The organism is Neptuniibacter caesariensis (assembly GCF_000153345.1).
Lineage (GTDB): Bacteria > Pseudomonadota > Gammaproteobacteria > Pseudomonadales > Balneatricaceae > Neptuniibacter > Neptuniibacter caesariensis.
In genome coordinates this window covers 134,479-226,485 of record NZ_CH724125.1, presented here as the reverse complement: position 1 = coordinate 226,485, position 92,007 = coordinate 134,479, and the positions used below count along the sequence as shown (strand labels likewise).

The 92,007-nt window shown below is 45.3% G+C and carries 80 protein-coding genes, 1 tRNA gene and 1 pseudogene; 35 read left to right on the top strand and 47 right to left on the bottom strand.

The genetic code is table 11. From position 1 onward, the window contains the following. Nucleotides 1–10: 10 nt before the first annotated feature. The 6 genes from acpP to MED92_RS01035 form a co-directional block, all read right to left on the bottom strand. Complete coding sequence (gene acpP / locus MED92_RS01060; protein ID WP_007019607.1) at nucleotides 11–244, bottom strand: acyl carrier protein; 234 nt, start codon at nucleotides 242–244, stop codon at nucleotides 11–13. Nucleotides 245–406: 162 nt separating this feature from the next. Further along, on the bottom strand, nucleotides 407–1,150 hold the full coding sequence (gene fabG, locus MED92_RS01055; RefSeq protein WP_007019606.1) for a 3-oxoacyl-ACP reductase FabG: 744 nt from the start codon (nucleotides 1,148–1,150) through the stop codon (nucleotides 407–409). A gap of 25 nt (nucleotides 1,151–1,175) precedes the next feature. Then, entirely contained in the window at nucleotides 1,176–2,105 is a 930-nt protein-coding gene (gene fabD / locus MED92_RS01050; protein ID WP_007019605.1) for an ACP S-malonyltransferase, read from the bottom strand. Between the two features lie 100 nt (nucleotides 2,106–2,205). Then, nucleotides 2,206–3,222: a phosphate acyltransferase PlsX gene (gene plsX, locus MED92_RS01045; protein WP_007019604.1), complete on the bottom strand. Its 1,017-nt coding sequence runs from the start codon at nucleotides 3,220–3,222 to the stop codon at nucleotides 2,206–2,208. 2 nt (nucleotides 3,223–3,224) lie between these two features. Next, the gene (gene rpmF, locus MED92_RS01040) at nucleotides 3,225–3,407 is read right to left on the bottom strand and encodes a 50S ribosomal protein L32 (protein WP_007019603.1); all 183 of its coding nucleotides are present in this window, start codon (nucleotides 3,405–3,407) and stop codon (nucleotides 3,225–3,227) included. A gap of 23 nt (nucleotides 3,408–3,430) precedes the next feature. Further along, entirely contained in the window at nucleotides 3,431–3,952 is a 522-nt protein-coding gene (locus MED92_RS01035) for a YceD family protein (protein WP_007019602.1), read from the bottom strand. Between the two features lie 111 nt (nucleotides 3,953–4,063). Here MED92_RS01035 and MED92_RS01030 point away from each other — a divergent pair, with 111 nt between their 5' ends. Beyond that, a complete protein-coding gene (locus MED92_RS01030; protein ID WP_007019601.1) occupies nucleotides 4,064–4,642 on the top strand; it encodes a Maf family protein in 579 nt (192 codons plus the stop codon). Between the two features lie 74 nt (nucleotides 4,643–4,716). On the opposite strand, the gene sppA is transcribed toward MED92_RS01030, so the two are convergent. Together sppA and MED92_RS01020 are read right to left on the bottom strand one after the other, a co-directional pair. Further along, a complete protein-coding gene (sppA, locus tag MED92_RS01025; protein ID WP_007019600.1) occupies nucleotides 4,717–5,766 on the bottom strand; it encodes a signal peptide peptidase SppA in 1,050 nt (349 codons plus the stop codon). 14 nt (nucleotides 5,767–5,780) lie between these two features. Further along, nucleotides 5,781–6,440, bottom strand: coding sequence for an HAD family hydrolase (locus MED92_RS01020; protein WP_007019599.1), 660 nt, complete (start codon nucleotides 6,438–6,440; stop codon nucleotides 5,781–5,783). Between the two features lie 160 nt (nucleotides 6,441–6,600). Here MED92_RS01020 and MED92_RS01015 point away from each other — a divergent pair, with 160 nt between their 5' ends. Next, entirely contained in the window at nucleotides 6,601–7,032 is a 432-nt protein-coding gene (locus MED92_RS01015; protein WP_007019598.1) for an RrF2 family transcriptional regulator, read from the top strand. Here the strand turns inward: MED92_RS01015 and MED92_RS01010 are convergent. After that, complete coding sequence (locus tag MED92_RS01010; RefSeq protein ID WP_007019597.1) at nucleotides 7,020–7,430, bottom strand: hypothetical protein; 411 nt, start codon at nucleotides 7,428–7,430, stop codon at nucleotides 7,020–7,022. The two genes, MED92_RS01015 and MED92_RS01010, sit on opposite strands and share 13 nt — an antisense overlap. Nucleotides 7,431–7,638: 208 nt before the next feature. On the opposite strand from MED92_RS01010, the gene MED92_RS01005 reads away from it, so the two are divergent. Beyond that, entirely contained in the window at nucleotides 7,639–7,845 is a 207-nt protein-coding gene (locus MED92_RS01005; RefSeq protein WP_007019596.1) for a hypothetical protein, read from the top strand. 71 nt (nucleotides 7,846–7,916) lie between these two features. Here the strand turns inward: MED92_RS01005 and rraA are convergent, their stop codons facing one another. Further along, nucleotides 7,917–8,405: a ribonuclease E activity regulator RraA gene (gene rraA / locus MED92_RS01000; RefSeq protein ID WP_007019595.1), complete on the bottom strand. Its 489-nt coding sequence runs from the start codon at nucleotides 8,403–8,405 to the stop codon at nucleotides 7,917–7,919. 343 nt (nucleotides 8,406–8,748) lie between these two features. Here rraA and MED92_RS18920 point away from each other — a divergent pair, with 343 nt between their 5' ends. Next, nucleotides 8,749–9,144, top strand: coding sequence for a hypothetical protein (locus tag MED92_RS18920; RefSeq protein WP_154715112.1), 396 nt, complete (start codon nucleotides 8,749–8,751; stop codon nucleotides 9,142–9,144). 42 nt (nucleotides 9,145–9,186) lie between these two features. Here MED92_RS18920 and ydiJ read toward each other — a convergent pair whose 3' ends face one another. Then, nucleotides 9,187–12,255, bottom strand: a complete 3,069-nt coding sequence (ydiJ, locus tag MED92_RS00990) for a D-2-hydroxyglutarate dehydrogenase YdiJ (protein WP_007019593.1) — start codon at nucleotides 12,253–12,255, stop codon at nucleotides 9,187–9,189. A 145-nt stretch (nucleotides 12,256–12,400) separates the two neighbouring features. On the opposite strand from ydiJ, the gene MED92_RS00985 reads away from it, so the two are divergent. Next, a complete protein-coding gene (locus MED92_RS00985; RefSeq protein WP_007019592.1) occupies nucleotides 12,401–13,339 on the top strand; it encodes a LysR family transcriptional regulator in 939 nt (312 codons plus the stop codon). 96 nt (nucleotides 13,340–13,435) lie between these two features. After that, nucleotides 13,436–14,167, top strand: a complete 732-nt coding sequence (locus tag MED92_RS00980; RefSeq protein WP_007019591.1) for a helix-turn-helix domain-containing protein — start codon at nucleotides 13,436–13,438, stop codon at nucleotides 14,165–14,167. A gap of 2 nt (nucleotides 14,168–14,169) precedes the next feature. Here the strand turns inward: MED92_RS00980 and MED92_RS00975 are convergent, their stop codons facing one another. Next, a complete protein-coding gene (locus MED92_RS00975) occupies nucleotides 14,170–14,868 on the bottom strand; it encodes a hypothetical protein (protein ID WP_007019590.1) in 699 nt (232 codons plus the stop codon). A gap of 198 nt (nucleotides 14,869–15,066) precedes the next feature. Between MED92_RS00975 and MED92_RS00970 the strand changes: the two genes are divergently transcribed. Together MED92_RS00970 and rrtA are read left to right on the top strand one after the other, a co-directional pair. Beyond that, nucleotides 15,067–17,190 carry a VIT and vWA domain-containing protein gene (locus MED92_RS00970; RefSeq protein WP_007019589.1) on the top strand — a complete coding sequence of 708 codons (2,124 nt, stop codon included), beginning with the start codon at nucleotides 15,067–15,069 and terminating at the stop codon, nucleotides 17,188–17,190. A 13-nt stretch (nucleotides 17,191–17,203) separates the two neighbouring features. After that, nucleotides 17,204–17,824: a rhombosortase gene (gene rrtA / locus MED92_RS00965; protein WP_007019588.1), complete on the top strand. Its 621-nt coding sequence runs from the start codon at nucleotides 17,204–17,206 to the stop codon at nucleotides 17,822–17,824. 49 nt (nucleotides 17,825–17,873) lie between these two features. Here the strand turns inward: rrtA and ppsA are convergent, their stop codons facing one another. Then, nucleotides 17,874–20,243 carry a phosphoenolpyruvate synthase gene (ppsA, locus tag MED92_RS00960; protein WP_007019587.1) on the bottom strand — a complete coding sequence of 790 codons (2,370 nt, stop codon included), beginning with the start codon at nucleotides 20,241–20,243 and terminating at the stop codon, nucleotides 17,874–17,876. Between the two features lie 261 nt (nucleotides 20,244–20,504). Between ppsA and ppsR the strand changes: the two genes are divergently transcribed. Together ppsR and MED92_RS18310 are read left to right on the top strand one after the other, a co-directional pair. Continuing rightward, on the top strand, nucleotides 20,505–21,323 hold the full coding sequence (gene ppsR, locus MED92_RS00955; protein WP_007019586.1) for a posphoenolpyruvate synthetase regulatory kinase/phosphorylase PpsR: 819 nt from the start codon (nucleotides 20,505–20,507) through the stop codon (nucleotides 21,321–21,323). 33 nt (nucleotides 21,324–21,356) lie between these two features. Next, complete coding sequence (locus MED92_RS18310; RefSeq protein WP_007019585.1) at nucleotides 21,357–22,004, top strand: FecR family protein; 648 nt, start codon at nucleotides 21,357–21,359, stop codon at nucleotides 22,002–22,004. A 304-nt stretch (nucleotides 22,005–22,308) separates the two neighbouring features. Here MED92_RS18310 and MED92_RS00945 read toward each other — a convergent pair whose 3' ends face one another. The 5 genes from MED92_RS00945 to MED92_RS00925 all read right to left on the bottom strand — a co-directional run bounded on the left by MED92_RS00945 (nucleotide 22,309) and on the right by MED92_RS00925 (nucleotide 30,339). After that, nucleotides 22,309–23,655, bottom strand: coding sequence for a B-box zinc finger protein (locus tag MED92_RS00945; protein WP_154715111.1), 1,347 nt, complete (start codon nucleotides 23,653–23,655; stop codon nucleotides 22,309–22,311). Between the two features lie 31 nt (nucleotides 23,656–23,686). Further along, on the bottom strand, nucleotides 23,687–25,132 hold the full coding sequence (locus MED92_RS00940; protein WP_007019583.1) for a rhomboid family intramembrane serine protease: 1,446 nt from the start codon (nucleotides 25,130–25,132) through the stop codon (nucleotides 23,687–23,689). A gap of 154 nt (nucleotides 25,133–25,286) precedes the next feature. Continuing rightward, entirely contained in the window at nucleotides 25,287–27,905 is a 2,619-nt protein-coding gene (locus tag MED92_RS00935; RefSeq protein WP_007019582.1) for an EAL domain-containing protein, read from the bottom strand. Further along, complete coding sequence (locus MED92_RS00930) at nucleotides 27,902–29,320, bottom strand: extracellular solute-binding protein (RefSeq protein ID WP_272941710.1); 1,419 nt, start codon at nucleotides 29,318–29,320, stop codon at nucleotides 27,902–27,904. Before MED92_RS00930 ends, MED92_RS00935 begins: the two co-directional genes overlap by 4 nt. 942 nt (nucleotides 29,321–30,262) lie before the next feature. Beyond that, a tRNA-Met gene (locus MED92_RS00925) sits at nucleotides 30,263–30,339 on the bottom strand. 328 nt (nucleotides 30,340–30,667) lie between these two features. Between MED92_RS00925 and ilvC the strand changes: the two genes are divergently transcribed. The 7 genes from ilvC (at nucleotide 30,668) to MED92_RS00890 (ending at nucleotide 38,291) form a co-directional block, all read left to right on the top strand. Continuing rightward, nucleotides 30,668–32,143: a ketol-acid reductoisomerase gene (gene ilvC, locus MED92_RS00920; RefSeq protein ID WP_007019579.1), complete on the top strand. Its 1,476-nt coding sequence runs from the start codon at nucleotides 30,668–30,670 to the stop codon at nucleotides 32,141–32,143. A gap of 169 nt (nucleotides 32,144–32,312) precedes the next feature. Further along, a complete protein-coding gene (modF, locus tag MED92_RS00915; RefSeq protein ID WP_007019578.1) occupies nucleotides 32,313–33,752 on the top strand; it encodes a molybdate ABC transporter ATP-binding protein ModF in 1,440 nt (479 codons plus the stop codon). Nucleotides 33,753–33,931: 179 nt separating this feature from the next. After that, nucleotides 33,932–34,429 carry a putative pterin-binding protein gene (locus tag MED92_RS00910; RefSeq protein WP_007019577.1) on the top strand — a complete coding sequence of 166 codons (498 nt, stop codon included), beginning with the start codon at nucleotides 33,932–33,934 and terminating at the stop codon, nucleotides 34,427–34,429. Then, nucleotides 34,429–36,330, top strand: a complete 1,902-nt coding sequence (locus MED92_RS00905; protein WP_007019576.1) for a putative bifunctional diguanylate cyclase/phosphodiesterase — start codon at nucleotides 34,429–34,431, stop codon at nucleotides 36,328–36,330. Before MED92_RS00910 ends, MED92_RS00905 begins: the two co-directional genes overlap by 1 nt. 74 nt (nucleotides 36,331–36,404) lie before the next feature. Then, nucleotides 36,405–37,235, top strand: a complete 831-nt coding sequence (locus MED92_RS00900) for an AraC family transcriptional regulator (RefSeq protein WP_007019575.1) — start codon at nucleotides 36,405–36,407, stop codon at nucleotides 37,233–37,235. Between the two features lie 70 nt (nucleotides 37,236–37,305). Beyond that, nucleotides 37,306–37,989, top strand: a complete 684-nt coding sequence (locus MED92_RS00895; protein ID WP_007019574.1) for an AzlC family ABC transporter permease — start codon at nucleotides 37,306–37,308, stop codon at nucleotides 37,987–37,989. Then, entirely contained in the window at nucleotides 37,986–38,291 is a 306-nt protein-coding gene (locus MED92_RS00890) for an AzlD domain-containing protein (protein ID WP_007019573.1), read from the top strand. Before MED92_RS00895 ends, MED92_RS00890 begins: the two co-directional genes overlap by 4 nt. A gap of 7 nt (nucleotides 38,292–38,298) precedes the next feature. Here the strand turns inward: MED92_RS00890 and MED92_RS00885 are convergent, their stop codons facing one another. Further along, nucleotides 38,299–39,228: a D-hexose-6-phosphate mutarotase gene (locus MED92_RS00885; protein WP_007019572.1), complete on the bottom strand. Its 930-nt coding sequence runs from the start codon at nucleotides 39,226–39,228 to the stop codon at nucleotides 38,299–38,301. Between the two features lie 131 nt (nucleotides 39,229–39,359). On the opposite strand from MED92_RS00885, the gene MED92_RS00880 reads away from it, so the two are divergent. Continuing rightward, the gene (locus MED92_RS00880) at nucleotides 39,360–40,367 is read left to right on the top strand and encodes an MsnO8 family LLM class oxidoreductase (RefSeq protein ID WP_007019571.1); all 1,008 of its coding nucleotides are present in this window, start codon (nucleotides 39,360–39,362) and stop codon (nucleotides 40,365–40,367) included. Between the two features lie 83 nt (nucleotides 40,368–40,450). Further along, nucleotides 40,451–41,038, top strand: a complete 588-nt coding sequence (locus MED92_RS00875; RefSeq protein WP_007019570.1) for a DNA-J related domain-containing protein — start codon at nucleotides 40,451–40,453, stop codon at nucleotides 41,036–41,038. A 140-nt stretch (nucleotides 41,039–41,178) separates the two neighbouring features. On the opposite strand, the gene MED92_RS00870 is transcribed toward MED92_RS00875, so the two are convergent. After that, nucleotides 41,179–42,417 (bottom strand): DEAD/DEAH box helicase, encoded by a 1,239-nt coding sequence (locus tag MED92_RS00870; protein WP_007019569.1) that lies wholly within the window; start codon nucleotides 42,415–42,417, stop codon nucleotides 41,179–41,181. Nucleotide 42,418: 1 nt separating this feature from the next. Then, nucleotides 42,419–43,519, bottom strand: a complete 1,101-nt coding sequence (locus MED92_RS00865) for a site-2 protease family protein (protein ID WP_007019568.1) — start codon at nucleotides 43,517–43,519, stop codon at nucleotides 42,419–42,421. Between the two features lie 89 nt (nucleotides 43,520–43,608). Here MED92_RS00865 and arfA point away from each other — a divergent pair, with 89 nt between their 5' ends. Next, nucleotides 43,609–43,797, top strand: coding sequence for an alternative ribosome rescue factor ArfA (gene arfA, locus MED92_RS00860; RefSeq protein ID WP_007019567.1), 189 nt, complete (start codon nucleotides 43,609–43,611; stop codon nucleotides 43,795–43,797). 189 nt (nucleotides 43,798–43,986) lie between these two features. Here the strand turns inward: arfA and MED92_RS00855 are convergent, their stop codons facing one another. The 5 genes from MED92_RS00855 to MED92_RS00835 all read right to left on the bottom strand — a co-directional run bounded on the left by MED92_RS00855 (nucleotide 43,987) and on the right by MED92_RS00835 (nucleotide 50,699). Next, nucleotides 43,987–44,325: a zinc ribbon domain-containing protein YjdM gene (locus MED92_RS00855; RefSeq protein WP_007019566.1), complete on the bottom strand. Its 339-nt coding sequence runs from the start codon at nucleotides 44,323–44,325 to the stop codon at nucleotides 43,987–43,989. Nucleotides 44,326–44,394: 69 nt separating this feature from the next. Beyond that, nucleotides 44,395–44,907 (bottom strand): GNAT family N-acetyltransferase, encoded by a 513-nt coding sequence (locus MED92_RS00850; protein WP_007019565.1) that lies wholly within the window; start codon nucleotides 44,905–44,907, stop codon nucleotides 44,395–44,397. Between the two features lie 21 nt (nucleotides 44,908–44,928). After that, nucleotides 44,929–48,624, bottom strand: coding sequence for an AAA family ATPase (locus tag MED92_RS00845; protein WP_007019564.1), 3,696 nt, complete (start codon nucleotides 48,622–48,624; stop codon nucleotides 44,929–44,931). Next, complete coding sequence (sbcD, locus tag MED92_RS00840) at nucleotides 48,621–50,177, bottom strand: exonuclease subunit SbcD (protein ID WP_007019563.1); 1,557 nt, start codon at nucleotides 50,175–50,177, stop codon at nucleotides 48,621–48,623. The genes MED92_RS00845 and sbcD overlap by 4 nt, the downstream gene beginning before the upstream one ends. Before the next feature lie 90 nt (nucleotides 50,178–50,267). Next, nucleotides 50,268–50,699: an acyl-CoA thioesterase gene (locus MED92_RS00835; protein ID WP_040661795.1), complete on the bottom strand. Its 432-nt coding sequence runs from the start codon at nucleotides 50,697–50,699 to the stop codon at nucleotides 50,268–50,270. Nucleotides 50,700–50,889: 190 nt separating this feature from the next. Here MED92_RS00835 and trxC point away from each other — a divergent pair, with 190 nt between their 5' ends. The 7 genes from trxC (at nucleotide 50,890) to hmuQ (ending at nucleotide 59,852) form a co-directional block, all read left to right on the top strand. After that, on the top strand, nucleotides 50,890–51,318 hold the full coding sequence (gene trxC / locus MED92_RS00830) for a thioredoxin TrxC (protein ID WP_007019561.1): 429 nt from the start codon (nucleotides 50,890–50,892) through the stop codon (nucleotides 51,316–51,318). A 6-nt stretch (nucleotides 51,319–51,324) separates the two neighbouring features. Then, nucleotides 51,325–53,469 (top strand): Tex family protein, encoded by a 2,145-nt coding sequence (locus MED92_RS00825; protein WP_007019560.1) that lies wholly within the window; start codon nucleotides 51,325–51,327, stop codon nucleotides 53,467–53,469. Nucleotides 53,470–53,656: 187 nt separating this feature from the next. Then, nucleotides 53,657–54,610 carry an NADH-quinone oxidoreductase subunit B family protein gene (locus MED92_RS00820; RefSeq protein ID WP_007019559.1) on the top strand — a complete coding sequence of 318 codons (954 nt, stop codon included), beginning with the start codon at nucleotides 53,657–53,659 and terminating at the stop codon, nucleotides 54,608–54,610. A 10-nt stretch (nucleotides 54,611–54,620) separates the two neighbouring features. Beyond that, nucleotides 54,621–56,123, top strand: coding sequence for a nickel-dependent hydrogenase large subunit (locus MED92_RS00815; RefSeq protein ID WP_007019558.1), 1,503 nt, complete (start codon nucleotides 54,621–54,623; stop codon nucleotides 56,121–56,123). Next, nucleotides 56,123–56,593, top strand: coding sequence for a hydrogenase maturation protease (locus MED92_RS18305; protein ID WP_007019557.1), 471 nt, complete (start codon nucleotides 56,123–56,125; stop codon nucleotides 56,591–56,593). The genes MED92_RS00815 and MED92_RS18305 overlap by 1 nt, the downstream gene beginning before the upstream one ends. Beyond that, the gene (locus tag MED92_RS18300) at nucleotides 56,587–59,541 is read left to right on the top strand and encodes an EAL domain-containing protein (RefSeq protein ID WP_007019556.1); all 2,955 of its coding nucleotides are present in this window, start codon (nucleotides 56,587–56,589) and stop codon (nucleotides 59,539–59,541) included. The genes MED92_RS18305 and MED92_RS18300 overlap by 7 nt, the downstream gene beginning before the upstream one ends. Nucleotides 59,542–59,549: 8 nt before the next feature. After that, nucleotides 59,550–59,852, top strand: coding sequence for a heme-degrading protein HmuQ (gene hmuQ, locus MED92_RS00800; protein WP_007019555.1), 303 nt, complete (start codon nucleotides 59,550–59,552; stop codon nucleotides 59,850–59,852). 32 nt (nucleotides 59,853–59,884) lie between these two features. Here hmuQ and MED92_RS00795 read toward each other — a convergent pair whose 3' ends face one another. The 6 genes from MED92_RS00795 to MED92_RS00770 form a co-directional block, all read right to left on the bottom strand. Beyond that, nucleotides 59,885–60,631: a phosphate/phosphite/phosphonate ABC transporter substrate-binding protein gene (locus MED92_RS00795; RefSeq protein WP_007019554.1), complete on the bottom strand. Its 747-nt coding sequence runs from the start codon at nucleotides 60,629–60,631 to the stop codon at nucleotides 59,885–59,887. Between the two features lie 10 nt (nucleotides 60,632–60,641). Further along, nucleotides 60,642–61,103 (bottom strand): PAS domain-containing protein, encoded by a 462-nt coding sequence (locus MED92_RS00790; protein WP_007019553.1) that lies wholly within the window; start codon nucleotides 61,101–61,103, stop codon nucleotides 60,642–60,644. A gap of 26 nt (nucleotides 61,104–61,129) precedes the next feature. Continuing rightward, nucleotides 61,130–61,492 (bottom strand): roadblock/LC7 domain-containing protein, encoded by a 363-nt coding sequence (locus tag MED92_RS00785; protein WP_007019552.1) that lies wholly within the window; start codon nucleotides 61,490–61,492, stop codon nucleotides 61,130–61,132. Nucleotides 61,493–61,557: 65 nt separating this feature from the next. Next, on the bottom strand, nucleotides 61,558–62,190 hold the full coding sequence (locus MED92_RS00780; protein ID WP_007019551.1) for a hypothetical protein: 633 nt from the start codon (nucleotides 62,188–62,190) through the stop codon (nucleotides 61,558–61,560). A gap of 34 nt (nucleotides 62,191–62,224) precedes the next feature. Continuing rightward, nucleotides 62,225–63,682 carry a hypothetical protein gene (locus MED92_RS00775; RefSeq protein WP_007019550.1) on the bottom strand — a complete coding sequence of 486 codons (1,458 nt, stop codon included), beginning with the start codon at nucleotides 63,680–63,682 and terminating at the stop codon, nucleotides 62,225–62,227. A 19-nt stretch (nucleotides 63,683–63,701) separates the two neighbouring features. Continuing rightward, nucleotides 63,702–64,166 (bottom strand): hypothetical protein, encoded by a 465-nt coding sequence (locus tag MED92_RS00770; protein ID WP_007019549.1) that lies wholly within the window; start codon nucleotides 64,164–64,166, stop codon nucleotides 63,702–63,704. A 536-nt stretch (nucleotides 64,167–64,702) separates the two neighbouring features. Between MED92_RS00770 and MED92_RS00765 the strand changes: the two genes are divergently transcribed. Continuing rightward, on the top strand, nucleotides 64,703–66,397 hold the full coding sequence (locus MED92_RS00765) for a methyl-accepting chemotaxis protein (RefSeq protein WP_007019548.1): 1,695 nt from the start codon (nucleotides 64,703–64,705) through the stop codon (nucleotides 66,395–66,397). Between the two features lie 61 nt (nucleotides 66,398–66,458). On the opposite strand, the gene cysB is transcribed toward MED92_RS00765, so the two are convergent. The 3 genes from cysB to rluC all read right to left on the bottom strand — a co-directional run bounded on the left by cysB (nucleotide 66,459) and on the right by rluC (nucleotide 69,617). After that, the gene (cysB, locus tag MED92_RS00760; RefSeq protein ID WP_007019547.1) at nucleotides 66,459–67,433 is read right to left on the bottom strand and encodes an HTH-type transcriptional regulator CysB; all 975 of its coding nucleotides are present in this window, start codon (nucleotides 67,431–67,433) and stop codon (nucleotides 66,459–66,461) included. Nucleotides 67,434–67,537: 104 nt separating this feature from the next. Then, a complete protein-coding gene (locus MED92_RS00755; protein WP_007019546.1) occupies nucleotides 67,538–68,638 on the bottom strand; it encodes a DNA-binding protein in 1,101 nt (366 codons plus the stop codon). Between the two features lie 13 nt (nucleotides 68,639–68,651). Continuing rightward, a complete protein-coding gene (rluC, locus tag MED92_RS00750) occupies nucleotides 68,652–69,617 on the bottom strand; it encodes a 23S rRNA pseudouridine(955/2504/2580) synthase RluC (protein WP_007019545.1) in 966 nt (321 codons plus the stop codon). 516 nt (nucleotides 69,618–70,133) lie between these two features. On the opposite strand from rluC, the gene rne reads away from it, so the two are divergent. Then, the gene (gene rne, locus MED92_RS00745; protein ID WP_007019544.1) at nucleotides 70,134–72,977 is read left to right on the top strand and encodes a ribonuclease E; all 2,844 of its coding nucleotides are present in this window, start codon (nucleotides 70,134–70,136) and stop codon (nucleotides 72,975–72,977) included. A gap of 41 nt (nucleotides 72,978–73,018) precedes the next feature. Here the strand turns inward: rne and MED92_RS19105 are convergent, their stop codons facing one another. After that, the gene (locus MED92_RS19105; RefSeq protein WP_007019543.1) at nucleotides 73,019–73,180 is read right to left on the bottom strand and encodes a hypothetical protein; all 162 of its coding nucleotides are present in this window, start codon (nucleotides 73,178–73,180) and stop codon (nucleotides 73,019–73,021) included. A gap of 6 nt (nucleotides 73,181–73,186) precedes the next feature. Then, nucleotides 73,187–73,396 carry an oxidoreductase-like domain-containing protein gene (locus MED92_RS00740; RefSeq protein WP_007019542.1) on the bottom strand — a complete coding sequence of 70 codons (210 nt, stop codon included), beginning with the start codon at nucleotides 73,394–73,396 and terminating at the stop codon, nucleotides 73,187–73,189. A gap of 326 nt (nucleotides 73,397–73,722) precedes the next feature. Between MED92_RS00740 and MED92_RS00735 the strand changes: the two genes are divergently transcribed. The 3 genes from MED92_RS00735 (at nucleotide 73,723) to MED92_RS00725 (ending at nucleotide 76,736) form a co-directional block, all read left to right on the top strand. Then, a complete protein-coding gene (locus MED92_RS00735; protein WP_007019541.1) occupies nucleotides 73,723–75,939 on the top strand; it encodes an NADP-dependent isocitrate dehydrogenase in 2,217 nt (738 codons plus the stop codon). Nucleotides 75,940–76,042: 103 nt separating this feature from the next. After that, on the top strand, nucleotides 76,043–76,426 hold the full coding sequence (locus MED92_RS00730; RefSeq protein WP_007019540.1) for a type 2 periplasmic-binding domain-containing protein: 384 nt from the start codon (nucleotides 76,043–76,045) through the stop codon (nucleotides 76,424–76,426). 28 nt (nucleotides 76,427–76,454) lie between these two features. Further along, nucleotides 76,455–76,736, top strand: a complete 282-nt coding sequence (locus MED92_RS00725) for a hypothetical protein (RefSeq protein WP_040661400.1) — start codon at nucleotides 76,455–76,457, stop codon at nucleotides 76,734–76,736. Between the two features lie 40 nt (nucleotides 76,737–76,776). On the opposite strand, the gene sthA is transcribed toward MED92_RS00725, so the two are convergent. From sthA to MED92_RS00675, 10 genes are all read right to left on the bottom strand, one after another. Beyond that, nucleotides 76,777–78,177, bottom strand: a complete 1,401-nt coding sequence (gene sthA / locus MED92_RS00720) for a Si-specific NAD(P)(+) transhydrogenase (RefSeq protein WP_007019539.1) — start codon at nucleotides 78,175–78,177, stop codon at nucleotides 76,777–76,779. A gap of 86 nt (nucleotides 78,178–78,263) precedes the next feature. Continuing rightward, the gene (gene nqrM, locus MED92_RS00715; RefSeq protein WP_007019538.1) at nucleotides 78,264–78,497 is read right to left on the bottom strand and encodes a (Na+)-NQR maturation NqrM; all 234 of its coding nucleotides are present in this window, start codon (nucleotides 78,495–78,497) and stop codon (nucleotides 78,264–78,266) included. A gap of 10 nt (nucleotides 78,498–78,507) precedes the next feature. Continuing rightward, a complete protein-coding gene (locus MED92_RS00710; RefSeq protein ID WP_238321477.1) occupies nucleotides 78,508–79,584 on the bottom strand; it encodes an FAD:protein FMN transferase in 1,077 nt (358 codons plus the stop codon). Next, a complete protein-coding gene (gene nqrF, locus MED92_RS00705) occupies nucleotides 79,550–80,776 on the bottom strand; it encodes an NADH:ubiquinone reductase (Na(+)-transporting) subunit F (RefSeq protein ID WP_007019536.1) in 1,227 nt (408 codons plus the stop codon). The genes MED92_RS00710 and nqrF overlap by 35 nt, the downstream gene beginning before the upstream one ends. 33 nt (nucleotides 80,777–80,809) lie before the next feature. Beyond that, nucleotides 80,810–81,418, bottom strand: coding sequence for an NADH:ubiquinone reductase (Na(+)-transporting) subunit E (gene nqrE / locus MED92_RS00700; RefSeq protein WP_007019535.1), 609 nt, complete (start codon nucleotides 81,416–81,418; stop codon nucleotides 80,810–80,812). Then, a complete protein-coding gene (locus MED92_RS00695) occupies nucleotides 81,418–82,077 on the bottom strand; it encodes an NADH:ubiquinone reductase (Na(+)-transporting) subunit D (protein WP_007019534.1) in 660 nt (219 codons plus the stop codon). Before MED92_RS00695 ends, nqrE begins: the two co-directional genes overlap by 1 nt. A gap of 3 nt (nucleotides 82,078–82,080) precedes the next feature. Continuing rightward, a complete protein-coding gene (locus MED92_RS00690) occupies nucleotides 82,081–82,857 on the bottom strand; it encodes a Na(+)-translocating NADH-quinone reductase subunit C (protein WP_007019533.1) in 777 nt (258 codons plus the stop codon). Beyond that, nucleotides 82,847–84,055 carry an NADH:ubiquinone reductase (Na(+)-transporting) subunit B gene (locus MED92_RS00685; RefSeq protein ID WP_007019532.1) on the bottom strand — a complete coding sequence of 403 codons (1,209 nt, stop codon included), beginning with the start codon at nucleotides 84,053–84,055 and terminating at the stop codon, nucleotides 82,847–82,849. The genes MED92_RS00690 and MED92_RS00685 overlap by 11 nt, the downstream gene beginning before the upstream one ends. A 2-nt stretch (nucleotides 84,056–84,057) precedes the next feature. Next, complete coding sequence (locus tag MED92_RS00680) at nucleotides 84,058–85,395, bottom strand: Na(+)-translocating NADH-quinone reductase subunit A (protein WP_007019531.1); 1,338 nt, start codon at nucleotides 85,393–85,395, stop codon at nucleotides 84,058–84,060. Between the two features lie 329 nt (nucleotides 85,396–85,724). Next, complete coding sequence (locus MED92_RS00675) at nucleotides 85,725–87,155, bottom strand: glyceraldehyde-3-phosphate dehydrogenase (RefSeq protein WP_007019530.1); 1,431 nt, start codon at nucleotides 87,153–87,155, stop codon at nucleotides 85,725–85,727. A 263-nt stretch (nucleotides 87,156–87,418) separates the two neighbouring features. Here MED92_RS00675 and mfd point away from each other — a divergent pair, with 263 nt between their 5' ends. The 3 genes and pseudogenes from mfd to MED92_RS00660 all read left to right on the top strand — a co-directional run. After that, a complete protein-coding gene (gene mfd / locus MED92_RS00670; RefSeq protein WP_007019529.1) occupies nucleotides 87,419–90,871 on the top strand; it encodes a transcription-repair coupling factor in 3,453 nt (1,150 codons plus the stop codon). Next, nucleotides 90,868–91,563: a CsiV family protein gene (locus tag MED92_RS00665; protein WP_007019528.1), complete on the top strand. Its 696-nt coding sequence runs from the start codon at nucleotides 90,868–90,870 to the stop codon at nucleotides 91,561–91,563. Before mfd ends, MED92_RS00665 begins: the two co-directional genes overlap by 4 nt. A 99-nt stretch (nucleotides 91,564–91,662) precedes the next feature. Next, nucleotides 91,663–92,007 (top strand): annotated as a pseudogene (locus MED92_RS00660) (exodeoxyribonuclease V subunit gamma); the annotation flags it as partial.

The following is a 92,007-nucleotide window of genomic DNA, read 5'->3' as shown; positions in this document are numbered from 1 at the left end:
CTGTCAGCGCTTACTGGTGAGCGTTGATGTAATCGATAGCCAGCTGAACTGTAGTGATCTTTTCAGCTTCTTCGTCTGGAATTTCAGTTTCGAATTCTTCTTCCAGCGCCATTACCAGCTCAACTGTGTCCAGAGAGTCTGCGCCCAGATCTTCAACAAAAGAAGCTTCCTGAGTAACTTCTTCTTCTTTAACACCCAGCTGCTCAGCGATGATCTTCTTTACGCGCTCTTCAATGTTGCTCATATCTCTTCCTATCTTCTTATTAACACCGCAAATCGTTTGAAATGCGGAAAGAAATTTTATTAAAGCACTTCAGCTTAATCAAGCAAAAGTGGAAAGTTCATTCTCTACCTGACGGCACATTATCAACAATTCGACGAAAAAAACAATTACTTCGTCAGGGTTTTAACCCATATACATGCCGCCATTGACCTGAATCGACTCACCGGTCACATAACCACCGCTCTGTCCGGCCAAAAATCCAACAACAGCTGCAATTTCTTCTGGTTGACCCAGACGGTTCATTGGGATCTGTGATTTCAACGCATCTTTATGCTCATCTGCCAGACCACTAGTCATGTCTGTATCGATAAAACCAGGAGCTACACAGTTAACAGTAATGTTACGAGAACCTACTTCACGTGCTAAAGCTCGTGTAAAGCCCTCCATGCCTGATTTGGCAGCAGCATAGTTTGCCTGACCCGCATTACCCATAGATGCAACAACAGAGCTTACACTGATGATACGGCCCCAGCGCGCTTTAGTCATGCCACGCAAACAGCCTTTAACTAAGCGGTAGATGGAGTTCAGATTGGTATTCAAAACCGAATCCCACTCATCATCCTTCATGCGCATCAAGATATTATCGCGTGTAATACCTGCGTTATTTACTAAAATTTCAATGGTACCAAAATCTTCCTGGATAGCTTTCAAAACAGCTGTAACGGAATCAGCATCAGCAACATCAAGAACCAGGCCCGTGCCTTTAACACCAGCCTCTTCAAGGTAAGCGCTGATAGCCGCAGCGCCATTTTCACTCGTAGCAGTACCTACGACAACAGCCCCTTGCTTACCCAGCTCTTCAGCAATTGCTTTACCGATACCGCGGGTAGCACCGGTAACAAGCGCTACTTTACCTTCAATACTCATTTAATATTCCTTTGCGTTATTCTTATTAACCCAGCGCCTTTTCAAGGCCAGCTACGTCATTAATTGCCGCAACAGTCAAAGGTCTGTGTATTTTCTTATTAAGACCAGACAATACCTTACCTGGACCACATTCGATAGTCGTTTCAATTTGCTGATCAACCATACCCTGAACGCTCTTAGTCCATAGAACCGGACTATACAGCTGAGCCAACAAATTTTCTTTCAATTCTTCTACAGAGCCAGGAACAGCTGCAGTAACATTCTGAACTACACTAATTTCAGGCAGCTTAACTTCAATCTTGCTCAATTCTTCCGCCATTTGGTCCGCAGCTGGCTGCATCAATGCACAGTGAGAAGGAACACTGACCGGCAGAGGTATAGCGCGTTTAGCACCTGCCTCTTTACAGTTCTCAATTGCGCGCTCAACTGCTTCTTTGTGACCTGCGATAACAATCTGCCCAGGACAGTTATAGTTAACAGGCGATACTACCTGACCCTGTTCAGCATCTTTACACGCCTTTTCAATTGCGTCATCAGCCAATCCAAGAATGGCAGCCATGGCACCAGTACCTGCTGGCACTGCCTGCTGCATGAACTCACCACGCAGCTTAACCAGGCTGACCCCATCAGAGAATTTAATTGCGCCAGCACACACTAGCGCCGTGTACTCACCCAAGCTATGTCCTGCAACAACAGACGGCATCTCGCCACCCTGCTCCTGCCATAAACGCCAAAGCGCCACACCAGCAGTAAGCAGCGCAGGCTGAGTTTTATCAGTCTGATTCAAATCTTCTTCAGGACCGTTCTGAACCAACGCCCAAAGATCATAACCAAGCACTTCAGAAGCTTCAGCAAACGTAGCTTCAATAACTGGATGCGAAGACGCCAGCTCTGACAGCATACCAACCTGCTGAGAACCCTGGCCTGGAAAAACAAATGCGAGAGATTGCGACATGACTTCCTCAAATCGTCATTTTGAACTGTGCCCGAAATTGTCAGGCGAATGGGCCGTAGTTTACAACATTGGAAATTTTTTAAAACTGTAGAAACCTGATTCAGGCAAGCTTATCTTCAATTTCCCGGCATATCTGGCGTGGAACGTTTTGTTCTATTTCTGCTACGGCCTGCTCAAGCGCAAAACCAAAGCACTTTTTATTAGCCGAACCATGGCTTTTAATGACAATTCCCTGCAAACCAAGCAAGCTAGCTCCATTTCTTCGCGATGGATCCATCTGCTTTTTTAGCTCATTTAAAACAGGACTTGCCAGTAGCGCCAATATTCTACGATAAATTCCTTTTTTGAAACTTGACTGAAACTTCTTACTAATCAACCTTGCCAGACCTTCGCTGCTTTTAAGCGCGATATTCCCGACAAAGCCATCACAAACCACCACATCAGCCTTACCCGAATAAAGGTCATCCCCTTCGATATAGCCGATATAGTTAAGCCCACCCTGCTCTTCAATTAATCGTGAAGCAAGCTTTACCTGCTCATTACCTTTTACCTGCTCCTGACCAATATTGAGCAAACCAACACGCGGGGAAGCAATTTCATCAACCGCCTGAGTCATCACTGACCCCATAATTGCAAACTGCAATAAATGCTCAGCGCTACAATCTACATTGGCACCTAAATCAAGCATATAGCAATGACCTGACACTGTAGGCACTGAAGAGATGATAGCTGGACGATCGATTCCTGGCAGCGTTCTGAGTATATATCGCCCCAGAACCATTAAAGCCCCTGTATTTCCTGCACTCACACAAGCCTCAGCCTTGTGCTCAGAGACAAGTTCTAACGCTTTATACATTGAGGACTGCTGGCCATTTCGCAAAGTCTGCGAAGGCTTAGCTCCCATCGCAATGGTATCGGGCGCATGAATGACTTCGACACGGCACGCTATATCTGCCGTTAATTTATTTAGAAAAGGAGTGATTGCTTCTTGATGGCCAACCAGTTTGGCTGAGAGGTGCGGGTAACGCTTTAAAGCGTTGAGTGTTGCGGGAACTGTTACGCGGGGACCGAAGTCCCCGCCCATCACATCAACTGCAATGGTGTAGTAATCTGACAAGCTTATTCATCATCCTGCTTGTTGATTACCTGCTTACCGCGGTAGAAACCGTCAGCAGATACGTGGTGACGACGGTGAGTTTCACCGGTAGTTTCTTCTACAGACAGAGTCGGGTTACCCAGCGCATCGTGGGAACGACGCATATCGCGACGGGAACGAGACTTCTTACTTTTCTGAACTGCCATGACTAAATAGCTCCTGGTTCTTTCTATTTGTTGTCGGACTTCAACTGAGCCAACACACTAAATGGATTCGGTTTTTTGTTGTCTTCTGCCACTGCCTCGGCTTCGCCGAATGAAGTTTTGATCGAGCAATCATCATGATATGCATCATGAGGAAGGCTTAAGATCAATTCCTCTTCAACCACAGAAAGCAACTCAATCTCTTCATCCTCAACAATGAGAGGATCATAACTACGAGGTAACTGCTTAGCAGCTTCCTCGCTGGCGGCAACGCCAAGATTAAAATCAGCCTCTACGGCAACTTCTACTGGTTCAAGACATCGCTGACAAACCATATAAACGTGGCCTGACGCACTGCCTGTAATAATACGAATTTTTTGCTCATCAACAGCAAACTGAAGATCGACGTTAATCTTACCCTCTTTCTCAGGAACTAATCCCTGACAAAGATGAGGCATACGACTAAGCTCTGCTTCGCCTTCAATTCGTATCTCCCGCTCAGCAAGTTTTCGCGGGTCTACTCTAATAGGTAATGGACCGTTTGACATAAGCGCGCAATTCTAGGCCCAGATGCCTGTTCTGTCAAAGGCTTTGGGGTTTAAAAACGTAATAAAATCGCTAATATTTGGGCCTTATTCAATTTAAGGTCCAAAATTGCCATGAGAAACCTGATTTTAGCATCCAGTTCACCTTTTCGCAGACAGATTCTGGGTAAATTACAGCTCGAGTACAGCTGTATTTCACCTGATATCGATGAATCAGCAAAAGAGACCGAAACACCTCAGGAGCTGGTTGCAAGATTAGCCGAAGCAAAAGCACGTAAAGTCGCTTCAACTGAGTCTAACTCATTGATTATAGGTTCTGATCAGGTTGCGGTTTTAGGTAATGAAATTCTTGGCAAACCACATACTCATGAAAACGCGGTTAAACAGTTACGAAAACTATCAGGCCATACCGTTACCTTTCTGACAGGCCTTTCACTCATTAACAGCGAAACAGGGCAAGCTCAAACAGAAGTAGTACCTTTTAAGGTTGTGTTTCGTCAATTGACAGATGAGATGATCGAAAACTACCTTAGAGCTGAAGAACCATACAACTGCGCAGGGAGCTTTAAATCTGAAGCACTGGGCATCGTGCTATTTGAAAAGCTGGAGGGAGAGGACCCTAATACGCTTATCGGCCTACCACTGATCCGTTTGGTAAGAATGCTTGAACAAGAAGGCTTAAAAGTCCTGTAAGTTAACCCTCTGTCTTGAAAGGACACAAAAAAGGAGGGCTCAGCCCTCCTTTTTAATATGATCAACAATCAGGCTTAACGAAGCACCTGATTATGATTAAGTCCCAACTGAGTAGACATCGCTTTAGCAAAGCTCACGCCCAATTCATCAACCAACTGTTTCCATGGCGCTTGCTGTGGAGAGTAATCCACCAGTTTCTCAACCTTAACGATTTCACGCGCTACATAACTAGAACTTCCAAGCCCATCCACAAGTCCCAGATCAACCGCCTGCTCCCCAGTCCAGACTAAACCGCTAAACAGCTCCGGTGAATCTTTCAAGCGCTCACCGCGCCCCAGCTTAACCTGATCGATAAACTGCTGATGTGTTGTATTTAATACCCCTTGCCAGAACTCTTTCTCACCCTCTTTACTCGGGGAAAACGGATCAAGAAAAGCTTTATGCTCGCCAGCAGTATACAGTCTGCGCTCAACACCCACTTTATTCATAAGGTCAACAAACCCAAAGCCACCAGCTACGACCCCGATAGAACCCACAAGGCTCGCTTTATCGGCGTAAATAGAATCAGCAGCGGCAGCGATATAATAAGCGCCAGATGCGCCTATATCGGTAATAACCGCATACACAGGCTTATCTGTGTAAATCTGGCGTAAGCGCTTAATTTCGTCATAAATATAGCCCGACTGAACAGGGCTACCGCCAGGGCTATTAATACGCAGAATTATCGCTTTGGCTTGCTCTTCTTTGAATGCCTCACGCAGTGACCAGATAATAGAATCAGCATTGGCCTCATCATCCGCACTGATCGGGCCTTTAACTTCAATGATTGCAGTATGTGCTTCACCAGCCTGGTCTACAGGTATTTGAGGGCCTGCCAATAGCAAATAAAGCAGCGCAAACAGGTAACCAAACGTCAGGAGCTTAAAGAAAATCCCCCAACGTCTCGCCCGACGCTGCTCAATGAACAAACCGCCCAGCGTCTTCTCAATTAACTTCCACTCTTTTTTTGAAGCAGAGTCATCTTTAGCGTTTTCTACCGCTGCATCCAATTTAGTTGGTTTAGGCGCTTCTTGCTGCACAGGCGCTTCATTACCCTCTGTTTCATTCCAATTGTTATCTGACACTTACGACTCCTTTCTCAACCAAACGCGCCTTGAGCTTCAAGCCAGGACTCAAGCTCAGGAAAATTATGTACTTCTAACACAGGATCAAAACCTTTTAGCCTATCGATATGATGAGCACCGTAGCTAACCGCAATCACATCCATGCCTGCACGACGCCCCATCTCAAGATCGTATTCGGTATCCCCGATCATAACGGCTTCAGAGGCTTTCACCCGAGTTTCCTGCAATAGCTCTTCAAGCATATGCGGATCAGGTTTTGATGTAGTTTCATCGGCGCAACGGGATGTTTCAAAAAGATGCGCGAGCCCTGTTTCAGCAAACGCACGATTCAGACCATTACGACCTTTACCGGTTGCCACAGCCATTCGCATACCCTTTTGATGCATACTTTCAAGCGAACGCTGAGCACCGGTAAATAGCGGACTTGGCGTTGAATCTTCTCCAAGATAATAATGCCCATATGACTGGCGCATGCGGGTAATTCCATCGTCAGTTATTCCCGGCACGAGAATGCGCAACGCTTCAGGCAAACCGAGTCCGATTATGTTTCTGACCGCATCGTCAGACGGAACTTCGTAACCGCAATCCGATGCGGCTGACTGCATGCTTGAAACGATACGTGCTGCCGAATCGATGATGGTACCGTCCCAATCAAAAATTAATAACTTGTACACCGAGGTTCCTTAGAAAATCAGTTAAAAGGAATACATCTATATATAGGAGCCTGCACAAAGTTCAAGTTAAATCTTATTGAAGTGCTTTTATTACGTAGCGCTTGCTTAATCGGATCTTGATAACGTATATTTCAGAGACATCTTAACAAAGCCCATCCCTATGCAATTAAGCCGATTTACAGATTACACTTTACGCGTTTTATTTTACGTAGCGACTAATGATAAACGACTGGTAACACTTTCTGAGATTGCCAAATGCTACGACATCTCCGTGGAACATTTACGTAAAGTTGTACACGCTTTATCTAAAGCAGGCCACCTGGCAACGTTCAGAGGAAAAAATGGCGGCATCAAGCTTGCGAAGCATCCATCTGAGATCAATATCGGCGAAGTGATTGCCGAAGCTGAAGGGCGCCAGCCTTTAATTAATTGCGGTCAACAGATGTGTCGCCTGACCGGTTTTTGCACCCTTCAATCGGTTCTTGGAGAAGCGCAAACCGCATTCATGCGCGTACTGGATCAATACACACTGGCTGACATGCTGGAAAGTACTGATATGCGAGAAAGCCTAATCAACGATCAGGCCTTGTAGTCTTCGGGCATTGCCCTCTCAAGTATTTCTGCAGAATAGTTTGCTTCCAACCAAGGAAACAGTTCCCGCTCTTCAAAACGAACATGTTGCTTTAAGAGCTCAGAGAACTTAAAGGCATTGTTACTTCCCTTTTCGGCCAATAGGCCCAGTAGCATTTGATGCTCATCTAATAATCGTTGATGGTACTGATCACCGTCCTGTGTGAGCAGAGGACCTAACGCATGTTCTTCAGAGCTGAAATGTGGCAGAAGTTCGTCCCTTATTACTTCCCGCTTAGCATCCCAGTACTCGCCAATTTCCTGTTCTGCCTGTGCCTGTAAATCCGCTATTCTTTTGGCCGTGACTAACGCTTTATGATGATCCTTACTTAGTGGAATAAGTGCTTCTACTCTTTTCATCTCTAATCTCACGCTTCTTATGTTCATTTGTACCAGCGGTCTTAACTCCTGATATTCTATGGACTCGGTTGACTGCTGAGCCTGTTACTTCCATCCAGATACGATGCTGCTCATTAAGGTTTTTCAACTACAGCTCCTTATGATGTATTTACAATACATTATATTGATGCAATCATATATTTCAAATACATTTTAATTGAGGTGCATCATGGTAATTTGGACAGCAACAGAAATAGGCGTTTTTATCGCTGTACTTCTTATGGTTGCATTCAAGCTTTGGACTGTCTGGCATGTGTCAAATAAAGCTAAAGCCACACTTGAAGGAAGATTGATATTTCTATGGGGGATTGCAGGCATGACAGCTTTCACCCTTCTCGCTAAAACATATATTAGCTATCAGATGGGTTTGGCATAGCTGGAAGCATTTGCCACAAACAATAAAGCCCGCAGATGCGGGCTTTAAAAAGTCTAACTAACTGATTTTGCTTACTCAGATACCTCTAGCTTCTCTGGTGAGATCAGAACGCCATTATTATCAGCATAGACGTACTGACCTGGTTTGAAGGTAACACCACCAAAGGTAATATCGACATTCAGCTCACCCAAGCCTTTCTTTTCTGTCTTCATTGGGTGGCAGCCTAGCGCCTGCACACCGATGTCCAGATCACTGATTGCATTAACATCGCGAATGCATCCGTAAATGATGATCCCTTCCCAACCGTTCTTTGTTGCCTTCTCTGCCAGCATGTCACCCAGCATCGCCTTGCGCATGGAGCCACCACCATCAACCACCAGCACTTTGCCCTCACCCGGAAGCGCAACTTGCTCTCGAACCAGAGAGTTATCTTCAAAAGCCTTCAAAGTAACAATTTCACCGCCAAAGCGCTCTTTACCGCCAAAGTTACCAAACATCGGCTCGACGACCTGCACAAGTTCAGGAAATTGGTCACACAGTTCAGGTAGAAGATCTTCCACAATAAGCTCCTTAATTGATATAAAACATCTGAGAGAGATGCTCTAACAAACTAAAGCATGTATATTCGCTGATTCGTTGTGCGATTGCACTACAACTTAGGCAGGAAAAACGGGTTAACTTGAAATGCCTTTCAAAAGTAGCAAAACCGTAAGCACCTTATGCGTTCTGATTTCAGGCGCTCTAGCAGGTTGCGCACCCTCTCAGCATACCTTTTGCAGCCCCAAACAGAACCAGCCCTGCCAGTTACCAGAGCCTCCATACCGGTCTTCTGAGCAACACCCTGTCGTCGCAGTCATTCAAAACCCTGAGTTAAAACCTGGCACGCCCAAAACAAGCGTTCCTATGGTTAAAGCAAAGAAAGACTTAAACACCTCACAAGCAAACATAAAACCTAGAAGAAATATTGAGATCATTGAGGTTATAAGACTGAGTAAGCGAAAACCGGGCCTGCAAACCGAGAAGCCCCGAACACAAAATACCTTTGCAGCTAGCCCGGGGTTCACCTACACAATCCAAATTGGCGCGTATAAAAAAGAGATCAGCCGTCAAACTGTCATTAGCCAGTTCAAGGTAGATGCACCTTTATACACCTTTCCTATGAAAAATAGCTTTCTAGGCCTTTCTTATGGGGGATTTGAAACGATTCAGCAAGCCAAAGCCCAGGCTGAACTATTGATAAAAAAAGGCTATACAGATCTGCATATCCGTATAGCCCCGCAAAGTGTGAAAATGCCATAAAAAAACGCAGCATTAAGCTGCGCTTTTTTGTAAAACTGACTATTACTTATCCTTCAATAAGCTCAACAGTTTCTGAATTGGGTGAAGTAATTGCTGATCATCAATGCGCTTAACCTGACTACGGCACGAGTAACCTGTCACAAGTAAGCGATCTTTGTTTTCTGGATTATTTACCACTTCAGCCCAACTCAATTGATAGATCGCACGGGAAGTCTCAACGTTCTGAGTTTCATGACCGTATGTGCCTGACATACCGCAGCAACCTACGGCCTGTATATCAAGCGTCAACCCCATCATTTCGTAGATCTGTTGCCACATACGAATGCTAGGCGCCGCATTGGTCTTCTCTGTGCAATGAGCCATCAACTTAAATTCAGTCGTTGGACGATTCGCCAAATCAAAAGCGCGGAGCTTATCTTTTTGGTTACTCAGCCACTCTTGAATCAGCTGAACTTTTGGCAGATCTTTCTCCGGAATAACATAACCGTATTCCTGACGGTAAGTCAGCGTCATTGATGGATCGATACCGATCATTGGTACGCCTGTATTATCCAGTTCTTTTAGCATAGCGCTGTTAGATTCAGCTGCTTTTTCAAAGGCTTTCATAAAGCCATGAACATGCAATGGCTTACCATTTGGCTTAAATGGCGCTAATAAAACATGGAAACCAAGCCCAGACAGAAGATCAACAAGATCCAGCACCAGCTGAGTTTCAAAGTAACTTGTAAATGCATCTTGTACGATGATTACCGCATTGCTGCGCTGTTCTTCATTCAAGCTCTTAATTAACTGCGGCGAAGCAAACTCTACCCCACGTGCTTTCATCCCAGCAATCAAGCCATTGGTACAGATCGTAGGACTATCCACCATACCTGCATGCTTGCGAAAGATCGCTTTAAGCGCCTTGTTCTGCATCGCCCAGTTGTATGGCGCAGGGAACTTGGACAACCAAGGAATCATGTATTCCAAAGAGCCCACCATGTAATCCTTTGCAGGACGCAGGTAACGACCGTAATAGACTTCTAAAAAGCGCGCGCGAAAATCTGGAACGTTAACCTTGATTGGGCACTGACCAACACAAGATTTACACGCCAGGCACGCCATCATGGATTCATGAACTTCATGGGAGAAGTCGTACTCTTCCTCTTTTTTCTTGGCGAGGGTATTTTTGATACGTTTTGGTAGCGAAGCTATAAAGGAACTCGCTTTAACACGCTTAGCCTCTTCAACCAGATCGGTACCATTTTGCTCCATCAAACGTAGCCATTCACGAATCAGTGAAGAGCGACCTTTTGGCGAGTTAATACGCTGACGGGTACCTTTCCATGAAGGGCACATCGCGTCATTGGGATCGTAGTTAAAGCATGCACCGTTGCCATTACAAAACATGGCTTCTTTATATTCTTCACGCGTATCTGAGTTGATCTGGCGATCAAATTGGCCACGTGTTGGTACTTCATCAATCTTCAGCAGTTCAGCACCATCGATCGCAGGCGTTGCAATTTTACCCGGGTTCATCTGGTTACGCGGGTCAAACCCACCTTTGATCCGCTGTAGCTCTGGATACAATTCACCAAAGAATTCCGGCGCATACTCAGAACGCACTCCTTTACCGTGCTCGCCCCACAACAGACCTTTGTATTTAACAGTAAGCGCTACGACCTCATCCGTGATATCACGAATTAAAGATTCCTGTAGCTGGTCTTTCATATCAATAGCAGGTCGTACATGCAGCACGCCCGCATCGACATGACCAAACATGCCGTAAGCCAGATCTCGATCATCAAGAACCTTACGGAACTCCATGATGAAATCAGCAAGGTTCTCAGGCGGTACTGCTGTATCTTCAACGAATGGGATTGGACGCTCCTGCCCCTTAGCGTTACCTAGCAGACCCACGGCCTTTTTACGCATAGCCCAAACTTTGTTAATCTCGCCAGCACCATAAACCACCGAGAAGCCAAAGCTCTTACCAGCCTGACCCGCAACCGATTTAAGATGCTCTTCTAATCGCGCAACATCGGCTCTTAGAGATTCTTCATCATCCGACGTGTACTCAACCAGGTTGATGCCACTGATCTCTGGCTCACCTTCTTCTTGTGGGAAATAGGCACTTACCGTGTCCCATATAATATCCCCCATCGCAAGATTAAGTACTTTAGAATCAATAGTTTCGATCGAAGTTGGGTTCCACTCCATTAAGTCTGTCGCGTCACGTAAAGATGACTCAAAACTATCGTACTTAATGTTTACTAAAGCAGCGAACTTTGGAATTGGCAGAACATTCAACTTAGCTTCAGCAATAAAAGCCAAAGAGCCCTCACCACCACAAAGTACCGAATTCAGATTGAAACGCCCTGCCTCATCACGGATATGCGCAAGATCATAACCTGTGAGACAGCGGTTTAATTTAGGAAACTTGGCATCAATCAGATCTTTCTTCTCTGTGAATACCTCATCAACCAATCGATGAATTTCCCCGACACGATCGTCACGTTGCTTAATCTCAGACAGCTCTTCATCAGAAATCGGCTTGGAGCTCCAAAGCTCGCCACCTAAGAGCACTGAATTTAATTCCAGTACATGATCACGGGTTTTACCGTACATTACCGAGCCCTGACCACTGGCATCGGTATTGATCATACCGCCTACCGTTGCACGGTTACTGGTAGAAAGCTCAGGAGCAAAAAAGAAACCATAAGGCTTTAGTGCACGGTTAAGTTGGTCTTTAACAACACCGCCTTGAACACGAACCCAACGCTCCTCTTCATTAATCTCTAGCACTTGGTTCATGTGCTTAGAGATATCAACAATCAAACCATCCGTTAGAGACTGACCATTGGTACCTGTACCACCGCCACGCGCGCTCAGCTTTACTTCAGCAAAACGAGACTCATCCGCTAATTTGGCAATCAATACCAAATCATCTGTAGATTTTGGATACAAAACCCCCTGGGGCAGCATCTGATAGATACTATTGTCTGTCGAAAGAACGATACGGTTTGCGTAATCCTGATTCAGATCACCGGCAAAACCCGCTTTCTGTAACGCTTCAATAAACTGAAGGTAAATAGCTTCGGTAGTTTCGACTTGGGAAAGACGAGGGATCATAATACTGCCTCTATAAATGACCGTATTTCAAGAACAGTGCTCAATTGTTCTTATGCGGCCAGATGCTCAATTTGTGATATTGGGCGCAATAATGCAGAATTATCATTTATCAATCAAACGATAAAATTCAATAGATTAATTGATAATGACGAATAATATATCGATTCGACATCTACGCGCCTTTGTTGAGATCGCATCCTGCGGAAGCTTTACTCGTGCAGCAGAAAATCTCCACCTGACACAATCGACTCTAACAGCCACGATTAAACAGCTGGAAGATCAGGCATGCTTAAAGCTACTTGATAGAACGACTCGCCGAGTACTACTGACTGGCGAAGGAGAAACCTTTCTTCCTGTAGCTGAAAAGCTGATTTCAGATTTCGATACCGCGTTTAATGACCTCCATGCTACAGCAACACAGCAACAGGGACAGATAGGTGTCGCGGCTTCACCTTCAATGATCAGTAGAGTTCTCCCGCCTATTATTAAGGCTTATCACTTAGATTCGCCAAAAATCGGTATCTATCTGAGAGATGATAACGCCAGTGGAATCGAACAAAGAGTATTAGAAAATGAAGTAGATTTCGGATTAGGTGGCAATCACTCTAATCAACCAGAGCTGAGCTACACGCCTGTTCTAAAAGACAGATACGGTGTTGTTGTTCCTTCCGGCCATCACTTAGCCGAAAAAGCGATCATTAGATGGGATGAAATAAGCAGTTTACCCCAACTTCATCTGACTGAAGATACCGGGACCCGCTCTCAGCTTAGAAAACTTGAAAAGGAAAACGATCTGGACCTCCAGCTTCAGGGGGCAGGTATCGAAGTTTCGACGCCTGCGGGACTAGCTGAGCTCATCAAAACAGGCCTGGGGATTTCACTGTTGCCGTCGCTAGCAGCCAGCACACGCTCGTTTGATGAACTGCATTTCATACCGCTTGATGAACCCGCATTATTCAGAGAGATCTGCATCATCAGCCGTAAAGGACGTTCATTAAGCCCCGCAGCAGAATCATTACTGCAAATGATCAATGAACACTTCTCTGCTACTAACTTACCACAATTTGTTAGAACCGAAGACTAATCAAATAATTAGGCTCCTCGGGATAATTGCGAGGATTGATAGCTGCGTTGTAACATGCCTTAACAAGAACAATTGGACTAAAACAAAGGACAGGTCATGGCTCAGGTAGGCCCACTCATTGATACACTAAAACGCGAGCTGAAAGCGCAAGGAAAGACCTACATCGATGTAGCGGAAGTTCTCGAATTAAGTGAAGCCTCGGTCAAACGACTTTTCGCAGAAAAAAACTTTACCCTGCAGCGCCTGGAAACCATCTGTGACATGTTGAATTTAGAACTCTCTGAACTTGTGCAGAAGATGAATAAAGATCAACGGCATCTAACTCAATTAACCCGTGACCAAGAGAAAGAGATTGCAGGAGATCTGATTCTACTCCTGATCACGGTCAGTGTGATCAGCGGCATGACATTTGATGACATACAAAATGCCTATGACATCCAAGAACCAGAATGCATTCAAAAACTAGCTAAACTCGATCGCCTCAAAATTATCGACCTCCTTCCGGGCAATCGGGTAAAACTATTGGTCGCACCAAATTTTCATTGGCTACCGAACGGCCCAATCCAGCAGTTTTTCCAGGAAAAGGTCGAGCAGGATTTCTTCAGCTCCCGCTTTGATAAAGCCAACGAAAAGCTCATTGTTAGTAACGCAATTCTGACCGATGCTTCGAATGCCCGGATACAGAAAAAAATGCAGCGCTTAGCAGCGGAATTTAATGAGCTCATGCAGGAAGATCATTCTGCACCTAATGACAAAAAAAGTGGTACTACCATGGTTCTTGCTATACGCCAGTGGCAGTACTCACTGTTCAAAAAAATCCTTAAATAGCGTTAAACTAGCGCACTACCATCAGCCTTCACTGATAACTGACCTTTGTCATTAAAAGAGAGCTGTATCTCAGGATAACTTCTGTTATCAGAAAGCAGGTGGCTGTATTTCTCAATAATCGCCTTTATCTGTGCTTGTGATTCAGCTGCCTCCATCTCCTGATTGAATGGTTCCAACTCTTTCAAAGCCGCTAAATGTGATGCCAGTGCATTAACCGTGCTCAAAGCTTTGCCCAAACCAGGATCACTCTCAATGGCTTCCCTGAATTGATCAGCATAGGCGTAGTCTTCAGGAAGGACCATCTTCCCATGGCCATCATATCTTATGAATTCCGGGGCCTCTGGAATATTGTTCTGAGCAAGAAACGATGGCATTTTTTTGTTGATGTGTTCCTGAATAGCTGCCACATTCTGACTGCTAGGCAATAACAGGCTATCTATATCAAACAGATCATTAGACCTTGGAGCATCTGGTGAGAAATAGGTATCCAGATCGATATCCTTTTCACCGCCGCCAGTGGCCATTCGATAGACTGATTCAGATTCATTCAGCTGCCTGGCTTTTTCCGAAATATGCCCGGAACCTGTGTTTGCCACCCAGCGGCCAATACTTTCCTCTTTTTCCCTAAGGGTTTCACCCAGCCCAGCCACATTACTTACAGCTGATGTTGTGCTGACACCCCGAATATCGGTGCTGTACATATCCCTACCCCATCATGGTCTGAAATCGTTTTCTATTCCTGAATCTTGTATTAAGCAATTAACAGACCAGTTAGCCAAAACCCTTTTGGTATCGAATTTCAATACCGAAAGCCTAAATAAGTGCGCCTTAAATCGACTTAGTATCACATGCAGACTCATCAGGTCATGCTGGCCTCACGACTAAACGAGGACACACCGATGAAGAACCAGGCAAGCAAATTTAAACTCACTCCCCTTTTTAGTGCGATAGCCTTAAGCAGTTCGCTATTAATCTCACCGCTGGCTGAGTCAGCTGGTTTACTTAAACCAAGTAATGCCACTTATGCTGACCTCAAAATAAAAGAACACCACGTAGATGTCGTTATCGAAGATATGTACGCGACCACGACAATCGAACAGATTTTTCACAATCCTAATGGAAACGATCTCGAAGCAATTTACTCATTTCCGGTTCCTGAAAAAGCTGCGGTAGGCGAATTTAGTTATTGGATAGACGGGCAACCCGTCACAGGTGAAGTTATTGAGAAACAACGCGCCCGAGAAATATATGAACAAGAAAAACAACAAGGCCGCGAAGCAGCAATCGTTGAAAAAGACAGCTATAAAACCTTCGATATTTCCGTATTTCCGGTTAAAGCAAACCAGGACGTGAAAATTAAGCTGGTCTATCTACAGAATACTCAGACTGATACCGGCATTGGTCGTTATGTATACCCCTTAGAGGATGGCGGCGTCGATGAACAAAAACTAAGTTTCTGGAATCGTAATGAAATCGTTGAGGAAAAATTCACTTTCGACGTCAAACTTAGAACAAGCTACCCAGTTGATGGCTTAAGATTACCGAAACATCCGAACGCTAGCCTGCAACAACTCAGCAATCACGAATGGACCGCTAACCTTGCAAATACTGCAGCTGCCTCTTCCACTGATGAAGAAGGGCAACCTATCAATACAGATAGCCTCTCAGGGCCCGCCACAACACTTGACCAGGATATCTTGATGTATTGGCGTCATCAGCCAAATCTTCCCGCCAGTGTTGATATGCTAGCTTATAAAGAATCTGGCAATAATAAAGGCACTTATAAGCTCACACTGACACCTGGAACGGATCTCCCAGCATTTAATCAAGGACGTGATTGGGTTTTTGTCCTTGATATTTCAGGGTCAATGAAAGGTAAATTTGCAGCCCTTGTTGAAGGGGTTCGCGAAGGACTCAGTAACTTATCGCCAAACGACCGTTTCAGAATCGTTCTGTTTAACAACCAGGCCCGAAGCTTCACACAAGGATATCTACCTGCTGATAAAACAACGGTTGAAAACACCTTAAATCAACTAGATCAGATCCAGCCAGGACAGGGCACAAACCTGTATGCAGGATTACAAACGGGAATTAACCAACTGGATTCTGATAGAAGTACAGCCATAGTGCTTGTAACCGATGGCGTCGCCAATGTGGGTACAACACACAAATCAAAATTTCTTAACCTGCTAGAACAAAAAGATGTTCGATTGTTTACGTTTATCATGGGCAACAGTGCTAATCGACCGTTACTTGAAGAGATGACGCGCGTCTCCAACGGATTCGCAATGTCGATATCAAACTCAGATGATATCGTCGGGCAGTTAATGTTAGCTCAAGGAAAGATGACTCATGCAGCTATGCGTGACATAGAGGTAGAAGTCGTTGGCGTAAGAAGTAAAGACATGGTTAAGCCTCGGTTGGCCAATACACTCTACCATGGCCAACAACTGACTCTTTTTGGGCATTACTATAAGCCCGGTGAAGCTGAGATACGTTTGACTGGATCAATCAACGGTGAAAAGAAAACCTATACCACACGCTTTCAATTGCCTGATACATCGACTGATCACCCAGAATTGGAAAGACTATGGGCCTTTGCCGCAATCGAAGAGCTTCAGGCTGAAATGGATTATTTAGGCTCTGATAAGGACACCGAACAGGCCATCGTAGATACCGCTGTAGAATACGGATTAGTCACTGACTACACATCGATGGTAGTTGTCAGAGATGAAGTTTTCAAATCTTTAAACATTGAACGAAATAACCAGAAGCGTGTAGCGAAAGAACAGAAAGCGAGAGAAACCCGCGCGAGTAAACCTGTTACAGCTGAACAGCATAGGGTAGATAAACAGCAGCCCATGTTTAAACAGCAGAATGCTAGCCAACCCAATCAAAGCCAGCAACGAGCAACGGTTACTCCATCTCGATCAGGCTCTGGTGGAGGTGCAGTTTCTCCATGGCTTGTCATTTTAATTGCTGCATCCATCGCCTTAATGCAGATAAGAAGATTTAAAAGCTAAGGTGTAAATGATTATGCAGCTCTACACAGCAAAAAGCACAGTCGCCCCTGGAGGCGACTGTGTCGATAACTCAGCGTTACGAGTAGCACCAATAACATTAAGCATTCTGCTGCTATGCAGCTTTGTTCAGCTACTCCCATCTGTATTTATTGTCGACCTGCTTTGTTTTGACTACTACGCAATTACAGAAGAATACGAAATTTGGCGCTTAGCCACAGGGCATTTCGTTCATAGCTCCTTCGATCATGCCTTCTGGGATCTGGTCGGGTTTAGCGCTTGCGCCTGGTATGTAGAATCAAAAAGAAGCAATCTTGTAGTTCCCACATTATTGCTATCTGTTACGACCCTAAGCATTTTCTTAATATCTCCACTCACCTCCATAGAAAAGTACAGCGGGATATCAGGTATTTTATATGCCTATCTAGTGATCGCCTGTTGGATATGGCTAACGGATAACCGAGGGCTTAAGGGTTGGATCCCCTTGCTCATCGTGATAGGTAAAACCTTGCTTGAGATAGCCACAGCGTCAAACGTATTTGCTAACCAGGGGTGGGAGCTATTCTATCCAGCCCATCTGCTAGGTCTTATGACAGGGACAATTATCATGATGACCTCGAAGCCCAGGGCGGATTAAATAAACATTTAAGCCGATAAAAAAAGCAGCCTTTCGGCTGCTTTCTTATTTATTCTTCGTCATTGTTTGCGAGGAAGAACCAAGTATCCAGTACAGAGTCCGGATTTAACGAGACAGTACTGATTCCCTGCTCCATCAACCAACGAGCAAGGTCAGGATGATCAGAAGGCCCCTGACCACAAATACCGATGTATTTGCCCTGCTTCTTACACGCATTGATAGCCATGGAAAGCAGCTTCTTAACCGCTTCGTTTCGCTCATCAAAAAGGTGTGCAATAACACCGGAATCACGATCCAGGCCCAACGTGAGCTGAGTAAGGTCATTTGAACCAATTGAGAATCCATCGAAATGCTCAAGAAACTCATCAGCCAACAACGCGTTTGAAGGGATTTCGCACATCATAATGACTCGAAGGCCATTCTCGCCACGCTTTAAACCATTCTGAGCCAGCAGATCAACGACCTGTTTAGCTTCACCTGGTGTACGTACAAATGGAATCATCACTTCAACGTTTGTCAGCATCATCTCATCGCGAACACGCTTCAATGCCCGACACTCGAGCTCAAAGCAATCGCGGAAGCTCTCGGAGATGTAACGAGCTGCTCCACGGAAACCCAACATAGGATTTTCTTCGCTAGGCTCAAAGCTCTCACCCCCGATAAGGTGACCATACTCATTCGATTTAAAATCCGACATACGCACGATCACTTTCTTCGGATAGAAAGCTGCTGCTAACGTAGAGATACCCTCAACCAGGCGATCAACATAGAAATCTACAGGGCTGTCATAACCTGCAATTCTACGAGAAATGGTTTGCTGAAGCGCAGGAGGCTGAGTATCAAAGTTCAGCAATGCTTTAGGATGGACGCCGATCATGCGGTTAATAATGAACTCAAGTCGAGCCAGACCAACACCCGCATTAGGGAGTGCCTGGAAATCAAAAGCACGATCCGGATTACCCACGTTCATCATGATCTCAAACGGTAGATCAGGCATCTGCTCAACACTATTAGACTGATGCTCATAATCCAGCTTACCTGCGTAAACTCTGCCCGTATCGCCTTCCGCACAGGATACAGTGACCAACTGCCCATTAACGAACTGCTCTGTTGCGTCACCACAACCGACAATGGCAGGAATACCCAGCTCGCGGGCAATAATAGCCGCATGGCAAGTACGTCCGCCACGATTGGTCACGATCGCTGACGCGCGTTTCATAACTGGCTCCCAGTCCGGATCCGTCATGTCTGTGACTAGCACTTCGCCCGGCTGAACCGTTTCCATCTCACTAAGATCGTGGACAATTCGCACATGGCCAGAACCAATTTTATGACCAATAGAGCGCCCTTCGACCAGCACCTCACTGGTTTCTTTCAGCAGATAGCGCTCAATAACCGCCTGGTTGCTACGACTCTTAACGGTTTCAGGACGTGCCTGCACAACAAACAACTCGCCGGTATCACCGTCTTTAGCCCACTCAATATCCATAGGGCGCCCATAATGGGCTTCAATCTCAAGGGCTATTCTGGCTAGCTGCTGGACGTCATCATCATTAATCGAAAATTCGTTTCGCTGGGCCATATCCACATCAACCGTAGCGACGGGGTTTTCAGAGCCAGGCTCTGAATAGACCATCTTGATTGCCTTTGAACCCAGGGTCTTACGAATAATCGCAGGCGCGTTCATCTTTAATGTAGGTTTGTACACGTAAAACTCATCAGGGTTAACCGCACCCTGTACTACCGTTTCACCTAAACCATACGCAGAAGTAATAAATACGACATGGTTAAAACCAGACTCGGTATCTAGCGTAAACATGACACCAGAAGAACCTGTCTCACTACGAACCATTCGCTGAATACCAGCAGACAACGCGACTTCACTATGTTCAAAGCCATGGTGAACGCGATACGAAATGGCCCGGTCATTATATAAAGAAGCGAACACTTCTTTGATCGCATGCTTAACATTAGCCAGACCACGAACATTCAGAAATGTTTCCTGCTGGCCTGCGAATGATGCATCTGGCAGATCTTCTGCTGTTGCAGAAGAGCGAACCGCGACAGCAAGGTTCGCATTATCCGCAGAAATCTCAGCCCAGTAGGTCTCTATGGCTGCATCTAGCTCAGGTTGAAAATCAGCTTCCATTACCCAGTTACGAATGGTTTTACCCGCATCTGTTAATGCCTGTATATCGTTAGTATCCAGCTCATGAAGCTTAGCGTTGATTTTCTCTTCAAGACCGCCATGCGCCAAAAAATCACGATATGCATCAGCTGTAGTGGCGAAACCATTTGGCACCTTAACATTCGCGCCCGTTAGTTCCTGAAGCATCTCACCAAGAGAGGCGTTTTTACCACCGACTCTCTCTACATCATTCATACCTACCTGATCTAGGCGCAGTACATAGTTCTGCAACGGACTATCTCCTACTCTGGTTCTAGCTAATAATAGTTATGCGCTGATATTACTTCAGTCAGCAGTAAAAATCCCTACTAAAAAGCCGTATTTTCAAACAATTAGTGAACATGTAAATTAATCTCAGTGCTTTATTACTATTGTCATTTCATAGATAACACATTGGTACTAACTTCACAGTTACACAAGTGATTGAGGGCATTTTTGATAACACATCTGGTATAGTTCAGAACAATTCTAGGCTGAATATGTAAAAACAAAATGAAACGAACTGCTTTTTTTATCTCGGATGGTACTGGTATCACTTCAGAAGCATTGGGACATAGCCTTCTTGCTCAATTCGATGCTATTGAGTTTGAACAGATTACGCTCCCCTATATTGATAGTGTTGATAAAGCTAATGAAGCCGTTCATAAAATCAATTCAGCGGCCGAATCAGACCAGGCAAGACCACTTATCTTTGACACCGTCGTTGATGAAAATATTCGCGCGATTATCGCTAATTCTAATGCGTTTAAGATCGATGTTTTTTCCAGTTTCTTGAAGCCATTAGAGAGTGAACTCGGTGCAGACTCAAATTATTCGGTAGGTAAATCCCACGGAATAGTTGAACGTACTCGCTACAAAGATCGAATAGATTCGGTGAATTTTGCGATAGACAACGATGATGGTGCACGTACCAAACAATATGCGAACGCTGACATTATTCTCGTCGGTGTATCTCGATGCGGAAAAACGCCAACCTGTCTCTACATGGCGATGCAGTTTGGTATACGTGCAGCCAATTACCCCCTTACCGAAGAAGATCTCGAATTCAATAAATTACCCTCCGTTCTGGAGGAACACAGGCACAAACTGTATGGCCTGACTATTGACCCTTTCCAATTAGCTGCCATTCGTCATGAACGCCGACCTAATAGTCGATACGCTTCACTTGATCAGTGCGACTTTGAAGTTAGAGAAGTAGAAAAACTATTCAAGAAGCTTAATATTTCATCCATTAATACGACCAATTTCTCGATCGAGGAAATTTCGACCCGAGTCATGGCCCATGCCGGACTAGAGCGCAGAATGAACTAAACTCTAAAGAAAATGGACACCAGGAATCACAACATGTTGAAACCTAAAGGATTTATCTACTTAACTATCATTTTCTCATTGTTTACTGGTGCTGCAACGGCCAGTGAGATAGGTAAAGTCGTCCTTACGCTCGGCTCCCCATTAGTCGAGCGTTCAGGCCAACATCTATTTATCAAAAGAAACTCCCCTCTTTATACTTCAGATACATTGATAACCCCAGTTGGAAGCAAAGTACTCTTTCGGCTTAAAGATAAGACAACCATATCACTGGCGGAAAACTCAGAGTTCGAGCTGTCCCGGTATGAATTCGATGAGGAAACATCCGATGTCAGCTTCAAAATGCTTAAGGGCGCATTCCGGACACTGACAGGCTCCATTGGCAAACAACAGAATCCGAAGTTTGAAATCCACACACCTGTTGCCACCATAGGTGTAAGAGGTACGGAGTTTTGGGGAGGGTTAATCTTTTCGGATGCGCTTGATGTAACCATGCTGGAAGGCAAAGGCGTATATATCAAGAATGAGCATGGTCAGGTAGAGATTCTAAAGCCTGGCGATGGGACCAAAGTTTTTCCAGGGAAACAGCCAAATCCTGTGTCCAAATGGACAAAAGAGATGCTAAACAAAGCTGCAGAAGCAACCCGAGTTAAGGAGCCCACGAAAAACCACTGGGAATACTAAGGAACCTACGAACAAGTCCTATGCGCCTCAGGCTTACAGAGCAAGTGAAGCGCGAGGCAATAATTACAGTCATGTTGGTTACCTCAGGACGCCTGCCGGTCGCAAATTATTAACAAAGCGATTCGTTTGCTCTGAAAGCCCCATAAGGTGGGCTTTATAACGACTATCTGCTTTGTCAGTCAGCTTGGAAAGGTCTAGACATATCACTGCACTGACTTTCGCGCATATGGCCGTTCTACGGCCCACTGAGAAAGCATGAGACTTATTCGCAGGTTCCCTAACCAGGGTAAAAAACGCTAACACTTTAAGAGGCAAACTTTCCTCTTAGTTTTTCCAGTAGTTGCTCACATTTTTCAGCTTGCATCCCCCTGCCCGGTATCTCTTTTAACGCGGCCAACATGGTCTCATAGGCAGCGACCATATCCGTGAAATCGGGATGATCGCGATGAATACCATTGATCAATTTAACTGCTAAAGCCGGCTTGCTTGCCGCCAAACACAAATTAGCTAGTCTGAAACGTGTTTCAGCAGTAGCAAGCTGATAATCCGGGTTCTTGTGTGTGAGTTTCTGATAAAGAATCACCGCCTGCCCGGCGCGATTATTTTTTTCAATCAGATCAAGATAACCAGGGAAATATGAATCAACCCGATCATACTTCTTTGCAGCTTCAAAGAAATCCATCATTTTCTGACTTAAGAACAAATCATCAGGATTACTCTTTACCAAATCCCGAAAGGTAGCTTCCAATTCATCGAACTTGCCGGCCTTTGCCAGCACATTAAGCTTAGCGGATTCACGCTGCGATTCTGGCCTGCTAAACAAAGCATCATCATCGTCAAAGCGGCTGACAAACCCCAGCTTCTTCTGCTTCTGAAAAATCAGGTATCCCATTAAATGAAAAATAACGACCAAGTAATAGTATGAAACAATGCTTTGAAGCACCGTCGAGAAAAAGTAAAAATCACTGAGAATGTGATTCAACGTGCCGACAGAAGCAGCCATGATGCTCAAAAACAACAAAAGCAGAAAATAAGATCCGCCTAGTGCAGAGACTAGCTTGATAATTTCTATCGGATTTATCGCATCTATAATAGATTCATTTCTAGCATAGCTGACGAATATAGCGGGTAAACTGATTGTCCAAAACAAAATGGCGATAACTGAAGCAGTCTCACCAAGAGATTGTGAGACTCCGTATATCATCAAGCTAATAAAAATAAATATAGCGATAAAATGAAGAACGATCTTTAATCCACCAGATAAAGATTCTTTGGCTTCCGGACACTCTAGTTTTCCGTCGGCGGTATGCTGTAAGCACATAAAGCTGAACTTAGTTGTCGCCGCTGTAACAATCAATCCAAGAACAAATCCACTGATCCCTCCAATCAGAGCGCCAAAAGAAGAAACAACCGAAGCAATTACGATTAAAAGCATCGTTTCCCGGTTCATCGGGTATTTAAAAGCCTTATCCAGCCTGCGCCAAAATGGGGTAATATCATGCCCTGCACCAAGGCTTTCAAGCTCTTCCCCACAGATGAAACAGCGTATTCCATCTTCAGAATGATCAACACACTGATCACAAAGTGTCATGTCGCAATGCTTGCACTTAAAGGTGGCCGCTACTGTTGGGTGATATTTACAATAATCCATTAAAAGATCTACTCACTCTTAACCAACATGATCAGAAGCTTGAAAACCCGCGAGATCTATCATAAATCTCATCGGCAGCTTTAGCGTATTTTTTACACTTAGCATCATGCTCTTTTTGCCCAAAACAAACAGAGAGTTTACGAGCAAAATGACTCAATTCTTCAGTTTTAACCCCTCGCGAATACAACATTACAAACAGATCTTCAGCCAGCTTAAGGTTATCTATCGCACAGGTTCGCCAACCCAGAGCCAACAATTCTTGGTTATTAAATTGTGATTCAGCACATTCGGTAGAACGCCATATTTTTTCGATCTGAAGCATTTGTTCCGGATCTAGTTTTTCTTTCTTCATCAGCTCTACGGCACAATCTAGAAGCTGATCATCGTTCCAGGTTTTCAAAATACGATATCGAAGAAGCGCCAACTCAAAACTAAACTCATATTGAGCCTGGTAAGTATCGATCTGTTTTACCGCACTATCGAATGCAAAATTAGACATTAACTGGTAGATTTTTGTGCGCGCCTGCTGTTCTGGCGAATGCTGCTCATCGGCTTCCATATACTCTTCATCAAAAGCTTTAGGATTAACCAGATAAGTCGTTAATACTAAAATTGCACCCGCAATAAACCCGCCTATATGTGCCATAAAGGCGACATTCGAATCGGTTTGCGTCATGAAATTAAACAATTCATTGGCTATATATAGAGCGAGCACCCAAAGTGCAGGAGCTCTGATAAAACCAACAAAAATAAACAACCAATAAAAGAACTCAATCTTTCTTAATCTAAACACACCCAGATACATAGCCATCACCCCTGATATCGCACCAGAAGCACCAACCAAGGCACTAGGACTATCAGCATTTACAGTCATAAACAGGATGCCTCCAGCTAAGCCTGAAAGCAGATAAAAGATAAGAAAGCGTATTTGGCCGATAGCAGCTTCTACGGCAAAACCAAAGACAATCAGAAAGAACATATTGCCCATCAGATGCAGAAGGTCGCCATGAAGAAATTGGTGTGTAAGCAGGCTAATCGGATTCAGTTCTTTGGGTTTGAGCCCATAGCCGTAAATACTGGTTTCATTGATCAGCGAAACTATTGCCTCACGATCCTTCCAATAATCACCCTTTTCAGGCTCCTGAAATCTGACTTGGTTATAGCGAAGATAATCATAGAACGGCTTGTCTGTTACAAGCTGTTGAGCTAATAACCCATGCTCTCCCAGATCGTACAACTTCTCATTTCTTAAAACCGTGCGATCGCTCACCTTTGTTTCTTTGAGATACTGAAGGTAAAGCGGCCATTCTGTTTCAAAATACTCAAGCTGCTCATAGCGACTCATAGCCTGATAGAACTTTTCCTGATCTTCATCCTGAAGAAAGAAAAAAATAAGTACATTACTCAGAACGAGTAAAAATAGAACAAACGGCGGGCGCTGCCAATCGAAGCGCTTTTCAGTAGGAATGATTACCATGACAATCCGATTCCATTCGCTTTGTAGCTAAGACAGAAATAGCCCCGTGCTTATTCTGCAAAGTCTATGCAAAGCAAACCAATTCCTTAACCAAGTTATAACAGCCTAGCATGATTTTTAACCAAAGAGCATTAAAATCATAAGGTTAAATATATTATTGAGGGTTAGGTTTATAATGATATTTCTCAGACCAATCCTTAATCGCCTCTGCAGATAAAGGTCGGCTAAAATAGAAACCCTGTACACTGTCGCATTGCATGTCTGACAGGATCTCAAGCTGGTTCTTAGTCTCAATACCTTCCGCTACAATCCTCAGCCCAAGCCCACGCCCCATACTTACAGCAGCCGATACAAGTGCGTAGTCATCGTCATCTTTCTCTATATCTCGAACAAATGTCCTATCAATTTTTAAAATATCAAATGGAAAATTCTTCAGATTACTCAAGGAAGAGTATCCCGTTCCAAAGTCATCCATCGCTAATTGAACCCCAAGGTCCTTCAACCTTTGAAGATTGCTCTTAGCTTCAAGAGGGTTTCTGATTAACAACCCCTCGGTCACCTCCAAAATCAGTTTACTCGCGGTAAAACTATATTTTTCGAGCGCATCATTAATTAAAGGCTGAAGGCTTTGATCCTGTATCTGACGTGGCGATACATTAATTGAGATAGCAATATCTTCTAGCACAGAACCATGCCAGCATTTCATCTGTGCTAGCACCTCATTTACCAGCCAATTTCCAATAGGGATAATCAGGCCGCTCTGTTCTGCAACACTGATAAACTCATCAGGCATCACTCTGCCCAACAATTCATTATCCCAACGAATCAATGCTTCAAGACCTTTAAGCTCATAAGTCTTTGCTTCAACAATAGGTTGATAGAGAAGAAATAGCTCCCCTTTCTCAAGGGCATGCTTTAGCTGATTTTCAATCTCTAATCGTCGGCGCAGGTTCTTATGCATCTCCTGGTTAAAGAAATGATGAGTATTTCTACCCGCCTCTTTCGCTTGATACATGGCTAAATCAGCATTTCTTAACAAAACATCACCATCCTGACCGTCATCAGGAAAGAGAGACAACCCAATACTTGGCGTTACCTTGAGTTCGTTACTGCCGATATTAAATGGAGCCCCAAAACTCTCTTTGATTTTGTTTAATACGGGTAAGCAATCTCTTCTAGAGACTAACCCTTCCATAATAATTAAGAATTCGTCCCCACCTAGCCTTGCTACCGTGTCTGTATTACGTACTGAATCCGATAACCTCTTCGAGGCATGAATCAGTAATTGATCACCAATATCATGACCCAGTGAATCGTTTACATTTTTGAAACCATCGAGGTCGATAAACATTAAAGCCAACACGTCATTATTTCGTGAGGCTTTAATGACGCCTTGCGCAAGCCTGTCCATTGCCAAACTTCGATTTGGCAGCTCAGTCAGCGAATCGAAGTGCGCCTGGTGAATAATTTTCTGCTCTTGCTCTTTCCGCTCGGTAATATCGTTTTTAATAATCAGATAATGGGTGATTTGCCCTGTTTCATCGGTTACCGGTGAGATATGGGTGTATTCCCAATAGCGCTGACCATTTTTTCGTAAGTTCGCTAACTCCCCACGCCACTCTTGCCCATTATTAATCGCATCCCACAACTCCTTACTTAATTCAGGCTGGCTATCAAGATTATTAAGAAACGTAAAATCATTGCCTTTGATCTCTTCAACACTGAAACCAGAACAATCAGTGAAAGCCTGATTCACATACTCCACGCCCCCATCAACACCTGCGATAATGATACTGATAGGGCTCTGGGATACAGCCTGAGAAAGCACTCTGAGATTTTCTTCTGCCCGTAGCCTGACATCGATCTCTTGTTGTAGCTGAAAATTAATTTCCTGAAGTTGGTTGGTTCGCTGCTCAACTCTCAGCTCTAGTTCTTCCCGGGCCTTTAGAAGCGCCTTCTCACGGCTGGCAATCTTATCTTGCATAGCATTGAAAGCGACAGCTAACTCAGCCAGTTCATCACTTCCTCTGACATCAATAGGATCATGGATATAGCCAGATGAAACACGGGTGAATGCAGCGTGAAGAAAGCTAACCCTACCTGATAAGTAACGCGTAAAATTTAACATGAGCCCAACGAGTATCAGCATCGCAGCCAGAGAAAAAATCAGGAATTGTGTTCTTTGCTTTTCTAAGCTAAGAATCGCTTCCTGGAACTGTTCCTCTGAACCTTTGTTGATCTGTACTGCTAGTTGTTCCATCAAGGTGATAAGGGTATTAAAACGGGGTTGAACATCGTAAGCAGACAGGCGATCCACTTCGCTGCTGTTCATCTCATTTGCGGCCTGGATGACTTGCTCAAGACTGTTGGTCATTAGCAGCCAATTGCTTTCTAATAACTCAGCCCTGTCATCATAAAGCTCCCGGTTCTTTTCTAGAAAAATATCCAGTGAAAGGTGAAATTCTGTTATTTGCCTATTAAGAAAATCGACTTCAGCTGCCATAGCAAAGTAGTCGTTGATTTGCGATAAATTAGCCTCTGTGACCCTAATTCTATAGATTTGCGCTTGCAAATTACTCATTTCAGCCAAAGGAAGTACCGTCTGATTTCTTACCTCTTCCTGTTGCTTGACTGCTCTCTGGATCGCCCCATTCCCGATTAATAACAAGACAGCTATCAACGTCATAACCGTTATTGAACCGAGCAGGAGCTTACTCTTAAAAGATGATTTAGGGGTTTGGTGCATTTCAAGCGCAGGATGCTGATTCTTCATTCATTGACCTTACTTGAAAACCCTGGATATAAAGCACGAACATTTTGCCAAATAGTTTTCTGAGATTCGCGGCCATATTTTTCTGTTATTTGCTGCCAGCTACGCTCAACTTCTCGCATTGCTTGCTCTGGAGTAACTTTCCCCTGCGAGGCTAGAAAGAGTTGTTTATTTAATGCAGAAATATATTCAGTATCCCCTGGCAAACCAGTACCTGCAGGAACTGCGAGAGCGAGATCAGATTTAACGGTTACAAGAACACTTTTACTGTATACCTTTTCCATTTGCTCTGAAGTGTAGTGAGAATAACGATAGGGATCAGAAAAGCCGCCTCTCGCTAACAACGCCTGCTTTGAAATATCAGGATCGGTGAGCCACATCGCGAACAAATAAGCGAGCTCTTTATTGGCAGCCCCCTTAGGTATGACAATATTATTTCCGTAAATAAGCGTTGTTCTCCGGTTAAGACTTCCATCTGATTTATTACCAGGAACAGGTACCGCAATATACTTTTCCCTGACCTTTGAATGCGGCAAATTGAGTATCTTTGCTCCTGCCAGAGTAATGATCATCGAATACCCCTGACCATTTAAAAACTTCGGAAGCGTGAAGGTATAATTACTTTTTGGATCTAGAATCCCTTCAGGCGAAAATGGCAAAGTAGCAATATAACTGCGGGTTGCCTCAATACCAGCTTGGCTGTTTACTAACGGCTGCATCTCCTTGTCAAACAAGTATTGATTCGGAAATTTTTGTGAAGCATATCGCAACATCCAGAACATCCAGGCAGATGCCTGATCTCGTTGCTCCAGAGATCCATAAAAACCATTCGCTGATTGATCAAAGAACTCAACCTGCTTCTGATATTCATCCCAGGTTTGCGGTATGTTTAGATCAATACCATATTTAGCACGGAAGGCTTTTTGTTTTTCAGCGTCTTCAATCAGGTCGCGTCGAAGATACAAAACCGCAATATCTCCATCTGCGGGTATCGCTACCTGTTTACCATTAAATGAGCTCTGCATTTCAGGAAGGATGAGATCTGTGTCAGCAACCAGATCAAAGCCAAATCTAGCCGCCAGCGGGGTCAGATCCTCGATTAGGTTTTGATGATAAAGATCCGGGTATTCACGGTTTCTAGCGATTGTTAGATCTACATTGCTAGCTTGTTGAATAAAATCTAATGAAGCCTTTTGCGGCATGGTATTAGCGTCAATGAAGGTACCCGTTTCCTGTTGCCACAGCTCTTTTAAGGCAAGATCCTGCCCCAGAAAATTCGCAATATTCCCCTGCTTAGCAACGATTCGGAGCAATGCACCCTTTTTAATCTCCCCGGATGCAATCAATTGATTTACTTGACGTACTGCTTTATCTGCCTGCTCTCCGGCACTTAGATTGAACGATACGGTAGTTGCCATTAAGCCAAAACAAAAAAGGATTTTAGAACCCAGGCAAATCCTCATAGATACTCCATGATTTTTGTTATTAATCTTCAGGAGATTAGTTACCTTATAAGTATTAGCAGATTTATATGAGGTTATGGGATTTGACCTTAGTTTTAAGGCTAGAGGCTAGAAGCTAGAAGCTAGAAGCTAGAAGCTAGAAGCTAGAAGCTAGAAGCTAGAAGCTAGAAGCTAGAAGCTAGAAGCTAGAAGCTAGAAGCTAGAAGCTAGAAGCTAGGCAATTATGTTGAATCATATAAATAGCTAGTCAACCTAACTACTTTCACGCGAAGCGAGCAAGTGACTAAAAACGAAGCGATATGAAGTGAAGTTATAGCCAACGACCTTCGCTCGGGGTTACAAGAGCGAGCCCGACGAGCTTTTCTCTGTTAATCCCCCCCCCTAAACGAAAAAACCGACTTAGTTTTCGCAAAATCGGCTTTCTCTGAATTTGGTAGCTGAGTCTGGACTGGAACCAACGACCTTCGCCCAGGGTTACAAGAGTGAGCCCAACGAGCTTTTCTCTATTAACTCCCTAAACGAAAAAAACCGACTTAGCTTTCACTAAATCGGTTTTATCTGAATTTGGTAGCGGAGGCTGGACTGGAACCAACGACCTTCGCCCAGGGTTACAAGAGCGAGTCCGACGAGCTTTCCTCTATTAACTCCCTAAAACGAAAAAACCGACTTAGCTTTCACTAAATTGGTTTCATCTGAATTTGGTAGCGGGGGCTGGATTGATTGGCTATCGCCACCTTTCAGGCTGCGCACTTCGTGCTAGATGGTAATGACTTCGCCATTGCTGAGCCAACGACCTTCGCCTGGGGTTACAAGAGCGAGCCCGACGAGCTTTCCTCTATTAACTCCCTAAAACGAAAAAACCGACCTAGCTTTCACTAAATCGGTTTTATCTGAATTTGGTAGCGGGGGCTGGATTTGAACCAACGACCTTCGGGTTATGAGCCCGACGAGCTACCAAGCTGCTCCACCCCGCATCAATGTGGCGCGAATCATATATGCCCCACCTATACTTAGCAAGCGTTTTCTAACAATGACGTAAAATAGTTGCAAAACTGATTATTAATCAGCCAGTTAACACTTATTATTTGAGAAAAATCAGTAAATATTCATCTGGTACAACTAATTACTGGCACGCATTCTTTAAGCAGCTATCATTGTGCTAATTTATATGGCTTTCACATTGCGCAAAACGCAACAGAGCAAACCATATATATCATTTTACGCGACACAATGGATCTATTAGAGTGTTCGCTATAACAAACTGATGTCGGTTTTACTGACTAACAAACACGGAATAAAGAAATGTCTAACAACTATTTCAACACGCTGCCACTGCGTGAACAGCTGGAACAGCTGGCTAAATGTCGTTTTATGTCTATGGATGAGTTCAGCGAAGGCGTTGAAGCTCTGAAAGGCAAAAAAATGGTCGTTATCGGTTGTGGTGCTCAGGGCCTTAACCAGGGTCTGAACCTGCGTGACAGTGGTCTGGACGTTTCTTACGCTCTGCGTGAAGCTGCAATTGCTGAAAAGCGTCAGTCTTGGAAGAACGCAACTGAAAACGGTTTCGTTGTTGGTACATACGAAGAGCTGATCCCAACAGCTGACGTTGTACTGAACCTGACTCCAGACAAGCAGCACACTTCTGTTGTAAACGCTGTTATGCCACTAATGAAAGAAGGCTCTTGCCTGTCTTACTCTCACGGTTTCAACATCGTTGAAGAAGGCATGCAGATCCGTGACGACATCACTGTAATCATGGTTGCACCTAAGTGCCCAGGTTCTGAAGTACGTGCTGAATACGTTCGTGGCTTCGGTGTACCAACACTGATCGCAGTTCACGAAGACAACGATCCTAAAGGCGAAGGTCTGGCACTGGCTAAGGCATACGCTGTAGGTACTGGCGGCCACAAAGCAGGCGTTCTTATGTCTTCTTTCATCGCTGAAGTTAAGTCTGACCTGATGGGCGAGCAGACTATCCTGTGCGGCATGCTGCAGACTGGCTCTATCCTGTGCTTCGACAAGATGGTTGAGAAAGGCATCGACGCAGGTTACGCATCTAAACTGATCCAGTACGGCTGGGAAACTATCACTGAAGCACTGAAATACGGCGGCGTAACTAACATGCTGGACCGTCTTTCTAACCCAGCTAAGATCAAAGCATTCGATCTGTCTGAAGAGCTGAAAGTGATCATGCGTCCGCTGTACAACAAGCACCAGGACGACATCATCAACGGTACTTTCTCTCGCGTGATGATGGAAGACTGGGCTAATGATGACAAAAACCTACTGGGCTGGCGTGCAGAAACTGCTGAGACTAACTTCGAGAAGACTCCAGCAGGTGATGTAGAGATCTCTGAGCAGGAATTCTTCGACAACGGCATCCTGATGGTTGCTATGGTTAAAGCGGGTGTTGAGCTGGCATTCGAAACAATGACGGCTGCTGGCATCATCGCTGAATCTGCTTACTATGAGTCTCTGCACGAAACTCCGCTGATTGCCAACACAATCGCACGTAAGAAGCTGTACGAAATGAACGCAACTATCTCTGATACTGCTGAGTACGGCTGCTACCTGTACAACCACGCTTGTCTGCCATTGCTAGGCGACTTCATGAAAAACATCGACACTGATGTTATCGGTAAAGGTCTGGACCTGGCCGACAATGGCGTAGACAACGCTCGCTTGATCGAAGTTAATGCTGCACTACGCGCGCACCCTGTAGAAGCAGTAGGTGCAGAGCTACGTGCTCACATGGCTGACATGAAGAAGATCGTATAAGTTATTATTAGTTATAGATTTTCTTAGGCTAAAAAAAGCCAGGGCCTGTATGCTCTGGCTTTTTTTTGCCCTGAATTAGATTGTCTGAGCTCACCCTGTGAGCGATGAACATAGTTCAATATAGGGAAGGCACTGCCCTCCTACTAGCATCAAAGATGACTTTGCATTCATGAACAATATCGTTATCGAAAATTACACTGCTGAATTTGGTGAATCCTTCACCCTGCGCGACATCAACTGGATTATCGAACCTAACCAGCACTGGGTGATTACTGGCACCAATGGTTCAGGTAAATCGGCCCTCTCCGCTATCCTTGCCGGTGCAGGTGAGAAACTCAGTGGAAGCATCTCAGGTTTACCTGAACGGGTTGAGTTGGTTTCTTTTGAGGCTCAGGCGGAGTTGATCGATCGGGAGCTGAAGAAAGACGATACCGATATCATGGACGTTATCTCTGAAGGCACCCCGGTTCGCGAGATCCTCGAGGAAGGCAAAGCTGATAACCCAGACTTTGATGCTGATCTACTTGAAGAGTTGATTAAAAAATTCAAACTCGAATCTATGCTTGAGCGTAGCTTCCGTAAGCTATCTACCGGCGAGACACGCAAGATCATGCTGATTCGCGCACTGGTAAACAAGCCAGGGTTGGTGATACTGGATGAACCATTTGATGGTCTGGATGTTGATTCTATGACCATGCTGAATGAGCTATTGCAAAGCCAGATCGATACCGTACCTATGGTACTGGTGCTTAACCGCTTCGATGAAATGCCAGACTTTATCACCCATGTCGCTTATACCGATAAAGGCCAGTTGCACCACACCGTCGATATAAAGGATGAGCAAGCTTATAACGACCTTTATCAGCTTCTACACCTTAAAACGACTAATCTTGAAGTACCCGAAACAGACGATTCAGATCGGCCACCCGCCCTTAATCCTGAAGACCCCCTGGTTAAACTAACGGACATCAAAGTTGCCTATGGCGATAGCAAAGTACTGGATGGTGAAAGCTGGGTTATTGAACCTCGCCAACATTGGCAGCTAAGCGGGCCTAATGGTAGTGGTAAAACCTGCCTGCTTAATCTAATCACCGGTGACCATCCTCAATGCTACACCAACGATATCTTTGTCTTTGGCATGCAACGCGGTAACGGCGAGACTATCTGGCAGATCAAACAATATATTGGTTATGTTTCGACAGCCCTACAGTGGGAATATCGCGTATCGATTAGCGTTCGTAACGTTATTATCTCGGGCTTCCATGACAGTATCGGCATGTATACCAAAAGCAGCGATCGTCAGAAGAAAGTTGCTGATCAGTGGCTAAAACTGCTGGGAATGGAAGATCGTGCAGACCAGCCATATAACCAGCTGTCGTTTGGTGACCAGCGATTACTCTTAATCGCTCGCGCTATGGTTAAACACCCTACTCTGCTCATTTTGGATGAACCTTGTCTGGGCCTGGATGATATCAATCGCCAACTGGTATTGGCGCTGATCGAAAAGATTTGTAATAGCAGTGACACTACCGTGATCTACGTGAACCATCACGCCGAGGATCAGATAAGCGGAATTAAGCAGTTTAAGCAACTTGAAAAGCTTGCCTGATAAATCCTACAGATTGAAAAGCCACCCTCTGGGTGGCTTTTTTATTTACCGAACAAATTCAAACAAACTAAGTTATAAGCACAAAGTATTATAATATTACCAAATACAGCTAGAACAAGCACTTCAAGTCTGCTATTAATAAACGCTCAAGAATAATTAAAACAAGATGAGTGTTAATTATGAAGCTTATCACTGTGCTGCTAACCGCCCTTTCTCTAGCAACAATCTGCCATGCCGCTGACCTCCCGCTGCCTAGCGGCAAAGTCATCCTGACAGTCACAGGAAAGATCACTAATACACAAGATGGTGAATCGGCAAATTTTGACCTTAAGTCACTGAAACAGCTAAAAAGCGCAACCTTCAATTTACATACCCGATGGTCTGAACGAGTGCATGAGTATCACGGCCCATTACTCACCTCTATTCTTCAAAAAGTGGGCGCCAAAGGTGACAAACTTAGACTAACGGCACTAAACGACTACACTATTGAGATAGATCGAGCTTATGTAGAGAAATACCAACCGATTCTGGCCTGGCGAGATGATGGGAAACAGATGTCAGTTCGGGATAAAGGTCCACTTTGGTTATTGCTTCCTCACGACAAATTCCCTGAACTTAAATCTGAATCAAACACAGGCAACATGATCTGGCAGTTACGCCATATTGAGATCAAATAATGATTCAGCGCTCTTTGCTTAAAGTTGCAACCCGTTACAAGAGCTTCTGGCTAATCCCGATTGTCCTGATTTTTTTTATCAGTGCACTGATTAGTCTCGTGCAACTTAAGCAATCAATTACCATTTTAGATGACCGCTATGGGACAAGCGTATGGTCCCTGTTTCAACTTAAGACAGAAATGCGAAGGTTCTATGATTCGCTTTCTATCTACAAGAATGAACCCGAGGCCTATGAACAAGTCACAGAGCGCTATGATATTTTATGGAGCCGCTATCCTGTCCTTCTAAAGGGGGAAGATGCTATTCAGCTAGACAAAATAGACGGCGCAAAGAAACTAATAGCCAGTTCATTTAAAGACTTGCAGGCTTTGGAAAGCACCGTTTTTGGTGATTTAAAAACAACCCCCATTGTGACCGACTCAATTCAGGAGATCCTGAAGCCCCATATTACCGCTATTGATAAGCTTGCCCTGGAAAACTATCACTTTAACAACGATTTCTATAACCGGGGGGACAAACGTGTAGCGGAACTTCAGAAGCAACTGATATGGCTTATGCTTGGCCTGATCACAAGCGGCTGCATTCTGCTTTTAATCATTGTCCGAGAAAGCAAAATTAATCGATTTCAAGCTGAGCATGACAGCCTGACTTCGATGCCCAATAGAGCCTACCTTCGTAATAAGTTAACCAAGCTTTGTAGGCAAAGCGAACCTTTTGCCCTACACCTTATCGATCTTAACGGCTTTAAAGATGTTAATGACACATTGGGGCATCAGGCCGGGGATGTATTATTACAAGCGGTGTCTCAACGCTTAATCAACGAGGTAGATTCCCAACATGGCTGCATCACGTGCCGTTTAGGCGGCGATGAATTTGCAATTCTCCATCAGAGTTACAGAAGTCAGTACGATTTAGATCAGGTATCTAAAAAGATTATTAATTCTTTAGAATCTGAGTTCTATGTCGATAATCACTCCTGCTTTATTGGTGGCAGTGTTGGTAGTGTTGTTTATCCTGATCACGGCGAGGACGCTAGCCGATTGCTCACACACGCTGATATTGCGATGTATAAAGCTAAAGAAGCAGCACCAACCTCCAAACAAGTACTCTTTGATTTCCAGATGGACGCTGAAATAAATCGGCGCCAGCAGCTTCAAAGGGATTTACGAACAGCTTTAGAAGACAATGAGCTTACCCTGGCTTACCAACCCATTCTTAACCTCCAAAGTCAGAGTGTCGATTACTTTGAAGCCTTATTACGGTGGAAGCACCCTATTTATGGGAATCTCTCACCACTGGAAGTTATTGAAGTTGCAGAACAATACGGGCTTGCTCATCAGCTAGGCTGCTGGGTTATTGATGAAAGCTGTAGACAGCTATCAGAATGGCGAGCAAAAGGCTTTGATAGTCTTTCAATTTCGGTCAACATTTCTCCTTCAATGTACCGCATGGATCTCTCCGGGACTATAAATGATGCACTTAGCAAAAATGGCTTAGCCAAAGGATCGCTTGGCATTGAGGTTACCGAAGACACCACCATGCAAAGCATCAAAGAAGCCGACAAAATGCTTGGCAAACTTATCGAGGAAGATGTCAGCATAGCTTTAGACGATTTCGGTACCGGACTGTCATCTCTTAGCCATCTTCAGCAGATGCATGTTCAAACACTCAAGATTGACAGAAGCTTTATTCACGATATTGTTTCAAACCCTACCAGTAGCGCCCTGGTCAACAACATTATCGCGATTGGCCATGATCTTGGAATGAAAGTTGTGGCTGAAGGAATTGAATGTGAAGAAGCGGCTAAGATTCTGACCAACTATTTCTGCGACTACGGCCAAGGCTACCTGATCAGTAAACCACTTGCGCCCAAAGATGTCCTTCCCTACCTTTCCGCATAAAGCGATCAGTAAGCAAAACAGCTGATGACAATTTTGTACAAAAATTACTGCCGTTATTAGGTTAAACTCTAATTATGGCCAAACCACAGGAAATAGCACACTACCAAACTGTTGATGAGCTAGGCGGACTTGAAACACTACAAGCAACCTATCATCAACAGAACTTCTCTCGTCATACGCACGAGGGATATACCGTGGGTGTTATCGATACCGGTGCTCAAAGATTTTTGAGAAATGGATCTAACCATGTCGCCCCAAGGGATAGCATCATTCTCGTTAATCACGACGAGGTCCACGATGGCCATTCTGCAGCAGAAGGCGGCTGGTCATACAGAGCGATCTACCCGCTACCTCAGCAACTTCAGCAAGTACGTGCCGATGCTGGACTAAGTGATACAGGCTCAATTTACTTTAATGAACCTGTTGTCCATGATCCTGAAATGGCTCAACTGTTAAGATTAGCGCTTGATCAATTGCATCAATCCGACAACCGCCTACTCCGCGAAACGTTGTTATACAGCGCGCTATTAAAGCTAATGCAACGTCACGGTAAAGAGCACCGCGATATCGCTGAATCAGCTAATACGAAACATAACATTGAATTGGTAAGATCTTTCCTCGCCGAACATCCTGAAGCTGATATATCGCTTGATGACTTAGCTAATTTATCGGGTGTAAGCCCGTACCATTTGGTTAAACAGTTTAAAAAACTCTATGGGCTGCCTCCCCATGCGTTTCAGATACAAACGCGCATCAGGCTTGGGAAAAGGCTGATTTCACAAGGCTATAGCTTGCTTGATGCAGCATTGAAAGCCGGATTTCATGATCAAAGCCACTTCAACAGACACTTTAAGCGTACCTTGGGCATCACCCCTGGCCAGTTTGCTAAACAACTTCGTAGCTAGTACAAGTTCGTACAATACTCATCAGCGCGTTATCCGATAAGCTGCCTTTTTCTTCTGAGTAATTGAATCAATGATTACACCAAGAACTGAAATCATCCGCGGTACGGTGGATATGATCCCATTAATCGTTGCCGTTATCCCCTGGGGCATATTGGTAGGCGCCTATGGTATTGAATCTGGCCTTACTGGTATTGAGACACAAGCCTTATCTCTCACGGTATTTGCAGGCACGTCACAACTCGTAGCGATAGGCATGCTCGAATCAGGTGCCGGCTTTGCCAGCATCTTAATTACCACGCTTCTAATTACGAGTCGCCACCTTCTATACAGCATGGCAATGAGAAACGATATCAAAGATCTCCCTTTCCGCTGGCGCAGCTCACTTGGCTTTCTGCTAACCGACGAGCTGTTTGTTAATGCTCAGCGCGAAGACCTGAGTTTTAATCGCTGGTATGCGTTAGGCGGAGGGTTTAGTTTTTATCTTGCCTGGAACCTTGCAACCTTGTGCGGAATTGTTGCTGGTGCTTTTATTCCAGACCTTTCTCAGATGGGATTAGATTTTGCGGTAGTAGCAACCTTCATTGCCATCGTGGTTCCGATGGTTAAAAGCAGCTCTGTTTTAGCTTGTGTCTTGGTATCAACTGTCGTTTCTATTTATTGCACAGTGCAGGGATACCAAATGGGGCTACTTATCTCTATCGCGGCAGGTATGACGACCGGGTATTACACCTATCAGTTAAGGAGAAGAAAATGAACTACTGGCTTTTGATTATCGCCATGACAGGTGTAGTGTTTACCAGCAGATATCTATTTCTCGAACCAAAGCTGCCCTTAAAACTCAGTGATGAAGCCCTGCGCGTATTAAGTTATTCAGCGCCTGCGGTACTTTCTGCCGTGATTGGACCACTGGTATTTACCCATGAAGGAGCTCTCATTACTGAGCTAGCCAACCCTTATCTTATTGGCGCAGTGACAGCAGTAGTGTTAATGCTGTTAACCAAAAACACATTGCTAACAGCGGTTCTGAGTATGACTCTGTTTCTTATAATTAACTAACCGAGCATTAGTTAAAACTGTAACGAACAGTGCATTTGTAGGTTTCATTTGCGGTCAGGCAGACAATATTATCCAGCAACCGCGCAGATTCGAGACAAAGCATCTGAGTGTAGTCGGTTTCCCCGAAATGGCTGAGGCGTTTAGACTTGTCAATCCAGGGGTTCCACACCACCAGGTCAGATAAATTCATTGCTTCGATCTTGATGGTGCGATTGAGCTTACGATCCGTGATCCTGAGCTCTTTTGCTACATCAGGATAAACACGATCAACCTCAGCGTTTATCTGTAGTGGGAAGTTGGACTTTTTAAGTGTCCAGTTATCGAGAGTATCAAGATAATCGTATCCCTCGAGCCCCTCAACACGCACACCCTCAATATCTCCGATATTAAAGTAGGCATGTAGCGCATGACTGAAACTAAATGGCTCAGCCCCTAGATTGGTAACCTGAAATTGCAGACTTAATTCAGTCCCAACAGTGATGATCACTCTCAGTGCAGCCGGAAATTTCCAAATCTCATCCGCCGCCACTTCAAGCTTTAAAGTGATACGAGTGGTTTCCGTATCGGGAAGCTCAACAGCAATCAACTCCCACTCTCTATCACGAACAAAACCATGCGCTGGCTGATCGCTGCCACAAATCTGATTTTTAACCGCCTTAGGGTTTCTACTCAGATCGCCAAACCATGGCCAGCAAATAGGAATACCCCCACGCAAAGGCGTACCTGACTGATAGTCGCATTGATCACTTAACCAGATCAGAGGGTGCTCACCTGCTCGCTTATACTCGGCGAGTTGCGCACCTTGCAGAAAGATAGTCGCGGAAGCCGCTTCATTTCGTACAGAGACGGCTATTAGCTGTTTATGTAACTCAATAGTGATGCCTTTAAGTGAACCATACTTTGCATATAAAGATTGAATTCTTTCACCTAAATCCATTACCTGATCACACCTCACTGAAGAACAACCCTTCTATTCTACGCTTTGTGTACTGTGCAGATAAAGCCTATTAGAGTTGATCCACATGAGTATTTTATTTAATATATTAACTATCTTTGGAGGCCCTATTAATGAAACTGAAGCTGTCTGTAGTCGATCAATCCCCCGTACACGGTTCACATCCCGCCATCGAAGCTCCGCGCCTCAGCGTAGAACTAGCAAAAGCCTGCGATCAACTGGGCTTTTATCGATACTGGGTGGCCGAACACCATGACAGCATGCACTTTGCTAACCCATGCCCGGAAATACTCGTAGCCTCCATAGCAAGCGTGACAGAGAACATTCGTGTCGGTAGTGGTGGCGTTATGCTGTCTCACTACAGTCCACTTAAAGTCGCTGAAGCCTTTAAAATGATGGCAACCTTATATCCTAACAGGATTGACCTGGGCGTTGGCAGAGCACCAGGGGGTACCGGGCTTACTTCACACGCGCTGGCATTTCCAAATCAACCTAACCATGGTGACCTTTATTCTCACCAGGCAGTTGACCTCAAAGGATTTATTGAAGGAAACATTCCTACCGATAACCCATTCCATAAGATCAAAGTTCTGCCTGACAATACACCGCAGCCTGAGCTATGGATGCTAGGTTCAAGCGGTGGTAGCGCAGGTTTAGCCGGCCATCTTGGCTATAACATTGCCCTTGCGCGTTTTATTGACCCTGATAATTGTCACCCATCCATTTTCAAAGAGTTTGATGAAGAATGGCAGCGAGCAGGACATGAGAAACCGGCCAATAAAATGCTTGCCATCGCCTGTATCTGCGCCGAGACTGAAGAGGAAGCCAAACTTCGTGCCGGCACAGCCGTGTATCGCAAACTTGCCGCTCAACTCGGTTTAAGGGAAGCATTCCTCACACCTTCTGAAGTTGTCGATCGCTATCGGGAATTCCCTAGCTCTTATCAGGCTGAGTTTGATCACATCATGGCAGGATACACCGTCGGTACCTCAGAGCAGTGCTGGGAAGAGATTGAAGGACTATCTAAAGCGTTTTCTTGCGATGAAGTAGGTACTGTTACTGTGACACATAGCTATGAAGACCGCCTAGATAGTTACCAACTGCTCGCCAAAGGCCTGTAACCTCACCGATCATCAGTTACTTACTGGATAGAGCCACGCCTATCCAGTAAGCTGCCAGGACCGCTAAACTATAATTTGGTCTTATGCAGTCAAACCCTCTATTACAACCGATTGCCCGGATACTTCAGAATTTATCTGGCCCAATTAGCGAATATGAACTGATCCGGAAACTGGATTTGCAACTGTGTGAGATCGGTGACGAAACCTCAATAAGCGCTGACCTAAAACTGTTCAGACACCACTTCCTGGTGATGAATGCGCTCTACAGTCTGCAACCCATATTTCATCAGCAAGAGCTATACCTTTCAATATCAGCGCTGGCCATATCCCTTGAGCCACTTTGTGAAAGTCAGCAGCACCTTCCCTTTCAGTCTTCAGACCATAAACTAAGAGAATACTATCTGGATTGGCAGGTTCTGGAAGACAGTAGCGACGAGTCAGTTGATCAACTCCTGAACAGCTTTTGGCAAAAATTCCTGAGTCAGGATCGAATAATGGAATCCCTGGATATTCTTGGTCTATCGCCAGAATCAAACTGGGGTGAAGTGCAGAAGCAGTACCGTAAGCTCGCTTCGAAAGCCCATCCGGATAAGGGGGGCAATCCTCTGCATTTTCTTGAAATACGAGAGGCTTATGAAACCCTCAGTCAGCATAAATCTCAATTTCAATGATCGATAAGCAAAGCTTGTACAGCTTGGCTTAAGCTTGCCTCCTATAGGATCCCCTGAACAGAAATCCTCTCTTATAAAGAACATACTAGATGGTTCATCCAAAGCCCGGCATGGCCTGCTGTCCCATGCCAGGGCTTTTTCTAACGCTTGGCAAATGCTCGTTTTTTAGCTCTGCGTTTTTGCGCTGACTTCGTGTTACTACGCTTTATCTCGATTTCACGGCTAAGATCCGGTTCAAAACCCGTCAACCACTGTTGCGGTAAACGTTCATCTATTAACGCTTCGATCGCTTCAAGGAGATAGTTCTCCTCTTCTATCAACAGGGATATTGCCACCCCCTGACTTCCAGCACGACCGGTACGACCTATACGGTGAATATAATCTTCAGCCTTAAATGGCATCTCTAGGTTGATAACTGCGGGCAGCTCAGCGATATCGATCCCGCGCGCAGCAACATCAGTGGCAACCAGAACCTTTAACTTCTGTGACTTAAACTGGCTAAGCGCATCTTCACGCTGTTTCTGAGTTCGATCTGCATGTATCACATCAGTTTCTAGGCCTTGTTCTGACAGGTATTGCTGTAGTTTATCTGCCCCCTGCTTGGTCTGGCTAAAGACCATCACCTGAGCCCAACCTCGATTTTTAATCAGGTAACTAGTGATTTCATATTTACGTGCTGGATCGCAGTTATAGATGATCTGATCAACGTTATCCGCCGAGCTTCCCCGCTGATCCACCTCTATCACCTGTGGCTTAAGCAACAGATTTTTACTGAATTTAAAGATACGATCATTCAACGTGGCCGAAAACAGCATAACCTGCCGCGCTTTCTGTTCTCGCTTAGGTAACTTACTGATAACCGCTTTAATCTCATCCCTGAACCCCATGTCCAGCATTCGATCCGCTTCATCAAATATTAGAAACTCAATTTCACGCAGATTTGCAGCCTTCTTCTTGCATAGATCCAATAGACGACCGGGTGTAGCCACTAACAGATCGACTCCCTGCTTAAGCTGATCGATCTGCGGCCCTATCCCTACTCCACCATAGGCCACAGCAGAACGGAGCCCCGTACCTTTCGCATACTTTTTAAAACTGTTATTAACCTGTTGAGCCAGCTCTCGTGTGGGCACCAGCACCAGCGCTTTTATGACCTTCTTATCAGGCTGAACCTGACTGCTCGTGTTGAGTAACTGGTCGAGAACAGGCAGAGCAAAAGCCGCCGTTTTGCCCGTTCCGGTTTTTGCGCCAACCAACAAGTCCTTACCCGATAAAACAGCGGGGATCGCTTCAGCCTGTACCGGACTTGCTTCATGGTAACCGGCATTTTCTACTGCCTGCAGAACGGGTTGAGATAAACAAAGGTCTTTAAAAAGCATGTTAGCTACCTAAAATTCGAAGCGGCAATGACAGTGCACTGTTTTCACCCTGCCCCAGATACCAGATGATCCAGCTCAATCCTCCTACCGTGGCAAAATACCAGCAGGCTGAAACAATCTGCCCATAACGATCTAAGGGTAATAATTCACTGTAATGGCGGCGCTTCCACTCCAGGAGAATTTCGATGCTACCTACGGCTAACAAGAAACCGAGCAGAGCTAACCCGAATGTATAGCTGATCGCCACACCCGCGATCGCACCAATAACACAGATGATAAGGCCGAACAGCGAATTAACTGAAAAAGCGATACTCTTCAGGACATGCCCACCATCCAGTGGAAGAACGGGTAGAAGATTAAACAGGTTAAGTAATGCATTGAACGCCGCTAAACCGGCAAACAGCTCAATCTCGGTAAACCAATAGATCAGTAAACAAATAAATGACAGGAATAAACCATAGCAAGGGCCCATAATCGAGATATAAACATCCTGCCAACGGGTATTAATCCTATCCTCAGACAGGGCGAGACCACCAACAAAAGGAATCAGGTAGATCCCTTTAGTTTTCAACCCAAAGCGTTTCATCGCCCTGACATGCCCATATTCATGGAATACCAGACAAAGAATCAAAGCGATCGCAAATTCCAGGGAAAACAGCCAACTGTAAGCGGCGAGACTACCCGCAGCAAAAAGTACCTTAACCACTTTGGCACTTTTAAAGAGTTTAAGTGCCAGTGAACCCAATCCAAGAATACTAAATTTAGTCGGTTGCTTTACTCTGTTAACAACGGTCTGGCTTTCGATATCTTGTTCTGTTGCTGTGCCATCACCTAGCAACTGATCATCAACCAGTAACCGATACTCGAGCTGAAAAGGCTGCCATTTGAGATTAACTTGCAAAATGCATTCTATCTGCTGAGGCTCATCGATCCCTTCAGCCTGTGCCGCTAAATGAAAACGATGCTGAAAGCTGTCAGAGCTGTTGGCACTGGCACTTATCTGGGAGACCAGTTGATTATCCCAATACAAAGCCTGCCAACCGGCCATGGAGGCTTCCAAACGTAGCTCTTTACCTAAACAATCGATGCGTAATAACTGCACGCTTACTCTCTATAAACGACAAAAACGCGGATTATAACGGAAAGATCTGCATGTAGTGCTAAAATACGTCCTCAACTGAGGATTAAGCTATGAGTAAATACCGAAAAACAGAACCGCCGGCTGATGCAGGACGAGGAAAGATACGCCACAACCACCTGGCTGCTTTGGTAACATCTAAACTTTATAAGCAGCAAATTGTGACTGCTGGTAAAGGAAAAGGTGCTTATAAACGCAAGGAGAAACACAAAGGGCGAGAGTCCTATTTAATTGCCGCTTGATCTTATATAAACCGGTAAGCAATTAAATAGGGCTTTCAAACAGCAGTTTGAAAAAAATGATCTATACTTAATTTTCCAGCGAAAAGGTGCAAGACTCCTTGGTGCCGTTAGCTACATGCAGGCTGTTTGCCCGTTCCCCTATCGGCACATTTTTCGCTGGAATGATTCAACGAGAATCACTTAAAAAGATCAGGCCTTCTTAACAAACTGGGCGGTGATCATCATCTCACCGGCACCATCCACCTTACAATCTAACTGGTGGTCTTTGCCTTCAACGATACGGCGGATCAACGCCTTAGTACCAATTTTCAATACCTGAGAACTACCCTTCACTTTAAGGTCTTTAATGAAAGTCACTTTGTCACCGGCATTAAGCTCAGTACCGTTGGCATCTTTAGCCGTCGGCTCTGCATCTTCTTCGGCCACTTCAGCCGGATTCCACTCATAAGCGCATTCCGGGCAGATCAGTAGCGATTGATCCTGATAAACATATTCAGAGTTACATTTAGGGCATGGAGGCAGTGACATAACAAACAACTTCTTCAGGTAAAAATTTAGCGTGCATGTTAATCGCAGATTGCTATTTTAGCGAGTATTTTATTGGGGATGCCGATAGATACACCAAACCGCCCCTCTGAACGGCACCTCTTTCTCCAAATGACAGCCTATCGCTTCGGCCAGCTGCCTTGAAGGCTGGTTATCAGAATGGATAAAGCTGATCAAAGGCGTTTCTGAAAGATGTTGCTTGACCATTTTCTGGATCGCCCGGGCCCCTTCACTGGCAAAACCCTGCCCCGTGTAGTCAGAAACCAACGCCCATTTAATTTCTGGTTCTGGCCAGTCATTGGGATACCACAACCCTGTGATGCCGATTAGCTGGTTAGTTTCTTTCTCAACCATCGCATAGGGGCCATATCCTCTAAGGTACCAGTGCCCAACCATACTGCTCATCGCGCGCCAGCTTTCACCTTCGCTAAGGGCGCGCCCCATGGTAAAGGTTGTCGCCAACTCATCACCGTAATAGCCATGCAAAGCTTGCCAATCAGGCTCCTGAAACTGACGTAGTATCAATCTGTCGGTTTCAAGTGTTGTGGGTACTTTAAATTCCATAATTCCCTCGGGTGATTTGCATCAAAGCACTTGATACTGATTCTCTAAGCGACTGATTCCCAACCCACTCTGTTTACGTACCTTAATTTGTAACGGAATGCGCTCTTTCATGGCTTCGATATGACTAATCACCCCAATCATTTTTCCTGAGGCGTTCAGGCTATCCAGTGCGTCCAGCGCTGTATCCAGTGTCTCGCTGTCTAAAGTTCCGAAACCTTCATCCAGAAACAGCGAATCGATGCTGGTTTTCTGGCTGACCAAATCAGACAAGGCCAAGGCGAGCGCAAGGCTAACCAGGAAGCTTTCGCCACCTGAGAGCGTTTTGGTATCCCTTACCGTATCTGCCTGCCAGGTATCGACGACCTGAAGCTCCAACGCTTCACTTTGCTTGCGTTGCAACTGGTAACGACCGTGTAGACGATCCAGCTGGTTATTCGCCAGATAGACCAGATGATCCAGTGTTAAACCCTGAGCAAATCGACGGAATTTATCGCCCCGTTGGGAACCCACCAGTGAGTTAAGGTATGCCAGATCATCATAGCGTCGTTTAGCCGCTTCAATCTGAGCAAATAACTGCTGCTGAGAGTTTCGGCGCTGCTTGTCCTGCTCGAGTTGCGAGCTAACTTCACCACGCTGATGAATCAGATCTTTTAAAGCGGTTTCTATCGAAGCAAGCTGCTCTTGCAATGGCGTTGCATGCTCCAGCGCATACTTAGCTGCTTCACCTTGCGCTTGTAAATCTGCATGCTGTGCTTGAGCTTGTTTCAGCAATGCCTGATTGTGCTCTTGTGCTTGCTTCAATCTATCAGCCAAGGCTTTTAATTCAGTACGCTCAGTTTCATCCAATAAAGCTGCGACAAATTCTGCCTCATCAGCGAACTGACTGCTGCCGAGTATTTGTTGCCATTCAGCAAGCTGTTTCTCCTGTCCTTCCGTCTCAGCCACATGTTGCTGTTGTAACTGTGCTAGAGCCGCCTGCGCGGATTTAGACGCAGTCTCCGCTTCTTGCAACAGATGAAGTTGCGCTTGATGTTGAGCCTCTGCGGTGCTTAGATCTTTTTGCATCTGCTCACGGACATCAGTGACTATCTGATCAGAAAAAAGCGCTTTACGCAGAGATTGCTTATCAGCAAGTGTGCTTGTTAATCCAGACACACGCTCGTCACGTTCAGCCAGCCGTTTATTTGCCTCAACAATTTGTATCTCAATCTGTCCTATCTCAACAGATTGTGTCTCTGTACGTTTGCTCAGTTCAGCCTGAAGTTCGTGCTGTTGCCTCAGCTCCAGGCACTGTTTACTTAACTGCTCCAGCCAGATAATAGCTTCTGTAGGTTCCGGCATTACCAATTGATAAGCTTCCACCTCTGCTTTGAGCTGAACCTGTAGCGCGTCTAGCTGCTCATTCAGTTGCTGCTGACGCTGGGATTCGGCAGCGGATTGTTGTTGGTTAGCCTGTTGTTTCTGCAGCTGTAGCGCCAATTCAGCTTGCAGCTTCTGCAATGTTTGCTCGGCAGTTTGTAGCGCGAGTGTTTGCTGCTGTTCCTGTTTATAAAGTGCACGCAGCGCTTCAAGCTCGCCTTGCAGCTGTGCCATTTGCCCTGTAGATCCGTCTATGTGACTAATAATGGCAGGCTGATCATTGAGCGAAAGTTCAGTGCCCATTTGCTGCTGCACAGACTGCCAGCGCTGCTGTAACTGCGATAGCTGATCCGCTAATTGCGATAACTTCTGTTCAAGTTCAGGTATTTGCGTCTCGACTAACAACTGGCGCTGACTGTTCAAAGTAGTGCCTTGCTGTTTCAGCTCATCCAGAGCGGCCTCTTCCACTTGCAAACGCTGCTCGGTATCTGACACATCAAGCGTCTGATATTCCGCCACCAGCGGGTGCTCATGTGAACCGCAGAGCGGACAGGCTTCACCCGCTTGTAATTTGGCCCGCTCAGCTTCAAGACTATTAATCTTGCGCTCTTGTTCGAGCAGTTTTTTCAGATCTTTTACGGCTTGGTTTTTCAGCGGCCACTGTTCACGCAGCCCCGCAAGTTGTGAATCAGTCAGGTTTAACTGATTTTGCAAAGTTTGCAGCTGAGCCGTAGCCATAGTCTGTTCTTGAGACAACTGAGCAAACTGCTCGGCACTGTGACGCATCTCCGTCAGCAGAGGCTGCTGTGCTTGTAATCTGCTGAAGTCAGCTTCTAAGACTTCGAGGTTTCGCCCCGCCAGGCTCACTTGCAGTTGCTGCAGGCAATCTCTGAGTTCGGTTTCCAAAGGCTCCAACAAACTTTGCTGTTCACTGATCTGCAATTCAAGCGCAGCATGCTCTGCCTGATCTTTGCTTTGCTGTTCCGCCCTTTGCTGCAACGATACGGCAATCTGTTTAAGCTCGGCTTGTAATTGCAGCTCCTGATCCAGTTGGGCTCGCCATAATGGCAAACGCTCCGTCAGATCATTCAGATGCGTTTGTGCGCTTAGGTGTTCTGTAATGGCTTTGAGCTGTTCAAGATCCGCTTCACCACGTTGCTTAAGATCGGCTAATTGCTGATTTAGCTTATCAACCTGCGAGCGGGTATTTTGCTGTTCACTGCTGGCATCAGCGAATTGTGACTGCAGGCGAGCAATCTCTGAATCTAAAGGCACAACTTGATCATTGATCAGCCTCTCTTGATCCTGGGCTTTTTGTTTCGCCTCATCAAGTGCGACCGATTTTGATTTCAGCTGCACTTCTGCGTCAGCTTTCTGCTGGTTAAGCATTGTAATTTGCGGGGTTTGCTCTGCAATCTGCTGAACCAGGCTAGTCACGCGCTGCTGTACAGCTTTTAATATCTGGTAAGGTGCCCTAAGCTTTTCCGCGGGTTCGCTGGCGGCTAGGCGATCCAGATCTTCAGCATGCGCTTCGCGCTCTTTAGCCACTTGCTGTTGCCCTAACTGCGCCTCTGTAAGCGTTTGTTCCGCTTTACTATAATCGTTCCACCAGCGCTGTTCAGCTTGCAACTGCTTATGCTGTTGTTCGGTACTTTTAAGCTGTGTTGATATTACCGTCTGCTGCTCACTGAGTTCTGCGAGTTGTTCTACGCTAAGTAACTCAACACCTTCGGCACGTGCTTCAAGATGCTTAACCTCATCACTCGCCGATTTGAAACGCTCGTACACGCGCTCTGAAATAAGACCATAGATCTCAGTACCGGTCAGTTCCTCTAACAGCTCAGCACGATCATTGGCATCCGCATTCAAAAAAGCAGCAAACTGCCCTTGTGAAAGCATCATCGACTTAGTGAAACGTTCAAAATCCAGGCCGCTGATCTGCTCTATCAGTTGGTTCTTAACCTTAACCTGGCTTGCAAGGATCTCATCACCTTGATCGCCTAAGCGGGCCAGTTCAACTTTGGCTTCCTGGAGATTACCTTCGGCTTTATCACGAGAACGTCGCTGACTCCAAAAGGCGCGGTAGCTCTGCCCCTTCACCTCAAACTCAACCTCTGCCAAAGCATCAGCAGTACCCCGGGTCATCAATTCGTTTGTAGATTGAGATATTGTACGGAGGCGCGGTGTACGGTGATACAAAGCCAAACAGATCGCATCAAGGATCGATGTCTTACCTGCCCCAGTAGGCCCGGTAATGGCAAAAAGGCCGTTTTCCGCAAATTCACCACTAGTGAAATCGATCTTCCACTCATCACGCAAGGCATTGATGTTTTTAAAGCGTAAACTCAGGATTCTCATGGCTGGCCCTCCTGGTCAGTATCAAACATCGCAAAGAGATCAGTCTGATCAACGCTGTGAACTGCCTCATCAACCATCGAAGCTTTATCAGGGGCGGGCTTCTTTGTAGCGAACTTTTTCTCGGGTTTATGGGTGGGTAGAGCCTCTTGTTCAGTTCGGCCTTTTTCAAAACCAAACAAACCTTCCTGCGCAATACTCTCTTCAGCATCAGGGTGAGCGTCGGGCTCCTGCACTGCAGGCTGTGTCGTTTGTTTCTCTGGCTCTGATACTAAGGCAGATTCAGGCTCGGATTCAGCGATATACTTAGAGAGCGTAATCCCCTGCTCCTCTGCAACCTCAGTCGTAATCTCGGCAAAGTTTTGTCGAATAACCTGCAAACGTTCTTGTTGCTCATCAGACTCGAATTGCTCCTGAGCCAGGCGACGCTCGAATACTTCAAAGGGATTTAACTCGGCCAGGGTTTCTTTCTGCTTACGTTCGATTTGTTGTTTACGCTGGTTACGAGCGCGCTTTAATAGCAGCACTTCAACATTGCTCTCTGCTACCAAGCTCTCCACACGATTTTGCAGATCTGAGAGATAATCGTCAGTCTCAACTTCAACAGAAAGCCAAACAGTCTGCTCATTATCATCCAGCTGATCGAGCTGAGCTGCTATCTGCTGAAGGTTACCTTTAAGCAACGCCATAGGCTGAAACAGAGGGATGGGTAATGAAGTAATTTCAGGCACAGTATCTAGCTCTGAGAATTCAACCATCAGCACCTGCTTCTGCCATTTCAGCTCATCAAAGCTGAGTGGAATGGGTGATCCGCAATAACGAATATGCTCAGATTTAGCGACGGTTTGCGGACGGTGGATATGACCCAGTGCAATATAATCAGCTTGCGGAAAATGGTTTGCTGGGAAAGCTTCGAGTGTACCTATATAGATGTCTCTAACCGATTCGGTCGTTTTGACTCCCATTGCGGTAAGGTGACCTGTGGCAATGATCGGAAGCTTTTTACCCGTTTCCTTTTCTATAAACTTTTGCTGATCTTCAGCTATTTTGAAAAGCTGTTGATAGTGCTCATAGATCGCCTTGCCAAGTTCTTGCGATTTATCGATCGCTGACTGTCCAGCCTGACTCGAAATAACATCCCTTGGGCGAACAAAGGGTACTGCACAGATGATTGCACCCGGTTGATCTTTTCGATCATTTAGCAGAATAACCTGATGCTCTGGCTGTTCTGATACATTAGCTACCACATCTGTATTCATGTACGCCAGTAAAGCTTTTGATTCACTCAGCGTCGCAACCGAATCATGATTACCAGCCAGGATGACAGCACGGCAGTTTAATTTATTTATCTCAACCACAAACTGGTTGTAGAGTTCACGGGCATAGCTAGGGGGCGTTCCAGTATCGAAGATATCACCTGCAATAACAACTGCATCTATTTGATATCCTTCGACTTTATCAATAAGCCAGCTAATAAATTTCTGATGTTCATTTTGTCGGCTTTTGCCAATAAAATGCTGACCAAGATGCCAGTCGGAGGTGTGTAATATACGCATTAGCGTGAAGCTCTACCCTTATAATCCATGAACTCCTTCTCTGGAGCACGGTTATCTTACCCAAGAAAACCGTGCGCAGGTAGATTCTATTCAGACCTTTGATTCGACCGCGTATTCAGGCAAGTCGGTTTCAGCCGGTACTGGGGTTGGATTGCCCTCATCATCAATTGCAACAAACTTAAAGTTCGCTTCAGTCACTTTTTCTCTTTTACCAATTCGACCACGGCGCACCCAGCACTCAACATGAATCTCCATCGAGCTGCGCCCTACCTTTTCGATCTCAGTATATACGCCGAGAATATCACCCACTTTAACAGGACGGATAAAGCTCATACTATCCAGCGAAACGGTAACAACACGGCATTGTGCCCTTTGACCTGCACATATCCCTGCAGCTATATCCATCTGTGACAAAACCCAGCCACCAAAAATATCTCCCGCTGGGTTAGTATCTGCCGGCATTGCCATCGTACGCGTCGTCAGACGACCACGTGCTTTTTGATCTGCTGTTACATCATTCATCTCTAAAACCATTTCTTGGGCCAAACACAGAGCCACTCTATCACTTTAGTCGAATTATTAGGATCGATTATTTAAAAATGACTGTTGCCGTTTTTGAACTGAACTCAATTATCGATGTCACTTTCTAAGTTCTTGAATATTTTCACATCACCCCAATCTTTCTGTTAAACCTAAGCGAGAGATAAACACCATGATCGTTGTCTGCCCAACCTGTTTTACATCCAATCGAATTCCAGAAGAAAAAGACCACACTCAGGGCAAATGCGGAAAATGCAAAAGTGACCTGCATACGTTTACTCCAGCTGAACTTGACGATCACTCTTTTGAAAAATTTGTAGGAAATAGTGAGCTTCCGGTGATTGTCGACTTTTGGGCCAGTTGGTGTGGACCTTGTCAGATGATGAAACCGATATTCGACAAGACCGCTGCAGAATCTGAAATTCTGCTTTTTGCAAAAGTAGACACTGAAAAAGCGCAGAGAACATCTGCAAATATGAATATTCGTAGCATCCCTACATTGATTATGTTCCAGAATGGGCAGGAGATTGATCGAGTTGCTGGCGCTCTACAGGAGCCTCAATTGAAACAATGGATTTTACAAACGCTGCAGAAGGCCTAAGCATCAATGGATTTGATCTCTACCCTGGCAAACGAACTAAAAATTAAACCTAATCAGGTTAGTGCGACGATAAAACTACTTGATGAAGGCGCAACAGTGCCTTTCATCGCCCGTTATCGCAAAGAGGTAACCGGCGCACTCGACGATCAAAAGCTACGTGAGCTGCACACTCGTCTCAGCTATTTGCGTGAGCTACAAGCACGTAAAAAAGTGATCCTTGATGCTTTAACTGATCAGCAGCAACTGACCGAGAAACTCCACACTCAGGTAAACAACGCGGATACAAAATCTGGCCTCGAGGAGATCTACGCACCCTACAAATCTAAGCGCGTGACTAAAGCGGTAAAAGCACGTAATGCAGGTTTAGATAAACTACTTAATTCTATAATCAGCAACCCCGCTGAATCCCCTTTGCTACTTGCAAACGCTTATATTGATGCAAACTCTGATTATACGGATAACGGTCGTTGTTTAGAGGGTGCCCAGGCCATTCTAGCTGAGCAGATTAATCAATCTATCGAATTAGTCAGTAAGCTTAAAGCTGAGCTTAACCGCTTCGGAGAGATAAACACCAAGCTGGTTAAAGGTCATGAAGAGTCTGGCGCAAAGTTTAAAGACTACTTTGCCTACAGCGCCCCTCTAAAAAAACAGCCTTCCCATCGAATTCTGGCCATACAACGCGGAAGCACTGAGGGGCACATAAAAGTCAGTTTCATTCTGGATAGTGATCATTTCTGCCTGGATCTCATTAACCGCTCATTGAAACTCCCCTCGAAAGGTCAAGGGGGTAAATGGCTTCAAGACAGTATCCAGCAAATATGGTCGGGCAAGCTCAAGAATAAACTCTTTAAAGAGCTGTTCAACTCACAGTTAGAAGCCTCTGGCGATGAATCAATCAAGGTTTTTTGCAAGAACCTTGAAGCACTACTACTCGCGCCTCCGGCAGGTGCTGTTGTAACACTTGGACTAGACCCAGGCTTACGAACCGGCGTTAAAGTCGCCGTGGTGGATGAAACAGGGAAACTTCTGGAGCATTCTACGATCTTCCCCCACGCACCCAGAAATCAATGGGATGAATCGATCTCCCGATTAGCAAAGCTATGTCTTAAGCATAAGGTAAAACTTATCAGTATCGGCAATGGCACAGCCTCAAGAGAGACAGACAAGCTTACTTCCGAGTTAAGAAAGAAACATCCAGAACTTGGGCTCCAGCAACTCATTGTTAGTGAAGCCGGCGCGTCTGTGTACTCGGCCTCTGAACTGGCAGCTAATGAGCTACCTGATATCGACGTAACCATTCGTGGTGCAGTGTCTATAGCTCGCCGAGTTCAGGATCCTCTTGCTGAACTGGTTAAAATAGAACCTAAAGCGATCGGCGTAGGTCAGTACCAGCACGATGTAGACCAGAAACGCTTAGGGGAAGGGCTCGAGGCCATCATCGAAGATTGCGTGAACTCAGTAGGGGTTGATTTAAATAGCGCCTCGCAAGCCATTCTATGCCGCATATCCGGTCTAAATGACACGCTGGCCACTAATATCATCAATTATCGTAATCAGGTTGGAAAAATCTCTAGTCGTAATGAACTCAAGAAGGTTAAGCGCCTGGGACCGAAAGCCTTTGAACAAGCAGCAGCTTTCTTGCGGATCAGAGATGGCAAACAGCTTTTAGATAGCTCCAGCGTCCATCCAGAAGCCTATTCTCTGGTTGAACGCATCGCCAAACAAAACAAGCGTTCGATAGCCAGTCTCATTGGCGATTCTGTTTTCCTGAATTCGCTGCGGCCGGCGGATTATATTAGTGATCAGTTTGGCTTATACACAGTAAAAGATATTATCTGTGAGCTCGATAAACCAGGTAGAGATCCTCGCCCGGAATTCAAAACTGCAAAACTACAGGACGGTGTAGAGACCATTACCGATCTGCAAGTAGGAATGCGCCTGGAAGGAACGATTTCAAATGTCACCAACTTTGGTGCATTTGTAGATCTGGGTGTTCATCAGGATGGTCTTGTACATATTTCTCAATTAGCCAATAAATTTGTTAAAGACCCTCACGATGTTGTTTCCCCCGGCCAGATCGTTACCGTTAGGGTCCTTGAGGTTGATGAAAAGCGTAAAAGAATCTCATTGACCATGCGTACAGCAGATTAAATCCAAACAAACATGGCTGCCACCACCAACTGCTGGCAGTCAATTCCCGAGCATTTTAATCAGGATTAAATCCTTATTTAATAGATACTTAGCATATCTATCTTTCTGCTACATTAGTCCATACTTGTACAGACATCGGCGTAAAATCATACTAGACTGAGTTAAGAACCTAATTAAAGCAGTCTCCATGGTTAATAAAAAAATAACAATGCTATGGATGCAGGCTGGCGCATGTAGTGGTGACACGATGTCGCTTCTCTGTGCTGACCGCCCATCATGGCCCGAGTTTGTAGAGCAGTACGGTATTGATGTTATTTGGCAGCCTTCTCTTTCGACAAGGCCTATGTCAGAGCTCATGGAAGATATAGATGCCATCATTAACGATAAGCTCATCCTGGATATTCTCTGTGTAGAGGGCAGCCTTGCGCTTGGCCCAAATGGCACCGGGATGTTCGATACTCTTAACGATCAGCCCAAAGCTTTTGTTATTAAGCAACTCGCCGAGAAAGCGAACAATGTTGTCGCAGTGGGTACGTGCGCAGCGTTTGGTGGTGTGCCCGCAGCCCCGCCAAATCCGACGGAATCAACCGGCATGCAATCTTTTCAGGGTGAATCTGGCGGGCTTCTGGATAACGGTTTTAAAAGCCGAAGCGGTCAACCTGTTATCAATATCTCTGGGTGCCCGACCCATCCGAACACAATTATTCAAACGCTGATTTCTCTTGTTGAGGGCTACCCTTTGGATCTCAACCATTTTAATCAGCCCGGTGAATTCTACAGCACGATGGTGCATCAAGGCTGCACACGAAATGAGTACCATGAGTACGATATTGAAGAGGAGCATTTTGGTGAACCTGGTTGCCTGTTTTACAACCTCGGTTGCCAAGGCCCCTATACATCGGCAACTTGCAATACTGAACTATGGAACAACCGTAGCAGCAAAACACGCGAAGGGGTTCCCTGCCTGGGCTGTGTATCGCCAGACTTTCCGCGAAACGCCCCCTTATTCAAGACAGAAAAAGTCGGCAATATTCCTGTGGCACTTCCCTTAGGCGTAAGCCGCCCACGCTATATGGCCTATAAAGATTTAGCCAACGATGCCGCACCCATTCGAATCATTGAACGGAAAATGAAGCCCTGACTAATAGATCATGAGTAGACGAATAAAGTTACAGCTGAATCGTGTCGAAGGCGATCTCGAAATAGAGTTGGAGATAAAGAACGGTATTGTTACCGATGCTCGCTGCATCGGCACGATGTATCGCGGATTTGAACAAATTCTGATTGGGCGCGCCCCAATGGATGCGCTTGCTATTACACCGCGAATCTGTGGTATCTGTAGTACAGCTCACCTTTATGCCAGTGTCCTGGCTCTTGAATCGGTATCAAATATTATTCCACCAGCAAATGCCATTCGCGTTAGAAACATCTGCTTACTAAGCGAAGAGATTCAGTCTGACTGCCGCCAGACATTTTTGATGTTCACGCCGGATCTTTGTCATTCCAGCTACTCAACGCTTAACGATTACCAAAGCATTGTTGCTAAATTTCAGGATATGCAAGGCGAGCTTTATCAGGACGCGATTCGATTTAGTCGCGACATCATTGAAATAGTCGCCATCTTTGGCGGCCAATGGCCCCATTCTTCTTACATGGTTCCGGGTGGTGTGACATCACTTCCTGATCGACGCAAGGTGATTAATTCTCTAGCACAACTACAACGTTATACTCAGTGGTTTGAGCATAAAATACTGGGGACCTCACTGGCTGACTGGTCCCGGATTACATCCTTGGCTGAGCTGAATAATTTCACCCAGAGTTCTGACTCCGCTATCGCGATTCTACACCGTTTCTGTCGAGACATGGGCCTAGATTCTGTAGGCAGCGGTTCTGAAAAAATGATTAGTTATGGTTCTCTAATTGATCCTGAAAACCCACAGGAGAGAATCAGATCAGACGGAACTTACAATTATAAGTTGAAGAAACACGCACCGCTTGATGAATCAAAGATAACCGAGGATATCACCTCGAGTTGGTACCATGATGAAAGTCAGACTGCTCGACATCCCATGCAGGGGCTTACTCAACCGAAGTATGATCCAGATAGTGAAAAATATAGCTGGGCAAAGGCACCAAGATACGACAAAGATGTCATACAAACTGGGCCTCTCGCCCAATTAGCAGTCGCAAAAGATCCCCTGATATTAGATATGCTTGCCCAAAATGGATCAAGTACTTGGACAAGACAGTTTGCTCGCATTCATAGACAAGCAAGCTCACTTATCATTTTAAAAGATCAACTTTCTTCACTGCTCGAATGCCTGGATGCACCGACAATGATCCATTGCCCATTAGAAGATGGAGAAGGCGTGGGCATGATTGAGGCAGCACGAGGAAGCCTGGGACACTGGCTAAAGATAGAAGATGGAAAGATAAAAAATTTCCAGGTAATTACACCAACCGCCTGGAACGCATCCCCCAGAGATATCAATCAACAACCCGGTCACATCGAGCAAAGCCTAATTGGTTTACCTATGCCGGATCTGGACGAACCTATTGAAATTGGGCACGTGGTTCGCTCCCACGATCCCTGCCTGGTTTGCACAGTACATCTGCTAGGTAGCGGCAAGAAACACAGATTTGGAGTCACCTGATGCAAATTGTTCTGTGTTTTGGCAATGAATGGCATGGTGATGATGGCTTTGGGCTTGCTGTTTATGAGGCATTACAAAAGCTCGAGCTGCCTGAATGCACTGAGCTGTATTTCTGTGCTAACAACGCGTTATTGATCCCTAAACATATCTCCAGGGCAGAAAGAATCATTATTGTTGATGCTTATCAATCAGATACTAAACGACCTGGCGAGCTTTCCTGGGCTTCAGCTAATGACTTTCTCAACCATTTCAGCAGAAATCTACACGATGGCGGGGTTGAAGAGTTCATCAGACATCTACCCATTCTTTGCCAGCCTCTTCCACCACCGGTTACTGAAGTTTTCTACATCACTGTAGCGCCGGTGACTGCTTTTAATCGCGGACTATCTCCTGAAATTGAAGCACAAGCGGATAAAGCAGCATTAACAATTAGATCAAGCCTAACAGATCAGGAGGTCGCTTTATGCTAGCTCCAGATATTATTAAACAAGGCCTTAGCATAGAAAAAGAGGTTGTGGTCGAAGGTGAAACTCGCTGGGTAACTCATGCCGATGATCAAAGCAAACCGCTTCTGGTTGTTGAATACGGAACCGATTTCTATGCACTCCCCCTTTACTGTGAACATGCCCACGCCTCACTACTAGAGGCAAAGATAACTGACTCAGGAAAGTTGATCTGCCCCAAACATGGTCAGGAAACGGACCTGCTTAGCTGTGAAAAATCCATGAAAGTAACACGTCTGGGCGAGACGTTCAGAGTTAAGAAACCAGAACTCATCGCCACAAAGAACATCGAGAGCGGTTTATGTTCCGCCGATGATTCTGATGAAACAGCTGTGCTTAAAGCGGTAAACAACGCGCTGCAGAAGAAAGTTCTATCGAATCTTGAATCAATGGATGCGATGCTCAGCCAGGTTGAGCATCAAAAAGTAGAACTTGAAGAAAGTAACCAACACCTGGTTTTAGTCAATGAACTCATTGCCGGGGTCATGAATTCAATAGAAGAGTTCATCGTTGTTACGGATAACGTTGGACGGATCACCCGTGCAAATCGCTATGCAGCGGATATTCTAGGTGTTCGAATAAGAGATTTAGTCGGTCGTTCTCCAGATGAATTACTGTGCCAAGAAGCCCTCAACGAAATATCAGAAAACTTCCCAATAAAAAACTGGGATAGCCGCCCTTATCTGTATCGTGCAATTTATCGCGAAAAAGGCTTTGAACAAGAGATCAAATTCCGAAACCTATCTGATCAGGCAGAAATAAAAGATGAGCGCTCATTTCTGCTGCGAGGCACCCTTCTTTTTAATCACCAGGGCAAAGAAGAAGGCCTGATTCTATCAGCTACCGATATCTCACTCCTAAAAGAAAAAGAGAAGGTTAGACGTCAAAAAGACCTTGAACAGCATATTCTTCTCTTAAAGAGCACCTTAGCCACACTGGTTCAAGGTGTGGCAATGTTCGATGAGCAAGGCGACCTTCTGATCTGGAATGAGCAGTTCTCACAAATAGCTCAATCAAATTTGCAAAACATTGATTTGGGAGCCCGATATCAAGATCTGTTTACCCAAAATACGCTGGTTCAAAATGCGCAACTTCAACCATCCAGCAGCCAGCTTTTAAGAGAAAAGTATCGCTGGATACAACACCAGGTCAACGGATCAATCGTTGAATGCGAATCCTCCCCTACGCCTTCAGGAGGCTTTGTTATTTCGACAAGAGATATCACACAGAGTCGAAGGGATGAGGAGCATATCCGCCTACTCTCCTCAACAGTAGAACAGAGCACTAACGAAGTCATAATCACCGATACAGATGGAATCATAGTGTACGTAAACCCTATGTTTACGGAAAACACAGGCTACCTTCCTGAAGAAGCCATTGGCCGAAAAAGTAGCATTGTACAATCGGGTGAGATGTCGGCTGAGTTCTATAGAAATTTATGGGAAACCATAAAGAAAGATAACTGCTGGAAAGGCGAAATCATAAACAGGAAAAAGTCTGGTGAGAAATTCTGGCAGTCTATGTCTATAAGCCCTATTCATGACGAAACTGGGGCAATAAGTCATTATCTCTCGTTGAAATCAGATATCACGAAGCAAAAAGAAGCAGAGCGTCAACTAAGATACCAGGCCGAACACGACCTCCTAACTAAACTACCCAATCGACCTGTGCTCCTCGCTGAAATGGATAGTGCGATCGATGATGCCCGAAACAATCACTGCTTTTCCGCCGTTCTGTTTATGGATCTGGATAATTTCAAAGATGTAAATGACACGCTGGGGCATTTAAGTGGCGACTTTCTTCTGCAACTGGTGGCTAAACGTCTGGAGCAATGCATCTCTATTACAGATGTCATTGCTCGATTAGGCGGTGATGAGTTTGCCATCATACAAAGAGGGATCAAATCTAAACACGAGCCCTCAGTACTTGCTGAAAAGGTCATTAACGCAATAACCACACCCTTCCGGGTAGACGACCACCTGCTTCATATAGGTATCAGCATAGGTATAACACTAATACCGGAAGACGGGCTAGAAACCGGTATGCTCCTTAGTAATGCGGATATGGCAATGTATGAAGCCAAAGCCATTTCAGGTAGCCACTACAAGTTCTTCGACCATGACTTACAACTTAGTATCCAGCGCAAACGACTTATCGAGAGCCATCTTCATAACGCCATTAATAACAATGAGCTTAATTTACTGCTCCAACCCAAAATAGAGATTCACACGGGCCATATTGTCGGAGCGGAAGCACTTCTGAGGTGGCATAGCACCGAGATTGGTCAGGTCTCTCCAGCTGAGTTTATCCCTATTGCAGAAAAGAGCGGTCAGATCATTGAATTAGGGAACTGGGTTTTAAATCAAGCCCTGCAATTAATCAAAGACTGGTGCCAGAAAGGTTATAAAATTCCTAAAATTGCAGTGAACCTGTCAGCCGTTCAATTGAAAGACGTTAATCTGGTCCAAGATATCAAGAAAGCGCTTGAGCACTATCAGGTTCACAGTGAATACCTGGAACTGGAGATCACTGAAACAGCAGCCATGTCCGATCCTGAGTTTTCTAACAGCCAATTGTCAGCGATAAAAGCAATGAACATCACTTTGGCAATGGATGATTTCGGAACTGGCTATTCCTCCCTCTCCTACCTTGCCTCTTTACCTATAGATCGAGTCAAAATAGACCGTAGTTTTGTTAGCGATATCCAACACTCCAATGAAGCACGCGGCATCATTGAATCTATCATTCATTTAGGCAAAATACTGAACAAGACAGTTATTGCTGAAGGCGTTGAAGAAACAGAGCAACTTGAATTACTTAAAAGGCTTGGCTGTCACGAGGCTCAGGGCTATCTTATCTCCAGACCTGTTGCTTCATCTGAATTCATCGCATTATTAGGTAAAGCTGATTCATAAGGATTGTTATGTTTATCGCCATGAACCGATTCAAAATAAAACCAGGTAAAGAAAGTGATTTCATAGAGATATGGAAAAATCGCGAAACATTTCTAGATGAAGTACCTGGCTTCAAAGACTTCAACCTAATGCAGGGTGCAACCGATGACGAATGCACTCTTTTTATATCGCACAGTGTTTGGGATTCAGAGACTGCGTTCCGAGAGTGGACGAAATCCGAAGCATTCAGGAAGGCCCATGCTAACGCTAAGCCAGCAACCGATATTTACCTTGACCCGCCAAAGTTTGAAGGTTTCTCGTCCGTGTTGTAAGCCATATAAAAAAAGCGGCTTACGCCGCTTTTTTAATCGATAAGTGTATCAATCAAATCGATCATAAATTCAGTTTCTTCATCCGTCATAACCTCCCAGCCATCAAGATCCATACTTTCCAGGACCCCTTTGCCTTTTTCATTGGAAGACATATTGAGCAGAAACTTCTGTATCTGAGGAATATATTGCTGAAGCTTAGGACCAACCAACAATGCATGATGCACAACACTGATCTCACTACTCACCAATACCTTCATCTGGTTCTTGATAAGATCAGAAAGCTCATCATAAGCATCCTTTAAGAAGAAACCTGCGTCAGCCTGTTGGTTTAAAAGATGTTTAGCAACAATGATATAACTATCTACTGTCTTCAACTTGGTATTGTCACCATCCAAATCAGCTGGCTCAAGCATGATCATACCGATGCGGTTAACATCAGGATCATCTGTCGCCACTAACTGACAGCCCGGCTGCAAGTCTTCAACGTTGTTAATAGTCGATTCAGCATTAGTCGCTATAATCGTTTCATCAGGCTTTGCTAATGGGCGAACAACCGCTTTGAAACCGAGTTCACGAACTAGCATCGAAGCATCGAAAGGATTGGCATAAACCAGATCAAATTTACCTGCTTTGATATCTTCACGTTGCTTATCAAAGCAGTCATATAACTCAAGATGAACTCGGGTACCGAGCTGACGTTGTAACCAGGTGTTAAAAATATACCACCCGGATATATGATCCGGTGCAAAATCTGGACTTACGGTTAAGTTAAGAATCAAGACAGCACCTCTACATGAGTGTTTTGTATAAAGCTTCGCTCTCAGCAATTTTGCTACGCGAAGGCTTGCGCCTTACGGAGGTGTAGCCAACCACAACACCATTACGGATATTGGGTATTACCGTGGCTTTAACCCAGTAATAAGCACCATCTTTACGAAGATTTTTAACATAGCCATGCCATTTATTACCTGCTTCTATGGTTTCCCATAGACCTGCAAAGGCAACAGATGGCATATCAGGATGACGAAGAATATAGTGATTTTTACCTATTAATTCGTCTTGTGAATAACCAGACATGTCAACAAATGCCTGGTTTGCATGTGTGATAATCCCTTTAGTGTCCGTACGAGAAACAATTAACTTTCCTTCGGGATACGGAATTTCACGGTCGTAGATTTTAGCTGTACGCGATGTACCATCATAGTAATTGATGACAACTTCACGAACATCAGTACTATCCTGTTCTGACATCAACCTTCCTAGTGTTTATTTATAACTTACAGAATCTTACCAATCGCTTCTGCAGCACGCTTAACATCCAGGAAAATAAGACCAAGACGAGCATTTGGCTTTGCCACAACAGTCAATACAGATTCATCATTTGCATGAGTCATGAGGATATAGCCCTCATCACCCTTAACCAGCACCTGCTCAAGCTCTCCTCGCGCCAGCTCACTCGCTGTACGTTCACCTAGTGAAAGCATTGCTGCACTCATAGCACCAACACGGTCTTCATCCAAACCTGCTGGCAACAGGGCTGCGATCATCAGACCATCTGTTGAGATTACCGCAGACGCTTCAATCTCAGCTGAAGTGCCGTTAAGGTCACTCAAAATAGAGGTCAACATTTCTGAGCGCATATACATACTCCTTTAATGTAAGGCGTTAAAAATACAGTTATCTGAAAAACTAACAATGATTCGTATCAATAATCCAGATAACGTCTGGCCAAAACACTTAACAAATCCACATAATTACTCTGGTTTAGGCGCGGCATCTGATCAATGATCAAAACAAAGCGCTGATGCCCCAGATGAATTACCCAAAATCCAACCTGACTAAGACCTACGGGATCCAACATCCCCCAGGACTCTCCCATAAATGCCAGGTCCCTATTCAATAATAAGCTGTGCCTTTCATGCAACGAACTTAAGTCAGCCGCCAACGCACATAAAGCTTCAGCGTGATCTGCATCATAACCTGATGAACCTAAACAAAATCCATGGTCATCTGCCAGAGCAACCTTACCCGTACTGGATAAGCCTTTTAATAACTCAGGCAGTATCTTCTCTATTGAGTCTGAAATTATTCTCGAAGGTGATTTATCCAGACTCACGAAGTTTTTATCTAATAACTTCTCAAAAAGCTCATCTGCTTCACCATCATCCAGATCAGTGAGCTCCATGATCAGCTCTTTACTGAATGGTAAAGATACATCTGAACTTAATAACTGTAGCAGCAATGCACGCGCATCATCAGGTTCAGAACCGACGGTTGCGTAAAATGCCCCAGCAGGACAGATCTGAATAAATTGATTCTGTATCGTTGCGCTTGTCACAAATAAACTCCGAAACCTTTCGTCTTACGCAGCTTCATACCTGAAACCATCCCAGCGAATATGCACCACACATATAGGCAAATACTACACGTTGTGGCACATCCAATATCTTCGCTACATCTAAAGCAGACAAACTATTACCAGCCCATACTTCACTAATCTCTTCACCATGTGGCAATGGTAGAAAAGCATCAAAATCAGGCTTAGTTGTTAGTTGCATCGTTTTCTCGGGATCCATTCCGACTATTAAACGTCCTCTCGCTGTCCAGATAGCCACCTTCCAGACAAACGAGTCTACTCCCTCGACCAGATGCTTATCCTTCTCCTTCAGTTCGAAATCGGTTTTTTCTTCAAAACCAAGCTCACCATAACCAAAGCGCGTTAATGCTAGCTGGTTTAGAAAGTCGTCACTGAATGTAGAATAAATCTCTCTGTTTTCGGGGAACACAAATAACTGCCCTGGCAGGCCAGTCACCTCTACAGGCTGCTCTTGCTTTTGCGCAAGCTCAATGGCATCGGACAGTACTACTAATAATGACCCTTCAGGGTTATGAAAAACGCTGCGCCTCTCATCTGGGCGTGCGAAATTAACATCTGCGGCATTACCACAACACTGAAGTATCTGCTCAGCAGTTAATTCCTTAGCATATTTTTTAACCGGAACCGCTGAAGGTTCTTTTACGGCTGAAGGTTTTTCAACTGCTGAAGGCTCAGTTACAGAAGCCTCTTTAGCTTTTTGCTTTTCCTTAGCGGCTTTCAGTTTTGCCTTTTGAATGGCAGCAAGTTTTTTCTTCTGAAGCTCAAGCTTCTTTTTCTTTTGCTTCTGTTCTTCCAGCTGCTTTTTCTTAGCTGCAATTTTCTTAAGCTTTAACTCACGAATTTGTTCTTTCTTTTTAATAATGGCATCGTGCTTCTCTTGCTCAGCCTTAAGCTGCTCTTGTAACTGAGCTTCCTGAGCTTTCAGATCGGCTTCGACCTGCTGAACCAAACGATCTGCGGCATTAACGACAAGATTGCCCCGGATTAGCTTTTGCTTAAGAGCCTCACCCTTTCGTTTTCGTGAATAGAGCCCACCACGATAGTAATCGAGATTTTCTTTATCTAATACTGAATTTTCAGGTGTAGCCTCTGACTCAGAGTTTTCATCTGCAAGTTCAGATTCATCGATTTCGAACTTCCTCACGATCTCAAGAAGATCAGATGAAGAGTGCGGCTTTTTCAATAGAGTAAAGCCCGGCCAGGATAGATCCCGAGCACTGATAACAATATATTGTGATGTGGGGTTCTTTTCTTTGATTTGGCTCTGAAGATCTTCTTCTTTTTGTGCCTGATCACCATTGACCACCACAATTGAAGCTGCGCTAAGCGTAACCAACTCACAATCGACTGCGGAAGAAAAACAATATTCGAGCATTGCCAAACTGGGCCCACTAAAACCCGTTATAGCAACCTTTCTTGTTTTAACTAGCTGATTGCGGTTCAACTTTTTCATTTAGCTTCTCTTTCCGAGCTCATCCATGAAGCCTGTAAGGCTGGAAACGGCCATTAATTAAGACCGAATGCTCGGTTGATAGCTCACTCAACGCACTAAGATCATCTTCCTCAATAGCACGTTCAATAATATTACGTACTTTAGGTTTCATGACCGAACGCGCTTGTTCAAATAAGCGCTGCCTAAGCTTAGGGCCTTTATTTCCTAATACGAGCAGAAAATCAGCAAATGCCCCTTCTAAGGCATCACTATCGTAGCAAGCAATAGACAGATAAATCCGCTTAGTATGCAGACGGAGCTCATCAGGGTCAGCAGCCACCATTCGTGTAAAATGATAAAGAATACGACGACCTTGATGCCCGCGATAGATTAAATACCGTGGGTGCTGCGCATCAAATGCAGCTTGAATACGTCCAGTGTTTGGGCTGTCAAAGTCTGCATTCAGTTCCCAATCAGCCAATGCATCCCATATTGGTGAAGTCACTATTTGCTCCTGCTACTTTATTATCGGAACTTCAATTTCTAAACAGGTGTTTGTTTTTATATCTCGACAAAGTCAAGATTACAAATTTATCGGCAAATATTTGCATTTATTAATATATTTATAGCTTAAGGTCAGCTTTTTTGGGGAATATTTGACCAATCAATTGCTTTTTATTTCAAATCGTTACCTACAGATATCAACCCACCCTTTCAGAAAAAAACAACCGATAGTGTATCGATTGCATAACGACGTTTACCTAGCCAAAGGTTCTGAAATACACGCTTTAAAAGTCTCCATAAAGCGATATCTTTTTGAATCAGCCGACAATCTAACTGACATGATCAGACAATTATTCTTAGCACCTAATCCATCACACTAGCTACAGGCATATCTATAGCGCTTTTAACTCTGAAAGCTGCAATTACACAGATAAAACTCACTTTTTTAATTTTTTCGAAGCATTTTCCCGTTATGGTGCAATACTTAGTTCTATCTAAATCTTAAGGATCTAGACAGGCATAACGGAGAAAACGAATATGGATGTTATATTGAACCGCCTATCTACCAAGATGAAGGTGATGGGCAACGCCTTCCTATTAATCACATTTATCTGCCTTATCGGTAGTACATCGATTGGTTACCTTTCCCAAGTTGGTTCAGAACTCGAATCAATTGCTGAAGAAGACATCCCCCTCACCCACAAACTTGCCATGATCACTGAACATCAACTTGAACAGGCTGTTCATCTCGAGCGAGCGGTACTGGCAAGCACAATCATGACATTAGAGCAAAGTAGCGATATCAGCGAGATCAATGATGAGGTTAATCATTTCAAGAAACTTGGTGCGATAATTAAACAGGAGCTGATTGAGGCCAAAGCGATAACGGATAGGGCTATTTCTAAATCCAACAGTCACAACCTGGCGACATTTAAATCAATGAGAGATTCATTGGATAAAGTCCAAAAGATGCACCAGTCCTTTGAGCTAGAATCGACAGAACTTTTCCAGGCGATAAGCCAGGGCCTTCCGCATAATCTCCATGAGATGGTAATCAGTATCCATAAGCAGGAAACGCTCCTCGATAGCGAAGTCAAAAGCCTACTGGAAACAATTTCAAAACTAACAGGTGAAGCTTCAAACATCGCCTTACAGCACGAAAAAGACGCTCTCAATATAGTCACCATTATCGCTGCGGCATCCGCCCTACTGGGTCTTCTTATCAGCTACAGCATATCCAGAAATGTAGTCTCAAGACTGAGAAACACCCAAAAAGAGATGCAAACCATTGCTAGCGGAGTATTAACCAACCCGATACAAAGCACTGGTAATGATGAAATCGCTGACCTTCAACGATCCATGGAGGATATGCGCAAAAGGCTCTCCGACATGCTGAGCAATATATGTGATGTTACCTCTCAGCTCTCAAGCACATCAGAAGAAGTCGCTCAGGTCATGCTGCAAACTAGCGCTCAAGTGCAACAGCAGCAGGTTGAAACAGATATCCTTGCGGAAGCAATGAATCAGATGAACTCAACCGTTCACTCTGTTGCTAATAACGCGAGCAATACATCAGATTCAGCAGACAGTGCAGAGTCAGAGACTCGCCAGGGCAATGCAACGGTCTGCCATACCGTGGACATGATAGCTCAACTATCTGAGCAACTAGACCATACTTCCAGAGCCGTAGCTGAACTGGAAAATAACAGCCAAAGTGTCACTAAGGTACTTGAGGTCATCACCGACATTGCCGAACAAACCAACTTATTAGCACTTAATGCAGCCATTGAAGCTGCTCGAGCGGGTGAGACGGGTCGCGGCTTTTCTGTCGTAGCGGACGAAGTAAGGAGCCTTGCAGGCAGGACACAACAATCCACCGCGGAGATCAATGAGATTATCAGCACACTAAGACAGGATTCGAGAAAAGCCGTTGAAGCGATGAAAGCAAGCCAGGACAGAGCAACCATTTTGGTTGATGAAGCTCAAAAAGCTGGCGTATCTCTGTCAAACATCTCGAGTAGTGTCCTCACGATCAATGAGATGACTAGTCAAATCGCATCTGCAGCGATTGAACAGAACCATGTTGCGGAAGAGATGGCCAATAACATAACTCGAATTAATCAAAATGGCATCCAGAACGCATCTGGAATTGAGCAAACGTCTCAGGCCGGGCAAGAATTGGCCAGAATGGCCGAGAAGCTGAATCAGATGGTCCGCTATTTCAGCACCTAAATTAGGCCAGAAATAAAAAAACCTGCATATGCAGGTTTTTTTATACTCATAAGGAACACACTTAAAGATCAGGGAGCTTCTGATTGACAAAGATCTCGTCTATTTCGTTACGATTACCGCACTCAAGCACCTGACGGACAACATCAGGCGTGAGATGAGGTGCAAACCTCTGAATAAAGTCATACATATAACCGCGTAAGAAGGTCCCTTTTCGAAAGCCGATCTTGGTAATGCTTGGCTCAAACAGATGACTGGCATCCAGCGCAACCAGGTCGCTATCCTGCTGCTCATCAAAGGCCATCGTTGCAATTATTCCAACGCCCAAACCTAAACGGACATAGGTTTTAATCACGTCCGAATCTACTGCAGTGAAAACAACCTTAGGCTCAAGCCCTTCATTAGCAAAGGCTTCATCCAATTTAGAACGCCCTGTAAAACCAAATACATAGGTTACAATCGGTTGCTCAGCCAGATCAGCTAAAGTCAGTTTTGATACCTGAGTGAGCGGATGATCCTTAGGAACGACCACTGATCGATTCCAGCGATAGCACGGCATCATAATGAGATCATTAAAATGAGCCATCGCCTCTGTCGCTATCGCAAAATCGACAGTACCATCCGCAGCCATTTCTGAGATCTGCATCGGCGTCCCCTGATGCATATGCAGGGATACGTCCGGATATTCCTTCATAAAGCCAGTGATTGTCGGTGGTAGCGCGTACCGGGCTTGTGTATGAGTCGTCGCCACATCAAGGCTGCCTTTTCGCTCATCACTGAACTCCTGAGCAACCTGTTTTATACTTTCAACCTTCTGAAGTATCTCTCCCGCAACAGAAAGAATCGCCTGACCTGCAGGCGTCACACGCGTTAGATGTTTACCGCTGCGCGCAAACACTTCAACACCAAGCTCATCTTCAAGCAAGCGAATCTGCTTACTGATCCCCGGCTGTGATGTGTACAAGCTCTGTGCCGTGGCTGACACGTTTAGATCATGACGAGCCACTTCCCAAATGTATCGCAACTGCTGCAATTTCATCTAAAACTCCAAAACCCAGGCACCTAAGCCATCGTAATTAAGAGACGATTTATTATAACACCTTAGAATAAAATCCATAACATTTCATCTAAGCAGCATCGCTTTTATAACCTTGAGTTTAGCCTTCTAATCTCTTCATCCTGGGTAATCATTTTCTTTTCCAGACTAGAAACCCGAGCTAAAGCCCTTACCAACTCTTCTTCCTTGGCTTTATATTGATTGCGGATACTCGCTTCCCTTCTGCTTTGCTCATTAGAGAGCGAAATCTGCTTCTGCCTAGCCTTACGAAGCTCTTCTTCCAGTTCGTTAACTTTATCTTCTAAGCGTTTGTTTTTATTACTTTCTGAAAGCAGTTGAGTGTTAATTTTTGCCAAGTCTCTGTTTTGCCCAGAGCTGTCATTTTTGATCTTCTTAAGCTCATCCTCGAGGCTTTTAACCTGAGTTTTATAGGTATCAGTTTTGACATCTTTCCTGGCTAATTCAGCCTGTAGATCATGAATCGTCTTGGTCAGCGCCGACTCTTTTTTGCCTACTTCATCACGTAACTTTTCTAATGCACCGCGATAATAACGAACATCTGCATCAGACTTACTCACGGCTTCAAGGGTATGACGCTGCTCATCTTTGATCCGCTGATCAAAAGTGCGCTTGGAGTCATCGTAAGTTTTACGCAGGTGATTAAGCTCTTGCTCCACATTTAAACGGCTTTGTTCCTCCTGCTTTCGCTGGGAAGTTTCAGCCGCTAAATTCGCTTTCAATACATCAACTTCAGCCTCAACACCTTTTAAGACCGACTTGAGCTCTTCATTTTGCCCTGTTTGCTCACGGATACGCTCCTCAAGATCGATCAAACGTGAGCGAGACTCCTGAAGTGATTCATCCGCTTCTCGACGGACAATATCGATACCCACTTCTTGTTGATGCTGCTGCTGAACGAAATTACTCCGAGCTTCCTGCACCGCTTGTTCCCAGATACGAGAGAATGACTGTGATAAAGCTTCAGGTACATCAGGAACAACGATAGAAGTAGCGGTCAGTCCTAGCCTGGTAGGCGCCAGCCCCCACCACTGCTGAAAAAGAGACTCTAAATCTGACTCTGGACAGCCTAAGGATTCCGCTATAGTTGTCAAAGTTGGCTGCACACCTGCCATCAGCAATCTATCGGCAGTCGAGTAAACACTTTCTTTCAAATCCGTTTCATTCATTCAGAATAAACTCTTAACTATTTCTACTATTCAAACTTTTAATGGCTTTTTGCAAAGGCATTTCCAGAGGAGCTTTAACAACCTGGCGCCCACCAGAAGGTAGAGGGAATCTTAATTCTGCGGCATGAAGGAACAAGCGCTTAAACCCTTTCTCCCTCATCTCGGCATTAACTTCATCAACCCCATATTTCTCATCACCAACAATTGGATGCCCTGCAAATTGACAGTGAACACGGATTTGATGGGTCCTACCCGTGATTGGCCTCGCCTCGACCAGCGTCGCCTCACGACCAAAACGCTGCAATACTTTATATTCGGTGAGGCACTCTTTTCCATCTGCCGTAACTTTAACAACGCGTTCGCCTGATTTAAGCTCATTTTTTTTCAAAGGAGCATCAATACGACGTTTCCTTTCAGACCAGGAACCGACAACCAACGCGTGATAAATCTTCGTAATAGTGCTTTTCTTTAAAGAATCGTGCATCAACTTGAGGGTACTTCGCTTTTTGGCTATCAGAATACAACCCGAAGTGTCACGATCAAGACGATGAACTAATTCGAGAAATTTACACTGAGGGCGCATCTGCCTGAAGCTTTCAATCAGCCCTAAGCTAATACCACTTCCCCCGTGAACGGCAATGCCTGAAGGTTTATTAACAACAATCAGGTCATCATCTTCATAAAGTACAGCTTGCTCAAGCTGATCCGATAATCGGCTGCTCACTTTAGCGGGAGGGGCTTTTTCTGCGAGCCTAACAGGCGGTATGCGCACGAGATCACCCAAGGCTAATCGATACTCTGGCTTGATCCGCTTCTTATTTACACGCACCTCACCCTTACGAACGATCCTGTATACCAGGCTCTTAGGTGCACCTTTAAGCGCGGTGATGAGGAAATTATCAATTCTCTGCCCCGCATTATTATCTGTTATCTCAACAAAACGAACTTGAGTGTTTGGCGAGGAATTATCTTGAGACATATTAATTCTGTGAAAACCTATTAGCGAATTGAAGCAATTATTGAATGCTGCTATATTCTAGCGCTGCTACAAGCTGTTGGCTTTATCTTTTTTATGCAATTGCCGTAATACAGTCTCACGTCGACAAATCGAATACTTTTTGTCCAAACGGGTAGCAATAACTAGATTAATTAATGCTTTTCATCCAGCTGGAAACGACCAGTTGGAGGTAAAGATGTACGTTTAGCCAGGAACCTGCTTAGGCAGTAACAATTAGAAAGAAGAAAAAAATAGGCTAACGATTCCTTTACCGAAGGACGATCTGTATGCCGGTTGCATACAGATACAAAAACATCAATTTAAACAGCATAAGTAACGCCCCCAAATAAGGGCTGTGTCGCTATTTTTGCTATTAAAGGCGGTAAGCTTCGGCATATACCTGCCTGACGATCGTTATTGAGTCCGAAAGACCGGCTTTGGCTATTTTAAAACATAGCCCCACAGCGCTGCATGAAAAGCATTCGAAAAGAGAACATCATGAAAAGAATGCTTATAAACGCAACTCAACCTGAAGAGTTGCGCGTTGCGCTAGTGGATGGCCAACGTCTTTACGATCTGGACATTGAATCAGGTTCCAGAGAACAGAAAAAAGCCAATATTTACAAAGGTAAGATAACTCGCATTGAGCCGAGTCTTGAAGCTGCTTTTGTTGATTACGGTGCTGAAAGACACGGTTTCCTACCCCTAAAAGAAATTTCTCGAGAGTACTTTACTCAGCCACCTACTCGCGGTTCTCGCCCGAACATCAAAGAAGTTTTGAAAGAAGGCACCGAAGTTATTGTTCAGGTGGACAAAGAGGAACGTGGCAATAAGGGCGCAGCACTAACTACTTTCATCAGCCTGGCGGGCCGCTATCTGGTACTTATGCCAAACAACCCAAGAGCTGGTGGTATCTCTCGCCGAATCGAAGGCGAAGATCGCGCGCAACTCAAAGAAGCACTTTCTGGCGTAAATATTCCGAAGCAGATGGGTATCATTGTCCGTACTGCAGGTGTTGGCCGCAGCAGCGAAGAGCTACAGTGGGACTTTGAATACCTCCAGACACTTTGGACCGCTATCAAACAAGCGTCTGAAGAGAAGCCTGCGCCATTCCTGATCTACCAGGAAAGTAATGTTGTCATTCGCGCAGTACGCGATTACCTGCGCTCTGATATCGGTGAAGTACTGATCGATGACCCTCAGGTTTTCGAAGATGCTAAGAATTTCGTTAAGCAGGTTATGCCTACCTACGAAAGCAAAATTAAGCATTACTCTGAACAGACACCACTATTCAATCGCTTCCAGATCGAAACCCAGATCGAAACAGCCTTCCAGCGTGAAGTAACACTTCCATCTGGCGGCTCCATTGTAATCGATCCTACTGAAGCTCTGGTTTCTATCGACATCAACTCTGCACGTGCTACACGCGGTGGTGATATTGAAGAAACAGCACTACACACCAACCTGGAAGCAGCAGATGAGATCGCTCGCCAACTTCGCCTTCGCGATATTGGGGGCCTGGTTGTCATCGACTTCATTGACATGACGCCTATCAAGAACCAACGCGAAGTTGAAAACCGTCTTCGCGATGCGCTGAAACTTGATCGCGCTCGCGTACAGATGGGCCGCATCTCTCGTTTCGGTCTTCTTGAAATGTCCCGTCAGAGACTGCGCCCATCACTAGCCGAGACTCGTGGCGTCGTTTGCCCACGCTGTAACGGCCAGGGCACTATTCGTGACACTGAGTCTCTTGCACTTTCAATCCTTCGACTTATCGAAGAAGAGTCAGGCAAAGATCGCACAGCACAAATTCGCGCAATACTACCAGTGACTGTTGCAACCTACTTGCTGAACGAAAAGCGCCACGCAGTTCATGATATTGAACTTCGCCAGGACGTACGCGTAGTGATTGTTCCTAACCCGAACATGGAAACTCCACACTATGAAGTTGTACGCCTTCGTGATGATCACACGGTAGCGACAACAAACGATGCAAGCTACACCATGCAGCCTGAGCCTGAAGATGATGATCCTATTGAAGCATCATCTACCCAGGCAGCTCCTGCACGCGAACAAGCAGCCGTTCGTAGCGTAGCACCAAAAACACCAGCACCTGAGGCAGCTCAAGCAGAACAGCAACCTGCTGCCGAAAAAGCAAAAGCGGCACCTGCTCCTGCTCCTTCTGCTTCTTTAGGTAGCAAAGTACTCGGATTGTTCAAAGGCATTTTCGGTGGCAGCGAACAACAACCTGAAGAAAAGGTTGAAGAGAAAACTGAAGAGAAAGATAAGAAGAAGCGCCCTAAACGTCAGCGCAATGAACGCAATGACTCTGGCCGTAAACGTCGCCGTCGAGATAATGACCGCAAACAGCGCAACAAACAGAATGATGAAATAATCACTGTTCAGCCTGAGCCGGATCAACCTCTTACTTCAAACGAAGAGAAACCAAAGCGCCGTCGCAGAAAACGCAAATCCGATACCGATAAGGCTGAAAGCAAAAGCACAGAAAACCTGAACCAGTCTCAGGATAGCGCAGAAGAAAAAGAGGAAGCACCACGCAATCCTCGTCGTCGCGGCCGTCGCCGTCGCACAACTGAACGCAGCGCAAAACGCAGCAATGAAAGCCAGGCAACTCAGACTGAGAAAACAGAAGCACATTCTGAAGCTCCATCAGATACGGCTAACACCGTTAGCATGGAAAACCAGGAGCAGTCTCCAGCCGCTGAAGTCAAAGACGCTGTAGCAACAACTGATACAGCTACGCCTGAGCCGACAGCAGAAAACAATAAGCAGGAAACCACCCTTGCGGATTCTACTGCCACTGAGAAACCTGAAGCTGAAGCAGTTGAAGCGACAACTCAGGAGGAAAAGGCCGAGTCAGCAACAGCAGAAGCCCCTGCAGTTGAGACAACCCCTACCCCTGAGATTAGTAACGACGCTGAAAGCAAACCTGCTGAGAATCAAGGCGATACTGAAGGCAAAGAAACAAAAGAAGCTAAAAAGGCTTCAGAAATTGAACAGCCAAGTGTTGCTGAAGCTGAGATTCAGCCTAAGCCAGAAATAATGGCCGAAGCAGCAGAAGACAACAGCACTGAAGATACAGTTAAAGCTGAAGCGCCTGTCGCGGAACAATCGCCTGAAGCGCAAACTGAGAAACCCGTTGCTGAAGATAAGCCACTTGAAGCCGATGCGCCTTCAACTGAAAAAGCTGAGAGCGATAATACGCAACAAGCAACCCAGCAAGATGCACCGGTGCGCAAACGCCGCACACGACGCGCCCCGAATGATCCAAGGGAAGTTCGTCGCCGCAGCGCAACCACTGAAACATCAGATGACAAATAAGACGACTGATGGACACTAAAAAAGGGGCTTAAGCCCCTTTTTTATTTTTTCTTGAAAATATTCAACAGCTTTTTTTTCGGATCCTGCTCTTCAGTTGGCAAAGCCTTCTCAAACCTCTTCTGCAACGCTTCGAATTTTTTCTCTTTCCTTTTATGCTCAGCCTTATCTCTGGAAGCATTCAGATCTACAACATTCTTTGCCATTTCAGGTCACTCCTGACTTGGTTCATTTTCCTTTGACTCTATATCTACAGACTCAGATTTCTTTTTTGCCTGTGCAGCTTTCCAGACCTCCATATCCTCGTAATAAGTATCCCATATACAAGGAGAACAGCCGCCCTCGCAACAATCATAATTACCCGGACGAATGGGTTTATCTGGATCTTGCACACTTAAAGCCTCTCGTTCTTTATATAGCATTCTACTCTCTGTTGAACTCATATCAACTCAGCGACTTTAAAGCATAATTGCGAGCATTAAGGGGAATTAAGTAGTTTCACTACAGATAAATTCGCCCCAAACGGGTGCATTGCTGCATCGCACAATAAAAAAACCTGAAAAAGTTGTAAAAACACAACAACATTAGCCATAAGTACATAGGCCAGACGTATGACTAAGCCCCTAATTTCAGTATAATTCTGTCACTAAATTACAACCGCGGGTTTGAATACAGTGGAGAGAGACGACCACAAGTTGTCTTTTTTCAAACCCTTGGCTGCACTGCCATAAAACTTTTGGGGAATACAATGACTACAACCAATCAAACGATTTACTGGACCCTAACTGACGAAGCACCTTCATTGGCTACATGTTCGCTTTTGCCAATCGTTCGCGCATTCACGTCCAAAGCTGAGATCGATGTTAAAATTTCAGATATCTCTCTAGCAGGACGCGTGCTTTCTGCTTTCCCTGAAAAACTATCCGAAGAACAGCGCGTAGAAGATGGCCTTAAGTTCCTGGGTGAACTGACACAGGATCCAAACGCAAACATCATCAAACTACCAAACATCAGTGCATCCATCCCTCAGTTGAAAGCATGCATCGCTGAATTACAAACTCAGGGCTACGATGTACCTGACTACCCAGAAGATCCGCAGACAGATACTGATGCTGATGTTCAGACGCGTTACTCTAAAATCCTGGGCTCCGCAGTAAACCCAGTTCTGCGTGAAGGTAACTCTGACCGTCGTGCTCCTGGCGCTGTAAAGGCTTACGCTAAAAAATTCCCGCACTCTATGGGCAAGTGGAGCAAAGCTTCTCAGACTCATGCTGACTATATGCGCGGTGGCGACTTCTTCTCTAGCGAACAGTCTATCACTATGGCTGAAGCCGGCGATGTTCGCATCGAATTTGTAGACCAGGCTGGTAACGTTGAAGTTAAGAAAGAACTGAGCCTGGAAAAAGGTGAAATTCTGGACAGCATGCGCATGAGCTGCGCAGCGCTACGCGAATTCTTTGAAGAATCACTTCAAGATGCTAAAGAAACAGGCGTTATGTGGTCCCTGCACGTTAAAGCGACCATGATGAAGGTTTCTCACCCTATCGTATTCGGCCACGCTGTAACTGTATTCTACAAAGAACTATTCGAACAATACGGCGACCTGTTTGAAGAGCTGGGCGTTAACCCAAATAACGGTATTGGCAGTGTATACGATAAGATCGCTACCCTTCCAACATCTAAGCGCGAAGAGATCGAAGAAGCGATTCACAAGTGCTACGAGCACCGTCCGAAACTTGCGATGGTTGATTCCTCTAAAGGCATCACAAACCTGCACGTACCTTCAGACGTAATCGTAGATGCTTCTATGCCTGCGATGATCCGTAACGGCGGTAAGATGTGGGACGCAAATGGCCAGACAGCTGACACTAAAGCTGTAATGCCTGAATCTACTTACGCACGCATCTACCAAGAGATGATCAACTACTGCAAAACCAATGGTGCATTTGATCCAACCACTATCGGTACAGTTCCAAATGTTGGCCTGATGGCTAAGAAAGCTGAAGAGTATGGTTCTCACGATAAGACATACGAAACTCAGCCTGGCACTATGCGTGTAGTTGCTGCAGACGGTACCGTTCTGATGCAGCACGAAGTTGAGAAAGGCGATATCTGGCGCGCATGCCAGACTAAAGATGAGCCTGTACGTGACTGGGTTAAACTAGCAGTAACTCGTGCACGCAACTCTGATACGCCTGCTGTATTCTGGCTTGATTACAAGCGTGCTCATGACGCTGAACTGATCAAAAAAGTAGAAACTTACCTGCAGGATCACGACACTGATGGTCTTGAGATCTACATCAAGACTTACAACCAGGCGATCCGTTTCAGCATGGACCGCATGTTCCGAGGCAAGGACACTATCTCTGTAACAGGTAACGTACTACGTGACTACCTGACAGACCTGTTCCCAATCATCGAACTAGGTACTTCCGCTAAGATGCTATCTATCGTACCAATGCTTAAGGGCGGCGGTATGTATGAGACTGGCGCAGGCGGTTCTGCTCCTAAGCACGTTCAGCAGGTTGAAGAAGAAAACCACCTACGCTGGGATTCTCTGGGTGAGTTCCTTGCTCTGGCTGTATCTCTTGAAGATCTTGGCCTTAAAGGCAACAAGCGCGCTGCAGTTCTGGCTAAAACACTAGACGCTGCAACAGGCAAGCTGCTTGAGAACAACAAATCACCATCACGTAAGACTGGTGAGCTGGATAACCGTGGTTCTCACTTCTACCTGGGCATGTACTGGGCTCAGGAAGTCGCTAACCAGACTGAAGACGCAGAACTGGCAGCTGAATTTAAGCAGCTGGCTGAAGATCTGACTTCTCAGGAAAGCAAGATTGTTGCTGAGCTAGCAGAGTGCCAGGGTACTCCTGCTGCGCTTGATGGCTACTACCACGCTAACCGTGAAACTGTTAAGAAAGTAATGCGCCCAAGCGCATCTCTGAACAGTGCACTAGCTAAGTAATAGATCATAAATTAATGACAAAGCCCGGCAAATGCCGGGCTTTTTTTGTGCGCGCTTGGTTTATAACTCTATACTTCAGTAAAACGGAATATAGAAATGTCGCATGAAGTTACTAATAATCCTCATCACATTATTCCTTGCCTCAGCTTCGACATTTGGCAAAACCACCATTGTTTTAACAACACATAACCTACCCCCTTACAGCCATTACATAGGGAAGATGCTATCTGGTAGCGCCGTTGAAGTCGTTGAATGCGCCTTTAAACCAATGAGCGAATATACGCTTCAGATTAAAGTTGTCCCGTGGAAAAGAGCACAAACTCTGGTCATTCAGAATGAAGCCGATGGATTTTTCGCAGCTTCGAAAAACCCAACTCGAGACAATTATGCAACGATGATCCGAGATCATTGCAGAACAAAACTGGACCTGGTTTCAGAGAAAAGACAATTATTCTTCCCCTACTGGCGAAACCTTCAGGACAGATAAAGTTGTCAGCAGCTTTCTTGGGGCAAATATGCAAACATGGCTAACAACGAACGAATACCAGCTCGCCAACAATCCGCCGCGTAACAACCAACAGCTCTTACAGCTCCTCATAAGGAAGCGTGTCGATGCGATTCTCGCAAACGACCAGGTCATGAATAAGCTTCTATCTACTAATCATGCAGAGCATCTGGTTCGCTCAGATACACTTAGAAACAAGCCCCTTGGTGTTTACTTTTCGCATAACTTTTTAGATAGACATCCTGGCTTTATCCAGCGATTTAATCAGAATGTGCGAACCTGCAGACAATAAAAAAGCACGCTAATGCGTGCTTTTTTAATAACATGAATGATTACAGGTTAGCTATGCGATTCAAACCAGCAATTGCTGCCACCCTGTATGCTTCAGCCATGGTCGGGTAGTTGAAAGTGGTATTGATGAAATACTTAATGGTATTTGACTCACCCTCTTGAGCCATGATCGCCTGTCCGATGTGAACGATCTCTGCCGCATGCTCACCAAAACAATGGATACCCAGAATTTCCAGCGTTTCACGATGGAATAGAATCTTCAACATACCAACTGGCTGTCCGTAAATCTGAGCACGTGCCGTGTCCTTAAAGAACGCCTGACCCGCTTCATAAGGGACACATTCTTTCGTCAGCTCTTCCTCGGTTTTACCAACCGAGCTAATTTCAGGGATAGTGTAGATACCTGTAGGTACTTCATTGATATAACGGAAGTCTTCAGCATCAAGCATATCCGCAGCTGCAGCACGGCCCTGATCGAGCGCAGCTGAAGCAAGACTTGGCCAACCCACAACATCACCCGCCGCATAAATTCCATCACACTGAGTGCGATAGTGATCATCGACTACCAACTGACCACGACTGTTAGCGTCAAGACCGATATTCTCAAGCTTAAGCATATCAGTATTACCTGTACGCCCATTACACCAGAGGAATGCATCCGCACGGATTTTCTTACCTGACTTCAGAGTCAGGATAACACCTCGCTCATCAGCCACGACATTATCATAGATTTCGTTATGGCGAATTTTCACCGCATTGTTTCGCAGGTGATAGCTCAGTGCATCAGAGATCTCAGCATCAAGGAAGGACAAAAGGCGTTCCTGGTTATTGATCAGATCTACCTTTACACCCAAACCACTAAAGATCGACGCATATTCAGATCCAATGACACCTGCACCGTAAATAATCAATGTACGAGGCGTATGGCTCAGTTTCAGAATAGTGTCTGAGTTATAAATACGCGGGTGGCTGAAATCAATATCGTCCGGAGTATACGGACGCGATCCAGTAGCGATAATAATGTTTTTAGCTCTCAGTGTTTCATCACCTGAAGCCGTACCGCGTACGATAACTGTTTCCTTATCCTCGAACTCGGCGGTACCAAAGAAGACATCAATACGGTTGCGCGCATAGAAGTTAGTTCGCAGCACTACCTGGCTGGACATAACCTTTTCGGCACGCTTAAGAACCTTAGGAAAGGAGAACCAGCGAGGCTCACCAATATCACGGAACATAGGGTTAGTGTTGAACTCAATGATCTGCTTCACAGAATGGCGCAACGCCTTTGATGGAATAGTACCCTTATGCGTACAGTTACCACCAACAGCCTCCTGCTCCTCAATGACAGCTACGCGACGCCCCTTTTTAGAAGCATTCATCGCCGCACCTTCACCTGCAGGACCGGAACCGATCACAATGACATCATAGTCATAAACCGCCATCACTTTCCCCTATCAATTTATAATTATCTTATTGTTTCAAATAGACTTTTAAGTATTCAGCATACTCTGGATCAGCTGCTACTCAATTATTCTTTAGATTTAAGCTCATAACCAAGGTCTGATTCCTCTTTCGCCTGGCGCTCCTGCTCCTCCTCACACTTCTGAGGATCATCACCACAAATGCTGCACTTACCTTCGATACCAACATTTGCCAAACCGCCACACGAACCCGAGATAGGCTTACGCCCCATCAATACGCCAACCGACATTGCAACCACGATACAAACCAATGCGATTAGAGTAAAAATCATCGTTGTCATAATAAATATCTCACCTCACCAGGTAATTATTAAACCCCGGCGTCATTATTTCTTCGAAACCCTGCGCATTCTTCACAATGAAAAATGCATCAATATTGTGCGCCTGGGCAAACTTATAACCGTCCTCAGCACCCATCACCATCAATGCAGTTGCATAGGCATCAGCTTCAGCACAAGTTTGTGCCAGCACAGTAACCGATGCGAGCTTATGCTTGATAGGCTGCCCAGTTGCAGGATCTATTGTATGCGAAAAACGCACACCATTCTCTTCAAAATAGTTCCTATAATCACCCGATGTCGCTATACCAACATCTTTTACCGCGATTATTTTTTGAATCTGTCGATCAAATGTCTCTGTCGGTGTCTCAATGGCAATGCGCCACTCCATCCCATCAGGCTTAAGCCCTTTAGCACGCAGTTCGCCACCTATCTCAACCAGATAGCTTTCTATCCCTTTTTCCTCAAGAAGCTCCGCAATCACATCAACACCATAGCCTTTCGCGATAGCCGAAAGATCAAGGTAGATCTCTGTGTCTTTGATCAACCTTCCATCATGCAGATTTACTTTAGCGTAACCCACATGATCATAAAGCGACTGAATTTCATTATCGGTGGGCGCTTTTACAACACGACCATCAGGACCAAAGCCCCACATATTAACCAAGGGCCCAACCGTTATATCGAAAGCCCCGTTAGATTCTTGACTAATTTTTTGCGCAAGCTGGAGAACATAGTTCAACTCTGTGCTTAAAGCTTGTTCATGACCGATTTGAGCTTGATTGATCAATGATAACTCTGAATCAGCTATATAGGTCGACATAGACTGATTAACAGCCTTAAGCGCAGAATCTATTTCACTTTTAAAGTTATCTTGCTCAGAAGAGGAAACGTACTTAACCGTGTAAGTCGTTCCCATGGTTAGCCCCTGATAGGCCTGAATCTTTGCAGGTTCAGCCAGGCAACCGGAGAGTAAAAATAAGACCAAAAACAAAGTGGCCAGCAGCGAAGCTGCCGGCCACTTGGAGTTATGTCTAAAGACAAACATCAAATGATTAACCACCAAAGTCATCAAGGAAGATGTTTTCACGCTCAACACCAAGGTCAAGCAACATCTGGATAACTGCAGAGTTCATCATTGGAGGTCCACACATGTAGTACTCACAATCTTCAGGCGCTTCATGATCCTTAAGATAGTTTTCGTACAGTACATTATGGATAAAGCCTGTCAGACCATCCCAGTTATCTTCTGGCTGAGGGTCTGAAAGCGCAAGATGCCAATCGAAGTTGTCATTTTCCGCAGCAAGCATATCGTATTCATCGTCATAGAAGGACTCACGCATTGAGCGAGCACCGTACCAGAACGAAATCTTACGAGTAGAGTTCAGACGCTTCAACTGATCGAAGATATGAGAACGCATTGGCGCCATACCAGCACCACCACCAATGAATACCATTTCGCTATCATTATCAGTAGCGAAGAATTCACCGAATGGCCCGTATACAGTGATCTTGTCACCTTCTTTCAGGTTGAATACGTACGAAGACATGATTCCCGGTGGGAAATCAGTACCCGGAGGTGGAGAAGCAATACGGATATTGAACTTAACAACACCACGCTCTTCAGGGTAGTTCGCCATCGAGTAAGCACGGATAGTCGGTTCAGTTACAGTAGACACATACTGCCACATGTTAAACTGATCCCAGTCACCACGGTATTCTTCCTGAATGTCGAAGTCTTTGTAGTTCACGACGTGTGGAGGACATTCAAGCTGAACATAACCACCGGCACGGAAGTCTACATTTTCACCTTCAGGCAGACGCAGTGTCAGCTCTTTGATGAATGTAGCAACGTTAGGGTTAGATTCAACAGTACACTCCCACTTCTTAACACCAAAGATCTCTTCTTCAAGCTCGATCTCCATGTCCTGCTTAACAGCAACCTGACAAGAAAGGCGCCAGCCTTCCTTAGCTTCACGCATAGTGAAGTGAGATTCCTCAGTAGGCAGCATAGAACCACCACCACTGTGAACTTCACACGCACACTGCGCACAGGTACCACCACCACCACAAGCTGATGGGATAAAGATCCCCTGGTCAGCCAGAGTCTGTAGCAGCTTACCACCTGCAGGAACGGTCACTGATTTCTCAGGATCATTGTTAATACTAATTGTTACATTGCCGGAGCTAACCAGCTTTGAACGTGCTGCCAGAATTACCGCCACCAGTACAAGTACTACGGCGGTAAACATGACAACTCCTAGAACGATTTCAGCATTCATTGGCTAATCCTTCCTTTGTTGACCATGTAGGCATTAAAGCGATACGCCAGAGAAAGACATGAAGCCCAGTGACATCAAACCAACAGTAATGAAGGTGATGCCCAGACCACGTAGACCTTCTGGTACGTCGCTGTATTTTAGTTTTTCACGGATACCTGCCAGCGCTGTAATCGCCAGCGCCCAACCGATACCTGCACTTACACCGTAAACAACGGATTCACCGAAGTTATAATCACGCTCAACCATGAACAGCGCTGCACCCATGATCGCACAGTTTACTGTGATCAGAGGCAGGAACACGCCCAGAGAGTTATAAAGCGCAGGCACATACTTATCCAGGAACATCTCCAGGATCTGTACCATCGCCGCGATTACACCGATGTATGAGATATAACCCAGGAAGCTAAGATCCACTTCAGGATAGCCAGCCCACGCCAGTGCGCCTTCACGCAGCAGCAAGTTATAAATCAGGTTGTTTACAGGAGTTGTGATTGCCAACACAACGACAACAGCAATACCCAGACCCAGAGATGTCTGAACTTTCTTGGAGATAGCCAGGAAAGTACACATCCCAAGGAAGAATGCCAACGCCATGTTTTCAACGAAAATCGCCTTAACGGCAAGGCTGATGTACTGTTCCATTACACAGCCTCCTTCTTAGTGTTCTTAGCCAGTTCAAATTCTGGAGCTTCGACCTGATCCTTATGGAAAGTACGAACCAACCAGATGAACATACCGATAATGAAGAACGCACTTGGTGGCAACAGCATCAAACCATTACCCAGGTACCAACCACCATCGTTAACCAACGGCAGCACTTCATAACCAAACAGTTTACCCGCGCCGAATAGCTCACGCAGGAAACCTACGAAGATCAAAACAACACCGTAACCAAGACCGTTACCAATACCGTCCATGAAAGAGATCCCCGGAGGATTCTTCATCGCGAACGCTTCAGCACGACCCATTACGATACAGTTAGTAATGATCAGACCAACGAATACCGAAAGCTGCTTAGAAACATCATAAGCAAACGCTTTAAGGATCTGGTCTACCACGATTACAAGTGACGCGATGATAGTCATCTGGCAGATGATACGCACGTTACCAGGAATGTGGTTTCGAATGATCGATACAAACAAGTTAGAAAATGCAGTTACAGCAATTACTGCCATGGTCATTACCATCGCAGTATTCAGGTTAGATGTAACCGCTAAGGCAGAACATACACCCAGGATCTGCAGACCGATTGGGTTGTTCTTAAATACCGGATTACTCAGTACTTCTTTAGCTTGTGACATCGCTTACGCACCTCCCGCTTTCAGGTTGCTCAAGAATGGCGCATAACCATTCGCACCCATCCAGAACTGAACAAGGTTGGTAACACCGTTTGCAGTCAAAGTCGCACCTGCAAGACCGTCAACCTGATGCTTAGCATTAGCATTAGCCGGATCTACTGTACCTTTAATAAGGCCCAGCACTGGTTTCATTGAACCCTGCGGGTAAACTTCTTTACCTGGCCACAGCGATTTCCAGTTAGGGTTATCAACCTCACCACCCAGACCAGGAGTCTCTGCGTGAGAATAGAAACCGAAACCTACAACCGTGTTCAGGTCACCCTCTAATGCCAAGAAGCCATAAAGCGTAGACCACAGACCGTAACCGTGTACTGGTAGGATCAGTTTTTCTAGCTTGCCATCTTTTTCTACCATGTATACCGGCATTACTTTCGCCTGATATTTGATAGAAGCGATATCGACTTCTTTAGGCAGCGCTTTACCCAATACTGGATCTTTTGCTGCCTTCTTAGCGTCATATTTTGCTGGCACTTCTGTTGTAAATTTACCTGTTTCCAGATCAACATACTTAGTCGTGATCTGAGCAAACAACTCATCTACAGTCTTGCCGGAATCACTGATACCAGCCGCTGCCAGAATGTTACTTTTACGGTCCTGATCTTTGTTAGCAATCTGTTTAGGCTTCAGTAGAACTGCAGCTGCAGATACGATTACTGAACAGACAACACAAAGCAGAACGGTGACGGTAATCGTCTTACCGATAGTGTCATTATTAGCTGACATCGCGCGCCTTCCTCCGTTTAATGTTTGCCTGAACGACAAAGTTATCAATCAGTGGAGCAAACAGGTTCGCGAACAGAATCGCCAGCATCATACCCTCTGGGAATGCTGGGTTAACTACACGAATCAGTACCACCATCACACCGATCAAAGCACCGAAGTACCACTTACCTTTGTTCGTCATAGAAGCAGACACAGGGTCTGTCGCCATAAAGAACATACCGAATGCAAAACCACCCAGCACAAGGTGCCAGTAGAACGGTAGCGCAAACATTGGGTTGGTATCAGAGCCGATAATGTTAAACAGGGTCGACGTTGCAACCATGCCGAGGAAAACACCCGCAACAATTCGCCACGCTGCAACTTTAGCCACCAATAAGACGAAACCACCAATGGCAATCGCCAGCGTGGACACCTCACCTACAGAGCCCTGGATATTACCCCAGAATGCATCGAACCAAGTGATGTTCTGAGCAAGCATTGCGTCAACACCACCTGCTGCCGCGATGCCCAGAGGCGTAGCACCAGAAAATCCGTCTACTGCAGTCCAGATTGCATCACCTGACATCTGCGCAGGGTATGCAAAGAACAGGAATGCACGGCCTGTCAGTGCAGGGTTCAGGAAGTTTTTACCTGTACCACCAAATACCTCTTTACCGATTACAACACCAAAGCTGATGCCTAGCGCAACCTGCCATAGAGGGATTGTCGGTGGCAGAATCAAGGAAAACAGGATCGAAGTAACAAAGAAACCTTCGTTAACTTCATGGCCTCGCTTCATCGCGAACAATACTTCCCAGAAACCACCTACAACGAACGTTACGATGTAGATTGGCAGCCAATAAGCAGCACCATGAATGATGTTGTCCCATAGGCTATCAGGGTTAAAGCTTGTAAGCGCGCCTGCGATAGCACCCTGCCATGTAGAAGCTTCGGTAAGACCCAGCTGAGCCATAGCAGTGTTTGCCTGCAAGCCAACGTTCCACATACCGAAGAAAACTGCTGGGAATGTACACATCCACACCAGAATCATCATACGCTTCAGATCAACTGCGTCGCGTACGTGAGCTGCTGTTTTAGTTACATGGCCCGGAGTATAGAAAATGGTATCCGCAGCTTCATAAAGCGCGTACCAGTTTTCATACTTACCGCCCTTGTGAAAGTGCGGCTCCATTTTATCTAGAATATTTCTCAAGCTCATGATCAGGCCTCTTTCTCGATACGCGTCAGATTGTCGCGAAGGATTGGACCGTACTCATATTTACCTGGGCAGGCAAACGTGCACAGCGCGAGATCTTCCTCATCAAGCTCAAGACAACCCAGCTCCATGGCATGAACGATATCACCTGTTACCAGGGCACGTAGCAACTGAGTCGGCAGGATATCCAAAGGCATCAGCTCTTCGAACTGACCTACAGGAACCATTGCTCGCTCAGAACCATTGGTTGTAGTTGTAAAGTCGAACTTCTTAGAAGGATTCAGGAAAGAAGCGAATACATTAAGCACAGAGAACTTATTAGTACCAGGCACAACCCAGCCCATAAATTCGCGCTCATCACCTTCTTCAAGAATCGTAATCTGGTTAGCGTAACGGCTTAGGTAAGCAAAAGGACCCGCAGCTGCGCGACCGCTCCAAACGGAACCGCTGATGATACGGTTATGATCACCCTGCTGAGCACCTTCCAGCACTTCATTCAGATCTGCACCCATGCGTGTACGCAACAGACCTGGCTTAGCCGCCTTAGGACCTGAAACAGCAACAACGCGATCAGTGAACAGCTTACCTTCAGTAAACAGCTTAGCAATTGCTATCACATCCTGATAACCAATCGTCCATACTGTTTTCTGCTGAGATACTGGATCCAGGAAGTGAATATGTGTACCCGCATTACCTGCAGGGTGCCCACCTTCAAACTCCTCAACCGTCACACCTTCAGCAGTAGGAATATCTGCACCTGGCGCTTTACAAAGGTAAACAGTTGTTTCTGACAATTTAGTCAGAATCTGCAGACCTTGCGCAAACGCTTCTTTATGTTCAGCAATAATCACAGCTGGATCAGCTGCAAGTGGATTGGTATCCATTGCTGTAACAAAGATAGAGTTAGGAGCAGTGCCCGGCTTTGGCACACGGCTAAATGGTCGCGTACGCAGAGCAGTCCACATACCTGATGCAACCAGATTCTCCTGAACCTGCTCACGTGTCAGAGAAGACAATTCGCCAGCACTGTATTTATTGAATTCAACCGCTTCGTCACCGTCCAGTTCAATCACTACAGATTGAAGTGCACGTCGCTCACCACGGTTGATAGCCTTCACTACGCCAGCACCTGGTGCCGTGTAATGAACGCCTTCTGTTTTTTTATCGGAAAAGATCACTTGACCGAGTTTTACTCGATCACCTACCTTGACGGCCATGGTAGGTTTCATACCTACATAATCAAAGCCAACAACGGCAACGGAGCTAGCTGCAGGAGCGTCTAAAATAGACTGCTCAGGAGCGCCCGTGATCGGTAGATCCAGACCTTTTTTGATCTTGATCATACGCCTCACCCAATTACGTTAAACTGTTTCAGGATTCCATTTTCGAATTTAGCAACACCTTCGGCCTGTCCCCGAACGAAAGATGCGCCATTATATTTTTATAACGAAAACAGAGTTACCCCACCCAAAAATCCGACTAAGTATACCTGAGCGGCGTGTCATTTTTCTACAAACACCCTTGCATATCAGCACCTTCCCAGAACTAAAGTAGGTACCACAACATAGAATTAATATTTATATACCTATTACTAAATCGAATATTGAGCAATATATAAACAAAAAGCCACCGTATTGGTGGCTTTTTGAGCAATTGAACTAAATGTTCAGATTTACGCTTTCGGGAACGCCGGCAGCGTGCACTGAGCCATTTTCTGCATCATGCGGATAACCTGGCAGCTGTAACCGAACTCGTTATCGTACCAAACGTAAAGTACGCAACGCTTACCGCCAGCAATAGTAGCCAGGGCATCAACAACACCTGCTGCACGCGAACCAACAAAGTCAGTTGATACCGCTTCAGGGGAGTTGCTGTAATCGATCTGCTTCTGCATTGGACCGTGAAGCGCCGCTTCACGCAGGTAAGCATTCAGCGTTTCTTTATCAGTTTCGCTTTCCAGGTTCAGATTCAGAATTGCCATGGAAACATTTGGCGTTGGAACACGGATTGCGTTACCTGTCAGCTTACCTTCCATTGCAGGTAGCGCTTTAGACACCGCTTTAGCCGCACCCGTTTCAGTGATAACCATGTTAAGGCCAGCCGCACGACCACGACGATCACCTTTGTGGTAGTTATCGATCAGGTTCTGGTCATTCGTGTAAGCATGAACAGTTTCAACATGACCATTTTCGATACCGAATTTGTCGTAAACAGCTTTCAGAACCGGAGTGATTGCGTTTGTAGTACATGACGCCGCAGAAAGAATAGTATCTTCAGGTGTAATATCAGCATCGTTAACACCCATTACAATGTTCTTAACGCCTTTACCCGGAGCTGTCAGCACTGCACGAGAAGCGCCTTTTGACTGTAAGTGCAGAGACAGGCCTTCTTTGTCACGCCATTTGCCCGTGTTATCAATAACCATTGCGTTATTGATACCGTAAGCTGTGTAATCGATCTCATCCGGAGAGTTAGCAAAAATAATTTTGATAACATTACCGTTCGCTGTGATGGTGTTGTTCTCTTCATCAACAGTGATCGTACCTTTGAACGAACCGTGAACAGAGTCACGACGCAACAGGCTTGCACGCTTTTCCAGATCTTTAGCAGCAGCGCCTTTACGAACAACAATTGCACGCAAGCGAAGCGCCTGACCACCACCTGTACGCTCAATCAACAGACGCGCAAGAAGACGACCGATACGACCGAATCCGTATAGAACAACGTCAGTCGCTTCACGCTCTTCAGAATCGATCGCTTCAGCTAACTCAGCCTTCAGGAACGTTTCAAGATCCTGGCCATTGCCTTCGTTGCGGTATTTAACTGCCAGCTTACCTACGTCAACGTGCGCATTACGTACGTTAAGTTTCTGAACAGCTTCCAGAATTGGAAAAGTATCAACAACCGTCAATTCCTGCTCTTCAACCTGACGCACGAAACGGTGTGCTTTCAGAATATCGATAACAGAACGTTTGATGATCAGACGACCGAAAACAGATGTCTCAACATTCTGGTCACGGTACAGGCTACCCACCACTGGAACCATAGCTTCAGCTAGGGATTCGCGTTCTTTCCAATCTGTAAAAACTTGATCTTGGCTCACTTGAAACTCCAAAAAGTTTTCTCAACTCGTTGGTAAACCGTTCCCAGAAAAATAAACAACTATTTAGCTAAGTACGGCCACGTAAAATTTTGGTGCGCGCATTATCCTCTTTTCCGTCCCATTGAGCAAATGCAGCATAATAGACTTTGGAACCATTGCCTGATCAAAAATAATAATTATAGAGCTCTGATCTACCATTTAACCCGCCAGCCGTTAAACTATGCGGCCTTAAAGATGAGTTAGCACCTTATAGGAGCCAGCAAGTGCTGCAATTAGATTACCCTCTTCCATCAGGCCCAGGGGACCGCAAAACGATTGGTCAGGTTCACGGGGCAGCAACAGGCCTTCTGATATCTGACGCAACTAAACGATTTGACGGCTTTACTCTGGTGATCACCAAAGACACCCTGGAAGCTAATCGCCTTCTGGATGAGGTTAATTTTTTCTCTGCCGATGAAAAGATCGGAGAAATACTCTCTTTCCCTGATTGGGAGATTCTTCCATACGATACATTTTCTCCGCATCAGGACATTATCTCTGAGCGCATTTCTACCTTAAACCGACTTCCAAGCCTTAAAAACGGCATTCTTATCGCTCCCCTGAGCACATTAATGCACAGGACCGCGCCTGCAGACTTCATCGCCGGCAACTGCTTTGACATTAAGATTGGCGACACGATTAATCCTGATGCCCTACGCAAGCAACTGACCGATGCTGGCTACCATGCAGTAGAAACGGTTCTGGAGCACGGTGAGTATGCGATACGAGGCTCCATCATCGACCTCTTTCCAACCGGAAGCGAACACCCTTTCAGAATTGAATTGTTTGATAATGAGATAGAAACCCTTCGTACTTTTGATCCTGAAAGCCAACGCTCTATCGAAAAAATAGAGGCGATCAACCTACTACCAGCAAAAGAATTTCCTTTCGATAGTCGAGCTATCAGCAACTTCAAAGCCCGCTGGCGTGAACGCTTTGATGTTGATTACCGCCAGTGCCCTATCTATACAAACATCTCTGATGGGCTGACTTCACCCGGCATCGAATACTATCTCCCGCTTTTCTTTGATGATTCCAGCTCCATATTTGCTTCACTACCCGAGAAAAGTCAGATCATTGTTGATAGCACGCTTGAAGATGCAGTCGCGCTATTTACAAAAGAAGTCGAAGAGCGCTACGAACAACGCCGCTACGACATAACCAACCCAGTTCTGACACCACAGGAACTTTTCCTAACAACCGATCAACTGTTTGCTGAGCTTAAAAAGCACGGCCGCCTGACTTACACAGCTGAGTCGATTGAGGAAAAATCGGGACGAACCAATATTGATTGCAATGAGGCACCCAATCTCCCGGTAGACTCTCAACACAAAGAACCATTAACTGCCCTTCAGAATTTTTTAATGAATAGAGATGGGCCTATTCTATTCTGCGCAGAATCAGCAGGCCGACGTGAAGCCCTGCTTGAACTTCTGGGCCGCATAAATATCAAGCCAAGCCTGGTCAACGGATGGAACGCCTTTATCAAGGGCGATGAGGATCTGGCAATAACAGAATACCCTCTGGAACAAGGGCTATCCTTTCCAGGCCAGTACCATGTCATCACAGAAACACAATTGTTTGGCCACCAGGTATTCCAGCGCCGCCGTCGCTCAAAAGATCAGGAGCAGAATGATCAGGTTATTCGCAACTTATCGGAACTCAATACCGGCTCACCCGTTGTCCATTTAGATCACGGCGTTGGCCGCTACCTGGGGCTACAGACCATAGAGCTAGATAACCAACAAAATGAATTCCTGACACTAGAATATGCTGAAGGTGCAAAGCTTTATGTACCCGTCTCATCACTACACCTCATCAGCCGCTATACAGGCGCGGGCGATGAACATGCACCCCTGCACAGATTAGGCACAGAACAGTGGACTAAAGCCAAACGCAAAGCCGCAGAAAAAGCGCGCGATGCAGCAGCAGAACTACTGGATATTTATGCCCGACGTGCAGCACGCGAGGGCTTTCAATTTAGCAGCCCGGATGAACAGTACCTTCAATTTGCTTCCACCTTCCCCTTTGAAGAAACACCCGATCAGGCAGCCGCTATTGGCAATGTAATAAGAGACATGACCGCCAAACAACCAATGGATCGGCTTGTTTGCGGCGATGTTGGCTTCGGCAAAACCGAAGTAGCTATGCGCGCGGCCTTTGTTGCCGCTCAGAGCGGTAAACAAGTGGTCATACTGGTTCCGACCACCCTGCTCGCACAACAGCATTACCAGAACTTTCTCGATCGCTTTGCAGACTGGCCGGTGAATATCGAGCTTATTTCCCGATTCAGAACCGGCAAGCAACAAACCGCTATTCTAGAGAAGCTTCAGTCAGGCAGTGTAGATATCGTTGTAGGAACGCATAAGCTGCTTTCAGGCGACATCAAGTTTAACAACCTGGGTCTTGTCATTATCGATGAAGAGCACCGATTTGGCGTACAACAGAAAGAGCGCCTTAAATCCCTTCGCTCTGAAGTCGATATCCTTACCCTGACTGCGACACCTATTCCACGAACGCTGAATATGGCCATGTCCGGCATTCGGGATCTGTCCATCATTGCGACACCGCCAGCCAAACGCTTATCTGTTAAAACCTTTGTCCGCCACAGCGACACTACGCTAGTTAAGGAAGCAATTCTGCGTGAATTGTTACGTGGCGGTCAGGTGTACTACCTGCACAACGAAGTTAAATCGATTGAAAAAACCGCTGAAGAGCTAAGCGAGCTCGTCCCTGAGGCACGCATCGGGATAGGTCATGGTCAGATGCGCGAACGCGAACTTGAACAAGTGATGTCGGATTTCTACCACAAGCGATATAACATTTTACTTTGCACCACGATCATCGAAACCGGTATCGATGTGCCTAATGCGAACACCATCATCATCGATCGCGCAGATAAATTTGGCCTTGCCCAGCTTCATCAGCTACGCGGACGCGTTGGACGATCGCACCATCAGGCCTATGCCTACCTACTGACGCCGCATAAGAAATCGATGACCAAAGATGCGATCAAACGCTTAGAAGCGATTGAGTCAGCAGACGATCTGGGTGCAGGCTTTACCCTGGCCACTCATGACCTGGAGATCCGAGGAGCAGGTGAACTGCTTGGCGAAGAGCAAAGCGGCCAGATGCAAACCGTAGGCTTCTCACTGTTTATGGAGATGCTAGAGCAGGCTGTTGAATCGATTAAAGAGGGCAAAACACCCAATCTGGATCAACCGCTTCGCCACGGAGCAGAAATTAACCTTAATATTTCCGCCTTGATCCCGGAAGATTACCTACCTGACGTTCACAGTCGCCTGATTATGTACAAGCGCATTGCTAACGCAGCTTCCGATAAAGAGCTCAAAGAATTACAAGTGGAAATGATCGACCGCTTTGGCTTACTGACCGATCAGGTTAAAAACCTATTCAGACTCACCTCTCTCAAACTCAGATCTGAATCGATGAATATCTTTAAAATTGACGCGGGCGACAAATCCGGCAAGATCGAATTCAGCTCTGAAGCTAAAGTCGACCCATTAACTTTAGTAAAAATGGTTCAAAATCAGCCACAAAGATATAAACTGGACGGCGCAGATAAACTTCGCTTTACCCTGGATATGGAGAAAACCGAACAGCGCTTTAAAGCCATAGAAGGCCTACTAAGTGACTTAGCGGTAAAAACATCATGAAGAGAATCTTAAAAGCGGTTGCCCTATCAGGCCTTTTAACCCTGTCTAACAATGCTTTCACCGCTGACTGGTTTAAAGTTGAAGTGGTTGTTTTTGCAAACAATGCCAGCGAACCGCTAAGCGCTGAATACTGGCCAACCATTACCGAAATACCTGAAAAAAGTCGCGCAACTTATCTAGGCGGTGAAGGAAACGGTGCCTATCAACGACTATCCAGCAGCGCCCTGAGTCTAAAGCAAGCAAAAAACAGCTTACGCGCCAAAGGCGATTACAAAGTACTGTTTCACTCTGCCTGGATGCAGCCTGTTGTTGAAACTCAAAATCCCCGCCCAATTAAAATTCGCGGTGGAGATATTTTAGATAACGGCATGCATGAACTAGAAGGCTATATTGCCGTAGGCCGTGGACGATACCTTCATTTCCGCCCCGATCTGTATTTAAATCGCCCGCTTTCAACTGAAGAATCCGCCCTGCTAAAAAACCCAATTTCGTCGCAGGCAAAGGACAGCATCAGTGATACACAACTCACCATGCAGAGTGCCAGCGGAGCAGCACCAAGTAACAATCTCATCCAGCTACCCGACATCCTTACGGTGAACCTGAATCAAGCGCGAAGAATGCGCTCGAAAGAGCTCCACTATATAGACCACCCTCTCATGGGGATTCTGGTTGAAATAAAACCCGCTCAATAGAAAAAGTCTTAACAGGCAATGCTGTGCACTTAAGGAGTGAACAGCATTTATCTTAAATAAAACCGTAGCGAGGGGCTTGAATCTGAGCTGTTAGGGAAATTGGCCGGTTTTACACATCTGCTCGATGAAACAAGGCTTCACTTTACTCAGGATCATGAATTCACTACCTGGATCGAATTGATTAACCAGATTCTGGAAAATTATTTTACTGCGGATGAACAGGATGAGATTAGCCTGAATACTATCCGTAAAACTTTGCAGGGCCTTCAGGAACAGTTGAAAGATGCCAATTACTCCCAGGCCTTGTCGCCTTCGGTTATTGCCCATTACCTGATCAAGGGAATCAATCAACAACGCTCAAGCCAGCGTTTTATGGTCGGTTCGGTTAACTTTTGTACCTTAATGCCAATGCGTTCAATTCCATTCCGCGTTGTCTGCCTATTA

Excerpts from the sequence above, each read along its gene's own strand:
- acpP (WP_007019607.1), bottom strand. The coding sequence starts at position 244 with ATGAGCAACATTGAAGAGCGCGTAAAGAAGATCATCGCTGAGCAGCTG.
- fabG (WP_007019606.1), bottom strand. The coding sequence starts at position 1,150 with ATGAGTATTGAAGGTAAAGTAGCGCTTGTTACCGGTGCTACCCGCGGT.
- fabD (WP_007019605.1), bottom strand. The coding sequence starts at position 2,105 with ATGTCGCAATCTCTCGCATTTGTTTTTCCAGGCCAGGGTTCTCAGCAG.
- rpmF (WP_007019603.1), bottom strand. The coding sequence starts at position 3,407 with ATGGCAGTTCAGAAAAGTAAGAAGTCTCGTTCCCGTCGCGATATGCGT.
- MED92_RS01035 (WP_007019602.1), bottom strand. The coding sequence starts at position 3,952 with ATGTCAAACGGTCCATTACCTATTAGAGTAGACCCGCGAAAACTTGCT.
- MED92_RS01030 (WP_007019601.1), top strand. The coding sequence starts at position 4,064 with ATGAGAAACCTGATTTTAGCATCCAGTTCACCTTTTCGCAGACAGATT.
- MED92_RS01015 (WP_007019598.1), top strand. The coding sequence starts at position 6,601 with ATGCAATTAAGCCGATTTACAGATTACACTTTACGCGTTTTATTTTAC.
- MED92_RS01010 (WP_007019597.1), bottom strand. The coding sequence starts at position 7,430 with ATGAAAAGAGTAGAAGCACTTATTCCACTAAGTAAGGATCATCATAAA.
- MED92_RS01005 (WP_007019596.1), top strand. The coding sequence starts at position 7,639 with ATGGTAATTTGGACAGCAACAGAAATAGGCGTTTTTATCGCTGTACTT.
- MED92_RS18920 (WP_154715112.1), top strand. The coding sequence starts at position 8,749 with ATGGTTAAAGCAAAGAAAGACTTAAACACCTCACAAGCAAACATAAAA.
- ydiJ (WP_007019593.1), bottom strand. The coding sequence starts at position 12,255 with ATGATCCCTCGTCTTTCCCAAGTCGAAACTACCGAAGCTATTTACCTT.
- MED92_RS00985 (WP_007019592.1), top strand. The coding sequence starts at position 12,401 with ATGACGAATAATATATCGATTCGACATCTACGCGCCTTTGTTGAGATC.
- MED92_RS00980 (WP_007019591.1), top strand. The coding sequence starts at position 13,436 with ATGGCTCAGGTAGGCCCACTCATTGATACACTAAAACGCGAGCTGAAA.
- MED92_RS00975 (WP_007019590.1), bottom strand. The coding sequence starts at position 14,868 with ATGTACAGCACCGATATTCGGGGTGTCAGCACAACATCAGCTGTAAGT.
- MED92_RS00970 (WP_007019589.1), top strand. The coding sequence starts at position 15,067 with ATGAAGAACCAGGCAAGCAAATTTAAACTCACTCCCCTTTTTAGTGCG.
- rrtA (WP_007019588.1), top strand. The coding sequence starts at position 17,204 with ATGCAGCTCTACACAGCAAAAAGCACAGTCGCCCCTGGAGGCGACTGT.
- ppsR (WP_007019586.1), top strand. The coding sequence starts at position 20,505 with ATGAAACGAACTGCTTTTTTTATCTCGGATGGTACTGGTATCACTTCA.
- MED92_RS18310 (WP_007019585.1), top strand. The coding sequence starts at position 21,357 with ATGTTGAAACCTAAAGGATTTATCTACTTAACTATCATTTTCTCATTG.
- MED92_RS00945 (WP_154715111.1), bottom strand. The coding sequence starts at position 23,655 with ATGGATTATTGTAAATATCACCCAACAGTAGCGGCCACCTTTAAGTGC.
- MED92_RS00940 (WP_007019583.1), bottom strand. The coding sequence starts at position 25,132 with ATGGTAATCATTCCTACTGAAAAGCGCTTCGATTGGCAGCGCCCGCCG.
- MED92_RS00935 (WP_007019582.1), bottom strand. The coding sequence starts at position 27,905 with ATGAAGAATCAGCATCCTGCGCTTGAAATGCACCAAACCCCTAAATCA.
- MED92_RS00930 (WP_272941710.1), bottom strand. The coding sequence starts at position 29,320 with ATGGCAACTACCGTATCGTTCAATCTAAGTGCCGGAGAGCAGGCAGAT.
- ilvC (WP_007019579.1), top strand. The coding sequence starts at position 30,668 with ATGTCTAACAACTATTTCAACACGCTGCCACTGCGTGAACAGCTGGAA.
- modF (WP_007019578.1), top strand. The coding sequence starts at position 32,313 with ATGAACAATATCGTTATCGAAAATTACACTGCTGAATTTGGTGAATCC.
- MED92_RS00910 (WP_007019577.1), top strand. The coding sequence starts at position 33,932 with ATGAAGCTTATCACTGTGCTGCTAACCGCCCTTTCTCTAGCAACAATC.
- MED92_RS00905 (WP_007019576.1), top strand. The coding sequence starts at position 34,429 with ATGATTCAGCGCTCTTTGCTTAAAGTTGCAACCCGTTACAAGAGCTTC.
- MED92_RS00900 (WP_007019575.1), top strand. The coding sequence starts at position 36,405 with ATGGCCAAACCACAGGAAATAGCACACTACCAAACTGTTGATGAGCTA.
- MED92_RS00895 (WP_007019574.1), top strand. The coding sequence starts at position 37,306 with ATGATTACACCAAGAACTGAAATCATCCGCGGTACGGTGGATATGATC.
- MED92_RS00890 (WP_007019573.1), top strand. The coding sequence starts at position 37,986 with ATGAACTACTGGCTTTTGATTATCGCCATGACAGGTGTAGTGTTTACC.
- MED92_RS00885 (WP_007019572.1), bottom strand. The coding sequence starts at position 39,228 with ATGGATTTAGGTGAAAGAATTCAATCTTTATATGCAAAGTATGGTTCA.
- MED92_RS00880 (WP_007019571.1), top strand. The coding sequence starts at position 39,360 with ATGAAACTGAAGCTGTCTGTAGTCGATCAATCCCCCGTACACGGTTCA.
- MED92_RS00875 (WP_007019570.1), top strand. The coding sequence starts at position 40,451 with ATGCAGTCAAACCCTCTATTACAACCGATTGCCCGGATACTTCAGAAT.
- MED92_RS00870 (WP_007019569.1), bottom strand. The coding sequence starts at position 42,417 with ATGCTTTTTAAAGACCTTTGTTTATCTCAACCCGTTCTGCAGGCAGTA.
- arfA (WP_007019567.1), top strand. The coding sequence starts at position 43,609 with ATGAGTAAATACCGAAAAACAGAACCGCCGGCTGATGCAGGACGAGGA.
- MED92_RS00855 (WP_007019566.1), bottom strand. The coding sequence starts at position 44,325 with ATGTCACTGCCTCCATGCCCTAAATGTAACTCTGAATATGTTTATCAG.
- MED92_RS00850 (WP_007019565.1), bottom strand. The coding sequence starts at position 44,907 with ATGGAATTTAAAGTACCCACAACACTTGAAACCGACAGATTGATACTA.
- MED92_RS00845 (WP_007019564.1), bottom strand. The coding sequence starts at position 48,624 with ATGAGAATCCTGAGTTTACGCTTTAAAAACATCAATGCCTTGCGTGAT.
- sbcD (WP_007019563.1), bottom strand. The coding sequence starts at position 50,177 with ATGCGTATATTACACACCTCCGACTGGCATCTTGGTCAGCATTTTATT.
- MED92_RS00835 (WP_040661795.1), bottom strand. The coding sequence starts at position 50,699 with ATGAATGATGTAACAGCAGATCAAAAAGCACGTGGTCGTCTGACGACG.
- trxC (WP_007019561.1), top strand. The coding sequence starts at position 50,890 with ATGATCGTTGTCTGCCCAACCTGTTTTACATCCAATCGAATTCCAGAA.
- MED92_RS00825 (WP_007019560.1), top strand. The coding sequence starts at position 51,325 with ATGGATTTGATCTCTACCCTGGCAAACGAACTAAAAATTAAACCTAAT.
- MED92_RS00820 (WP_007019559.1), top strand. The coding sequence starts at position 53,657 with ATGGTTAATAAAAAAATAACAATGCTATGGATGCAGGCTGGCGCATGT.
- MED92_RS00815 (WP_007019558.1), top strand. The coding sequence starts at position 54,621 with ATGAGTAGACGAATAAAGTTACAGCTGAATCGTGTCGAAGGCGATCTC.
- MED92_RS18305 (WP_007019557.1), top strand. The coding sequence starts at position 56,123 with ATGCAAATTGTTCTGTGTTTTGGCAATGAATGGCATGGTGATGATGGC.
- MED92_RS18300 (WP_007019556.1), top strand. The coding sequence starts at position 56,587 with ATGCTAGCTCCAGATATTATTAAACAAGGCCTTAGCATAGAAAAAGAG.
- hmuQ (WP_007019555.1), top strand. The coding sequence starts at position 59,550 with ATGTTTATCGCCATGAACCGATTCAAAATAAAACCAGGTAAAGAAAGT.
- MED92_RS00790 (WP_007019553.1), bottom strand. The coding sequence starts at position 61,103 with ATGTCAGAACAGGATAGTACTGATGTTCGTGAAGTTGTCATCAATTAC.
- MED92_RS00785 (WP_007019552.1), bottom strand. The coding sequence starts at position 61,492 with ATGCGCTCAGAAATGTTGACCTCTATTTTGAGTGACCTTAACGGCACT.
- MED92_RS00775 (WP_007019550.1), bottom strand. The coding sequence starts at position 63,682 with ATGAAAAAGTTGAACCGCAATCAGCTAGTTAAAACAAGAAAGGTTGCT.
- MED92_RS00765 (WP_007019548.1), top strand. The coding sequence starts at position 64,703 with ATGGATGTTATATTGAACCGCCTATCTACCAAGATGAAGGTGATGGGC.
- cysB (WP_007019547.1), bottom strand. The coding sequence starts at position 67,433 with ATGAAATTGCAGCAGTTGCGATACATTTGGGAAGTGGCTCGTCATGAT.
- MED92_RS00755 (WP_007019546.1), bottom strand. The coding sequence starts at position 68,638 with ATGAATGAAACGGATTTGAAAGAAAGTGTTTACTCGACTGCCGATAGA.
- rluC (WP_007019545.1), bottom strand. The coding sequence starts at position 69,617 with ATGTCTCAAGATAATTCCTCGCCAAACACTCAAGTTCGTTTTGTTGAG.
- rne (WP_007019544.1), top strand. The coding sequence starts at position 70,134 with ATGAAAAGAATGCTTATAAACGCAACTCAACCTGAAGAGTTGCGCGTT.
- MED92_RS19105 (WP_007019543.1), bottom strand. The coding sequence starts at position 73,180 with ATGGCAAAGAATGTTGTAGATCTGAATGCTTCCAGAGATAAGGCTGAG.
- MED92_RS00740 (WP_007019542.1), bottom strand. The coding sequence starts at position 73,396 with ATGCTATATAAAGAACGAGAGGCTTTAAGTGTGCAAGATCCAGATAAA.
- MED92_RS00735 (WP_007019541.1), top strand. The coding sequence starts at position 73,723 with ATGACTACAACCAATCAAACGATTTACTGGACCCTAACTGACGAAGCA.
- MED92_RS00730 (WP_007019540.1), top strand. The coding sequence starts at position 76,043 with ATGAAGTTACTAATAATCCTCATCACATTATTCCTTGCCTCAGCTTCG.
- MED92_RS00725 (WP_040661400.1), top strand. The coding sequence starts at position 76,455 with ATGCAAACATGGCTAACAACGAACGAATACCAGCTCGCCAACAATCCG.
- sthA (WP_007019539.1), bottom strand. The coding sequence starts at position 78,177 with ATGGCGGTTTATGACTATGATGTCATTGTGATCGGTTCCGGTCCTGCA.
- nqrM (WP_007019538.1), bottom strand. The coding sequence starts at position 78,497 with ATGACAACGATGATTTTTACTCTAATCGCATTGGTTTGTATCGTGGTT.
- nqrF (WP_007019536.1), bottom strand. The coding sequence starts at position 80,776 with ATGAATGCTGAAATCGTTCTAGGAGTTGTCATGTTTACCGCCGTAGTA.
- nqrE (WP_007019535.1), bottom strand. The coding sequence starts at position 81,418 with ATGGAACAGTACATCAGCCTTGCCGTTAAGGCGATTTTCGTTGAAAAC.
- MED92_RS00695 (WP_007019534.1), bottom strand. The coding sequence starts at position 82,077 with ATGTCACAAGCTAAAGAAGTACTGAGTAATCCGGTATTTAAGAACAAC.
- MED92_RS00690 (WP_007019533.1), bottom strand. The coding sequence starts at position 82,857 with ATGTCAGCTAATAATGACACTATCGGTAAGACGATTACCGTCACCGTT.
- MED92_RS00685 (WP_007019532.1), bottom strand. The coding sequence starts at position 84,055 with ATGAGCTTGAGAAATATTCTAGATAAAATGGAGCCGCACTTTCACAAG.
- MED92_RS00680 (WP_007019531.1), bottom strand. The coding sequence starts at position 85,395 with ATGATCAAGATCAAAAAAGGTCTGGATCTACCGATCACGGGCGCTCCT.
- MED92_RS00665 (WP_007019528.1), top strand. The coding sequence starts at position 90,868 with ATGAAGAGAATCTTAAAAGCGGTTGCCCTATCAGGCCTTTTAACCCTG.